General features: G+C 68.0%; 109 protein-coding genes and 1 tRNA gene (1 of these 110 cut by a window edge). 49 read left to right on the top strand and 61 right to left on the bottom strand.

The window, feature by feature from the left end:
* Both OCW50_RS20745 and OCW50_RS20740 read right to left on the bottom strand, forming a co-directional pair.
* A protein-coding gene (locus OCW50_RS20745) for an NAD-glutamate dehydrogenase (RefSeq protein ID WP_262298790.1) crosses the window boundary here: on the bottom strand, positions 1–4,376 show its 5' portion. It extends 448 nt beyond the left edge of the window; only the first 4,376 of its 4,824 coding nucleotides appear in the window; its start codon is at positions 4,374–4,376; the stop codon falls past the left edge of the window.
* Between the two features lie 117 nt (positions 4,377–4,493).
* Positions 4,494–4,835 carry a winged helix-turn-helix transcriptional regulator gene (locus tag OCW50_RS20740; protein WP_262298789.1) on the bottom strand — a complete coding sequence of 114 codons (342 nt, stop codon included), beginning with the start codon at positions 4,833–4,835 and terminating at the stop codon, positions 4,494–4,496.
* A 95-nt stretch (positions 4,836–4,930) separates the two neighbouring features.
* On the opposite strand from OCW50_RS20740, the gene OCW50_RS20735 reads away from it, so the two are divergent.
* From OCW50_RS20735 to OCW50_RS20725, 3 genes are all read left to right on the top strand, one after another.
* Positions 4,931–5,947, top strand: a complete 1,017-nt coding sequence (locus OCW50_RS20735; protein ID WP_262298788.1) for a zinc-binding alcohol dehydrogenase family protein — start codon at positions 4,931–4,933, stop codon at positions 5,945–5,947.
* Between the two features lie 620 nt (positions 5,948–6,567).
* A complete protein-coding gene (locus OCW50_RS20730) occupies positions 6,568–6,948 on the top strand; it encodes a DUF2794 domain-containing protein (RefSeq protein WP_262270309.1) in 381 nt (126 codons plus the stop codon).
* Between the two features lie 164 nt (positions 6,949–7,112).
* On the top strand, positions 7,113–8,108 hold the full coding sequence (locus OCW50_RS20725) for an SDR family oxidoreductase (RefSeq protein ID WP_262298787.1): 996 nt from the start codon (positions 7,113–7,115) through the stop codon (positions 8,106–8,108).
* On the opposite strand, the gene OCW50_RS20720 is transcribed toward OCW50_RS20725, so the two are convergent.
* Positions 8,109–8,642 carry a GNAT family N-acetyltransferase gene (locus OCW50_RS20720; RefSeq protein WP_262298786.1) on the bottom strand — a complete coding sequence of 178 codons (534 nt, stop codon included), beginning with the start codon at positions 8,640–8,642 and terminating at the stop codon, positions 8,109–8,111.
* Positions 8,643–8,867: 225 nt separating this feature from the next.
* On the opposite strand from OCW50_RS20720, the gene OCW50_RS20715 reads away from it, so the two are divergent.
* The gene (locus OCW50_RS20715; RefSeq protein WP_262298785.1) at positions 8,868–10,316 is read left to right on the top strand and encodes an MFS transporter; all 1,449 of its coding nucleotides are present in this window, start codon (positions 8,868–8,870) and stop codon (positions 10,314–10,316) included.
* A 474-nt stretch (positions 10,317–10,790) separates the two neighbouring features.
* On the opposite strand, the gene OCW50_RS20710 is transcribed toward OCW50_RS20715, so the two are convergent.
* The 3 genes from OCW50_RS20710 to OCW50_RS20700 form a co-directional block, all read right to left on the bottom strand.
* On the bottom strand, positions 10,791–11,573 hold the full coding sequence (locus OCW50_RS20710) for a Bax inhibitor-1/YccA family protein (protein ID WP_262298784.1): 783 nt from the start codon (positions 11,571–11,573) through the stop codon (positions 10,791–10,793).
* A gap of 229 nt (positions 11,574–11,802) precedes the next feature.
* Complete coding sequence (locus OCW50_RS20705; protein ID WP_262298783.1) at positions 11,803–14,391, bottom strand: ABC transporter permease; 2,589 nt, start codon at positions 14,389–14,391, stop codon at positions 11,803–11,805.
* 12 nt (positions 14,392–14,403) lie between these two features.
* Entirely contained in the window at positions 14,404–15,096 is a 693-nt protein-coding gene (locus OCW50_RS20700; RefSeq protein ID WP_262270303.1) for an ABC transporter ATP-binding protein, read from the bottom strand.
* 72 nt (positions 15,097–15,168) lie between these two features.
* Between OCW50_RS20700 and OCW50_RS20695 the strand changes: the two genes are divergently transcribed.
* From OCW50_RS20695 to OCW50_RS20665, 7 genes are all read left to right on the top strand, one after another.
* Complete coding sequence (locus OCW50_RS20695) at positions 15,169–15,831, top strand: arylesterase (RefSeq protein WP_262298782.1); 663 nt, start codon at positions 15,169–15,171, stop codon at positions 15,829–15,831.
* A gap of 64 nt (positions 15,832–15,895) precedes the next feature.
* A complete protein-coding gene (locus OCW50_RS20690) occupies positions 15,896–16,939 on the top strand; it encodes an aldo/keto reductase (RefSeq protein WP_262298781.1) in 1,044 nt (347 codons plus the stop codon).
* A gap of 189 nt (positions 16,940–17,128) precedes the next feature.
* A complete protein-coding gene (gene thpR / locus OCW50_RS20685) occupies positions 17,129–17,665 on the top strand; it encodes an RNA 2',3'-cyclic phosphodiesterase (RefSeq protein ID WP_262298780.1) in 537 nt (178 codons plus the stop codon).
* Between the two features lie 36 nt (positions 17,666–17,701).
* Positions 17,702–18,292: a histidine phosphatase family protein gene (locus OCW50_RS20680; protein ID WP_262298779.1), complete on the top strand. Its 591-nt coding sequence runs from the start codon at positions 17,702–17,704 to the stop codon at positions 18,290–18,292.
* A 222-nt stretch (positions 18,293–18,514) separates the two neighbouring features.
* Positions 18,515–19,531, top strand: coding sequence for a YeiH family protein (locus OCW50_RS20675; RefSeq protein ID WP_262298778.1), 1,017 nt, complete (start codon positions 18,515–18,517; stop codon positions 19,529–19,531).
* A 66-nt stretch (positions 19,532–19,597) separates the two neighbouring features.
* Positions 19,598–19,900: a 4a-hydroxytetrahydrobiopterin dehydratase gene (locus OCW50_RS20670; RefSeq protein ID WP_262270297.1), complete on the top strand. Its 303-nt coding sequence runs from the start codon at positions 19,598–19,600 to the stop codon at positions 19,898–19,900.
* A gap of 3 nt (positions 19,901–19,903) precedes the next feature.
* Entirely contained in the window at positions 19,904–20,308 is a 405-nt protein-coding gene (locus tag OCW50_RS20665) for a GFA family protein (protein WP_262298777.1), read from the top strand.
* Positions 20,309–20,469: 161 nt separating this feature from the next.
* On the opposite strand, the gene OCW50_RS20660 is transcribed toward OCW50_RS20665, so the two are convergent.
* Positions 20,470–21,255 carry an SDR family NAD(P)-dependent oxidoreductase gene (locus OCW50_RS20660; protein ID WP_262298776.1) on the bottom strand — a complete coding sequence of 262 codons (786 nt, stop codon included), beginning with the start codon at positions 21,253–21,255 and terminating at the stop codon, positions 20,470–20,472.
* 80 nt (positions 21,256–21,335) lie between these two features.
* Between OCW50_RS20660 and OCW50_RS20655 the strand changes: the two genes are divergently transcribed.
* The 3 genes from OCW50_RS20655 to rlmN all read left to right on the top strand — a co-directional run bounded on the left by OCW50_RS20655 (position 21,336) and on the right by rlmN (position 24,218).
* Positions 21,336–21,722 (top strand): YkvA family protein, encoded by a 387-nt coding sequence (locus OCW50_RS20655; protein WP_373371481.1) that lies wholly within the window; start codon positions 21,336–21,338, stop codon positions 21,720–21,722.
* A gap of 303 nt (positions 21,723–22,025) precedes the next feature.
* Positions 22,026–22,751, top strand: coding sequence for a hypothetical protein (locus OCW50_RS20650; protein WP_262298775.1), 726 nt, complete (start codon positions 22,026–22,028; stop codon positions 22,749–22,751).
* 141 nt (positions 22,752–22,892) lie between these two features.
* Positions 22,893–24,218: a dual-specificity RNA methyltransferase RlmN gene (gene rlmN / locus OCW50_RS20645; RefSeq protein ID WP_262298774.1), complete on the top strand. Its 1,326-nt coding sequence runs from the start codon at positions 22,893–22,895 to the stop codon at positions 24,216–24,218.
* Between the two features lie 255 nt (positions 24,219–24,473).
* Here rlmN and OCW50_RS20640 read toward each other — a convergent pair whose 3' ends face one another.
* On the bottom strand, positions 24,474–24,980 hold the full coding sequence (locus tag OCW50_RS20640) for a hypothetical protein (RefSeq protein ID WP_262298773.1): 507 nt from the start codon (positions 24,978–24,980) through the stop codon (positions 24,474–24,476).
* A gap of 126 nt (positions 24,981–25,106) precedes the next feature.
* Here OCW50_RS20640 and OCW50_RS20635 point away from each other — a divergent pair, with 126 nt between their 5' ends.
* From OCW50_RS20635 to OCW50_RS20620, 4 genes are all read left to right on the top strand, one after another.
* Positions 25,107–25,595 carry a hypothetical protein gene (locus OCW50_RS20635; RefSeq protein WP_262270291.1) on the top strand — a complete coding sequence of 163 codons (489 nt, stop codon included), beginning with the start codon at positions 25,107–25,109 and terminating at the stop codon, positions 25,593–25,595.
* Between the two features lie 401 nt (positions 25,596–25,996).
* Complete coding sequence (locus OCW50_RS20630) at positions 25,997–26,602, top strand: LemA family protein (RefSeq protein ID WP_373371480.1); 606 nt, start codon at positions 25,997–25,999, stop codon at positions 26,600–26,602.
* A gap of 265 nt (positions 26,603–26,867) precedes the next feature.
* On the top strand, positions 26,868–27,620 hold the full coding sequence (locus OCW50_RS20625) for a TPM domain-containing protein (RefSeq protein WP_262298772.1): 753 nt from the start codon (positions 26,868–26,870) through the stop codon (positions 27,618–27,620).
* A complete protein-coding gene (locus OCW50_RS20620; protein ID WP_262298771.1) occupies positions 27,621–28,232 on the top strand; it encodes a TPM domain-containing protein in 612 nt (203 codons plus the stop codon).
* 15 nt (positions 28,233–28,247) lie between these two features.
* Here the strand turns inward: OCW50_RS20620 and OCW50_RS20615 are convergent, their stop codons facing one another.
* From OCW50_RS20615 to OCW50_RS20580, 8 genes are all read right to left on the bottom strand, one after another.
* Entirely contained in the window at positions 28,248–29,003 is a 756-nt protein-coding gene (locus OCW50_RS20615; protein WP_262298770.1) for a DUF1223 domain-containing protein, read from the bottom strand.
* A gap of 67 nt (positions 29,004–29,070) precedes the next feature.
* Positions 29,071–30,027, bottom strand: coding sequence for a lipid A biosynthesis lauroyl acyltransferase (locus OCW50_RS20610; protein ID WP_262270287.1), 957 nt, complete (start codon positions 30,025–30,027; stop codon positions 29,071–29,073).
* A 132-nt stretch (positions 30,028–30,159) separates the two neighbouring features.
* Complete coding sequence (locus OCW50_RS20605; protein ID WP_262298769.1) at positions 30,160–31,182, bottom strand: zinc-binding dehydrogenase; 1,023 nt, start codon at positions 31,180–31,182, stop codon at positions 30,160–30,162.
* Between the two features lie 319 nt (positions 31,183–31,501).
* Positions 31,502–32,248, bottom strand: coding sequence for an SDR family NAD(P)-dependent oxidoreductase (locus OCW50_RS20600; protein WP_262298768.1), 747 nt, complete (start codon positions 32,246–32,248; stop codon positions 31,502–31,504).
* 21 nt (positions 32,249–32,269) lie between these two features.
* The gene (locus tag OCW50_RS20595) at positions 32,270–33,550 is read right to left on the bottom strand and encodes a beta-ketoacyl-ACP synthase (RefSeq protein WP_262270284.1); all 1,281 of its coding nucleotides are present in this window, start codon (positions 33,548–33,550) and stop codon (positions 32,270–32,272) included.
* Between the two features lie 10 nt (positions 33,551–33,560).
* Positions 33,561–34,685, bottom strand: a complete 1,125-nt coding sequence (locus tag OCW50_RS20590) for a beta-ketoacyl-ACP synthase (RefSeq protein ID WP_262270283.1) — start codon at positions 34,683–34,685, stop codon at positions 33,561–33,563.
* Positions 34,685–35,146, bottom strand: a complete 462-nt coding sequence (locus OCW50_RS20585; RefSeq protein ID WP_173949101.1) for a 3-hydroxyacyl-ACP dehydratase FabZ family protein — start codon at positions 35,144–35,146, stop codon at positions 34,685–34,687. The genes OCW50_RS20590 and OCW50_RS20585 overlap by 1 nt, the downstream gene beginning before the upstream one ends.
* Positions 35,147–35,268: 122 nt before the next feature.
* Positions 35,269–35,550, bottom strand: coding sequence for an acyl carrier protein (locus OCW50_RS20580; protein WP_009490841.1), 282 nt, complete (start codon positions 35,548–35,550; stop codon positions 35,269–35,271).
* Positions 35,551–35,859: 309 nt separating this feature from the next.
* Between OCW50_RS20580 and OCW50_RS20575 the strand changes: the two genes are divergently transcribed.
* Positions 35,860–36,582: a fused DSP-PTPase phosphatase/NAD kinase-like protein gene (locus OCW50_RS20575; protein ID WP_262298767.1), complete on the top strand. Its 723-nt coding sequence runs from the start codon at positions 35,860–35,862 to the stop codon at positions 36,580–36,582.
* A gap of 40 nt (positions 36,583–36,622) precedes the next feature.
* On the opposite strand, the gene OCW50_RS20570 is transcribed toward OCW50_RS20575, so the two are convergent.
* On the bottom strand, positions 36,623–38,404 hold the full coding sequence (locus OCW50_RS20570) for an ABC transporter ATP-binding protein (protein ID WP_262298766.1): 1,782 nt from the start codon (positions 38,402–38,404) through the stop codon (positions 36,623–36,625).
* Positions 38,405–38,580: 176 nt separating this feature from the next.
* On the opposite strand from OCW50_RS20570, the gene OCW50_RS20565 reads away from it, so the two are divergent.
* Positions 38,581–39,207: a LysE family translocator gene (locus OCW50_RS20565; protein ID WP_262270280.1), complete on the top strand. Its 627-nt coding sequence runs from the start codon at positions 38,581–38,583 to the stop codon at positions 39,205–39,207.
* 157 nt (positions 39,208–39,364) lie between these two features.
* On the opposite strand, the gene OCW50_RS20560 is transcribed toward OCW50_RS20565, so the two are convergent.
* Positions 39,365–41,761 (bottom strand): thiamine pyrophosphate-binding protein, encoded by a 2,397-nt coding sequence (locus tag OCW50_RS20560; RefSeq protein ID WP_262298765.1) that lies wholly within the window; start codon positions 41,759–41,761, stop codon positions 39,365–39,367.
* Between the two features lie 156 nt (positions 41,762–41,917).
* A tRNA-Gly gene (locus tag OCW50_RS20555) sits at positions 41,918–41,992 on the bottom strand.
* Between the two features lie 307 nt (positions 41,993–42,299).
* Between OCW50_RS20555 and OCW50_RS20550 the strand changes: the two genes are divergently transcribed.
* The 4 genes from OCW50_RS20550 to OCW50_RS20535 are packed head-to-tail and all read left to right on the top strand — an operon-like array spanning position 42,300 to position 44,735.
* Positions 42,300–42,839: a prolyl-tRNA synthetase associated domain-containing protein gene (locus tag OCW50_RS20550; RefSeq protein ID WP_262298764.1), complete on the top strand. Its 540-nt coding sequence runs from the start codon at positions 42,300–42,302 to the stop codon at positions 42,837–42,839.
* 41 nt (positions 42,840–42,880) lie between these two features.
* Positions 42,881–43,786 (top strand): thioredoxin, encoded by a 906-nt coding sequence (gene trxA, locus OCW50_RS20545; RefSeq protein WP_262298763.1) that lies wholly within the window; start codon positions 42,881–42,883, stop codon positions 43,784–43,786.
* Between the two features lie 29 nt (positions 43,787–43,815).
* Positions 43,816–44,487 carry an LON peptidase substrate-binding domain-containing protein gene (locus OCW50_RS20540; protein WP_262270276.1) on the top strand — a complete coding sequence of 224 codons (672 nt, stop codon included), beginning with the start codon at positions 43,816–43,818 and terminating at the stop codon, positions 44,485–44,487.
* Between the two features lie 26 nt (positions 44,488–44,513).
* Positions 44,514–44,735: a Trm112 family protein gene (locus tag OCW50_RS20535; protein ID WP_262270275.1), complete on the top strand. Its 222-nt coding sequence runs from the start codon at positions 44,514–44,516 to the stop codon at positions 44,733–44,735.
* Between the two features lie 244 nt (positions 44,736–44,979).
* On the opposite strand, the gene OCW50_RS20530 is transcribed toward OCW50_RS20535, so the two are convergent.
* Positions 44,980–45,864, bottom strand: coding sequence for an HpcH/HpaI aldolase/citrate lyase family protein (locus OCW50_RS20530; RefSeq protein ID WP_262298762.1), 885 nt, complete (start codon positions 45,862–45,864; stop codon positions 44,980–44,982).
* Between the two features lie 67 nt (positions 45,865–45,931).
* Here OCW50_RS20530 and OCW50_RS33235 point away from each other — a divergent pair, with 67 nt between their 5' ends.
* The 3 genes from OCW50_RS33235 (at position 45,932) to OCW50_RS20510 (ending at position 52,852) form a co-directional block, all read left to right on the top strand.
* On the top strand, positions 45,932–47,626 hold the full coding sequence (locus tag OCW50_RS33235) for a serine/threonine dehydratase (protein ID WP_315974459.1): 1,695 nt from the start codon (positions 45,932–45,934) through the stop codon (positions 47,624–47,626).
* Between the two features lie 13 nt (positions 47,627–47,639).
* Entirely contained in the window at positions 47,640–48,323 is a 684-nt protein-coding gene (locus OCW50_RS20515) for a carbonic anhydrase (RefSeq protein WP_262298761.1), read from the top strand.
* 113 nt (positions 48,324–48,436) lie between these two features.
* On the top strand, positions 48,437–52,852 hold the full coding sequence (locus OCW50_RS20510) for a beta strand repeat-containing protein (protein WP_262298760.1): 4,416 nt from the start codon (positions 48,437–48,439) through the stop codon (positions 52,850–52,852).
* Between the two features lie 226 nt (positions 52,853–53,078).
* On the opposite strand, the gene OCW50_RS20505 is transcribed toward OCW50_RS20510, so the two are convergent.
* Entirely contained in the window at positions 53,079–54,110 is a 1,032-nt protein-coding gene (locus OCW50_RS20505) for an aspartate-semialdehyde dehydrogenase (RefSeq protein ID WP_262270270.1), read from the bottom strand.
* A 284-nt stretch (positions 54,111–54,394) separates the two neighbouring features.
* Complete coding sequence (locus OCW50_RS20500; protein ID WP_262298759.1) at positions 54,395–54,877, bottom strand: GNAT family N-acetyltransferase; 483 nt, start codon at positions 54,875–54,877, stop codon at positions 54,395–54,397.
* A 109-nt stretch (positions 54,878–54,986) separates the two neighbouring features.
* Between OCW50_RS20500 and OCW50_RS20495 the strand changes: the two genes are divergently transcribed.
* On the top strand, positions 54,987–55,790 hold the full coding sequence (locus OCW50_RS20495) for a hypothetical protein (RefSeq protein WP_262298758.1): 804 nt from the start codon (positions 54,987–54,989) through the stop codon (positions 55,788–55,790).
* On the opposite strand, the gene OCW50_RS20490 is transcribed toward OCW50_RS20495, so the two are convergent.
* Positions 55,768–56,889, bottom strand: coding sequence for a sulfite oxidase (locus OCW50_RS20490; RefSeq protein ID WP_262298757.1), 1,122 nt, complete (start codon positions 56,887–56,889; stop codon positions 55,768–55,770). The genes OCW50_RS20495 and OCW50_RS20490 overlap by 23 nt on opposite strands.
* Positions 56,890–57,030: 141 nt before the next feature.
* Here OCW50_RS20490 and OCW50_RS20485 point away from each other — a divergent pair, with 141 nt between their 5' ends.
* On the top strand, positions 57,031–57,375 hold the full coding sequence (locus OCW50_RS20485) for a hypothetical protein (RefSeq protein WP_262298756.1): 345 nt from the start codon (positions 57,031–57,033) through the stop codon (positions 57,373–57,375).
* A 49-nt stretch (positions 57,376–57,424) separates the two neighbouring features.
* Here the strand turns inward: OCW50_RS20485 and leuB are convergent, their stop codons facing one another.
* From leuB to OCW50_RS20440, 9 genes are all read right to left on the bottom strand, one after another.
* Complete coding sequence (leuB, locus tag OCW50_RS20480) at positions 57,425–58,531, bottom strand: 3-isopropylmalate dehydrogenase (protein WP_262298755.1); 1,107 nt, start codon at positions 58,529–58,531, stop codon at positions 57,425–57,427.
* A gap of 86 nt (positions 58,532–58,617) precedes the next feature.
* The gene (locus tag OCW50_RS20475; RefSeq protein ID WP_373371479.1) at positions 58,618–60,042 is read right to left on the bottom strand and encodes a serine/threonine protein kinase; all 1,425 of its coding nucleotides are present in this window, start codon (positions 60,040–60,042) and stop codon (positions 58,618–58,620) included.
* A 3-nt stretch (positions 60,043–60,045) separates the two neighbouring features.
* Entirely contained in the window at positions 60,046–60,786 is a 741-nt protein-coding gene (locus tag OCW50_RS20470) for a metallophosphoesterase family protein (RefSeq protein WP_262270263.1), read from the bottom strand.
* Between the two features lie 419 nt (positions 60,787–61,205).
* Positions 61,206–62,396, bottom strand: coding sequence for a lytic murein transglycosylase (locus OCW50_RS20465; protein WP_262298753.1), 1,191 nt, complete (start codon positions 62,394–62,396; stop codon positions 61,206–61,208).
* Positions 62,397–62,586: 190 nt separating this feature from the next.
* Entirely contained in the window at positions 62,587–62,961 is a 375-nt protein-coding gene (locus OCW50_RS20460; RefSeq protein WP_262270261.1) for a cupin domain-containing protein, read from the bottom strand.
* A gap of 44 nt (positions 62,962–63,005) precedes the next feature.
* Positions 63,006–63,608, bottom strand: coding sequence for a 3-isopropylmalate dehydratase small subunit (gene leuD, locus OCW50_RS20455; protein WP_210811358.1), 603 nt, complete (start codon positions 63,606–63,608; stop codon positions 63,006–63,008).
* A 213-nt stretch (positions 63,609–63,821) separates the two neighbouring features.
* Positions 63,822–65,558 (bottom strand): ubiquinone-dependent pyruvate dehydrogenase, encoded by a 1,737-nt coding sequence (gene poxB / locus OCW50_RS20450; RefSeq protein ID WP_262298752.1) that lies wholly within the window; start codon positions 65,556–65,558, stop codon positions 63,822–63,824.
* Positions 65,559–65,674: 116 nt separating this feature from the next.
* A complete protein-coding gene (locus OCW50_RS20445) occupies positions 65,675–66,082 on the bottom strand; it encodes a metallopeptidase family protein (RefSeq protein WP_262298751.1) in 408 nt (135 codons plus the stop codon).
* 3 nt (positions 66,083–66,085) lie between these two features.
* On the bottom strand, positions 66,086–66,361 hold the full coding sequence (locus OCW50_RS20440) for a hypothetical protein (RefSeq protein WP_262270257.1): 276 nt from the start codon (positions 66,359–66,361) through the stop codon (positions 66,086–66,088).
* Positions 66,362–66,484: 123 nt separating this feature from the next.
* Here OCW50_RS20440 and OCW50_RS20435 point away from each other — a divergent pair, with 123 nt between their 5' ends.
* The gene (locus OCW50_RS20435) at positions 66,485–66,802 is read left to right on the top strand and encodes a hypothetical protein (RefSeq protein ID WP_262298750.1); all 318 of its coding nucleotides are present in this window, start codon (positions 66,485–66,487) and stop codon (positions 66,800–66,802) included.
* 76 nt (positions 66,803–66,878) lie between these two features.
* Here the strand turns inward: OCW50_RS20435 and leuC are convergent, their stop codons facing one another.
* From leuC to OCW50_RS20420, 3 genes are all read right to left on the bottom strand, one after another.
* Entirely contained in the window at positions 66,879–68,285 is a 1,407-nt protein-coding gene (gene leuC, locus OCW50_RS20430) for a 3-isopropylmalate dehydratase large subunit (RefSeq protein ID WP_262270255.1), read from the bottom strand.
* A gap of 228 nt (positions 68,286–68,513) precedes the next feature.
* Positions 68,514–68,897 (bottom strand): 50S ribosomal protein L19, encoded by a 384-nt coding sequence (rplS, locus tag OCW50_RS20425; RefSeq protein ID WP_262270254.1) that lies wholly within the window; start codon positions 68,895–68,897, stop codon positions 68,514–68,516.
* 271 nt (positions 68,898–69,168) lie between these two features.
* On the bottom strand, positions 69,169–69,840 hold the full coding sequence (locus OCW50_RS20420) for a winged helix-turn-helix transcriptional regulator (protein ID WP_262298749.1): 672 nt from the start codon (positions 69,838–69,840) through the stop codon (positions 69,169–69,171).
* 104 nt (positions 69,841–69,944) lie between these two features.
* Between OCW50_RS20420 and OCW50_RS20415 the strand changes: the two genes are divergently transcribed.
* Positions 69,945–70,892, top strand: coding sequence for a PLP-dependent cysteine synthase family protein (locus tag OCW50_RS20415; protein WP_262298748.1), 948 nt, complete (start codon positions 69,945–69,947; stop codon positions 70,890–70,892).
* Between the two features lie 12 nt (positions 70,893–70,904).
* Here OCW50_RS20415 and OCW50_RS20410 read toward each other — a convergent pair whose 3' ends face one another.
* The 7 genes from OCW50_RS20410 to OCW50_RS20380 form a co-directional block, all read right to left on the bottom strand.
* Entirely contained in the window at positions 70,905–71,303 is a 399-nt protein-coding gene (locus OCW50_RS20410; RefSeq protein WP_262298747.1) for a VOC family protein, read from the bottom strand.
* A gap of 116 nt (positions 71,304–71,419) precedes the next feature.
* Positions 71,420–71,764 carry a hypothetical protein gene (locus OCW50_RS20405; protein ID WP_262270250.1) on the bottom strand — a complete coding sequence of 115 codons (345 nt, stop codon included), beginning with the start codon at positions 71,762–71,764 and terminating at the stop codon, positions 71,420–71,422.
* 115 nt (positions 71,765–71,879) lie between these two features.
* Positions 71,880–72,563 carry a tRNA (guanosine(37)-N1)-methyltransferase TrmD gene (gene trmD / locus OCW50_RS20400; protein WP_262271478.1) on the bottom strand — a complete coding sequence of 228 codons (684 nt, stop codon included), beginning with the start codon at positions 72,561–72,563 and terminating at the stop codon, positions 71,880–71,882.
* Entirely contained in the window at positions 72,560–73,279 is a 720-nt protein-coding gene (rimM, locus tag OCW50_RS20395) for a ribosome maturation factor RimM (protein WP_373371478.1), read from the bottom strand. The genes trmD and rimM overlap by 4 nt, the downstream gene beginning before the upstream one ends.
* Before the next feature lie 5 nt (positions 73,280–73,284).
* The gene (gene rpsP, locus OCW50_RS20390) at positions 73,285–73,644 is read right to left on the bottom strand and encodes a 30S ribosomal protein S16 (protein ID WP_183453851.1); all 360 of its coding nucleotides are present in this window, start codon (positions 73,642–73,644) and stop codon (positions 73,285–73,287) included.
* A gap of 72 nt (positions 73,645–73,716) precedes the next feature.
* Positions 73,717–75,264, bottom strand: a complete 1,548-nt coding sequence (gene ffh / locus OCW50_RS20385; protein WP_262271477.1) for a signal recognition particle protein — start codon at positions 75,262–75,264, stop codon at positions 73,717–73,719.
* A 2-nt stretch (positions 75,265–75,266) separates the two neighbouring features.
* On the bottom strand, positions 75,267–75,482 hold the full coding sequence (locus OCW50_RS20380; protein ID WP_173947754.1) for an eL24 family ribosomal protein: 216 nt from the start codon (positions 75,480–75,482) through the stop codon (positions 75,267–75,269).
* A 257-nt stretch (positions 75,483–75,739) separates the two neighbouring features.
* On the opposite strand from OCW50_RS20380, the gene OCW50_RS20375 reads away from it, so the two are divergent.
* Together OCW50_RS20375 and OCW50_RS20370 are read left to right on the top strand one after the other, a co-directional pair.
* Positions 75,740–75,886 carry a hypothetical protein gene (locus OCW50_RS20375; RefSeq protein WP_262271476.1) on the top strand — a complete coding sequence of 49 codons (147 nt, stop codon included), beginning with the start codon at positions 75,740–75,742 and terminating at the stop codon, positions 75,884–75,886.
* Positions 75,887–76,028: 142 nt separating this feature from the next.
* On the top strand, positions 76,029–77,093 hold the full coding sequence (locus OCW50_RS20370; protein WP_373371477.1) for an MBL fold metallo-hydrolase: 1,065 nt from the start codon (positions 76,029–76,031) through the stop codon (positions 77,091–77,093).
* Here the strand turns inward: OCW50_RS20370 and OCW50_RS20365 are convergent.
* Both OCW50_RS20365 and OCW50_RS20360 read right to left on the bottom strand, forming a co-directional pair.
* Entirely contained in the window at positions 77,050–77,721 is a 672-nt protein-coding gene (locus tag OCW50_RS20365) for an HAD family hydrolase (protein WP_262298746.1), read from the bottom strand. The genes OCW50_RS20370 and OCW50_RS20365 overlap by 44 nt on opposite strands.
* Entirely contained in the window at positions 77,718–78,455 is a 738-nt protein-coding gene (locus OCW50_RS20360) for a GyrI-like domain-containing protein (RefSeq protein ID WP_262298745.1), read from the bottom strand. Before OCW50_RS20360 ends, OCW50_RS20365 begins: the two co-directional genes overlap by 4 nt.
* 232 nt (positions 78,456–78,687) lie before the next feature.
* On the opposite strand from OCW50_RS20360, the gene OCW50_RS20355 reads away from it, so the two are divergent.
* The 3 genes from OCW50_RS20355 (at position 78,688) to mtaB (ending at position 81,687) form a co-directional block, all read left to right on the top strand.
* Positions 78,688–79,425 (top strand): sulfite exporter TauE/SafE family protein, encoded by a 738-nt coding sequence (locus OCW50_RS20355; protein WP_262298744.1) that lies wholly within the window; start codon positions 78,688–78,690, stop codon positions 79,423–79,425.
* 124 nt (positions 79,426–79,549) lie between these two features.
* Positions 79,550–80,434 carry a diaminopimelate epimerase gene (dapF, locus tag OCW50_RS20350; protein WP_262298743.1) on the top strand — a complete coding sequence of 295 codons (885 nt, stop codon included), beginning with the start codon at positions 79,550–79,552 and terminating at the stop codon, positions 80,432–80,434.
* Positions 80,434–81,687 (top strand): tRNA (N(6)-L-threonylcarbamoyladenosine(37)-C(2))-methylthiotransferase MtaB, encoded by a 1,254-nt coding sequence (mtaB, locus tag OCW50_RS20345; protein ID WP_262271471.1) that lies wholly within the window; start codon positions 80,434–80,436, stop codon positions 81,685–81,687. Before dapF ends, mtaB begins: the two co-directional genes overlap by 1 nt.
* 55 nt (positions 81,688–81,742) lie before the next feature.
* Here mtaB and OCW50_RS20340 read toward each other — a convergent pair whose 3' ends face one another.
* A complete protein-coding gene (locus OCW50_RS20340) occupies positions 81,743–82,444 on the bottom strand; it encodes an RluA family pseudouridine synthase (RefSeq protein ID WP_262298742.1) in 702 nt (233 codons plus the stop codon).
* 201 nt (positions 82,445–82,645) lie between these two features.
* Here OCW50_RS20340 and ftsY point away from each other — a divergent pair, with 201 nt between their 5' ends.
* The gene (ftsY, locus tag OCW50_RS20335; protein ID WP_262298741.1) at positions 82,646–83,995 is read left to right on the top strand and encodes a signal recognition particle-docking protein FtsY; all 1,350 of its coding nucleotides are present in this window, start codon (positions 82,646–82,648) and stop codon (positions 83,993–83,995) included.
* Positions 83,992–84,588: a septation protein A gene (locus tag OCW50_RS20330; protein ID WP_262298740.1), complete on the top strand. Its 597-nt coding sequence runs from the start codon at positions 83,992–83,994 to the stop codon at positions 84,586–84,588. The genes ftsY and OCW50_RS20330 overlap by 4 nt, the downstream gene beginning before the upstream one ends.
* 100 nt (positions 84,589–84,688) lie before the next feature.
* Here the strand turns inward: OCW50_RS20330 and OCW50_RS20325 are convergent, their stop codons facing one another.
* Entirely contained in the window at positions 84,689–86,032 is a 1,344-nt protein-coding gene (locus tag OCW50_RS20325) for an adenylate/guanylate cyclase domain-containing protein (RefSeq protein WP_262298739.1), read from the bottom strand.
* A gap of 137 nt (positions 86,033–86,169) precedes the next feature.
* Between OCW50_RS20325 and OCW50_RS20320 the strand changes: the two genes are divergently transcribed.
* Positions 86,170–86,658, top strand: coding sequence for a YaiI/YqxD family protein (locus tag OCW50_RS20320; RefSeq protein WP_262298738.1), 489 nt, complete (start codon positions 86,170–86,172; stop codon positions 86,656–86,658).
* Here the strand turns inward: OCW50_RS20320 and OCW50_RS20315 are convergent.
* Genes OCW50_RS20315 through OCW50_RS20305 form a run of 3 tightly spaced genes read right to left on the bottom strand, consistent with a single transcriptional unit; the run spans position 86,624 to position 88,096 of the window.
* Positions 86,624–87,202: a DsbE family thiol:disulfide interchange protein gene (locus OCW50_RS20315; RefSeq protein WP_262271465.1), complete on the bottom strand. Its 579-nt coding sequence runs from the start codon at positions 87,200–87,202 to the stop codon at positions 86,624–86,626. The genes OCW50_RS20320 and OCW50_RS20315 overlap by 35 nt on opposite strands.
* Complete coding sequence (gene ccmD, locus OCW50_RS20310) at positions 87,195–87,350, bottom strand: heme exporter protein CcmD (RefSeq protein ID WP_210810955.1); 156 nt, start codon at positions 87,348–87,350, stop codon at positions 87,195–87,197. The genes OCW50_RS20315 and ccmD overlap by 8 nt, the downstream gene beginning before the upstream one ends.
* A 5-nt stretch (positions 87,351–87,355) precedes the next feature.
* Positions 87,356–88,096, bottom strand: coding sequence for a heme ABC transporter permease (locus OCW50_RS20305; protein ID WP_262298737.1), 741 nt, complete (start codon positions 88,094–88,096; stop codon positions 87,356–87,358).
* A 330-nt stretch (positions 88,097–88,426) separates the two neighbouring features.
* Between OCW50_RS20305 and OCW50_RS20300 the strand changes: the two genes are divergently transcribed.
* The gene (locus tag OCW50_RS20300) at positions 88,427–89,413 is read left to right on the top strand and encodes a M23 family metallopeptidase (RefSeq protein ID WP_262298736.1); all 987 of its coding nucleotides are present in this window, start codon (positions 88,427–88,429) and stop codon (positions 89,411–89,413) included.
* On the opposite strand, the gene OCW50_RS20295 is transcribed toward OCW50_RS20300, so the two are convergent.
* Together OCW50_RS20295 and OCW50_RS20290 are read right to left on the bottom strand one after the other, a co-directional pair.
* Positions 89,397–89,774 (bottom strand): antibiotic biosynthesis monooxygenase family protein, encoded by a 378-nt coding sequence (locus OCW50_RS20295; RefSeq protein ID WP_262298735.1) that lies wholly within the window; start codon positions 89,772–89,774, stop codon positions 89,397–89,399. The two genes, OCW50_RS20300 and OCW50_RS20295, sit on opposite strands and share 17 nt — an antisense overlap.
* Positions 89,771–90,100, bottom strand: a complete 330-nt coding sequence (locus OCW50_RS20290) for an NIPSNAP family protein (protein ID WP_262298734.1) — start codon at positions 90,098–90,100, stop codon at positions 89,771–89,773. Before OCW50_RS20290 ends, OCW50_RS20295 begins: the two co-directional genes overlap by 4 nt.
* Before the next feature lie 78 nt (positions 90,101–90,178).
* On the opposite strand from OCW50_RS20290, the gene OCW50_RS20285 reads away from it, so the two are divergent.
* Entirely contained in the window at positions 90,179–90,880 is a 702-nt protein-coding gene (locus OCW50_RS20285) for an ArsR/SmtB family transcription factor (protein WP_262298733.1), read from the top strand.
* A gap of 3 nt (positions 90,881–90,883) precedes the next feature.
* Here OCW50_RS20285 and OCW50_RS20280 read toward each other — a convergent pair whose 3' ends face one another.
* The 3 genes from OCW50_RS20280 to ccmA are packed head-to-tail and all read right to left on the bottom strand — an operon-like array spanning position 90,884 to position 92,684.
* The gene (locus OCW50_RS20280; RefSeq protein WP_262298732.1) at positions 90,884–91,372 is read right to left on the bottom strand and encodes a GNAT family N-acetyltransferase; all 489 of its coding nucleotides are present in this window, start codon (positions 91,370–91,372) and stop codon (positions 90,884–90,886) included.
* Positions 91,373–91,380: 8 nt separating this feature from the next.
* Positions 91,381–92,049, bottom strand: coding sequence for a heme exporter protein CcmB (ccmB, locus tag OCW50_RS20275; protein ID WP_262271458.1), 669 nt, complete (start codon positions 92,047–92,049; stop codon positions 91,381–91,383).
* On the bottom strand, positions 92,046–92,684 hold the full coding sequence (gene ccmA, locus OCW50_RS20270) for a heme ABC exporter ATP-binding protein CcmA (RefSeq protein ID WP_262298731.1): 639 nt from the start codon (positions 92,682–92,684) through the stop codon (positions 92,046–92,048). The genes ccmB and ccmA overlap by 4 nt, the downstream gene beginning before the upstream one ends.
* Before the next feature lie 220 nt (positions 92,685–92,904).
* Between ccmA and acnA the strand changes: the two genes are divergently transcribed.
* Positions 92,905–95,610, top strand: a complete 2,706-nt coding sequence (gene acnA, locus OCW50_RS20265) for an aconitate hydratase AcnA (RefSeq protein WP_262271456.1) — start codon at positions 92,905–92,907, stop codon at positions 95,608–95,610.
* Positions 95,611–95,701: 91 nt separating this feature from the next.
* Here acnA and OCW50_RS20260 read toward each other — a convergent pair whose 3' ends face one another.
* Positions 95,702–97,753 carry a hypothetical protein gene (locus tag OCW50_RS20260; protein WP_262298730.1) on the bottom strand — a complete coding sequence of 684 codons (2,052 nt, stop codon included), beginning with the start codon at positions 97,751–97,753 and terminating at the stop codon, positions 95,702–95,704.
* A 387-nt stretch (positions 97,754–98,140) separates the two neighbouring features.
* Here OCW50_RS20260 and OCW50_RS20255 point away from each other — a divergent pair, with 387 nt between their 5' ends.
* Together OCW50_RS20255 and ppa are read left to right on the top strand one after the other, a co-directional pair.
* On the top strand, positions 98,141–98,647 hold the full coding sequence (locus tag OCW50_RS20255; RefSeq protein ID WP_262298729.1) for a GNAT family N-acetyltransferase: 507 nt from the start codon (positions 98,141–98,143) through the stop codon (positions 98,645–98,647).
* Positions 98,648–98,942: 295 nt separating this feature from the next.
* Positions 98,943–99,482, top strand: a complete 540-nt coding sequence (ppa, locus tag OCW50_RS20250; protein ID WP_262271452.1) for an inorganic diphosphatase — start codon at positions 98,943–98,945, stop codon at positions 99,480–99,482.
* A gap of 87 nt (positions 99,483–99,569) precedes the next feature.
* Here ppa and OCW50_RS20245 read toward each other — a convergent pair whose 3' ends face one another.
* Together OCW50_RS20245 and OCW50_RS20240 are read right to left on the bottom strand one after the other, a co-directional pair.
* A complete protein-coding gene (locus OCW50_RS20245; RefSeq protein ID WP_262298728.1) occupies positions 99,570–101,552 on the bottom strand; it encodes a M10 family metallopeptidase C-terminal domain-containing protein in 1,983 nt (660 codons plus the stop codon).
* Positions 101,553–101,733: 181 nt separating this feature from the next.
* Positions 101,734–102,474, bottom strand: coding sequence for a cation efflux transmembrane domain-containing protein (locus OCW50_RS20240; RefSeq protein WP_262298727.1), 741 nt, complete (start codon positions 102,472–102,474; stop codon positions 101,734–101,736).
* Positions 102,475–102,542: 68 nt separating this feature from the next.
* Between OCW50_RS20240 and OCW50_RS20235 the strand changes: the two genes are divergently transcribed.
* Entirely contained in the window at positions 102,543–103,058 is a 516-nt protein-coding gene (locus OCW50_RS20235; protein WP_315974457.1) for a MerR family transcriptional regulator, read from the top strand.
* A 65-nt stretch (positions 103,059–103,123) separates the two neighbouring features.
* Here OCW50_RS20235 and OCW50_RS20230 read toward each other — a convergent pair whose 3' ends face one another.
* Positions 103,124–104,386, bottom strand: coding sequence for a ubiquinone biosynthesis hydroxylase (locus OCW50_RS20230; RefSeq protein ID WP_262298726.1), 1,263 nt, complete (start codon positions 104,384–104,386; stop codon positions 103,124–103,126).
* A gap of 125 nt (positions 104,387–104,511) precedes the next feature.
* On the opposite strand from OCW50_RS20230, the gene tesB reads away from it, so the two are divergent.
* From tesB to OCW50_RS20215, 3 genes are all read left to right on the top strand, one after another.
* Positions 104,512–105,372, top strand: coding sequence for an acyl-CoA thioesterase II (tesB, locus tag OCW50_RS20225; RefSeq protein ID WP_262271448.1), 861 nt, complete (start codon positions 104,512–104,514; stop codon positions 105,370–105,372).
* A gap of 207 nt (positions 105,373–105,579) precedes the next feature.
* The gene (locus OCW50_RS20220) at positions 105,580–105,918 is read left to right on the top strand and encodes a P-II family nitrogen regulator (protein WP_262271447.1); all 339 of its coding nucleotides are present in this window, start codon (positions 105,580–105,582) and stop codon (positions 105,916–105,918) included.
* A gap of 37 nt (positions 105,919–105,955) precedes the next feature.
* On the top strand, positions 105,956–107,299 hold the full coding sequence (locus OCW50_RS20215; RefSeq protein WP_262298725.1) for an ammonium transporter: 1,344 nt from the start codon (positions 105,956–105,958) through the stop codon (positions 107,297–107,299).
* Positions 107,300–107,486: 187 nt separating this feature from the next.
* Here the strand turns inward: OCW50_RS20215 and OCW50_RS20210 are convergent, their stop codons facing one another.
* The 3 genes from OCW50_RS20210 to OCW50_RS20200 are packed head-to-tail and all read right to left on the bottom strand — an operon-like array spanning position 107,487 to position 109,463.
* Positions 107,487–108,083, bottom strand: coding sequence for an SCO family protein (locus OCW50_RS20210; protein ID WP_262271445.1), 597 nt, complete (start codon positions 108,081–108,083; stop codon positions 107,487–107,489).
* A 15-nt stretch (positions 108,084–108,098) separates the two neighbouring features.
* Positions 108,099–109,037 carry a DUF1775 domain-containing protein gene (locus OCW50_RS20205; protein WP_262298724.1) on the bottom strand — a complete coding sequence of 313 codons (939 nt, stop codon included), beginning with the start codon at positions 109,035–109,037 and terminating at the stop codon, positions 108,099–108,101.
* Between the two features lie 45 nt (positions 109,038–109,082).
* Positions 109,083–109,463, bottom strand: coding sequence for a hypothetical protein (locus OCW50_RS20200; protein ID WP_262271443.1), 381 nt, complete (start codon positions 109,461–109,463; stop codon positions 109,083–109,085).
* Positions 109,464–109,620: 157 nt separating this feature from the next.
* Between OCW50_RS20200 and OCW50_RS20195 the strand changes: the two genes are divergently transcribed.
* The coding region (locus tag OCW50_RS20195; RefSeq protein ID WP_262298723.1) for a DNA translocase FtsK 4TM domain-containing protein at positions 109,621–110,968 on the top strand (1,348 nt) is incomplete at its 3' end.

The raw sequence follows: 110,968 nt of genomic DNA, 5'->3' as shown, positions 1-110,968 counted from the left end.
TCCTTCGTGCGCGCCTCCCAGACGGCCTTGGCGTCCGGCGACAGGGTCTCCTGGAGACTGCGCTCCACCTCGGCGATCCCGGCCCTGTAGGTGCCGATGATCTCGTCGAGGGAATGGTTGACGAAGTCCACGTTGCGGATGAACCAGACGATCCGGTTCATCAGGAGATCCTGCAATTCGCCGTAGAGGCGCAGCTGCGCCTGACCGGGCACGACGCCGTCGAGCGCGTCGATGGCGACGTTCATCTCGGTGAGGCCGAAGGAATCTCGGGTGGCCGCGTAGGCGGCCGCGATCGTCGGGGCGTCCGCGCCGGTCTGGTCGACGAGGCGCGCCACCATGGTGGGGCCGCCCCGGTTGATGATGGCGTTGGCGAGCTGCGTGGCGATGATTTCGCGGCGCAGGCGGTGGCCGGCGATCGCGTCCGGGAAGCGCTCGCGCATCTCGGCCGGGAAATACCGGTCCAGCTCCTTGCCGAGATAGGGATCGTCCGGCACCGGGCTCTCCAGCAATTCATCGTGCAGGGAAAGCTTGGCATAGGCGAGCAGCACCGCGAGCTCCGGCCGGGTCAGCGCCTCGCCGCGGCGCCCGCGCTCGGCGAGCGTGCTGTCATCCGGCAGATACTCGACGGCCCGGTTGAGGCGTCCCTGGGCCTCCAGCATGTGCATGAGCCGGCGCGCGAAGCCCAGATCGGCGACGCCGAGCCGCTCGGAGAGCGAGATCGCCAGGGTCTGCAGGTAGTTGTTGCGCAGGACGAGCGCCGCCACGTCCTCGGTCATGTCGGCGAGCAATTCGTTGCGCTGCTCCTCCGTCAGGCGCCCGTCGCGCTCCGGCGTGGTGAGCGCGATCTTGATGTTCACCTCCACGTCGGAGGTGTTCACGCCCGCCGAGTTGTCGATGGCGTCCGTGTTGAGGCGCACGCCGCTCTGCGCCGCCTCGATGCGCCCGCGCTGGGTGACGCCCAGATTGGCGCCCTCGCCGATCACCTTGGCGCGCACCTCCGGGCCGGTGATGCGGATGGCATCGTTGGCGCGGTCACCCACCTGCTCGTCGGTTTCCGTGGACGCGCGGATATAGGTGCCGATGCCGCCGAACCAGAGCAGGTCGACCCGGGCTTTCAGGATCGCGTTCATCACCTCGGCGGGGGTCGCCTGCGGCTTGTCGATGTCGAGCAGGGCGCGCATCTCGTCCGAGAGCGGGATCGACTTCGCGTTGCGCGGGAACACGCCGCCGCCGGCCGAGATCAGGCTCTTGTCGTAATCCTGCCAGCTCGAGCGGGGCAGGTTGAACAGGCGCTCGCGCTCGTTGAAGGAGATCTCCGGATCCGGGCTCGGATCGATGAAGATGTCGCGATGGTCGAAGGCCGCCACGAGCTTGAGCGCCCGCGACAGCAGCATGCCGTTGCCGAACACGTCGCCCGACATGTCGCCGACGCCCGCGACCGTCACGGGCGTGGTCTGGATGTCCACGTCGATCTCGCGGAAATGGCGCTTCACCGCCTCCCAGGCGCCGCGGGCCGTGATGCCCATCTTCTTGTGGTCGTAGCCCTGGCTGCCGCCGGACGCGAAGGCGTCGCCGAGCCAGTGGCCCTTCTCGATGGAGAGCGCGTTGGCGATGTCCGAGAAGGTGGCCGTGCCCTTGTCGGCGGCCACCACCAGGTACGGATCGTCGCCGTCGTGGCGCACCGTGTCGGCGGGCGGCACGATGCTGTCGCCGACGATGTTGTCGGTGAGCTGCAGGAGCGTGCGCACGAAGATGCGGTAGCTCTCGGTGCCCTCCGCCAGCCAGGCCTGCCGGTCGCTCGCCGGAGGCAGGTGCTTGGGCACGAAGCCGCCCTTGGCGCCCACCGGCACGATGACGGCGTTCTTGACCTGCTGCGCCTTGACGAGGCCCAGCACCTCGGTGCGGAAATCCTGCGGCCTGTCGGACCAGCGCAGCCCCCCGCGCGCCACCTTGCCGAAGCGCAGATGCACGCCTTCGACGCGGGGGGAATAGACGAAGATCTCGTAGAGCGGCCGGGGCAGCGGCAGACCGTCCACCTTGGCGCATTCGAACTTGAACGCGATGGTCTGGCGCGGCAGGCCGTTCTCCTCGAGCTGGAAGAAGTTGGTCCGGATGGCCGCCTCGATCAGGTTGACGAAGCGGCGCAGGATGCGGTCGTCGTCGAGGCTCGTGACCTCCTTGAGCTTCTCCTCGATCCGCTCGCGGATGGCCGCCTCGGCGCCGGCCCGGTCCTTGTCCTGGCGCGGGTCGAAGCGGGCATAGAAGAGCTTGACGAGATCGGCCGCGATCGCTCCGTGGCGGGCCAGCGTCTCGGCGATGTAGTCCTGCGCGTAGGTGACCTGGATCTGGCGCAGGTAACGGCCGAGGGCCCGCACCATGGCGACGTCGCGCCAGCCGAGGCCCGCCTCCAGCACGAGGCGGTTGAACCCGTCCGATTCCGCAAGGCCCCGGAACAGCGCCAGCAGGGCCGCTTCGATCGGGGCCTGGATCTCGTCGATCCGGATCGCCCCGCCGGAGGCCCGCTCCAGGGTCATGTCGTGCAGCCAGACCCGGTCCGTGGCGCTGAACGCGACCCGGTAGGTCCTCTCGTTGACGACGCGGAAGCCGAGATTTTCCAGGAGCGGCACGCGCTCCGAGAGCGGCAGCGCCACGTTGAGCGAGAACACCTTGAGGTTCACGCGGGTCTCCTCGTCGCCCTCGCGGCGGTAGAGATCGACCGCGCGCGGACGCGCTTCGGAGAGCTGCTCCAGGAGGGCGATGTCGGCGATCGCCTGCTCGGCCCCAAAGGCCTCGCGATAGGCGGCGCTGAACGCCTCGCCGTACCGGGACGCGAGGGCCCGCGCCCGGGCGCCGCCGACGCTGGCGTCGAGCGCGTCGCGCAGGGCGTCGCTCCAGGTGCGCACGATGGCGGCGATCCCCTTCTCCAGGGTCTCGCGCGGCACGTCCGGCGTGCCGCCCTCGTCGCGCCCGATGATGTAGTGGGTGCGCGCGAGCGGGCCCTCCGGATAATCCGGGTAGGACGCGGAGACGCGGCCCTCGTAGATGCTGGCCAGGAACTGGCCGATGCGCTGGCGCGCCTGGGTGTCGTAGCGGTCCTTCGGCACGAAGACGAGCACCGAGACGAAGCGGTCGAACTCGTCAACGCGGGCGAGCGCCCGCACCCGCGGGCGCTCCGACAGGTTCATGATGTCGATGGCGAAGCGGTAGAGCGTGTCCTCGTCGATCTGGAACAGCTCGTCGCGCGGATAGCTTTCGAGCACGTTGAGGAGCGCGCGGCCCGCATAGCTCGCCGGATCGAAGCCGGCGCGGGCGACGACCTTCGCCACCTTGAGGCGCAGGTAGGGCACTTCTCCGGTCGTGTTGGTGTAGGCGCTCGCCGTGAACAGGCCGACGATGCGCAGTTCGCCCCGCAGGTGCCCGCTGTCGTCGAACAGCTTGACGCCCACATAGTCGAGATGGGCGCGGCGGTGGACGCGGGACTTCACGTTCGCCTTGGCGATGATCAGCGCCTGCGGGCGCGCCAGGAAGGCGCGGATTTCCGGCGTCATGGCCACCAGCTCGCGCCCGCGCCGCAGCACGCGCACGGACGGATCGCGCAGCAGGCCGAGGCCCGAGCCTTCGACCGGGTCGGCCGCGGTGTCGCCGGAGGGCAGGCGGTATTCGCGCAGCCCCAGGAAGGTGAAATTGTCCCGGGAGATCCAGTCGAGGAAGGCGATCGCCTCCTTCACCTCGTCCTCCGGCAGCGGCGGAGGATTGAGGCGGTAATTGTGCACGATCTCGGCGATCCGGGCGCGCATGCCCGGCCAGTCGTGCACCGCCACCGAGACGTCCCGGTGGACGAGGCGCATGGTCTCGATCAGGCGGGCGCGGGTCTCGCCATCATCGATGCGGGGCAGGTGGATGTGGATGAAGCTCTCCCGCTTCACCCCGAGGCGCAGGGCGGCCGTGGCCTCGCCCACGAGGCGCACGAGCGCGCCGCCGGAATCCCGCTCCACGGCCAGGATCGGATGGGCCACGAGCAGCGGCTCATAGCCCTGGTCCACAACCTCGGCGAGGGTCGAATCGAGCAGGAACGGCATGTTGTCGTTGACGATCTCGAGCACCGTCACGTCCTGGCGCCGGCCATCGCGCTCGATCTCGAAGTCAAAGAGGCGGATGTCCGCCCCGTCGGCGGTGCGCGAGGCCTTGAGATGCTCGAAGGCTTCCGCAGCGAGAGCCGCCAGGGTCTGGGGCGAATAGGGGACCAGATCCTCGGGCGGGACCCGTCCGAACAGATCGCGCACGAAGGTCGGCGGCGTGGCCTTGTGACCGGATTCCAGCACGGCGACGGCTTCCGCCGTCAATTCGCTTCCGCTGGTCGGTGTATCCAGCTTCATGCGCGCATCCTCTTATCTGTTTGGTCGCGGGAGCGTTGCCACAGTGTGGCAGGTTGCGCAACAAAAGCATAAGGGTCCGAGCAAAGTACGGTAAAGTTGCTGCGCCGCACAGGCACTTTACGCTGCCTCGGCCTCCACGGACGACAGATTCGCGTCGCCCCATTCCTTCATGGCCATCAGCACGGGCTCCAGGGAGCGTCCGCGCACGGAGAGCGTGTATTCGACCCGGGGCGGCACCTGGGCATAGACGGTCCGCACGATGAGGCCGTCGGCCTCCAGCTCGCGCAGCTGATGGGTGAGCATGCGCTGGGTGATCGACGGGATGAGGCGGCGCAATTCGTTGAAACGCAAGGTCCCGCGCAGGAGCTTGTAGAGCACGATGATCTTCCACTTTCCGTCGATCAGACTCATGGTCCGCTCGACGGAGCATCCCTGAACTCTCGGCGCCTTCTGCGGCATCACGGTATCCTTTTCGACACTATGGGCTGTTTTTGTGCGTTCTTGCGAACCCTAACACTATGCTCAAGTATCGACCCGTCAACAGGAGACATGCCATGCGCGCCGTCGGCTACCAGCAATCCCTTCCCATCGACCAGGACGCCTCCCTGATGGACGTCGAGCTGCCCCGCCCCGACCCCGGAGCGCGCGACCTGCTCGTCGAGATCAGGGCCGTGGCCCTCAACCCGGTCGACACCAAGGTCCGCATGCGGGCTCAGCCTGAGCCGGGCGGCGTCAAGGTCCTGGGCTTCGACGCGGCGGGGATCGTGAGGGGCGTCGGCAAGGACGTCTCCCTGTTCCGGGAAGGCGACGAGGTGTTCTATGCGGGCGCCATCACGCGCCAGGGCACCAACGCGGAGTTCCACGTGGTCGACGAGCGGCTGGCGGGCGCGAAGCCGAAGACCCTCTCGTTCGAGGAGGCGGCCGCGCTCCCGCTCACCACGCTGACCGCCTGGGAGACCCTGTTCGACCGTCTCGAGGTCAAGCGCCCGGTCAAGGGCGCGGCCAACGCCGTCCTGATCGTGGGCGGCGCCGGCGGCGTCGGGTCCATCGCGGTCCAGCTCGCGCGGCAGCTCACCGATCTGACCGTCATCGCCACCGCGTCACGACCCGACACCCAGGCCTGGGTGAAGGAGCTCGGCGCCCATCACGTGATCGATCACGGCAAGCCGCTGGCCGCGCAGGTCGACGCCCTGGGGATCGGAGCGCCGGCCTTCGTGTTCTCCATCACCCACACGGAGGATCATTTCGCCGAGATCGCCAAGGCCGTTGCGCCGCAAGGCCGCTTCGCCCTGATCGACGACCCGAAGGCGCCCCTCGACATCAGCCTCCTGAAGGGCAAGAGCGTGTCGATCCACTGGGAATCCATGTTCACCCGCTCCACCTTCCAGACCGCCGACATGGAGCGGCAGCACGAGATCCTGAACGAGGCGTCGCGCCTGGTCGATGCGGGCACGATCCGGACCACGCTGGCCGAGGTGGTCGGGACGATCAATGCCGCCAATCTCAGGCGCGCGCACGCTCTCATCGAGAGCAACCGCACGCGAGGCAAGCTCGTGCTGTCGGGATTTTAGCGCATCGTGCGGACCCAGCGGGCCACGCTCGCAGCCCTCCGGGTCCGCGCCGAACCATGCGCCGCTTCAGGAATTGAGCATCGGACATGAAAAGTGGGCCCACTTTTCATGTCCGATGCTTTAGACAATCTCTTCCGTCATCACCGGGCTCGTCCTCGTCCCGGTGACGGCGCTCGGAAGATCCGGAGCCACAAGCAATCGGGATGGCCGGGACAAGCCCGGCCATGACGTGGTGAGAGCATGAATGATGGTCGCGCGTCACGCTCGACGTGTCAGGACAACGTTAACGCCAAAAAAAGAGGGCTTTGCGATCTGGACCATCGCAAAGCCCTTTAAACAGAAGAAAAGGCTGCCTTGAAGGGCAGCCCTGTGCCTCGAGGGTGGCCCGGCCCGTCGCGCGACTCAGAGGGCTGGGGGGCTGACGTGTCCAAGCCGTTCGATGAGCCGGGCCGTCGAGGCAACTTGAGCATTTACGGCATTCAGTGCGGCTCCATCACGGCGCGATTGAGGCAGGAATAAGATTTGCAGAAGAAGCCGTGATTCATCCTGTCGCCATGGGTTGATCCCTTAGCCGCCGAAGCCCATCATCAGGGCATGTTTTGCGAGTTATGGGAGGCGTCATGAGCGAAGGTGACATCGCAGAGCCGCTGCGCGGCGGCCCGATGCCGGGTTCGGCCCACATCGTTCCTTTCCCCGCCGCGCCGAAACAGGTGTCCTTCGACCGTGCCGAGTTGCAGGCCATTCTCAATCTCTACGGCCGCATGGTGGCGGCCGGCGAATGGCGCGATTACGCCATCGATTTCCTGCCCGACAAGGCCGTCTTCTCCATCTTCCGACGCACGTCCGAAATGCCCCTCTACCGGATCGAGAAGGACCCGAAGCTCGCCAAGAAGCAGGGTGCCTATTCGGTCATCGTGTCGACGGGCCTGATCCTCAAGCGCGGGCATGAACTCGCCCGCGTGCTGCGGGTGCTCGACAAGCCGAAGGTGGTGTCCGCTTAAGGCTTTTCGCCGGCTGCCGTTCTCGGAAGCCGCGGCCAGGGCCGGTGCTGCGACCGCTTCGCCATCCGGAACGCCCCCTTGCCCCTCGCGTTGCAGGAAGGATGCCGCCGAAACCCGATCCGGCGTCGACAGCGACACCCCATGAAGCAGCGAAGAGGGACCCGATGACGCGAGACCTCGCCGGCCTTTCCGTGGTGATCACCGGCGCGTCGAGCGGGATCGGCCGCGCCGCGGCGCTCGCCTTCGCCCGGCGGGGCGCCCATGTGGCCCTCGCGGCGCGACGAGCGGACCTGATCGAGGAGGTCGCCCACGCGTGCCGGGACCTGGGGGTCCGGGCGATCGCCGTTCCCACCGACGTGACCGATGCCGCCGCCGTCGACGACCTCGCCCAGGCGGCGCGGCGCGCCTTCGGCGCCATCGACGTCTGGATCAACAATGCCGGCACGGGGGTGTTCGGCCCCTATCAGGATGCGGACATCGCCCTCCACCGGCGCACCATCGAGGTCAACCTGCTCGGGTCGATGCACGGCGCGTATGCGGCCTTGCCCGTCTTCCTCGAGCAGGGCCGCGGCATCCTCATCAACACCGTCTCCCTCGGCGGCTGGGCACCGAGCCCGTTTGCCGCCGCCTACACGGCTTCCAAGTTCGGCCTGCGGGGGTTCTCGGCCAGCCTGCGCCAGGAACTGGTCGACCGTCCCGACATCCATGTCTGCGGCGTGTTCCCGGCTATCGTCGACACGCCGGGTTTCGAGCATGGCGCCAACGTATCCGGCCGGCAGATCAACCTGGGATCGCTGATCTATGCGCCCGAGGACGTGGCCGAGACTTTCGTGGCCCTGGTGCGCCGGCCGCGCGACGAGGTCGCCGTGGGATGGCCCGCGCGGGCGGCCCAGGTCGCCTATGCCCTGGCGCCGGGCCCGACCGAGCACCTGGCGGGCGCCTTCATGCGCCGGGCTCTCGAACGCGCCGCCCCGGCGCCGCGGACGGAAGGGGCCCTGCTGGAGCCCGTTCCCACGGGCCGGGGCGTGAGCGGCGGCTGGCGCGCCCGCAAGGGCCTGCCGTTTTCGGCTCGCCGCCCGAGCCGCATGGCCGGCGCCGTCGTCCTCGCGGGACTGGCGCTTCTGCTGGGCACGAGGGCTGCGGCGCGGGCTCGGCGCTGATCAGATCGGCCGGGTCGGCGGCTCGCCCGTGCCGCGTCCGAGCGGCCGCTGCATCAGCACGGTGGAGAGCCAGCGTCCGTGCTTGTAGCCGATGCCCTTCAGGATCCCGACGGGCTCGAAGCCCAGGCTCCGATGCAGGCCGATGGACCCCTTGGAGTCCTCGTCGCCGATGACCGCCACCATGAGCCGGAAATCCCGCGCCGCGCAATCCTCGATCAGCGCCGCGAGCAGCAGGCGCCCGACGCCCTGTCCCTGCGCGGCCGGGGCGACGTAGATCGAATCCTCCACGGTCGAGCGGTACGCCGGCCGCGTGCGGTAGGCGCCCGCATAGGCGTAGCCGAGGATCGCCCCGTCCCTCTCGGCGACCAGATAAGGATAGCCGCCCTCCAGAAGGGCGGCGCGGCGGCGCGCCATTTCCGCCCGATCCGGAGGATCGAGCTCGAACGAGGCGGTGCCGTGCGTGACCGCATGGGCGTAGATCGCCGTGACGGCATCCAGATCGGCATCGGTGGACGGGCGGATGAGGATGCTCATGAGGGCTGTCTCACGCAGGTCGGGGGCGGAACGGAACAGAATCCGAAAGCGAGTCCACTTTCGAGCCCGATGCGCTGCTTAAGGGAAGGAGTATCGGATCCGATCCCAAAAGTGGGTCCACTTTTGGGTCCGATACTCTAGCATGGACGGCATGAGAAAGGCACGCCCGTGAACGATCTCGGTCCCACCAGAACCCGGCCATCCACCGCTTCCAGGACGCAGACCATGGTGGTCTGGTCGGCGATCCTGGCCTCCAGCATGGTCTTCGCCGACGGGGCCATCGTGACCGTGGCGATGCCGCAGATGCGCATGAGCCTTCAGGCGTCGCTCGCCGAGATGCAATGGGTCACCAATGCCTACGCGCTGACCCTGTCGGCCTTCCTGCTGCTGGGCGGCGCGGCGGGAGACGCCTACGGCCTCAGGCGGGTCTTCCTGATCGGCATCGCGGGCTTCGGCGCGACCTCCCTGTGGTGCGGCCTGTCGGGAACGCCCGGGATGCTGATCGCCGCCCGGGCCTTCCAGGGCGTCGGCGGCGCCCTGCTGGTGCCGGGTTCGCTCGCCCTGATCAGCGCCCATTTCGCGAAGGAGGCACGCGGCAGGGCCATCGGCACCTGGGCGGCCGCGTCGGGCATCGCGGCGGCCCTGGGGCCGATCCTCGGAGGCTGGCTGATCGACGTCGGTCCGTGGCAGGCGATCTTCTGGATCAACGTCCCGGTTGCAGCCCTGGCGCTCTGGCTGTGCGCGACGCATGTCCCGGAGAGTCCCGTGGCGCGGGCCGCCGCCATGGACTGGCTCGGGGGCGTGCTGGCCGTCGCGGCCCTCGGTCTGCTGGCCTATGGCCTGACGGCTTTGGGGGAACGGGAGAGCCACAAGGGCCTCGCCGCGCTGCTGGCGCTCGCCGGCGCCGCGATGCTCGGCCTCTTCATCCGGCACGAGGCGCGCGCGGCCGCTCCGATGATGCCCCTCGACCTGTTCCACGTGTCCGCCTTCGCCAACGTCAATGCCCTGACGCTGCTGCTCTATTTCGCGCTCGCCGGCGCCCTGTTCTTTCTGCCCACCGCCCTGATCGAGGCCCACGGCTATTCGGCCGCCAGGGCCGGGTCGGTGTTCCTGCCCTTCACGATCCTGATGGCCGTGCTGTCCCGGCTCGGCGGCGTGATGGCCGACCGGTTCGGCACCCGCATGCTCCTCACCGCGGGCCCGCTCGTCACCGCCTCGAGTTTCGCGCTGCTGGCCCCGGCGGTGCTGCATGGCGGCTACTGGATCGCGATCGTGCCCGTGATGGCCCTCATGGGGCTCGGCATGGGGATCACGGTCGCGCCGCTCTCGACCACGGTGATGAACGCCGTTCCCGACGCGCGCATCGGCGTGGCGTCGGGCATCAACAACGCGGTGTCCCGCGTCGCGGGCCTGATCGCCGTCGCCGCCCTCGGGGTCGTCGCCACGATCGGGTTCCGGCGGACGGCCGCATGGTCGGATCCGGACCTGGCGGATCGCTTCGCGCAGGCGACTTTCGGGGCGCTCCCCTCGTCCGACGCGCAGGCCGGCGCCGTGCGCGATCTCTATGCCACGGCAACCACCGGCGGGTTCGGGCTTGTGGCGCTGATCTGCGCCGCCGCGGCCACTGCCGGCGCCTGGTTCGGCTATCGCTCGACACCTTCGGGACAGGCTTGAGCCCAACCTCCCGCTTTGGCGGATCCGGCAGCACGCCCGTGAGCAAATGACGCGCGGCCTCTCCGATGGGGGGGTTAACTGCGTCTGCTGGGGCCGAACTCTGACGGACGAGGTGAGCTTCGGTCGCGTACCGCCCGCCCGGAGCCTCAAGCATCGGCTGCACAAGTGGGAACCGGTTTTGCGTGGAAAGATGCTCCCAAACAAAAGCTTCAAGCATCGGACGCAAAAGTGGGAACCGGTTTTGCGTGGAAAGATGCTCCCAAACAAAAGCTTGAAGCATCGCACGGACCCGGAGGGCCGCGTCAGCGAAAAGTGGGTCCGGTTGCCACGATGAACGATGGGCCAGCCAAGAGTGGATCATCGTCGGGTCGCAAGAACTGGGTTCGACGCTGGAGACGCTCACCAAGCGCAGCTGTCAAAACAAAAGCCCCGGCCTTCCGGCCGGGGCTTCGAGAGCGTCTGCTCCGCTCGTCCTCACTGGTTGCGGTTGCCCACGAGAGCGAGGAGGAACTGGAACATGTTGATGAAGTCCAGGTACAGGGTCAGGGCGCCCAGCACGGAGGCCTTGCCGGCCGCCTCGGAGTCGAGGTTGCCGTAAAGGTACATCTCCTTCAGCTTCTGCGTGTCGTAGGCGGTCAGCCCTGCGAAGATCAGGACGCCGATCACGGAAATGCCGAACTGCAAGGCGCTCGAGGCGACGAAGATGTTCACGATCGAGGCCAGGATCAGGCCGACGAGGCCCATGATCAGGAACGAGCCCATGCCCGACAGGCTGCGGTTGGTGGTGTAGCCCCAGAGCGACAGCGAGCCGAAGGCCGCCGCCGTGATGAAGAACACCTGCACGACGCTCGCGCCGGTGTAGCGGATGAGCAGCGTCGAGAGCGAGGCGCCCATCACCGCCGCGAAGGCGAAGAAGGTGCCGCGGGCGGAGGCCGCCGTCATCCGGTCCATGCGGAACGAGAAGAAGAAGATGAACGCCAGAGGTGCCAGCGCCACGATCCACATCAGGGGCGTGGTGTACAGGGTGACGCCGAACTGGGTCAGGCCGACGCCGCCGATCCGGGCGACCGCAGCCGACGGATCGCTCGTGGTGGCCAGCATGTTCACGCCGAGTGCGACCAGGGCCGAGATGGCAAGGCCCAGGACCATGTTGTTGTAGACGCCGAGCATGAAGGCGCGCAGGCCCTGGTCGACCTGAGCTGCCGTCCGGGCAAAGCCGGTGCCATAGGCGTTTTGGTTTTGCTCATACGGTTGCATCGGAGTCCTTTCTCGCGGTGTCCCGTGTGTTCCCTCGAAAGGCTGGGAAGTCAGCCCTCGGCCGCCGCATGTGCGGCGACATGCAAAATATGAGGGGCGGGCCTGCGTTGCGCAAGAGGCAGCGCCAAGCTTCAAATCTTCGTGACAAAGAAAAAGGAGGAGCAGAGTGGCTGCTGCTCCTCACACCCGTTCATCGGCTTTCCTATAACGGCTTTACAGGAACCGGGCGTCAAAGATTTCTCAAGTAGAGCGCCGGCTTTTGACTGAGGATCCGCCATGTTCCGACGAGGCCGAGACCGACGCTCACGAGAACCGCCAGCGCACAGGCCAGGACGGCGCCCGAGAGATCCAGGGTAAAGCTCAGGTTCATCACGCGGGTGATGATGAAATAGGCCGCGAGCGTTCCCGCCAGCAGCCCGAACGCCGCCGTGGCGAGGCCGAGAAGTCCGTATTCGAGCGCATAGGCCGAGAGCAGCCGCGCCCGGGTGGCGCCGAGGGTCTTGAGCACGACCGCATCGTAGAGCCGCGCCCGGTGTCCGGCGGCGAGCGCGCCGGCCAGGACCAGGAGGCTCGCGATCAGCGCGATGGAGCTTGCGCCGCGGATCGCCATGACGAGCTGCGAGACCACGTCGTTCACCGCCTCCAGGGCATCCTTCACCCGCACGCTCGTCACCATCGGGTAGGCCTGGGCGGAGCTTCTCAGGATCCGGGCGTCGAGCGCCGCGTCCGAGCCGTTCGGGAAGGTCACGGTGGCCAGATGCGTGTGCGGCGCGCCGGCAAACGCGTTGGGCGAGAACACCATGACGAAGTTGATGCCCATGGAGCGCCATTCGATCTCGCGCAGGTTGGCAATGGTCGCGCTGATGTTGCGGCCGAGCACGTTGACGGTGATCTCGTCTCCGATCTTGAGGCCGAGGCCCTCGGCGATCTTGCGGTCGAAGGACACGAGCGGCCGGCCGCGATAATCGTCAGGCCACCACTCGCCCTGGACCACCTTGGAGCCTTCCGGCGGCCTGGCCGCGTAGGTGATGCCGCGGTCGCCCTCGAGCACCCAGGACACGTCCTCGGGCGCCTTGACCTCGGCCACGGGACGTCCGCCGAGGGTCACGAGGCGTCCGCGCATCATGGGCACGCGCTCGATCTGGGCCTCGCCGGCCTGGCTCCTGAGGAAGCTCTCGAACGAATCCGCCTGCTGGTTCGGGATGTCGAGGAAGAAGAAGCTCGGCGCCCGCTCCGGCAGGCTCTGGGTGAGCTGGCGGGTCAGGTTGCTGTCGATGAGGGCAAGCGTCACGAGAAGCGTGATGCCCAGACCCAGCGACAGGACCAGGGAGGGCGTCAGCGCGCCGGGCCGGTGGATGTTGGCGAGCGCGAGCCGCGGCGCCGTCCGGCGGGGGCGCGGCAGGCGGCGCGCGAGCGCCATGATGCCGAGCGCCACCACACGCAGGAGCAGGAACGAGCCCGCGGCTGCGCCCACGAACATCAGGGCGATGCGCCGGTCATAGGCCGCAAGCAGGGACAACCCGACGAGCGCCGCGACCGAGAGCACGAGCGCCGCGATGTAGCGCTTGCGCGGCCAGCGCCGCTCGGGGTCGATCTGGTCGCGGAAGAGGCCCGACACGGGCACGTCGTGCGCCCGGCCGAGGGGCGCCAGCGCGAAGACCAGGGCCGTGAGCACCCCATAGAGGAGCGCGATGCCGAGCTCGTTCCAGGCGAGAGTCGGCTGGAGCGGGATCGGCAGGAGATGACCGAAGAGGCCGGTCACCACGAAGGGCAGGACGGCCCCGAAGGCCAGCCCGATGCCGATGCCCACGAGGGCGATCAGCATCACCTGGACGAGATAGAGCAGCACCACCTGGCCGCCGGGAGCCCCCAGGCTCTTGAGGGTCGCGATGGAGGCGCGCTTGCGGTCGACGAAGCCGCGCACCGCATTGGCCACGCCGACGCCGCCGACGAGGAGTGCGGTGAGGCCGACGAGCGTGAGGAACTGGGTGAAGCGCTCGATATTGCGGGCGAAGCGCGGATCCGCGTTGAGGCGCGTGCGGATGTTCCAGCCGGCCTCCGGCAGGACGCGGTTCGCCTCGGCCTCGATCCGGCTCAGCCCCTCCTCGGTGGACTGGCCCGCCGGCAGGGTGAGCCGGTAGGTCCAGCGCACGAGGCTGCCCGGCTGGACGAGGCCCGTGGCCTTCAGGGCCTCCTGCGAGAGGAGGAGCCGCGGCCCGAAGCCGATGCCGTCGGCGATCTTGTCGGGCTCGGACACCAGGCGGGCGCGCAGCTCCACGTTGGCCGCCCCGACCGTGACCCGGTCGCCCACCTTCAGGTCGAGCCGGGCGAGGAGCGCCGGATCGACCGCGGCCCCGAAGGCGCCGTCGCGCTCGGCGAAGAGGTCGGCAGGCGGGAGGGTTGGAGCGGTCTCAAGCGTGCCGACCGTGGGATAGCCCCCGTCGACGGCCTTCATCTCCACCAGCCCCGAGCCCTTCTCGCCGGCCACCGCCATGGCCCGCATGGTGGCGATCACGTTGACCCGGCCCTGCGATTCCAGGAATGCCCGCTCGGGCGCCCCCGCCTCGCGCTGGAGCAGGGAGAAGGCCATGTCGCCGCCGAGAATCCGCCGGCCCTCGCGGGAGATGCCCTCGGTCAGGGAGCGGGACAGGGACGATACGCTGGCGATGGCCGCCACGCCGAGCGCGATGCAGGCGAGAAAGATGCCGAAGCCCCTCAGGCCGCCGCGCAGCTCGCGGAACGCGAGACGCAGCAGGAGGGGCAGGCGCGACGCGGAAACGGGGCGCGGCCGGGGTGCGGCGGGGAGAGAGCCGTGCATGACCGAGATCCCTTACGCCACGGCCGAGGCCGCGCCGGCCTCCACCTGCCCCGAACGCAGGCGCACCATCCGGTCGCACAGGCGGGCGAGGTTGAGATCGTGGGTCACGAGGACCAGGGTGGCGCCCCGGTCGCGCTTGAGGGCGAAGAGCAGGTCGACGATGGACTGCCCGGTGGTCTCGTCGAGATTGCCCGTGGGTTCGTCGGCCACCAGGATCGCCGGGTTGGGCACGATGGCGCGGGCAATGGCCACGCGCTGCTGCTCGCCGCCCGAGAGCTGCGCCGGATAATGGTGCAGGCGGTGGCCCAGCCCCACGGCCTGCAATTCGGCCTCGGCGCGCTCGAAGGCCTCGCCATCGCCGGCGAGCTCCAGCGGGAGCGCCACGTTCTCCAGCGCCGTCATGGTCGGCACGAGGTGGAAGGACTGGAACACGATGCCGATGCGCCGACCCCGGAAGCGCGCCAGCGCGTCCTCGTCCAGCCCCGACAGGTCGGTGCCGTCGACGATCACCCGGCCCGAATCGGGACGCTCGAGCCCGGCCATGGTCATGAGCAGGGTCGACTTGCCCGAGCCCGACGGTCCGACCAGCCCCACCGCCTCGCCTCTGCCGACGTCCAGGGAAATGCCTTTGAGGATATGCACGCGCGCGGCTCCGCGCCCGAGGCTCAAATCGACGTCGTGCAGCGCGATGGCCTTGTCCTGCATGCCCATTCACCCGATCTGTTGGACAATCCGAAGTTGCCCGGTTCTAGTCCGGTAGAGATGGGAAGCCTATCGATGAAGCGCCAATCCGGCCCGTTCATGACGATCATTTTTGCGTGTGCGGCGGCCCTCGCCGCCATGATCGCCCCCCTGTCCGGCGCCCTGGCGCAGGGGAGGACCATCCGCCTGGTGGCCCTCGGCGACAGCCTGAGCGCCGGCTACAACCTGCCGCAGGAGGCGGCCTTCCCGGTGGTGCTGGAACGGGCCCTCAAGGCCAAGGGGTACAATGTGGAGGTGGCCAATGCCGGGGTGTCCGGCGACACGTCCTCGGGCGGTCTCGACCGGCTCGACTGGTCCGTTCCGGACGGCACCGACGGGGTGATCCTGGAACTCGGCGCCAACGACATGCTGCGCGGGCTCGATCCCGCCGGGACCCGCAAGAACCTGGAGGCCATCGTGGAGCGCCTGAAGGCGCGCAACATCCCGGTCCTGCTCGCGGGCATGTACGCCTCGCGCAACCTCGGGCCGGATTACGTGCAGAAATTCGACAGCCTCTATCCGGACATTGCGAAGAAGCACGACCTTGTGCTCTATCCCTTCTTCCTGGACGGAGTCGCCGGCGACCGGTCCCTCAACCTGCCCGACGGCATGCACCCGACGGCCAGGGGGGTCGAGATCATCGTCGAGCGCATCCTGCCCAGCGTCGAGAGTTTTCTCGCCCGCCTGTCTCAGCGCTGATCCCCGTCGGCGCCTCATTCTCGCCTGAACGCGGGGGATCATGTCCCCGCGAGGAGCTTGCCCCATGGAATACCGCCGCCTCGGCCGCACGGATCTCAATGTCAGCCTCATCTGCCTCGGCACCATGACCTGGGGCCAGCAGAACACGGAGGCCGACGGCCACGCGCAGATGGATTTTGCCCTCGACCAGGGCATCAACTTCTTCGACACGGCCGAGCTCTACTCGATCCCGCCCCGGCCCGAGACGCAGGGCTCGACCGAGCGGATCATCGGCTCCTGGTTCAAGGCGCGGGGCTCGCGCGACAAGGTGATCCTCGCCACCAAGGTGATCGGCCGTTCCGACAACACCTGGTTCCGCGACGACGGCTCGAAGGGCGAGCTCTCGCGCGCCCAGGTCGAGGAGGCGGTCAACAAGAGCCTGAAGCGGCTCGGGACCGATTACATCGACCTCTACCAGATCCACTGGCCCGACCGGCCCATGGCCTGGGGCTCGAACCCGACGATCTTCCGCCACCAGGACGGTCCCTCGCACCCGATCGACGAGACGGTCGAGATCATGACCGACCTGGTGAAGGCCGGGAAGATCCGCCATTTCGGCCTCTCCAACGAGAGCGCCTGGGGCACCATGACGTTCCTCAAGCATGCGGACGCCAAGGGCCAGGCCCGGGTGCAGTCGGTGCAGAACGCCTACAGCCTCCTCAACCGCACCTACGAGGTAGCCCTGGCGGAGGTGTCGATGCGCGAGAATGTCAGCCTCCTCGCCTATTCGCCGCTGGCCCAGGGATACCTGACGGGCAAGTATCTCGACGGCGCCCGCCCGGCGGGAGCGCGGACCACCCTGTTCAACCGCGGCCAGCGCTACGAGAATCCCACCGCCGAGGCGGCGATCCGCAAATATATCGCTCTCGCCAGGGAATTCGGCCTGGATCCGGCCCAGATGGCGCTGGCCTTCGTCAATTCCCGCCCCTTCGTCGGCTCGACCATCATCGGGGCGACCTCGATGGAGCAGCTCAAGACGGACATCGCGTCCATCGACGTGACGATCACGCCGGAGCTCGAGGAGCGCATCGACGCGATCCATGTCGAGCACTGCAATCCGTGCCCGTGAGATCGAGCGGCCGCGTCATGGCCGGGCAGTCATCACCCACCTCTCGCCGGCCATCCCGATACGATAAGGCTCGGCGCTTCAATCGATCCGGGTCACCGGGACAAGCCCGGTGATGACAGGGGGCGGTTCCCATGCGGAACAAACGCCTCCCACCGATCGTCTGAACACCATCAACCCGGGAGGTGCCGCATGCCCCGTCTCTTCACCGGCATCGAGATCCCGGCCGAGATCGGCCTTGCCCTGGCAGGCTTCCGCGGCGGCCTTCCGGGCGCCCGCTGGGTCGATCCCGAGAACTATCACCTCACCCTGCGCTTCATCGGCGACATCGACGAGCGCATGGCGGACGACGTCACGTCGATCCTCGGGGAGCGGCGCCAGCGGGCGCCGCTGACCATCGTCATCGACGGGCTCGACACCTTCGGGGGCGGCAAGCCCCGGGCGGTCTTCGCCCGTACGTCCGGCAACGGCGAGCTGAACGAGCTGCAGGCCGAGCAGGAGCGCCTCCTGCGCCAAGTCGGCCTGCCCCCGGAGACCCGCAAGTTCACCCCGCACGTGACCCTGGCGCGCCTGCGCAACGTCTCGCCCATCGACGTAGCGGATTACATCGCGACCCGGGGCCACTTCCCCAAGCTGACCTTCACGGCCGACCGCTTCGTCCTGTACTCCTCGCGGAACTCGGTCGGCGGCGGGCCCTACATCGTCGAGGCGGCCTATCCCTTGGGCTAGCTCGACGGGCGGATGCGAGGCCGGTAGAGCAGCCCGATGGCCTCGCTCATCTTCATCACCCATCCCGAAGTGGTCATCGACCCCGACCAGCCCGTTCCCCAATGGCCCCTGAATGCCACCGGGCGCGCCCGCATGGAGCGCTTCGCCGCGATGCTCGCGGACAGGGACGTGTCCGCCGTCTATGCCAGCACCGAACGAAAGGCCATGGACGGCGCCGCCATCGTGGCGGAGAGCCTCGGCCTGTCCTATGACACCGACGAGGATCTGGGCGAGAACGACCGCTCGTCCACGGGCTTCATCGCGCCGCCGGAATTCTGGGAGGTGGTGCGCGAGTTCTTCGGCCGTCCGCACGAGAGCATCCGCGGCTGGGAACGCGCCATCGACGCGCAGACGCGGATCGTGAACGCCATCCGCCGGATCCTGCACGAGGACGAGACCGCGGGCGACATCGTGGTGGTGTCTCACGGAGGGGTCGGATGCCTGCTCACGGCCCATCTGCAGGGGGTCGCGATCGGACGGGAAAGCCGCCCGTCCCATCCCGGCGGCGGCTGCTTCATCGTCATCGACCGGGACTTGGTCGCGCTGACGCAGGATTGGCGCGCCATCGAGGATGGGTTCGCCGCCTGAGGACGATCTCGTCGTTCCGGGCGCCGGAGATGCCCCTCTTCCGTCATGGCCGGCCTTGTGGCGGCCATCGCGATGGGCTAAGGGCGCTGCGCCTCACGTCATCGGGATCACCGGGACACGCCCGGTGATGACCTGGAGGCGATGTCGGCTGCCGTTTGCGCTTGCATCCGCGGCGCCATGGGACTAGCCCCTGAGCCGAAGACCCAGGACTGACGCAACCCCATGATCCGCACCCGCATCGCGCAAGCAGCGCCCGGCACCGCCTTGTGCGCGGCGATCGCGCTGGCCGCCATGGGGCTGCAATGGGCGGAGGAGCACTGGACCGGACGGCCCTGGCTCGAGGCCCTCGTGATCGCCATCCTGCTCGGCACCCTGGTGCGGACCCTCTGGACGCCGGACCGGCGCTGGACCCCGGGAATCGGCTTTTCCGCCAGGACCCTGCTCGAGATCGCCGTGATGCTCCTGGGTGCGTCGATCAGCTTCCAGGCGGTTCTCGACGCGGGCCCCGGCCTCATCCTGGGCATCGCCGTCGTGGTGGCGCTCGCCATCGGGGCGAGCTACGGGCTCGGGCGGTGGCTCGGGCTGCCGAAGCGCATGGCCATGCTGGTGGCCTGCGGCAACTCGATCTGCGGCAACTCGGCCATCGCGGCGGTCGCGCCCGTCATCGGGGCGAAGCCCGAGGACGTCGCCTCGGCGATCGCGTTCACGGCCATTCTCGGGGTGATCGTCGTGCTCAGCCTGCCCCTGCTGGTGCCGCTTCTCGGCCTGTCGATGACGCAATACGGGGTGCTCGCGGGATTGACCGTCTATGCGGTGCCGCAGGTGCTGGCCGCCACCGTGCCGGTGAGCCTCGTCAGCACGCAGCTCGGCACCCTGGTGAAGCTTGTGCGCGTGCTGATGCTCGGCCCGGTGGTGATCGGCCTGTCCCTGGTCGCGGGCCGGAGCACGGCGGACGCGAAGCCGAGTCTCGCCTGGAGCCGGCTCGTGCCGTGGTTCATCGTCGGGTTCCTGGGTCTCGCCCTGCTGCGGTCCCTCGGAGTCATTCCTGACGTGGTCCTGCGGGCGGTCGTGCCGATCGCGACGCTGCTCACCGTCATCGCCATGGCGGCCCTGGGCCTCGGGGTGGATCTCCGGATTCTGAGCCGGGTCGGCGCCCGGGTGACGCTCGCCGTGACGCTCTCGCTCCTGGTGCTGATCGCGATCAGCCTGGGCCTGATCCGGCTGCTCGGGATCGCATGAGGCCTTGAAACATCGCTCGGGCGCGTCATCACTAGGGCAGTCCCCTCCTGCCCCTGACGTGCGCCCATGCCCCGCCTGACCGACGCCGAACGTTCCGAACTCCTGCCGGCCCTCGACGGCTGGGCGCTCGTCGAAGGGCGCGACGCCCTCCACAAGCGCTTCGTCTTCGACGATTTCAATGCCGCATTCGCCTGGATGACCCGCGTGGCGCTCATCGCCGAGGCCATGAACCACCATCCGGAATGGTCGAACACCTACAACCGGGTCGAGGTCACCCTCGCCACCCATGACGCCAAGGGCCTCACGCGCCGCGACGTCGAGCTGGCGCAGCGCATGGACCGGATGGCCGCCGGACTGGCGAAGGGATAGGCCATGACGGAGACACGCATCCGGACGGGCGGCTGCGCCTGCGGGCAGCTGACCTTCCAGGCCCGGGGCGAGCCGAAGCGCGTCGGGCTCTGCCATTGCATGACCTGCCGCAAGATCAGCGGCGCGCCGTTCAATGCCTACGTGATCTACCCCGTCGACGAGGTGACGGTCTCGGGCGCGTTCCGGGGCTGGTCGGCGACGCCCGAGAGCGAGCGCTGCTTCTGCGTTGTGTGCGGCTCGCAGGTCTTCGACCGGGATTCCGACTCCGAGATCGAGATCAAGCTCGGGGCCTTCGACGAGCCCAATCTCTTCACCCCCACCTACGAGGCCTGGGCCCGGCGCCGGGAGCACTGGCTGCGCATTCCGGATCTGGAAAGCTTTCCCGAGAACCGGGGCGGCGCGGCCTGAGCGGCAGGACAGGGTTCACCCGGCCCGCATGAGTAACCCTCGACGGCATGGCCGGCCTTGTGCCGGCCATGCCATCGGAAAGGTGCGGCCCTCCGCAGCATCGGGATCACCGGGACAAGCCCGGTGATGACGAACAGGGGCGACCGCCCGCTCGGCCTCTCCTATTTCGGCTGCATCCGCAACGCGCCGTCGAGGCGGATGCCCTCGCCGTTGAGCATGTCGTTCTCGATGATGGCCTTCACGAGCGCGGCGTATTCCTCGGGCCGGCCGAGGCGCGAGGGGAACGGCACGTTGGCCTCGAGCGCCTTGCGGTAATCCTCCGCGATGCCCTCGAAGAGCGGCGTGTGGAACAGGCCCGGCATGATCGTCATCACCCGGATGCCGAAGCCCGACAGGTCACGGGCGACGGGCAGCGTCAGCCCCAGCACGCCGCCCTTGGAGGCCGCGTAGGCGGCCTGCCCGATCTGTCCGTCCTGGGCGGCCACCGACGAGGTGTTGACGATGACTCCGCGCCCGCCGTCGGGCGTGACCGGATCGAGCCCGGCCATGGCGGTGGCGCATTTGGCGATCATCGCGTAGGTGCCGATCAGGTTGATTTCGACCGCCCGGCGGAAGCTCGCCACGTCGTGGGGGATCAGTTCTCCAGTCTCGCGCTTCTTCGCCACCGTGCGCTTGCCGGGCGCGATGCCCGCGCAGTTGACCAGGATGCGCTCGATGCCGTTGGCCGCTCGGGCGGCGGCAAGCGCCGAATCGATCGACGCCTCGTCGGTCACGTCGGCCTGACAGAAGACGGCGCCGATCTCCCGGGCAACCGCCTCGCCGCGTTCGGCGTTCATGTCCAGGATCGCGACCTTCGCACCGCCGGAGGCCAGCATCCGGGCCGTAGCCTCGCCGAGGCCGGACGCCCCTCCGGTCACGACGGCTGCCATCAATTTGTCGAGCTTCATCGCTTTTCTCCCTTCGCCCGGCGATGTCTTAAGCTATCCCTGACGCAGCGGAAACGCATCCCATGGAAGGAGCCTGTTGAATGAGTGAACCCTTCATGAAGCCTTTCTCCAAGGCCGAGATGGAGGCCATCCGCAAGGAGACCCAGGACGAGGAAAGCCTCAAGCGCCGCTTCTGGGTCAAGCTGAAGCGGGTTGCAGGCAGAATTCCCTTCGCCGAGGATCTCGTGGCGGCTTTCTTCTGCGCGACCGATCCGTCGACTCCGAGCCGCGTGAAGATCATCCTTCTCGGGGCCATCGCGTATTTCGTCTTTCCGGCCGATGCCATCACAGACCTTCTGCCCGTGTTCGGCTTTGCCGATGACGCAGCGGTCCTGGCGGCCGCGATTACGCAGGTTGCCGGTTCCATAACGGAAGAACACAAGGAGAGGGCCCGGAAGGCTCTCGGAGATGCGATCGAGCACGCCTGAAAGCTTGGCCTTAGGAGCATATTCATAACAAAGAATATTGACTTATTGCAATGTTATTATAGGTAACGTAAAGATGAGTCGTTCGCAACAAAGTCATTTCCTTCCTCCGGCTTTTAAAGACGAACAAGCTTTGCAGAACCACCTTGGGCCGCCCGAAAGGCGGCCCTTCTTTCTTGTCCTGGCGTGCGCCAGACACTGGTCGAGGACAGAAACCGCCACGTTTCGACGCATCGCCAAGACCGGGGCGCGGCCTTAACGGAGATGGTGAAGAGTTCTTAACCATCCGCCTGTATGGTCCGCCCCATGATACCTGCATCTCTCCAGCGCGGCATCGCCGCGGGCATCCTTTCCGCCTTCGTCGTCATCGGAACCGGGCCGGCAGCCCTGGCTCAATCCGGACGTTCGACGCCGCAATCGACCCGCGGAACTCCGGCCAAGCCGGCCCCGGCGACGAAGCCCAACCCCGCTCCGGCGGCCAAGGCCAATGCGGCTAAGACCAACGCGGCCAAGCCTACCGCGGCCGCCGCAGGAGCCGCCGCCGGCGCGGCAGCCGCCGCCAGGCCGGCCCAGGCGGCGACGGGCCCGGGCGGCGCCTCGCTGCTGACCTCATACGGCGATTGGGGCGTCTACACGGCCCAGACCGGCCGCTCCAAGATCTGCTACGCGCTCAGCCAGCCCAAGGACCGGCTGCCGAAGAACGTGAACCGCGACCCGGCCTATCTCTTCGTGTCCTTCCGCCCGGCGGAGAACGTGAAGAACGAGGTCGCCCTGGTGCTCGGCTTCACGGCCAAGGAGAACGGCCCGGCGGAAGCCGCCGTCGGCAACGCCTCCTACGCGCTGATCACCAAGGCGGCCAATGCCTGGCTCAAGAACCCCGCCGAGGAAGGCCAGGCGATCGCCACCATGGCCCGCAGCGGGACCGTGACCGTGAAGATGCAGTCGGCCCGTGGCGCGAGCCTGACGGACCGCTATTCCCTGAACGGCTTCGGCAAGGCCCTGGAGCACGCCCGGAAGGAATGCGCTTCGTAAGCCCGCGCATGGTTGAAAATCCGCGTCTCAATGAGCATGTTCCGGGTCTCGCGCCCGGAATTTTGCGTTTGAAGGCTCACGGTTTCGGCGCAATCGTGCTATAGGCACGCCGATTCCCAACAACGAGGCTTGAGATTTCCCATGGCGACGGTGCTCGACATCGCCAAGCGCAACCCCAATGCGGCCACCGTGGCCGTGAGCGATACCGCGCGCGCGGCCGGGTTCATCGAAAAGACCGCGGAGCTGAACGCCGTGGCGGGCGCCGCCCCGGGCGGCGCCTCCCTCGTCGGCCTCACCCGGGACCAGCTGAAGGAATCCCTGGCCGCCATCGGCGTGCCGGAGCGCGAGTTGAAGATGCGCGTGGCCCAGCTCTGGCACTGGATCTATTTCCGCGGAGCGAAGGACTTCGCCGAGATGACCAACGTGGGCAAGGAGCTGCGCGCGAAGCTCGCCGCCGCCTACACGCTCGCCCGCCCGCAGGTGGTCTCCGAGCAGGTCTCGAAGGACGGCACCCGCAAGTGGCTGATCCGCATGCCCTCGACGGGCCCGCTCGACAAGGGCGCGGAGATCGAGTGCGTGTACATCCCGGAGGTCGACCGCGGCACCCTGTGCGTGTCGAGCCAGGTCGGCTGCACGCTCACCTGCTCGTTCTGCCACACGGGCACCCAGCGCCTGGTGCGCAACCTGACCTCGGCCGAGATCGTGGCGCAGCTCATCGTGGCCCGCGATGCCATCGGCGACTGGCCCGACGCCACCCCGCCGGACGGCGCCCGAGAGAAGGGACTTTTGCCGACCGACGGCGGACGCTTCGTGTCCAACATCGTGTTCATGGGCATGGGCGAGCCGCTCTACAACATAGGCGACGTGATCGCCGCCATCGACGTCATGTCGGATGGCGAGGGGCTGACCCTGTCCCGCCGCCGCATCACGGTGTCGACCTCCGGGGTCGTGCCGCAGATGGAGCGGCTCGGCGCCGAGGCCAACACCATGCTGGCGATCTCCCTGCATGCGGTGCGCGACGAGCTGCGCGACGAGCTGGTGCCGATCAACCGCAAATACGACATCAAGCAGCTGCTCGATGCCTGCCGGGCCTATCCGGGCCTGTCGAACGCCCGCCGCATCACGTTCGAATACGTGATGCTGAAAGGCGTCAACGATTCCGACGCCGATGCCCGGGAACTCGTGCGCCTGCTCAAGGGCATCCCGGCCAAGATCAACCTGATCCCGTTCAATCCCTGGCCGGGCTCGAAATACGAGTGCTCGGACTGGGAGCGGATCGAGCGCTTTTCCGAGATCGTCTACCGGGCCGGCTATGCCTCGCCGGTGCGCACCCCGCGCGGCCGCGACATCCTGGCCGCCTGCGGCCAGCTCAAGAGCGAGACCGAGAAGCTGCGCGCCCGCGCCCGCATGATGGCCGAGCAGGGCATCGGGGCCGAGGGCGTCTACGCAGTGGGGAACGGGGAATAGGCTCCGAGGCTCGCGTAGCGCGGCCGTCGGAACGACCATCTCCCCGTCATGGCCGGCCTTGTGCCGGCCATCCCGATCCTGTGAAGCGCCGAGTCTTTCCGATCGGGATCACCGGCACAAGGCCGGTGATGACGGAAGCCCTGCGGACATCCGCGCCATTCTCTAGAGCTGCTTCCACTTACGTGGATTCAACTCTCTTCTTCGCCGAGCCGCATGTTTTGACGGTGAACCGTATCCACTTCACCGAAAAATGCTCTAAGCGTTGTCCCGCGCCGCCTGGGCGCGCTTGCCTGCCTGCGAGACCCGGCCGGCATCCATCGGATCGACGATCCGGTCGCGGCGGTGGCTCGCGTTCTTGCGCATGCCCGTCCGAGGCGTCCTGCCGGAATCCGGCCGCGCCGGCGTCTCGGTTCCCTCGCGCATCGCATAGGCGCGGCGGGCGTTGGCGCGCAGTTCCTCGGCTTTCCGGTGCGTGCGCTCGCTGTTGATCCGGGTCAGCGCCTCGGCGAGGACCCGCGCCTTCTGGCGGTTGCCGGCGTCCTGCTGCTCGAAGGTCGTCGCCTGACGGCCCTTGCCGCGCACCTCCCGGCGCTGGCGGCGGGCGATGTCCCGGGCCCGGTCGCGGCGCTCGCGCAGGCGCCGGGTCAGCTCCGCGATCGCCGAATCCTCCAGCCGGCCCAGCACCGGATACCGGGTCTGCTCGACAAGGGTGAATTCCTCGTCCGACATGAGCCGCCGCTCGTCCAGCTTCGACGTGGCCATGGCGTCCTCCTCCTGCGTGGATGCCCGCCGCCCGGTCGTTAAACTAGCACAATGTCGGGATTGGCGAACCGGCCGGACCATGGCGCCTCTGGCAGGGAGACGTGAACTTTGCCACTATGCGCCCGCATGATCCGCTGGCTTCTCCTGATCCCGTTCGCGCTTCTCATCGCCATCGGCGCGAGCGGCACCTTCCTCCTCATCGCGTCCATCGTCGACCCGGTCATGGCGGTACTGACCGGCGACACGCTGTTCGTCGGCTTCTGGTCCCTGGTGGACGCGGTGTTCGCCGCCGAGGATCCCGGGCCGATCGTGGAGGGCGCACTCCTGACCGTCGGCCGGATCGTCTTCACCCTGCTGGTCCTTCCTCCGCTCATGGTCGCGGTCGTCAGCGAGGTGCTGGGCATGCGCAGCCTGCTCTGGCACGCGTTGGCCACCGGCATCCTGACGGCGGCCGTGCCCTTCATCCTGCGCGGATCCGCCCGGATCGCCTCGCCGGCGGAGCTGCACGTGAGCCTCGTGCTCGGCCTGACCGGAGCGGTCGCCGGCCTCGTCTACTGGGCGATCATCGGAGGGCGGAAGACAGGACCAGCCCAGTTCGACGAAAAGATCCCCTGAGGCCAAAGAAGGTGGAGGCAGCATGCCCCCATGCCGCCTCCGAAGTTTCGGGAGGACCTGGCCGCCAGAGCCAGTCCCGAGACTGTGGACCGTGTCAGACTCCCGCGCAATTCGGCCGGCTGGCCGAATGACCGGCTAGCGCATCGTGCGAAAAAGTGGACCCGGTTTTTCGCGTCGAACGATGCGCCAGCCAAGAGTTGAGCATCGGATCCAATCCCAAAACTGGTTTCCACTTTTGGGTCCGATGCTCTAGGCCGTTCGGACGATGCGGGTTCGCCCGAGCCGGCACGACCCACTCCGATGTGCACGGCCGACCGAAAGCGGCTTGTTGAACGCGCGTCCCTGCCCCATGTGTTCATTCCAGCAAAGGTTCCCGGAACCGAATCGCGAGAAGGACAGACATGACAGCCCTGCTTTTGCCGGCCCGGATCCGTGTTGCTCTCACCGGCATGCTTCTGGCGTTCGGGCTGTCGGCCTGCGGCATCAACAATGTTCCGACCCTGCAGGAGCAGGCCAAGGCCGCTTGGAGCGAGGTGCAGAACCAGTATCAGCGCCGGGCCGATCTGATCCCCAACCTGGTCGAGACCGTGAAGGGCTTCGCCCAGCAGGAGCGCGAGGTGCTGACCCAGGTCACCGAGGCCCGCGCGAAGGCGACCCAGATCCGGGTCGATGCCTCCACGGTCACGGATCCCGAGAAGTTCCGTCAGTTCCAGGAGGCGCAGAACCAGCTCTCCGGAGCGCTGGGCCGGCTGCTCGCCACCGTCGAGCGCTACCCGGAGCTGAAATCGAACGCCAATTTCCTGGCCCTCCAGTCCCAGCTCGAAGGCACCGAGAACCGAATCGCGGTGGCCCGGCGCGACTACATCTCGACCGTGCAGGCCTACAACACGGAACTGCGCACGATTCCCGGACGCTGGATCGCCGCCATCGTCTATCCGGACGCCAAGCCCATGGAGACCTTCACGGCCACGGCCGGCTCCGACCGTCCGCCCGAGGTGAAGTTCTAGCGCATCGTGCGGAAAAGTGGACCCGGTTTTCGCTTGCGCGGCCCGCTGGGTCCGCCCCGAACGATGCGCCGCTCAAGGAAGTGAGCCTCGGATGATCACTCCACCGTGTCATCGCGGGCCTCGTGCCGGTGATCCCGGTCACGACGAGCGCGGCGCTTTTCGACATCGGGATGGGCGGGTCGGGCCTGGCCATGACGGAGCGACCTCACCCGATCGCGCCCTTTCGACCGCCCTCCCCTCCCGCCGGGAGGGAACACGATGGGCAGTGCTCTTCATCGCTCTTCTCGTTCTTCTTGCGCCCCTCCCCTGTCTCGCCCAGACCTTTCCCCAGCTCACCGGACGCGTCGTCGATGCGGCGGGTCTCCTCAAGGCAGAGGAGCGGACGGCCCTCGAGGCGAAACTGAAGGCGCACGAGGACAAGACCACCGATCAGGTGGTGGTCGCGACGGTGCCGTCGCTGGACGGCTATCCGATCGAGGATTACGCCAACCGCCTCTTCCGGCACTGGCAGCTCGGCCAGAAGCAGAAGAACAACGGCGCCCTCCTCCTCGTGGCCCCGCAGGAGAGGAAGGTGCGCATCGAGGTGGGATACGGGCTGGAGGGCGCCCTCACCGACGCGCTGTCCAAGGTCATCATCACCACGGCGATCGCACCGCAGTTCCAGAAGGGCAATTTTTCAGGCGGCATCGATGCGGGTGTCGACGCCATGCTGTCGATCCTGACCGGGGACGCGGAGGAATGGCACCGCCGGGCCGAGGTGCGGGAGGACGGCACCACGAGCATCGACCCGGTGATCGCCTTCGTGTTCCTGCTGATCCTGTTCTTCCTGATCTCGCGCATGATGGGGGCCGGCCGCGCGCGGGGCGTCGGGCGGGGGCGGCGCGGCCCCTGGATCGTCACCACCGGCGGCTGGCCGGGCGGCGGATGGTCCGGAGGCGGCGGTGGATGGTCCGGCGGGGGCGGCTTCTCCGGGGGCGGCGGCTCCTCGGGCGGCGGCGGCGCCTCGGGGAGCTGGTAGATGATTTCACCCGACGATCAGGCGCGCCTCGCCCGGGCGATCAGCGACGTGGAGGACGAGACCTCCGGGGAGATCGTGCTCGTGCTGGCCGAGCAGGCGGGGCACTACCGTGAAATCCCCCTGCTCTGGTCCCTTCTCGCCGCCCTGGTCACGCCCTGGCCGCTGATCTGGCTCACCTCGGTCAGCACGGCGCGGATCTTCCTGATCCAGCTCGCGGTGGCGCTCGCCCTGGGTCTCATCCTGTCCTGGCCGAAGCTGCGCTACGCCCTCGTGCCGCGCTCCCTCAAGCGGGCTCAGGGTCATGAGGCGGCCTCCCGGGAGTTCCTGCGCCGGGGGCTCACCCGGACCCGGGAGAAGACGGGCGTGCTGATCTATCTGGCGCTCGCCGAGCACCACGCCGAGATCCTGGCCGATACGGGCATCGCCGACCGGGTCGATGCCGGGATTTGGGCCGACATCGTGGCCGACCTGACCCGGACGATCCGGGACGGGCGCATGACGGACGGCCTGATCGTGGCGATCCGGCGCACGGGCGCGATCCTGGCCGAGCACGCCCCGCCCCGCCTCGACGACGTGGACGAGCTGCCCAACAAGGTCATCATCCTGCCTTGATCAGACCCCCGGCCATCAGAAGTCTGGACCCCGGGCCGCCCCGAGGATGATTCCGGGCCGGGCGGCATCGGTGCTCTGCAGCAGCACCACATAGGCATCGCCGCCGCTGCGGGCGGTCTCGAGCGGCACCTCGAACCGCGCCGAGCCGCCGACCCACTCGCCGACCCGGGTCAGGCCGCGCACCACATTGGCATAGGTGATCGTCTTGCCCCGGTTCTCGCCGCGCTCGATCGGCACCGTCTTGGCCTTCAGGACCGGCAGCACCCAGAGTTCGGCAGCCCGCTGGGTGGTGTCCGGGGTCTCCTCGACGATGATCGTCACCTGACCGTTCTGCTCGTCGACGGTCACGTTCACCGGCAGGGTCTTGCGGCCTTTCGAGGTGGCCTGGATGGCCTGTTCGACTTGGTCCCGGTCGGAGCCGATGCAGGACTTCTTGCCGTTGACGATCATCTGCGGGGTGAAGACCTGCCGGTCCTTGCGGGAATGGGCATAGGCCTTCTGGCGCTCGGTGAAGGACACATGGGCGAGGGTGTCCTTCCAGCCGAGATAATCCCAGTAATTCACGGGCAGGGAGAGCGCGATGATGTCCGGCTGGCGGGAATACTCCACGAGGAGCTCGTCGGCCGGCGGGCAGGACGAGCATCCCTGGCTGGTGAACAGCTCGACGACCGCGCGCGGCGGGTCCGCCAGAGCAGGCTGAAGGAGAGCGGCGAGACCGAGGGCCGCCAGGGTCAGTGTCAAACGGGACGCCATGGTGCCGCTATCGAACACGAAATCAGCCTCGAGGGAAACTCACGTTACCTTGAACGCGGGCACATCGTGCGGACCGGGAGCCCCGTCAATGGGAAGTGGACCCCACGTTCGGGTCCGACGCCCGGGCAGGCACCCGCCAGCGGCGGTGCATCCACAGCCATTGCTCCGGGTGTTCCCTCACCCATTCCTCCACCACGGAGGTCATCGCCTGCATGGCGCCCTGCACGTTGATCTGCCCGTCCGGGTCGCGCGGCAGGTCGAGCGGCGGGGTGAGCTGCAGGCGGAAGCGGTGGCCGGGCAGGCGGATCACCCGCACCCCGTGGACCGGACAGTCGAACCGGCGGGCGAATTTGCCCAGGATCGGGTTCACCAGAGCCGGGCGACCCATGAAATCGACGATCACCCCGCGGGTGAAATGCTGATCGATGAGCATGCCGAGATGGCCGCCCTTCTCCAGCGCCCCCTGCATGGCGAAGGCCGCCCCCTGGCGGGCTGCTTCCAGGTTGCCCATGGTCTCGCTGCGGATCTCGTGCAGGACGCGGGCGACGGCCGGATCGTTGGGCGCGCGGAACACCGCCGTGGTGTCGAGCCCGAAGCGCGCCGCACAGATCGCCGGCAGCTCCCAGTTGGCCAGGTGGGCGGAGAAGATGATGCCGGGCCGGCCATCGTCCCTGAGGCTCAGGAAATGATCGATGCCGTCGACCTCCGTGCGGCCGGGCACGGTGCTGTCGGGATCGAAGTCGAACAGACGCCCGAGATGGGGATACTCGCCGCCCGTGCGGCCGAGATTGTCCCAGGCCGCGAGCGCCAGCGCCTTCACGTCGGCCTCGGACTTCTCCGGGTAGGCGGCCCGGATGTTGGCCAGCGCTGTCCTGTGGGCCCGCAGGAGGGGTCCGAAGGTGCGGGTGATCGCCGCCCCCACGGCGCCGGAGCGCTCGGGGCCCAGGGCGCGCGCAAAGGCGAAGACGCCGCGGACGACGCCCACCATGACGGTCCCGACAAGGCGCGAGACGAGATTGCGGGACCGGTGGGGCTGCTGCACGTGGGTGTGATCCTGGAACGGTGAGCCGGCTCGGGCCGGCGCTGAAAATGAAAAGGCCCCGCGTCTTTTTCGAAGGCGACCCGGTTCGTCAAGATGCGCGGTCGCGACGAATTGCTGCCGCCGTTCCCTCGGTCAGAACGTCACGATGACCTTGCCGAACACCCGCCGGCCCTCGAGCCGCTCCAGCCCCTTCTGGAACTCGTCGAGCGGGAAGACCGCGTCGATGACCGGATTCATGCCCCCGGCCATCTTGTCCAGCGACTGCGCGATGTTCTCGATCCGGCAGCCGAAGGAGCCGAAGATCCGGTACTGCTGCTGGAAGAGCTGCATCAGGTTCATGGTGGTGGAGACGCCCGAGGTCGATCCGCAGGTCACGAGGCGCCCGCCACGCCTGAGGCACAGGAGCGAGCCGTTCCACGTCTCGGCCCCCACATGCTCGAACACCACGTCGACGCCCCGGCGCTTGGTCAGCCGGCGCACCTCGCCCTCGAAGCGCTCGGTGCGGTAGTTGATCACGTGATCGGCCCCGAGCGCCTTCGCCTTCTCGCCCTTCTCGTCGTCCCCCACCGTCGTGTAGACCGTGCAGCCGATGGCCTTGGCCATCTTGATCGCCGCCGTGCCGATCCCGGAGCCGCCCGCATGGACGAGGATCGACTCGCCGGGCTCGAGCTTGGCGTTGTCGAACAGCATGTGCTGCACGGTGCCGAACCCGATGGGCGCGCAGGCCGCCTGCTCGAAGGAGACGCCCTGTGGGACCGGGATCACCAGACGCTCGGGCCGGTTGATCAGCTCGCGGGCGAAGCCGTCGATATGGAAGCCCATGATGCCGGCGACGTTCTCGCACAGATTGTCCCAACCGGTCCGGCAGGCCTTGCAATGGCCGCAGGTCTCGGCCCCGTACATGGTGACCGGATCGCCGGCCTTGAACCGGGTGACGCCCTCGCCGACGGCCGCGATCTCGCCCGAAGCCTCCACGCCGACGGCCTGCGGCATCTTGCGCTTGGCGAAGGCCATGCCGCGAAAGCCCCAGACGTCGAGATAGTTGAGGGCCAGCGCCTTGACCCGCACCTGCACCTCGCCGGCGGCCGGCGGCGGCGGGGGCTCGATCTCGGTGATGCGGAGATCACGGTCGCCGAAGAGCTGAAGGGAGCGCATGAAAGCCAATCCTGGTCGTGTGTCTGCCTGCAGCTCAAAGCGCGGCGATCACGGAGACAATCGTTCCCGGCGGCTTAAAGGGCCGAGGCCCCGATGACAAGTTTTGTGTCGTTCCGGAAGGGCGCGGGAGCCGAACGCCCTCTCCCGTCAGCCGCGGCCTTGCCGGCGCGCTCCCATGTCATGGCCGGCCTTGTGCCGGCCATCCCGATGCGGTGAGGCTCGGCGCTCCAACTTTATCGGGACCACCGGGACGAGCCCGGTGACGACGTGGAGATGGCATGCTCCGACGAAGCATGGGTCCGGAGGGCGGCAGGGGAACCTACCGGTGCACGCCCAGCATCGAGGTCAGTCCGCCGTCGATGGGCAGGACCGCCCCGGTGATGTAGGCGGCGGGCTCTGACAGGAGGAAGGCCGCGAGGCCTGCGATCTCCTCCGGCCTGGCGAAGCGCCCGGCCGGGATCTGCTTCTCCATGCTGTCGCGATAGGCCGCATAGGGGGCCATCATGTCCGTGTCGATGAAGCCCGGCGCGATCACGTTGACCGTGACGCCGCGCTTGGCGGTCTCGATCGAAAGGGTGCGGCAATAGGAGATCAGAGCCCCCTTGGACGCCGCATAGGCGGCATTGCCGGGATTGCCCTGGAGCGCCGCCACCGACCCGATGGCCACGATGCGGCCGGCCTTGGCCCGGATCATGCCGCGCATGAGCGCTTTCGCGATGCGGGTGAGCGACCAGAAGTTCACCTGCATGGCCGCTTCGGCCCTGTCCTGCTGCATCATGGCCGCGAGGGCGTCGTAGGGCTGGCCGGCATTGTGGATGAGCCCGAAGAAGCCCTCGCCCTCGACGGCCTCGCAGAAGGCCTCCAGGGCCGCCTTGTCGGCGAGGTCGACCTCATGGGCCCGGATGGTGCGGCCGGGGCTCGCCCGCATCAGCTCGTCGGCCAGCGCCCGCGCGGCATCGCCGGAGGACCGGTAGGTGAAGTCGACATCGTGGCCGGCCGCGACCAGCGCCCGCACGATGGCGGCGCCGACGCCCTTGGCCCCACCCGTCACCAGAACCCGGGTCATGGTCTCACGCTCCTCATGGCGTCAGGCTCCTTTGGGCTCGGCCCCGAAGACCAGGCAGGTGTTCTGGCCGCCGAAGCCGAAGGAGTTCGAGAGCACGTAATTCACCCTGGCGTCCCGGGCGACGTTCGGCACCACGTCGAGGGGGATCGCCGGATCCGGCACCTGGTAGTTGATGGTCGGCGGGATGCGGCCCGTCGCGATGGTCATGAGCGACATCACGGCCTCGACGGCGCCGGCCGCCGTGAGCGTGTGGCCGATCATCGACTTGTTCGAGGAGATCGGCAGGCCGGCCATGCGCTCGCCGAACACGGCGGTGCAGCTCATGGCCTCCATCTTGTCGTTCTCCGGCGTCGAGGTGCCATGGGCGTTGATGTAATCGATGTCCTCAGGGACGACGCCCGCATCCTCGAGAGCCTGGCGGATCGCCGTGATGGCCGGCATGCCGTCCGGGGACGAGCGGGTGCGGTGGAAGCCGTCGCCCTTCTCGCCGCAGCCGAGCACGTAGCCCAGGATCGTGGCGCCGCGGGCCCTCGCGCTGTCGGCATTCTCGAGCACCAGGGCCGCGCCGCCCTCGCCCATGACGAAGCCGTCGCGGTTCTTGGAGAAGGGCTTCGACGCTCCTTCCGGGTTCTCGTTCTGGGTCGAGAGCGCCGAGAGCAGCGAGAAGCGGATGAGCGATTCCGGGTTCACGGACCCGTCGGTCCCGATGCAGAGCGCCGCCTCGGTCTCGCCGCGGCGGATCGCCTCGACGCCGAGCTGGATCGCCGTGGCGCCGGACGAGCAGGCGGTCGACAGGGAAATCGGCGAGCCCCTGGTGCCGAAACGGTCGGCCACCCGGTCGGCCACGGTGCCGAAGATGAAGAGGTCGTGCCACGGCCTGAAACGGCCGGTCCCGGCTGCCTTGAGGAGATCCTTGTAGGTGACGTCCCCGTCCTGCCCCGAGGCCTTGGCCAGCGCCTCGCGCTGCGGCCATTCCATCTCGACCGGAGGCACGGCGATGAAGAGCGCGCCCGGAAAGTCCTCCTGGGCCAGCCCCGACTGCCCGACCGCCTCCTCGGCGGCCAGCATGGCGAGTCGCTCGGACAGCATGGGGGCGCAGAAGGGCTCCACGTCGACCGAGTCGATGGTGCCGGCGATCGTGGTGCGCAAGCCCTCGGTCGGGAAGCGGTTGATCCGGTGGATGCCGGACCGGCCGGCCGTGAGAGCCGCCCAGGTGTCGTCCTTGCCCTGCCCAAGGGACGTGACCGTGCCGATGCCGGTGACGGCGACGAGCGGACGGCCCTGTGTGTCGCGAAGCGCCATTGCCTTCTCCTCAAGCCTTGGTGAGCCGGATGGCGCCTTCGCCGCGCCAGTGGCCGATGGAGGTCACGAGCGCCTCGCCGGCGCGTCCCTCGGCGATCAGCCCTGCGGCCAGCGCCACGCCGGTGGCCGGCTGGGCCTCCATCGTATGGCCCACGAGATCCCCGGTGGCGTGAACCGCCGCTCCGGGTGCGACGTCCTTCAACGCCGCCTGCTCGTCCTCCGTGATGCCCTTGATGCCGGTGGCGCCGGAGATCACCAGGTCCGGTCGGGCGTTCAGCTGCCGCGACAGGGCGTGGAGCGAGGCTTCCACGCTGCCTGCCTTGCGGCGGGAGCGGTCCGAGGCGACGCCCGCCAGGGCGGCGACCGGCTTCGCCCCGCGGGACGCGGCATGCTCGCGGGATTCCAGCACCAGGAAACAGGCCCCGGATCCGAGGATCATGCCGCCGCCGTCGGCCGGGCGCTCCCAGACCGGACGGTAGGGCTTCTTCCAGAGGAAGCCCCCCATCTCGTAGATGAGGAGCACGTCCGGCCGCTCCGCATTGTAGGCACCGCCCACGAGGAAGATGTCGTCCTGGCCCGAGGCGATGCGCTCGCGGGCGATGCGCAGGGCATCGACGCCGCTCGATTCCTCGCCCATGAAGGTCCGGGAGGCGCCGGTGACGCCGTGCACGATGGAGATGTTGCCCGCCAGCAGGTTCGAGAGCTGCGCCAGGAACAGGGTCGGGCGCAGATCGCCCATGAGGCGCTCGTTGAGGAAAACGCCCGGGTTGTCGGCCTTGGCGAGTCCGGTGAGCACCTGCCCGTCGACCGCATAGTCCCGCTCGCCCCCTCCGGCCGAGACGATGAGCTGCATGCGAGCCTTCAGGGCCGCATCCTCCTTGGCCCCTGCGGCGTCCAGGGCAAGGCCCGCGGCATAGCAGCCGAGCTTCTGCCAGGCTTCCATCTGGCGCTGATCGGACTTCTTGGGGATCTGGCGGTCCCATTCGAGAGCCCCGACGGGATGGACCGGGAAAGGTTCGAACGTGGCCGCATCGGTGTTGGGGGCGCCGCCGCGCGCAAGCGCGGTCAGATGCGCCTCCAGGCCTTCCCCGGCGCTGGAGACGAGGCCGATCCCCGTAATGACGACATCCCGCATCAAACCGTCTCCTCCAGGAGGCCGATGCGCTTGGCTTGCGCCCGCATCAGGCCGTCCATGCCTTCAGGGAAGGGCATGATCCGGAAGCGCAGCTCCGCGTCGCAGATCGGCTTGCCCTCGGCGGCGATCTTGGCCTTGGTCACCGCATAGCCCGAGCCTTCATGCTCCAGCGTCGCCGTGACGGTGAGCACCGTACCCGGTCCGACGAAGGTGCGGAAGCGCGCCTTGTCGACGCCCATCAGGAACGGCATGTGGGTGAAGCCCATGAGGCCGAGCACGAGATAGCCGGAAGCCTGGGCCATGGTTTCGGTCAGAAGGACGCCGGGCACGAGGGGGTGGCCGGGGAAATGCCCTTCGAACACCGGGCTTTCCTGGGGAACCGTCGAGGAGACCTCGATCCGCCTGGTCTCGCGGTCGAGGCTCGTCACCCGGTCGATCATTTCAAAATATTCGAGGCGCATCCGGGTCTCTTACCCTCTTGCTCCCGGCAGGTTCAATGGGAAGAGAATCCATGAGGCGGAGCGCTGATGGATCGCCTCTTCGGACCGGCCTCGTCGGCCGGCCCGCCGGGATGGTTTGTTCGTCAGGCCTGCTTGGCGGCCACGAGGGCGTCGATGCGCGCCACGAGGTTCTTCAGGACGAAGTATTCCTCGGCGGGCGCCTTGCCCTCGTTCACTTCCTGCGTCCACTGCTCCAGCGGCAGCTTGATCCCGAAAGCCTTGTCGATCGCGAACGCGATATCGAGGAAGGCGAGCGAGTCGATGCCGAGATCCTCGATGGCATGGCTCTCCGGGGTGATCTGCTCGCGCGGGATATCGGCGGTCTCTGAAATGATGCCGGCGACGGTCTCGAAGGTGGACGACATGACGCCGCTCTCCTGAACTGCTTGTGGGTCTCAACGATCCAGCGCCGGCAAGCTCTCGAGGCCCGGTGTCCAGCCGCTCGTTTCGTCAAGGAGGGTTGTTTCGAAACGCACCCCTTACACGAGAGGCGGCAGACCGGCAACCGATTGGTTGCGTCCCGCCGAATTCCATCCGGCCGAACGTTGGGAATTCGGCCTGCGGCAACTACCTAAGGGACAGGCGATTGATTAATCGGCCCCTATCGTCGATAAGGGCCGCCTTCGGCCGCAAACCGAATGATCTTACATTGACGACAAATTGCTTGGATCGACGTGTTCAACAGGTTCCTCAAGCCTGAAATCCGCTATGCCCGCCGCATGGCCCGCATCGCGCGCTGGGACAGGCCCGTCGAGGGGCTGTCCGGGCGTTTGCGCGCCTGGGCGCATATGCTGGTCGCCGACCATGGGGTCTTTCGCCTCTTCTACCTGAACAAGCACCAGGTCACCGACCGCCTGTGGCGCTCGGCCCAGCCGGCGCCCCACCAGATCGCCGCCCTGAAGGCCGAGGGCGTCCGCACCATCGTCAACCTGCGCGGCGGGCGCGAGCATGGCTCCTGGCAGTTGCAGAAGGAGGCGTGCGAGCGCCTCGGCATCCATCTGGAGGAGTTCGTCGTCCGCTCCCGCGGGGCGCCCGACCGGGAAACCCTGCTGTCGGCGAAGGACTTCTTCGACAAGATCGAGTACCCGGCCGTCCTGCACTGCAAGTCGGGCGCGGACCGGGCGGGCTTCGTGGCCGCCCTCTATCTCGTGGTCTTCGAGGGCCGGTCGATCGACGAGGCCCAGCGCCAGCTCGCCATGCGATACGGCCATTTCCGCTTCTCGAAGACGGGCATCCTCGACGAGTTCTTCGATCTCTACCGCCGCGAGGGCGAGGCCCGGGGCATTCCCTTCCTGACCTGGATCGAGACTCAGTACGATGCCGAAGCCCTGGAGCGGAGCTTCCGCCCGAGCTTCTGGTCGAGCCTTCTCGTCGACCGGATCATGCGGCGGGAATAGGCCCCGAGCCCAGCGTCCCGCCCCGGAGCCCGGGCGATCGTCAGGGCAGCGCCGCCAAGCTGTGCTCGTCGTCGGAGAGCTGTAGGCGATGGAGCCGGGCATAAACCCCTCTCGTGGCCATCAGGGCCTCGTGCGACCCGGTCTCGGCGATGCGCCCGTTTTCCATCACGACGATCTGATCCGCGTTGCGCACGGTCGACAGCCGGTGGGCGATGACCAGGGTAGTGCGGCCCTTCATGAGACGCCGGATGGCATCCTGCACGAGGCGCTCCGATTCCGAGTCGAGGGCGCTGGTCGCCTCGTCGAGGAGCAGGATCGGGGCGTCCTTCAGGAACGCGCGGGCGAGCGAGATGCGCTGGCGCTCGCCGCCCGACAGGCGTCCGCCGCCGGGGCCGACCAGGGTGTCGTAGCCGTCCGGCTGCTTCAGGATGAAGTCGTGGGCCGCCGCCGCCTTCGCGGCCGCGACGATGTCCTCCTCCGACGCGTCCGGGCGCCCGAAGGCGATGTTGGCCCGGATGGTGTCGTCGAAGAGGATCACGTCCTGGCTGACCACAGCAATGGCGTGGCGCAGGCTCGCCAGGGTCACGTCCCGCACGTCCTGCCCGTCGATCAGCACGGCGCCCTGATTCACGTCGTAGAGGCGCGGGACGAGGGACAGGAGGGTCGATTTGCCCGAGCCGGAGCGGCCGACCAGGGCCGTGGTCCGGCCGGCCTCGGCCACCAGGTTGACGCGGTCCAGGGCCACGGTCTCGCCGTCGTAGGAGAAGGTGAGGTTCGAGAACGCGATCTCGCCGCCGACGAGGGCGAGCGGCTTTGCTCCGGGCTTGTCCTGGATCCGGGGCGCCTCGTCCATCACCGTGAAGGTCCGGTGGAGAGCCGACGCCGCCTCCTGGACGATGGCGTTGAGGTTGCCGAGCGCCCGGATCGGCTGCGCCGCCATGACGAGGGCGCTGACGAAGCCGGTGAAGTCCCCGACCGTGCTGTTGCCGGACAGGATCCGGTGGCCGATCAGCATGAGCACGATCGCCACGGCGAGACCGCCGCCGGTCTCGAGGATGGGGTCCATCCGGCCGCGGGCGTTCGCGGCCTTCATCTTGAGATCGCGCACGTCGTCGAAGGTCCTGGCCGCCTTGGTCCTGAGGTAGCGCTCGAGCCCGTAGGTCTTGGCGATGCGGGTTCCGGCCAGGCTTTCGGTGATGAGGCTCGCCATCAGGCCCGTCTGCTCCTGGGTCGAGATGGCGACCCGGCGCAGCTTGCGGCCGATCTGGTTCACCGGATAGGCGAAGACGGGCGAGATCACGGCCGCCACCAGGGTCAGGACCGGGTCGATCCAGAGCATCGCCGCCACGAGCGCGATGATCGTCGTGACCTCGCGCAGGAACACCGTGGACAGGCGGGTGAGCGCCTCCCGGATGAACGCGAAGTCAGTGGTGAAGCGCTGGGTCAGGGCGGCCGGGCTCTCCCGCCCGATCTGGGCGAGATCGGCCTCGATCAGGTGGCCGTAGAGCGCGGTCTGCATGTCGGCCTCGATCCGGGTCACCACCTTGTTGGTGAGGATCGTCAGGGCGAGGAGCGAGAAGCCCTTCACGGACGTGACGGCGATCACGAAGAGCGGCGCCAGCATGATGGCCTGCGCGTCCTTGGCGTCGAAGGCGTCGAAGGCCGCCTTGATCAGCACCGGGTAGAGCCCGGTGGCGCCCGAGACCAGGGCCACGAGCAGAAGCACCAGGGCCAGCGTTTTCCGATGCGGACGCATCCAGTCCCGCCACAGGCGGCGGATCAAGGGAAGGGTATCGCCTTGGAGGAGGCTTTTGCGGGCCATGCTCTGTCTTAGGGTTCTCGTCACGGAAGAGCACGCGGTTAGCATGCCAAGCCCCTCGGCCGCAAATCCTGAGCGGGACAGGAGCTCCGGGAGCGCCGCTTTGCCGCTTCCGGCCCCCCTCTCGACACCGGGGCGAATTCATGGCTGCATGGTCGTCCCGTCGCAGAGAAAACGCCATGACCTTCGAGACCTGGCTCGCCTTCGCGGCCGCGTCGGCCGTGCTGCTCGTCATCCCGGGCCCGACCATCCTGCTGGTCGTGTCCTATGCCCTCGGGCAGGGCTGGCGGACCGCCCTGCCCATGGCGATCGGCGTCGCCCTGGGCGATTTCACCGCCATGACCCTGTCGCTCCTCGGCCTCGGCGCCCTGCTCGCCGCCTCGGCGACGCTGTTCACGGTTCTCAAGTGGCTGGGGGCCGCCTATCTGGTCTGGCTCGGGATCAAGCTCTGGCGGGCCGGGGGAGCCCTCGACGCGAGGCCGCGCACGGATGCGACCTCCGCGCTCAGGATGCTGGGCCATGCCTGGATCGTGACGGCGCTCAATCCCAAGGGACTGACCTTCTTCATCGCCTTCCTGCCGCAGTTCATCGACCCGAGGCTCGCCCTCCTGCCGCAGGTGAGCGTCTTCGCGGCGACCTTCCTGATCCTCGCCTTCGCGAATGTCCTCACCTACGCGCTCATCGCGTCGCGAGCCCGCCGGGTCGTGCAGAGCCCGCGGACCATGCGGGTGATCAACCGGACCGGCGGCAGCCTCCTGATCGGGGCCGGCATCGCGACGGTGGCCCTGAGGGCGGGGCAGGCTTAGCGCATCCTGCGGACGAAAGCGGGCCACGCTCGTGACCCTCGCCACGTCATCACCGGGCTCGTCCCGGTGATCCCGCTTCCGAGAGGCGCGGCGCTTCACCGGATCGGGATGGCCGGCACAAGGCCGGCCATGACGAGGAAAGGTCGTGCGAGCCGGGTCACACGGCCTTCAGGTAGCGCATCGGCCGACCGGGCGCGATCATCTCGGCGGCCGAGATGATCCCCTGCGCGTCGATGCTGAAATGCCGGTAGAGGTCCCTGATCGTGCCGGTCTGGCCGAAATGCTCGACGCCGAGCGAGCGGGTGCGGTGGCCCATGACGGACCCCATCCAGGCCAACGTGGCCGGATGGCCGTCGATCACCGTCACCAGGCCGCAATGGGGCGGCACGTCGGCGAGCAGGCGCTCCACATGGGACCGGGCGTGGACGAGGCCGCGCTCGCGGGCGCGCTGGGCCGCCGTCCAGCCGGCATTGAGCCGGTCGGCGGACGTGATGGCGAGCAGGCCGATATCGCGCCGGTCCTCGGCCATGAGGCCGACGGCCTCGATGGCCTCCGGGGCGACGGCCCCCGTATAGGCGACGATCACCTGGGCGTTCGGGCCGGGCTTCCGGAGCCAATAGGCGCCGGCCATGATGTCGGAGGCGAGCTCCGAGGTCATCTCGCGCTGGGGCTGCTCCAGGCTGCGGGTCGACAGGCGCAGGTAGACCGAGCCGCCGGTCTCGTCGCGCAGCCAGGTCCTCTCGTCCGCCTCGCCCTCCCCGTCGCGCTGCATGTAGTCGAAAGCAAAGCGCATGATCACGGCGAGCTCGTCGACGAAGGCCGGCTCGAAGGAGGCGAGCCCATCCTGCGCCAGCCCGACGAGCGGCGTGCCGATCGACTGGTGTGCGCCGCCCTCGGGCGCCAGCGTCACGCCGGACGGGGTGGCGACGAGCAGGAAGCGGGCATCCTGGTAGCAGGCGTAGTTCAGGGCGTCGGCGCCGCGGTAGATGAACGGGTCGTAGAGGGTGCCGATGGGCAGGATCCTCTCGCCGAACAGGGAATGCGAGAGTCCCAGGGCCGAGAGCACGATGAAGAGGTTCATCTCGGCGATGCCGAGCTCGATATGCTGGCCCTTGGGCGAGAACTCCCAATTGTAGGTCGAGGGAATCCGCTCCTTCTTGAAGGTGTCGACGAGGCTCTCCCGGGCGAACAGGCCGCGCCGGTTGACCCAGGCGCCGAGATTGGTCGAGACCGTCACGTCCGGCGCCGTGGTGACCACGCGGGAGGCCAGCGCATGATCGGACCGCGCGAGTTCGTTGAGGATGAGCCCGAAACCCTGCTGGGTCGACATGGCGGGATTGGCCGGGAAGGCGAGCTTCTCCGGCACCGGCACCTGCGGGGCCGTGTAGCGCCGGGTGCCCTTCTGGATGAACGGGACCTCGCTCAGGAAGCGTTCGATCTCTCCCCCGGAGATCCCGAGGCCTTCGAACTTGTCCCATTCGTGCCCGGCCCGCACGCCCTGGGTGGCCTTCCAGGCCTCCATCTGGGTCGGCGTCAGCATGCCGGAATGGTTGTCCTTGTGGCCGGCGAGCGGCAGGCCGAATCCCTTGATCGTATAGGCCAGGAAGCAGACCGGCCGGTCGTGCTGGCGGGCCTTCTCGAAAGCGTCGAGCAGGCTCGGCAGATCATGGCCGCCGAGATTGGACATGAGACGCGCCAGTTCCTCGTCGGAACGCTTCTCGATCAGCCGGGTGACCGGCCCCTGGTCGCCGAGATCGTCGAGAAGACGCCTGCGCCAGGCGGCCCCGCCCTGGAAGGTCAGGGCCGAGTAGAGCTGGTTGGGGCAGGAATCGATCCAGTCCCGCAGGCGTTCGCCGCCGGGCTCCCGGAACGCCTCCTGCATCAGGGAGCCGTGCTTGAGGATCACCACGTCCCAGCCGAAATTGCGGAACAGCGCCTCGAAGCGCTCCCACAACCCTTCGCGGATGACGGCGTCCAGGCTCTGCCGGTTGTAGTCGATGATCCACCAGGTGTTGCGGATGCCGTGCTTCCAGCCCTCCAGCAGGGCCTCGAAGATGTTGCCCTCGTCCATCTCCGCGTCGCCCACCAGCGAGATCATGCGGCCTTCGGGGAGGTCCTTCGCCCAGCCATGGGCCTTCACGTAATCCTGCACGAGGCTGGCAAACAGCGTCTGCGCCACGCCCAGGCCCACCGAGCCCGTGGAGAAATCCACATCGTCGATGTCCTTGGTGCGGGACGGATAGGATTGCGCGCCCTTGTAGCCGCGGAAATTCTCGAGCTTTTCGCGGGTCTGGCGGCCGAAGAGATACTGGATCGCGTGGTAGATCGGGCTGGCGTGCGGCTTGACCGCCACCCGATCCTCGGGCCTGAGCACCGAGAAGTAGAGCGCCGTCAGGATCGTGGACAGGGAGGCCGAGGAGGCCTGGTGACCGCCGATCTTCAATCCGTCCTCGTTGGCGCGCAGGTGATTGGCGTTGTGGATCGTCCAGGTGGACAGCCAGAGCACCTTGCGCTCGAGTTCCTTCAGAATGCTCAGGTGCCGTGCATCGGCCATGGTGTCGTCTCCCGGTTTCGCCGAGATATACGCCCGAAGCTTCAGGGAGGCGAGGCCGAAGCCTCCGGCGCCGGATTGGCATTTGGGAGGAGCCCGCGAAAACGAAAAGCCCGCCGAGCGGCGGGCCTTCGTGATGCTCTCGAACCTGAGAGAAATTGGAGCGGGCGAAGGGATTCGAACCCTCGACCCCAACCTTGGCAAGGTTGTGCTCTACCCCTGAGCTACACCCGCGCTCCGCGATGCGCGCGGCATCGTTGCGAGGCCGTTGATGTGCCCCAAAACGCGCCGCATTGCAAGAGGGGCCTGCCGATCTTTTCGCGGCAGGCCTTGAGCCTGCTTCATCCGGTCGCTAGAGCCTCGGACGTGAAAAGTGGACACCCCTTTTGGGATTCATCCGAGGCTCCCTCTCTTGACCGGCGCATCGGATAAGGCGGAAAACCGGGTCCACTTTTCACTGGCGTGGCCCTTCGGGTCGCTGACGCGGCCCTCCGGGTCCGTCCGATGCGCTAGAACGCAGGCCCGCATGGAGGTTGCACGCTTGGCCCATCTGTCCCCTCAGGAATTCCTGGAGCGCCTGTCCTCGCTCGGCATCAGGACCGAGACGGTCGCGCACGAGCCGGTCTTCACGGTGGCGGAATCGCAAGCTGTCAAGCAGCGGATTCCCGGAGCCCATACCAAGAACCTGTTCGTGAAGGACAAGAAGGGCCGCTACTTCCTGATTTCCGCCAAGCACGACACCGCCATCGACCTCAAGCGCACCCACGAGGTCCTCGGGGCGTCCGGGCGCCTCTCCTTCGGGTCTGCCGAGCAGCTGCGCGCCCTCCTGGGGGTCGAGCCCGGCTCGGTGACCGCCTTCGCCGTGGCGAACGATACGGAAGGCAGGGTCACGATGGTGCTCGACGCCAACCTCATGGCGCACGAGCGGGTCAATTTCCATCCCCTGATCAATTCCATGACCACCGGGGTGTCGCGGGAGGATCTGGTGGCGTTCCTGAGGGCCACGGGGCACGATCCGCTCATCCTGCGCCTGCCGGAGCCGCCGGCGGAATTGCCAGACGACGCTCAAGCTCCCATGTAAGGTTTCGTCCTTCTCAACGCCTTTCACCTTTCGAGGATCGCATGCTGTCCGATACCCCCGTTCCCGGAACCTCCTCCGACGATCTCGTGAAGGACACCACCACGGCGGCATTCCGCCAGGACGTGCTCGCCGAATCCATGCAGCAGCCCGTCCTGGTGGATTTCTGGGCTCCCTGGTGCGGGCCCTGCAAGCAGCTCACCCCGATCCTGGAGAAGGCCGTGCGCGCGGCCGGCGGCAAGGTGAAGCTCGTGAAGATGAACATCGACGAGCATCCGCAGATCGCCGGTCAGCTCGGGGTGCAGTCGATCCCGGCCGTCTTCGCGTTCCAGCGCGGTCAGCCGGTGGACGGCTTCATGGGGGCCCTGCCGGAAAGCCAGGTCAAGAGCTTCATCGAGCGCCTGACCGGCCCCCTCGGCCCCAGCGCGGCCGAGGAGCTCCTGGCCGAGGCTGATCGCCTTCACGCCGAAGGCGATATCGGCGGCGCGGCCGAACTCTACTCCGCCGTTCTCGCGCAGGACCCAGAGAATGTGGCGGCCCTGGCGGCCCTTGTGAAGCTGCATGTGGAGGTCGGCGATCTGGAGGGCGCCCGGCGCTTCCTCGCCATGGCCCCGGCGGCGAAGGCCAACGATCCGGCTCTCGCCGGCGCGCGGGCGGCGGTCGAACTCGCCGAGCAGGCGGGCTCGCTCGGCGACCTGGCGGACCTCCAGCGGCGGATCGAAGCCGATCCCATGGACCATCAGGCCCGCTTCGATCTGGCCGTCGGCCTGAACGCCCGCGGGCGGCGGGAAGAAGCTGCCGACCACCTCCTTGAAATCGTCCGCCGCGACCGCAATTGGAACGATGACGGCGCACGCAAGCAGCTCGTCCAGTTCTTCGAGGCCTGGGGCCCGATGGACGCGATGACGCTGGCAGGGCGGCGGAGGCTCTCCTCGCTCCTGTTCTCTTGACGCTGTCCAACGCGGTTTAGGAGATCGGGATGGGAATGAACGCGGTATACCGAGGGCCGGAGGATTGCCCGTCGGTCATTCCCGTCTTTCCGCTCCCCGGCGCCCTCCTCCTGCCGCGCGGTCAGATGCCTCTCAACATCTTCGAGCCACGCTACCTGGCGATGATCGACGAGGCGCTGAAGACCGACCGGATCATCGGCATGGTGCAGCCCGACGCGGACAATGATCCCCTGGCGAACGTGCCGAAACTCTACCGGATCGGCTGCGCCGGCCGCATCACCCAGCTCGCCGAGACCGGCGATGGCCGGTACCTCGTCACGCTCATCGGCATCGCGCGCTTCCGCATCGAGGAGGAGTTGCCGCCGGTCAGCCCGTTCCGCCGGTGCCGGGTGACGTTCGGGCCCTTCACCGACGACTTCACGGCTCGCGCCGGCGAGAACGACGTGGATCGTGCCGGCGTGGTCAAGGCCCTGCGCGACTTCGTCAACGCGGTGCATGTGAAGGTCGACTGGCGGGGCATCGAGGAGGCTCCCAACGAGGCCCTGGTCAACGCTTTGTGCATGATGAGCCCCTTCGGCGTGCGCGAGAAGCAGGCGCTGCTCGAAGCCCCCAATCTGAAGAGCCGGGCCGAGGTGCTGATCGCGCTCACCGAGATCGAGCTCGCCCGCGGCGGCGCCGGATCCGACTCGACCCTGCAATAGGCAAGCCCGCCCTAGGAATGAGCACGATGGTTCCCGACACCCCTCCTTCCGAGCCCCCCCAGCCCGTGGAGGCGACGCGGATCGATCCCAAGCTCCTGGAGCTTCTCGTCTGCCCGCTCACCAAGGAAACCCTCGAATACGACGCCGCCCGGCAGGAGCTGATCAGCCGCCGCGCCAGGCTGGCCTATCCGATCCGCGACGGCATCCCGATCATGCTGCCGGAGGAGGCGCGGCAACTGACGGATTGAGGGTTCCTTGCCCCTCCCCCGCACGCCGTCAGTCGACCTGGACGTGAGACCGGGCTCAACCGCCATGCCGTCACCGGGCCCGTCCCGGCGATCTCGATTGTTTGAGACTGACTGCTTTTCCGATCGGGATGGCCTGCCTTGTCCCACGATGTCATCACCGGCCTTGTGCCGGTGATCTCGCTTCTGTGAGACGCGGCGCTTTTCGGATCGGGATGGCCGGCACAAGGCCGGCCATGGATGGCATTCACGCGGACCGGGCGGCGATCGCGTCCGCCAGCGCCAGCGTCCGCTTCGCCATCTCAACATGCAACCGCTCGACCATGCGGCCGTCGAGGCTGATCGCCCCCTTTCCGGCGTTCTCCGGCTGCTCGAAGGCCGCCACGATGGTCTTCGCCTTCCCGATCTCGTCCGGCGCCGGGGCAAAGATCTCGTTGGCCGTCGCGATCTGATCGGGGTGGATCAGCGTCTTGCCGTCGAATCCGCCGTCGCGGCCCTGCTCGCATTCCGTGCGCAAGCCCTCAGGATCGGACAGGTGGTTGTAGACGCCGTCGAGGATGTCGAGGCCGTGCGCCCGCGCGGCGGCGAGCACGGTCATCAGCCAGGGCAGCATCACGGCGCGCCCCGGCATCAGGCGCGCGCGGGTGTCCTTGGCGAGATCGTTGGTGCCCATGACGAAGCAGGAGAGCCGCGTGTCGACGTCGTGAGCCGCGCTCGCGATCGACTCGGCCCGAAGGATCGCGAGCGGCGTCTCGATCATGGCCCAGACCCTGGTGCGCTCCGCGGCGCCGAGCCTGCGAAGGCGCAGGCCGACAGCCGCGAGCGTCTCGGCCGACGAGACCTTGGGCACGAGCACCGCGTCCGGCGCTGCCGCGACGGCGGCCGCGAGATCCGCCTCGCCCCAGGGCGTGTCGAGCGCGTTGACGCGAATCACGAGTTCCCGCCGGCCGTAGCCTCCGGCCCGCACGGCCGCGCAGACCTGCTCGCGCGCCTGCGCCTTCCGATCGGGCGCCACCGCATCCTCCAGGTCGAAGATCATCACGTCGGCGGCCAGCGTCTTCGCCTTCTCGAGCGCGCGGGCATTCGAACCGGGCATGTAGAGAGCGCTGCGGCGCGGGCGAATCGGGATCATGGCTCTGTCCTCGGGTGTCCGATCGGTTGTAATGCTCGCAAGGGGATCGGCAAAGGAGACGCCGCGCATGTGGGTCGCAGGAGTCGATGGCTGCCGGGCAGGCTGGATCGCCGTGCTAATGCGCACGGACGACCCGACCGTCCATCGCATCCTGACCGCGCCGACATTCGCGGCCGTCGCGGATGCACCCGAGCGGCCGGCCGTGATCGCCGTCGACATGCCGGTCGGCCTGCCGGAGCGGACCGAAGGCTCGGGCCGCCCGCCGGAGCAGTTGATCCGCCCCCTGCTCGGCGAGCGGCAATCCTCCGTCTTCGCCATCCCGTCGCGGCGCGCCGTGGCGGCCACGGACTACGCCGAGGCCTGCGCGATCGCCGCCGCCACCTCGACCCCATCGCGCAAGGTCTCGCGGCAGGGCTTCGCCATCTTCCCGAAGATCCGCGAGATCGACGCGCTGCTGCGCGGCCGTCCCGATCTGGTATCCCGCGTCTTCGAGGTGCATCCGGAACTCGCCTTCTGGGCCCTGAATGCGGGCCGGGCGCTCGGGGAGCCGAAGAAGGTGAAAGGCACGCCCTACGGGCCCGGCATGGCGCTGCGGCGCGCTCTTCTCCGGCGATCAGGCCTCCTTCCCGAATCCCTCGTCGAGGCCTTTCCTCCCGGCGGAGCGGCCGAGGACGACCTCCTCGACGCGCTTGCGGGGTTGACGGTGGCGCTCGATCTCGCGAGAGGTGGAGGACAATCCTTTCCCGAGCCGCCCGGCCGTGACGCCCATGGCCTGCCGGTCGCCATCTGGACGCTCCGCAGGCAGCCCCAAGGTTCAACCATGTCCATCTCCCGCGCCGACATCGAAGCCGCCCATGCCCGCATCGCCCCCCATATCCGCCGCACCCCGGTCCTGACCCTGGGACCCGCCTTCGGCCATGACGGGCCGGTGAGCCTGAAGCTGGAATTCCTGCAGCATGCGGGCTCGTTCAAGACCCGCGGCGCCTTCAATACCCTGCTGTCGAACGAGGTCCCGGCGGCCGGCGTGGCGGCGGCCTCCGGCGGCAATCACGGGGCGGCCGTCGCCTATGCGGCGAAGGAGCACGGCGTGAAGGCGCGCATCTTCGTGCCGGAGATCTCGAGCCCGGCCAAGATCGCCGTCATCCGCTCGCATGGGGCCGAGGTGGTGATCGGCGGCGCCCGCTACGCGGATGCGCAGGCGGCCTGCGATCTCTTCGTGGAGGAGAGCGGGGCCCTGCGCATCCATCCCTTCGGCGCGACGGACACCATCATCGGCCAGGGCACGGCGGCTCTCGAATGGGAGCAGGATGGGCCCAGTCTCGACACCGTGCTCGTGGCGGTGGGCGGAGGCGGCCTGATCAGCGGCGTGGCGAGCTGGTGGGCCGGCCGGGTGAAGGTGGTGGGCGTCGAGCCGGAAGGCTCCCGCGCGCTCCATGCCGCGCTCGCAGCCGGGCGGCCCGTCGACGTGGACGTGGATTCGGTGGCGGCCGATTCGCTCGGCGCCAAGAACACGGGCGACCTCGTCTATGCGATCTGCCGCGAGACGGTCGACCACGTGGCCCTCGTCACCGATCCGGCGATCCGCGACGCGCAGCGGCTGCTCTGGCGCGACTACCGCGTCGCGTCCGAGCCCGGCGGCGCGGCGGCACTGGCGGCGCTGGTCTCAGGGGCCTATAAACCGCGCTCAGGCGAGCGCGTCGGCGTGCTGCTCTGCGGCGCCAATGTCGAGCTCGCCAAGCTTGCCGAAATCACTCATCCGTAATGGAAGGACGCCCATGTTCCCGCAACGTCTGACCGAAGGCTATCGCGCATTCCTCGACGAGCGCTTCCCGCGCGAGAAGAACCGCTTCGAAACCCTGGCCGAAAAGGGCCAAGCGCCCGAGGTGATGGTGATCGGCTGCTGCGACAGCCGCGTCTCCCCGGAGGTCATCTTCGACGCGAGCCCGGGCGAGTTGTTCGTGGTGCGCAATGTGGCGAACCTGGTGCCGCCCTTCGAGACCGGGGGCGATTACCACGGCACCTCGGCGGCGCTCGAATTCGCCGTGCAGGCCCTGCGCGTGAAGCACATCGTGGTGCTGGGCCATGCCCGCTGCGGCGGCATCCGGGCCTTCGCGGACGAGACCGCCCCTCTGTCGCCGGGCGACTTCATCGGCCGCTGGATGAACCTGATCAAGCCGGCGGGCGAGCGCATCGGCCCGCGTGGGGACGTGGACTTTTCCGACTACCTGACCCGTCTCGAACTGGCGGCGATCGAGAACAGCCTCAACAACCTGATGACCTTCCCGTGCGTCCGCATCCTCGTGGAGCGCGGCAAGCTGCAGCTCCACGGCGCCTTTTTTGGCGTAGCGTCGGGCGTGCTGATGGTGCGCGACCCGGAAACGGGAGATTTCCGGTCCGTGGTCGAGGACATGCCTCACCGCGTCTCGATGTTCAGGGCCCGCCGGGTCGACGCGCCCTAGGCGCCTCTTCGACCATGACTGGCTCAGGTTCGGTTTCCGTCGAGACCGTTCAGCGTTAGCGATTGACGCCCGGTCGACATGTAATAACATGTCGACATTGTTAAGGGGGCGTCATGTCTACTTTAGTCGTTTCAACCGCGAGAACCACTGAGGTCCAGCTCGACCCGACCACCTCCGCGGAGCTTCAGGTCACGCAGACCGGATCGATCACGACCGTCAACTCCGCCGTCACCGGAGGATCGCCGGGCCTGGAGGTCGTCGTCGACGGCGCGATCCGCTCGCAATTGAACGGGATCGATTTCGCAGCGGCCGGGTGTGCCATCACGGTCAGCCTCACCGGGATCGTCCGAGGCAGCATCAATGGCGTCTACCTCGGCGACGATGCCAACGTGGTGGTCAACAACGGTCAGATCTCGGCCTCTCCGCTATTGTTCGACAGCGCTGCCATCTGGCTCGACGGATCCGACAATCATATTTTCAACGACGGGATCCTGTCAGGCTTCTACGGAATCCGCGGTTCCGGCGTCCAAGGCGATGGCAATCTCAACCATATCGTCAATACCGGACAGATCGAGGCGGCCGATACTGGTATTCTCCTGAACGCCCCGACAACGCTGGTTCCCTCTCCGATCGCAGCGCCGAATACGCCCTACGGCGTGTTCAACAGCGGAACGATCGTCGCCGGCGTGAAAGGAATCCACGTTCAGCTCTCCGGCAACGTCACCAACAGTGGCGTCATTCAGGCCGGAGCCTTCGGCGTGACGTTCGGCACGGGCGAAACCTTCCTGAGCAATACCGGCACAATTGCCGCCCAGACTGCTGTTTTCGGCTCCTTCGAGCGGGACACCCTCCTCAACCAAGGCACGATCCAGGGCGCCATCTTCCTCAATGAAGGCGACGACCTCTACGACGGGCGCACCGGAACGGTGACCGATGTCGTGAATATGGGTGTCGGCGACGACATCGCCTATGGCGGCATCGGTGACGAGACCCTCATCGGCGGCGCCGACAAGGATTCTCTCTTCGGCAACGGCGGCTCCGACAGTCTGCTCGGCGGCAACGGAATCGACTATCTCGATGGCGGCGAAGGCGCCGACCGGATGGCGGGCGGTACCGGCGACGACACCTACGTGGTCGACAGCGAGACCGATTCTGTGACCGAGGCGATCAACGAGGGAACGGATCTCGTACGCGCCACGATCTCCTATGCACTCGGAGTAAACCTCGACAATCTCTGGCTGACCGGCGACGCCGATCTCGCCGGCACCGGCAACGACCTGGCGAACAGGATCACCGGCAATGCCGGCAGCAACGTGCTCGATGGGCGCGCGGGCGCGGACGTCCTCGCCGGGGGCCGGGGCGACGACGTCTACATCGTCGACCACCAGAACGATCTGGTGACCGAGGCGGCCGACGAAGGTTCCGACACGGTGCTGGCGTCCGTGTCCCATACGCTCGGCGGAAACGTGGAGAACCTCGTCCTCACCGGATCCGGCGACCTCGACGGCGCGGGCAACGACCTGGGGAACGCGATCACCGGCAATGCCGGCAGAAACGTGCTCAACGGCGGAGCGGGCGCGGATCAACTCGCCGGCCGCGAGGGCGACGACGTCTACATCGTCGACCACGAGGGCGACCTGGTGGTGGAGCGGGCCGGCGAGGGCGTCGACACGGTCAGCGCCTCCGTGAACTACGCGCTCGGCGCCCATGTGGAGAACCTCGTCCTCACGGGCGCCGGCGACCTCCGCGGCATCGGCAACGATCTCGCCAACGTGATCACCGGCAATGCCGGCAGCAACCTCCTCGACGGCGGTGCGGGCGGGGACCGGATGGCCGGCGGCGACGGGAGCGACACCTATCTCGTGGACGATGCGAACGACCGCGTCGACGAGATGCTGGACCAGGGCCTCGATACGGTGCGCGCTGCGGTCTCCTACGCGCTTGCCGACAACGTGGAGAACCTTGTCCTCACGGGCGCCGGCGACAGCGACGGCACGGGCAACCATCTCGCCAACGCCATCATAGGCAATGGCGGCGCCAACCGCCTCGTGGGTGGCGGCGGCAATGATGCGCTCGACGGCGGCGCCGGCCAGGACATCGCGGTGTTCTCAGGGCTTCTGTCCGAGTACACCATCACCCGCAGCCCCGACGGCACCCTGACGGTCAGCGACACGATGGGTGGTGCCCGCGACGGCACCGACACCCTGAGGAACATCGAATTCCTGCAGTTCCAGGACGGTACGGTGACGCTGCCGACCCGGGCGCCCGTCGCGCCGGCCGTGCAGGGATCCGTGACCCCGATCAGCGAGAACGCGGCACCGTTCACGCCCGTGGCGAGCGTGAGGAGTCCCGGCCTGGCCGACGGGCGCGCGGTCTATTCGCTGACCGTCAATCCCGGCGGCAAGTTCATGATCGATCCGACGAGCGGCCTGATCAGCCTCGTGGGCGCGGTCGACTACGAATCGACGGAGGATGCCGACCTACAGACCGAGACGGTCGGCTCGCTGGTGCGCAAGTTCTACCTTCTCGCCGTCAAGGCCACCGAGACGCTCACCGGCTGGTCGTCCGGGGCGACCTCGGTGAAGGTCTACGTGACCGACGTGAACGAGGCCGCGACGGGCCTGTCCTTCACGGACGGGACGACGAAGGCCGCGATCGGCGAGGACGCCTCCGACGGGACGCTCATCGGGTCCTTGCAGGCCTTCGATCCGGAGCATGATGGGGAGCTCGTCTACGCGTTCGACACCACAGGCGCCAACGGGACGAGCGGCGCCGGCAATGCGGGCGGGCGGTTCAAGATCGAGAACGGCCAGCTGAAGGTGGCGGCGCTCACCGACGTGACAAAGACGGAAACCTACACGATCACCCTCAAGGTGACAGACAGGAACGGCGGTCCGGGTTCCGTCTCGGCCTACAAGGATTTCCACATCACGGTGAATGCGGCCGGCGAGGGCAACGCGCCGCCCAGCAAGCCGGTCGAGCGGCCCGGGACGATCAGCCTCTCTGAGAATGGCGGCGCGGTCCAGACAGTTGCGACTGTCCAGTCCCAGGATGCCGACGGCGATCCGTTCGAATACGAGATCGTGGGTAACCCCGGCGACCTGTTCAGCATCGACGCCAACGGCGTGATCGCGTTCAAGGGTGGGGCGAACTACGAGTCGGCCAGCCTTGGTCTCGTGACCGAGAACCCCGGTCTCGAGTCCGAGAAGAAATATTTCAACGTGGTCGTGCGCGCCCGCGAGAGCGGTCCGAACGGCAAGGTTTCCGGCAACACGACCGTGAAGGTCTACCTCGACGACGTGAACGAGCGGCCGACCGGTGCGACCTATGCGGTCAGCGCGGCGACGAAGACCACGCAGCCCGGCACCACCCTGGCGACCCTGCAGGGCGTGATCGACCCGGACACGCGGGCGGGTTTCCGCACCTATTCCTATGCGCTCGTGAATGCCGATGGCAGTGCTTATGCGGGCAGCGAGTTCGCGATCGATGCGGGCGGCAATGTGAAGGTCGGTGCGGGCGGGCTGCGCGACGTATCCGGCACGACGGCGGTTCCGGTCTACGTCAAGATCGCCGATCTGAAGGACGCGTCCCTGACCGTGATCCAGCAGGTCGACCTCACGATCGGATCGGTCAACCATGCCCCGACCGACATCACCCTGACGAACACGTCGATCCGCGAACTGTCGTCCACGGGCGACTTCGTAGGCAGCCTGGGCGCGGCCGATCCGGATGCCGGCGACACGTTCACCTACGAGCTCCTGGACAGTGCCGGCGGCCGCTTCAAGATCGTCGACGGCCACGACCTCGTGGTGGACAACGGCTTCCGGCTCGATTTCGAGCAGGCGAACGCCCACACGATCAGGGTGCGGGTGACGGACAAGGCCGGATCGTCCTTCGTCAAGGACGTCACCATCGGGGTCATCGACTGGAATCCGGAAACCACGCCCGGCTCCGCCGCCGATGACGTGTTCTACGGCGGTGCGCTCGCGGACACACTTTCGGGCAACCTCGGTAACGACCGTCTCGTCGGCGGCGCGGACGCCGACATCCTCAAGGGCGATGGCGGCAACGACACCCTCTCGGGAGGCGCCGGCAAGGACAAGCTCTACGGCAGCAGCGCGTCCAAGGGCCTCAAGGATTCCGACGTCTTCCTCTTCGACACCGACCTGAAGAACAACAGGGCGGACGCGAACAGGCACAAGGACGTCGTCTATGGCTTCGAGCACAAGAAGGACGCCATCTGGCTCGACGGCGACGTGTTCAGGACCAAGGCATTCACGAGCCTGGACAGGAAGGGCGGCGACGTGAAGGCCCAGAAGATCGGCAAGGCCTATGTCGCCCTCGGCAGCGCGAAGGACGGGAACGACTACATCGTCATCAAGACGATCGGGACCAAGAAGGCGCAGATCCTTTTCGACCCGGACGGCAGCGGCCGCAAGGCCGCCGTCGAGATCGCGACGATCCATTACGAGCCCAATCCGAAGAAGATGGGCGGCGCGCTCGACCACACCGACTTCTTCATCATCTGATCGCGGCTCTGCCGCGCAGGTGAGCCCCGAGATCCATGAGCCCCGAGATCCATGAGCCCCGAGATCCATGAGCCTCGAGATCCATGAGCCCCGAGATCCATGAGCCCTGAGATCCGGGCGCCTTGGGATCCGGACACCGCGGACGTAAAAAGAGCCGCTGTCGTTCCGACAGCGGCTCCGTGACTTCATATGCGGGGCAGGAACGCCGCGCGTCGGGTCTCAAGACTCAGGCGGCCTGCTTCTTGGGCTTCAGCAACCCGCGATTGGCCATGGCCTCGGCGATCTGCACGGCGTTCAAGGCCGCGCCCTTGCGCAGGTTGTCGGACACGCACCAGAACGACAGGCCGTTCTCGACGGTGATGTCCTCGCGGATGCGGGAGATGTAGGTGGCGTCCTCGCCGGCCGCCTCGTGGGGCGTGATGTAGCCGCCGGGCTCGCGCTTATCGACCACCATGATGCCGGGGGCGGCGCGCAGGATGTCGCGCGCCTCGTCGGCCGTGATCGGCTTCTCGAACTCCACGTTCACCGCCTCCGAGTGGCTGATGAAGACCGGCACGCGCACGCAGGTGGCCGTGAGCTTGATCTTCGGGTCGAGAATCTTCTTGGTCTCGGCCGTCATCTTCCACTCTTCCTTCGTGTACCCGTCCTCCATGAACACGTCGATATGCGGGATCAGGTTGAAGGCGATGCGCTTGGGGAACTTCTTCTCCTGCACGTCCTGGAGCGAGTAGAGCGCCTTGGTCTGGCGGTCGAGCTCGTCCATGCCGTCCTTGCCGGCGCCGGAGACCGACTGATAGGTGGCGACGACCACGCGCGTGATGGTGGCGGCGTCATGGAGCGGCTTGAGGGCCACGACGAGCTGGGCCGTGGAGCAGTTCGGGTTGGCGATGATGCCCTTCTTCATGTCGCGCAGCGCCTCGGCATTCACCTCCGGCACCACCAGGGGCACCTCGGGGTCGTAGCGCCAGGCGGAGGAATTGTCGATCACCACCGCCCCTTGGGCGGCGATCCGGGGCGACCATTCCTTGGAGACCTCGCCGCCCGCCGACATGAGGCACAGGTCGACATCGGAGAAATCATAGGTGTCGAGGGCCTTCGTCTTGAGCGTCTTGTCGCCGTAGGAGACCTCCGTCCCCTGGCTGCGGCGGGACGCGAGCGCCACCACCTCGTCGGCCGGGAAGGCCCGCTCGGCCAGGATGCTCAGCATCTCGCGGCCCACATTGCCGGTCGCACCGACGACGGCGATCTTGAAACCCATTGATCTTCTCCTGTTGTCGCTCTCCCCGGAAATATGAAAACCCTGTTCGGGTGCTGCCTCTCGCCCCGACGGGAGAGAGGACCGGGGACGACGAGGCTTATTCGGCCGTGGTTTTCACGGTCGAGGTTTTTCCAACCACTTTGGCGGTTTTCGTTTTGCTCGTCGTCGGGGTGAGCATCGCCATAGCCATCGTCCATCCAGAAGCCGGCTTCCGGCTTCGATACGCGGTCAGCAACACACCAAAGTCACGCTGTCGTCAAGCGTTTCCTTGATGGAGCCGGCGTTCAGTCGCCCGCCAGCACATCGGTCGAGAGATTGAACCGGTAGAAGACCTTGTCCATCCGCTCGGCTCCGAGGCGCTCGTAGAACGCTTGCGCGCCCGTGTTGGTGCCATCCGTCGTGAGATCGATTCGGGTGAGACCCTGCGCCCTGGCGTGCTGGGCCAGCCAGCGCATCAGCTGGGCGCCCACCGCCTGGCCACGCGCAGGTTCGGCGACGAACAGCTCCTTGACGAAGAGGAGGCCCGTGAGCCTGAAGCCGGGCCGCAGGATGGCGAAGCAGGCAAGGCCCACGGCCCGCCCGTCGCGAACGGCCAGGGCGTAGCGCGTGCCCTCCGCCTCCCGCATGGAGCGTTCCACCATCGCCTGGATCGGCTCGAGGGGCGGGGCCACCTCCGGGCCGCCGTAATGCAGGTCGAGCGCCCGGACCAGGGCTGCGATCTCGGCGGCATCCTCCAGGGTGGCGAGACGGATGACGGTCTGGGTCATGGAGGGGCTCGGGCGAGTTTAAGCGTCGGTTTACCCTGCTTAGCAAAACCTTTCGGACCCTGGCCAGTGTCACGGTAGAACATGGGGATGACGGGATCAGCAGGGTTGATTGGTTCAAACGATGCCGCGGGCGGTCTATGCCGAATGGGATGAGGACGACGTCGCCGACTGGATCGACGAACGCCCCGCCCGTCGACTCCGCCGGAAGTCCCTGCCCTGGCTGCGCATGGTCCTGCTCTCGACCTGCACCATCGCGGGCCTCGTCTATGCCGCGCTGGAGCAGGAGCCGAATAGCAAGCCGGCCGAGCGGCGGAAGGCGGTTCCGTCCTCGGTGCTGGTCGCCCCGGCGCCCGCCTGGACGTCCCTTCCCTCCTCTCCGTCCGTTTATGCCCTGGCCGGCATCTCCGGTCCTGTCGCGTCCGAAGTGCGCGAGCATGCGGACGGAGCCCGGGAGGACGCGCTGACCGTCGGGCGCTTCGGCGATTTCCGCTACGCGCAGCTGGCTCTCGTCCAGGGGCCGGCCGAGCCACCGGGGAGCTTCTACATCGATACGGTCCGGCGGGCCGCGCGCTCGGGCCTCGCGGTCGCGCATCTGGGCCAGAGCCGCATGATCGCGACCAAATTCGGCCCGATGGAAGCCGCTCCCATGACCCTGTCGAACAAGGGCGAGCAGAGCTGCCTGGCCTTCCGGTTCTCCGATCGGGCCGCCGTGTTCGGATTCCAGGGCTGGCTGTGCGGCTCCGCGGCTCCCGAGGATGGGCAGCTCGCCTGCTTCATCGACGGCATTGCCCTGACCGGCGGCACGAATCCGTCCTTGAAGGCCGTGTTCGCCCAGGCCGAGCGCAGCCGGGGCGAATCGTGCGGGCCAGGGGCTCGCACCCTTGGGACCGTCAGGCCTCCGGCCCGACCGTGATCGCCACCCGGTGCATGACGTTGCAGCCGTAGCCGTTGGGATTCCATCCGGCAGCCCGGAAGGGCTGGGCGCGGCCCTGCGAGTCCGTCGCCCGCGCGACGATCTCGTAAGAGCCGTCGCCCGGCAGCGGCAGCGTGGCTTGCCAGCGCACCCAGTCGTAGCGGTTGCGCGGGGGCGTCATGGCGGTCCCGATCCAGGTCGCACCACCGTCCAGGGTGACCTCGACGCGCGCTACGTCGTCGTCGCCCGCCCAGGCGGCGCCCCGGACCGCGATGGCGCGCGTGCCCTCGGGATAGCGTCGACCATCGGCGGGCGCCGTGACGATGCTGCGCACGGGCATCGATTCGAGGATCCGGGTCTGCACCCCCTGGCCGTCCGAACCGGGCGCCAGCGGCCGGACGGGGAGGCGGTAGGACAGGCCGGTCATGCCCGGACCGTCGTGCTCCCGGTCGCGGATCCACACGCGCGTGAGCCATTTCTGGCTCAACGAGCCGGGCCAGCCCGGCACGACGAGGCGCAGGGGACCGCCATGGATGAAAGGCAGCGGCTCGCCGTTCATGGCCCAGACGATCAGGGTGTGCTCCTCCAGGGCCTTGGTGATCGGCATGCCGCGCGACATGGCCTGCCGCTCATGGCTGCCGTGCCTGTCCGGATCAGCACCGAAGTGACCCGTGAAGCGCGCTGTGTCCTTGAGTCCTGCCTCACGCAGGACGTCGCCGAGCGAGGCTCCGGTCCATTCCGCGCAGCCGACGCCGCCATGGGTCCAGGGGTTTCCCTCCGCGGCGGGCTCGAAGAAGGACCGGCCGTTGCCGCCGCATTCGAGCACCATGCGGAACGTTCTGTGCGGGAAGCGGCTCTTCAACTCCGCGAGCGTGAGGCGCAGCGGGCGCTCGACCTCGCCGTCGACGACGACGCTCCAGGTCTCGGGGTCGGCGGCCGGCCCGGGCAGCAATCCGTTGTTGCGGATGAAGAAGCGCCTGATCGGCGTCGTCTCGTCGTCGAGAAGCTCCTCGGGCGTCTCGGCCACCAGCGGGGTGTCGCTCAGCAGGCTCAGGCCCTCCTTCCCTGAGAGATCGAACCCTGCCTTCCTATCCTCCATCGGCTTTTGTCCTTCTCACCCTGTGCGAAATGTCACGCTTCGTCGGAACCATTTTAAGGGGGGCGGCCTTGTTTTCACATCATCGCACCTGATGATCGCGCACAGCACAAGGGACTGAGCGCCGTTCCTGGAGGATTACCCATGCGCCACTTCGCATTGTTGGGTTTGATATCGTTGGCTGCGCTGACGTCCGTCTCGGTGGCGGCGGAAGCGCAGACCAGAAACCGTCCTCTCGTACTCCGGGTTCAACCGCGCAGCTTCCTCGATCCTGGGCCGGTCGTGCCGGTCGGGACGATCAATCCGGGCTATACCGGCTATGGGCAGGCGCAATCCTATCTGCTGAGCCCGCCCTATGCTCCAGCCGGTGCCGGTTTTGGCGTTGCCACCCTGCCCGATCCGATCACCAACGGGCCCTTCGTCGGCTCGCGCAACCCGTTCCCGATGTTCGGCGGCCCGGACGTCCAGGCGACAGGCTCGATCCGCTGATGTCTCCCCCGAGACGGATGGCCCCGGGCATGGCCCGGGGCTTTCGCCGTTACGACTGGGCTTCCAGTTCCTTGACGATGGCATCGCCCACGTCCTGCGTGCCCACCGCGTTGGCGCCAGGAGCCGCGATGTCCTTCGTGCGGGTGCCGGAGGCGAGCACGTTGGCGATGGCCCGGTCCAGCCGATCCGCCTCGTCGAGGAGGCCGAAGGAATAGCGCAGGGCCATGCCGAAGGAGCCGATCATGGCGATCGGATTGGCCAGTCCCTTGCCGGCGATGTCCGGGGCGGAGCCGTGCACGGGCTCGTAGAGCGCCTTGCGCTGGCCGGTCACCGGATCCTCGGCCCCCAGGGAGGCGGACGGCAGCATGCCGAGCGAACCGGTGAGCATGGCGGCGATGTCCGACAGGATGTCGCCGAACAGGTTGTCGGTGACGATCACGTCGAACTGCTTGGGCCAGCGCACGAGCTGCATGGCGCAGTTGTCGGCGAGCACGTGCTCCAGCTCCACGTCGGAGAACTCGGCCTTGTGGATGCGGGTGACGACCTGGCGCCAGAACACGCCGGTCTTCATCACGTTCATCTTCTCGGCCGAGGAGACCTTGTTGCGGCGCTTCCTGGCGAGATCGAAGGCGACGCGCGCGATCCGCTCCACCTCGTGGGTATGATAGAGCTGCGTGTCGACGGCGCGCTGGGAGCCGTCCTCCAGGGTCACGATCTCCTTCGGCTCCCCGAAATAGACCCCGCCGGTGAGCTCGCGCACGATCATGATGTCGAGGCCTTCCACCACCTCGCGCTTGAGCGAGGAGGCATCGGCCAGGGCCGGATAGCAGATCGCCGGGCGAAGGTTGGCGAAGAGGCCGAGGTCCTTGCGCAGGCGCAGCAGGCCCGCCTCGGGGCGCACCGCATAGGGCACGCTGTCCCATTTCGGGCCGCCCACCGCGCCGAACAGCACCGCATCGGCTTCCTGCGCGCGGCTCATGGCGGCATCCGAGATCGCCGCCCCGTGGGCGTCGTAGGCTGAGCCGCCGACGAGATCCGTCTCGGTCTCGAAGCCCAGCCCCCGCTTGCGGAACCAGCCCACAATCTTCTCGACCTCGCGCATGACCTCCGGGCCGATGCCGTCGCCAGGGAGAAGGAGAAGCTTGTGCGTTGCCATGGGAAGACCCCTGTTCTGTCGTGATCGAATGCAGGGCCCTTAAAGAGCCGAATGTGCGGCTTGGCAAGCTCCCGTCGTGTTGGCCGTTAGGCGGAGGCGGCTCCCCCGTCCTCGGCCCGCCGATCCTTCGGGGTCCTGACGACGGTGACCGAACAGGGCGCCTCCGCGACGACGCGGGACGAGACGCTGCCCAGGTAGCGGCGCAGGGCGGACGAGGACCGGGCGCCGATCACGACATGGTCGACATTGTTGTGCCGCACGTAGTCCACCAGGGCCGCCGCCGGGTCGGGGGCCTCCAGCACGCTGTAGGTGATCCGATCGGACGGGATCTGAAGCGAGCCGCCCCAGTGCCGGAGCTGCACCAGGCGCTGGACATGAAGGCTCCTCCCCTCCTCGTCCTCCAGGATATCGACGGCGATGCGCGAGGTCTTCAGGACGTTGACGCAGGCGATGCGCGCCTCGCCCTCGATGGAGAGGATGCGGCCGACCATCAGGCGCTGGGCTTCGGCGAGATCCTCGCTGCCCGGCGCCAGATCGATGGCGACCAGCACGATGGGAGCGCGGGACAGCTGCCCGGCGATGTTCGGCGCCTCGAGCGGTTGCGCCCGGCGGGCCTTGAGCCAGCGCCGGAACGTCTTCACCCCGCTGTCCCGTTCGAGCCGCCCGGCCCGTTCGGTGAGCCGCACGTGGTCCGGGTTCTCCAGATCGAGGGCGAGCTGGGCCGCCGTGGCGTAGCGCTCGTCCGGATCGACCTCCAGGCAGCGCAGGATGATCTCCTGCAGCCAGGGTGGGCAATCGGGGTTGAGCGCCCGCGGCGGCACCGGATCGCGCCACAGGCGGCGGCGGATCTGGCCGCCGCGCGGATTGCCGAAGGGACGTTCTCCCGTGACGAAGAAATACAGCATCACGCCGAGCGCGAAGAGATCGCTGCGCGGATCGGCCCTGTCCTGCAGCACCTGCTCCGGGGCCATGTAGGGCGTGGTGCCGAACGGCTCGCGAAACTCCTCGGCCAGGAGGTCGGGCAGGCGTTCGTGCCGGGCGAAGCCGTAATCGATGAGAACGGCCTCGCCGGTCTCGCGGAGCATCACGTTGCTCGGCTTGATGTCGAGATGGATGACGTGCTGGAGATGCAGGTCGTGCAGGGCATGCGCCACCGTCGCGCCGATCGCGACGACCTCGGGCCAGGGCAGCGGAACCCGGTCGAGGCGTGCCTTCAGCGATGGCCCGGAGATCCGCTCCATGACGATGTAGGGCATGGGATCGAGCGGACCGGTCGCGACGAAGCGGGGCACATGCGGGCCGGTCAGGCGCGGCATGATCATCTGCTCGGTCTCGAAGCACACGATGGGCAGCGGGTCGTCGCTGTCGATCAGCATCGGGACCTTCATGATCAGCGGCGCCGGATCGTCCTCCCGGGTGACGGCCCAGAGCTGCGCCATGCCGCCGGTGCCCAGATTTTCCTGGAGGGTGAAACCGTCGATCACTTGGCCGGGATGCAAGCGCCAGCGCATCCGTCAGCGGCCCTGTTCGAGACGCAGCGCCAGCTTCTCCGGCAGGCCGGCCTGCCGCACCTTCCGGGCGGCCGTGGCCGTGTCGTAGGGCACGCGCAGGTAGCGCAGGGTCTGGCGCGCGGTGTCGAAGACCGCGTAGTTTGCCGCCGCCACCCCGTCCCGCGGCTGCCCGACGGCGCCGATCACCGCAAGCCAGGTGCGGGTCGGCAGGAGCGGAATGTCGTTGTTGGCCACCGGCGAGAAGGTGCCGACCTTGGCGGTGGTGCTCATGTGATAGAGCATGGGCACATGCACGTGACCGCAGAAGGTGATGTGGGCGTCGACCCGGCTGAAGTGCCGGATCGCCTCCATGGGCCCTGCCATGTAGTCCCAGCTGCGGGGGGCATAGCCGTTGGCGTGGACGTAGAGGACGCTCCCCTCCTCATGGGTGAGGGGGAGGTCCGCCAGGAAGCGCCGCTGCTCCATGCCGAGCTGGTTGCGGGTCCAGCGGATCGCCTCCTGGGCGACGCTGTTCATGTCCTCGTCCGAGCCGTCGATGGCCGCATCGTGATTGCCCAGAAGCGCCACGGCGCCCTGGTCCACGAGCCCGCGGACCGTGTCCACCACCCAGGCCGGATCGGCCCCGTAGCCCACGTAGTCGCCGAGAAAGATCAGGCGGTCGACATGGAGAAGGCGCGCATGGGCGAGGCAGGCCGACAGGGCCTCCCGGTTGCCGTGGATATCCGTGAGGAGGGCGATGAGCATGGAGCCAGTACAACTCCAAACGCATCGCCACTGCAACTAGAGCATCGATCCCAAAAGTGGAATCCACTTTTGGGATCGATTCCAATGCTCAAGCCTTTGAGCGGCGCACCGTTCGGGACCCTGTCTTGATCGCTCGGCCGATCCACCACCCCGTCATCACCGGGCTTGTCCCGGTGATCTCGATTGTTTGAGGCGCGGCGCTTTTCCGCATCGGGATGGCCGGCGAGACAGGGGTGATGACTGGCCGGCCATGACGGGGGGTATCATCACAAGGATGCGCTCGAGCATCGGACCCAAAAGCGGACCCACTTTTGGGTCCGATGCTCCACTCTTGGCCGGCGCACCGTTGACTGCGAAAAACCGGGTCCACTTTTTCGCACGGTGCGCTAGCTGATGATGGTCATCGGGCTCAGTGAACCTTATCCCCGCAGCGCCTCCAGCACCTTGCCGCCGGGCCGGCCGCGCGGCTCGAGGCCGATGCGGCGCTCCACGTCCTTGATGGCCTCGCGGGTCTTGGCGCCGATCTTGCCGTCCGGCTCGCCCACGTCGTAGCCGCGGGCGGTCAGGAGCTGCTGCAGCTCGCGGCGCTGAGCGCGCGAGAGCGGCGGATCGTCGGTGGGCCAGGCGGTCTGGATGCCGGGCTGACCCTTGAGCCGGTCGCCCAGCAGCGCGATGGCGAGCCCGTAGGATTCCGCCGCGTTGTAGGAATAGACCGCGTCAAAGTTCTTGGTGACCAGGAAGGCCGGACCGTTGATGCCCGCCGGGATGATGATCCCGGCCGCGTAATTGCCCGAGAGCGGGCGTCCGTCGATCCGCTGCACGCCCATGGCGGCCCAGGTGGCGAGCGGCTTCTTGTTCTTTCGACCGGCGAGGCTCGCGCTGAAACCCGACGGCAGGCGCACCTCGTAACCCCAGGGCAGGCCGTTCACCCAGCCGGCTTTCTTGAGAAAGTTGGCCGTGGAATGCACCGCGTCCGGCACGGACGTCATGATGTCCCGATGCCCGTCCCCGTCGCCGTCGACGGCGAGGCGCTGGAAGGTCGAGGGCATGAACTGGGTGTGGCCGAAGGCGCCCGCCCAGGAGCCGCGCAGGTTCGCCGGGTTGATGTCGCCGTCCTGCACGATCTTCAGGGTCGCCATCAGCTCGCCCTTGAAATACTCGTTGCGGCGCGGCGCGTAGCAGACCAGCGTCGAGAGCGACTGGATCAGCGGCCGCCCGCCGATATCCTTGCCGAAATTGGATTCCACCCCCCAGACGCCCGCGATGGCATGGCGGTCGACCCCGAAGCGCGCCTCGGCGGCGGCGAGAGCCTGGCCCCATTGGCGCATGGCGGCGCGGCCGTCCTGCACCCGCTCCTCGTCGACGAGCGCCGAGAGATAGTCCCAGATGGGCGTCTTGAACTCGGGCTGGTTGTTCATGAGGTCGAGGATCGTCAGATCCGGCGTGACGCCGCGGGTCGCGGTATCGAAAGCCTGGCCGGAAATGCCCTTGGCGGCCGCCTGGCCGCGGAGGGATGCGAGGCACTGGCCGAAATCCGCCTGCGCGACGGCCGGCGTCGCAGCGGCAAAGCCGGCGAGAACGAAGAGAGCGGGGGCGATGAAGTTCTTCATGTTCGCGAACTTGCAGGCAATTTGGTTAATCTTATGGAAACGGGGCAGCTCCTCACGCTTTCGTCAGGCTGGGCAGCCCGACGGTGACTCTGCGTTAACCCTCCCGTGTCATGGCCTGGCTTGCCCGGCGTCCCGATGCCCGGGAGCGCCGCCAGGGTTCATCACGCGCAGCGCTCGCCCTCTGGGCTCATCAACCCAGGTCCGGATCGGGGAGGTTGGTCTGGATCCAGCGGTCGCTCACATGAACGTCCGTGGTTTCCAGCCGCCCCGGGCCGAGATTGACGAATTTGTGCGGAACGTTGGCCGGTCCGAAGACGACCTGACCCTTCTCGCATTCGAAGCGCTGGTCGCCGACGGTGAAGAGCGCCCGCCCCTCGCGGATGATGAAGATCTCGTCATAGGGGTGGACATGCCATTTCGGCCCGCCGCCGACCTCTTCCGTGGCGTAGAAGAGCACGGTCACGGCGGTGCCCAGCCGGTGACCCTCGACATGGCCCTTCCAGAACAGGTCGGGATGGGTCGCCCAATCGGCGCGGTCGAGAACCTGCGGCTTGCCCTGTGCCATCGCTCATCCTGCTCGATTGGCGCCGGTCCGGCGCGTCGGAAACGTCAGGCCCAGGCGCGCTCGGCGAGCTTCTTCTCGAAGCTGTCGATGGCTGCACCCTTTTCCATGGTCAGGCCGATGCCGTCGAGGCCGTTGAGCAGGCAATGCTTCTTGAACGGGTCGATGTCGAAGGTGACCGAACCGCCGTCGGGACCCCGGATCTCCTGCTTTTCGAGGTCCACGGTCAGGGTGGCGTTGGCGCCGCGCTCCGCGTCGTCGAAGAGCTTTTCCAGGTCTTCGGGGCTCACCTTGATCGGCAGGATGCCGTTCTGGAAGCAGTTGTTGTAGAAGATATCGGCGAAGCTGGTGGAGATCACGCAGCGGATGCCGAAATCGAGCAGCGCCCAGGGGGCGTGCTCTCGGGACGAGCCGCAGCCGAAATTGTCGCCCGCCACCAGGATCTGGGCGTTGCGATAGGCCGGCTGGTTGAGGACGAAATCGGGGTTCTCCGAGCCATCCTCGCGGTAGCGCATCTCGGAGAAGAGGCCCGTGCCGAGCCCCGTGCGCTTGATCGTCTTCAGGTACTGCTTGGGGATGATCATATCGGTGTCGATATTGATGATCCGCAGCGGCGCCGCGACGCTTTCGAGCACGGTGAACTTGTCCATGGTCCTCACATCCCTGAAGGCGGCCATGTCGCCGCTGTCCCGTGCCTCATATCAAAGGGTTTCGGGAACGGCTAGAGCATCGGACCCAAAAGTGGACCCACTTTTGGGATCGATCCGATGCTCAATTCCTGAAGCGGCGCATCGTTCGGCCCGGACCCGGAGGGCCGCACGATGCGCCAGGCCAACGATCGTCGCGGCGGGCGGGAAACCTCCTCAGCGCCAGAGATTCGTCCGGGCCAGGTCATAGACCTCGTCGGCGCGGCCGTTCAGCACGGCCTTCACCATGTAGAGGGTGAAGCCCTTCGCCATCTCCAGGGTGACGGAGGGCGGCATGGCGAGCTCGGTCCGGTTCACCACCGCGTCGACCAGGACCGGCCCGTCATGGGCCAGGGCGGCGGCGATCCCCTCCTCCACCTGGGCCGGGTCCTCCAGCCGGATGCCGCGGATTCCGGCGGCCTCCGCCATGGCGGCGAAGTTCGGGTTCCGGAGCTCCGTGCCGAAATCGAGGAAGCCGGTGGATTTCTGCTCGAGTTCGACGAAGCCGAGCGTGCCGTTGTTGAACACCACGACCTTCACGGGCAGGCGCTGCTGCGTCAGGGTGAGGAGATCCCCCATCAGCATGGCGAAGCCGCCGTCGCCCGACAGGGAGATCACCTGCCGGCCGGGGCAGGCCGCCTGGGCGCCGATGCCCTGGGCCATCGCGTTGGCCATCGAGCCGTGCCAGAACGACCCGAGCAGGCGCCGCTTTCCGTTCATGGCGAGATAGCGGGCCGCCCAGACGACGGGCAGGCCCACGTCGCAGGTGAACACGGCGTCGTCCGCCGCCTGGTCGCTGATCGCCTTGGCCACCTGCTGCGGATGGACCGGCGGCCGGCCCGGCGTTCCGACGGCGAGTTCGTCGAGCGCCCGGCGCGCCTTGGCGTAATGCTCCCGGGCCCGGGCGAGATGCGCGCCGTCCGCCTTCCGGTCGAGCCTGGGCAGCAGGGCCGTCAGGGTGGCGCGGACATCACCCACGACGCCCACATCGACCGCGGCGCGGCGGCCGATCTGTTCGCCCCGGAGGTCGACCTGCGCGATGCGGACGCCCGCATCCTCCGGGTAGAACTGGCGATAGGGGAAGTCGGTGCCGAGCATCAGCAGGACGTCGCAGTCCCGCATGGCGTAATAGCCGGACGAGAAGCCGATCAGCCCGGTCATGCCGACGTCGTAGGGGTTGTCCCACTCCACGTGCTCCTTGCCGCGCATGGCATGCACCATGGGCGCCTGCAGGCGCTCGCCCAGGGCCAGCAACGCGTCATGCGCGTTCGCGCACCCCGCCCCGCACAGGACCGTGACCCGGCCGCCGCCGTTGAGGAGTGCGGCGAGCCGATCGAGGTCGTCCGGCGCCGGCGTGACGACCGGCGCCTGCGGCAGCAGCCCTGCGGGCTTGGCCGGAGGCGCCGCGGCGGCCGGCTGCAGGGCGACGTCGCCGGGGATCACCAGCACCGACACGCCGCGCTTGACCGTCGCCTCGCGGATGGCGGTCTCGAGCATGCGGGGCATCTGGTGGGGGCTCGAGACCAGCTCGCAGTAATGGCTGCATTCCCGGAACAGGGTCTCCGGGTGGGTCTCTTGAAAATAGCCGCTGCCGATCTCGGGCGAGGGAATATGGGCCGCGATGGCCAGCACCGGCACCCGCGAGCGGTGGCAGTCGAACAGGCCGTTGATGAGATGGAGATTGCCCGGCCCGCAGCTCCCGGCGCAGACCGCGAGGGCGCCCGTCAGATGCGCCTCCGCGCCGGCCGCGAAGGCCGCGACCTCCTCGTGCCGGACGTGGATCCACTCCATGTCGTCCCGGCGCCGGATCGCGTCCGTCAGGCCGTTGAGGCTGTCGCCGACGATGCCGTAGACGCGCCTGACGCCTGCGGCCGCCAGGATCTCGACGAACTGCTCAGCGACGGACTTTGCCATGAAGCCTCTCCTGCTTGGGGGCGGCCCGCCCGGGCGCAGGCCGGGCGGGCCGTCGGTCGGTTGTGGAGCAAGACCTAATCTGGCGTAGCGCCCAGCCCTTGCCAGCCCCGCAAGGCTCACCCCGCCGCCGCCTCGATGGCCTCCATGTCCTCGTCGGAGAGGCCGACATGGTGGCCAATCTCGTGGACCAGCACGTGGGTGACGATGTGGCCGAGGGTCTCCTCGTGCTCGGCCCAGTAGTCGAGGATCGGGCGGCGGTAGAGCCAGACCATGTTGGGGAACTGCCCGGTCTGCATCAGCCCGCCTCCTTGAGCGAGGCCGATGCCGCGGAACAGGCCGAGGAGATCGAAGGGCGTCTCGCAGCCCATCTCGGTCATGGTCTCGTCGTCGGGGAAATCCTCGACCCGGATCACCACGCCCTCGCAGAGCCGCCGGAACGCCTCCGGCAGGCGCGCATAGGCGTCCTGCGCCAGGGCTTCGAGATCGTCGAGGCTGGGAGCTTGGAGATCGGCCAGGGCGCTCATGGGTCAGAGAATCCTCAGCTGGACCAGGAGCCAGATGGCCAGGATGACGACGCCCACGAGCGACAGGGCGCGGCCGATGCGGCGGCCCCAGAGCTCGACCGGATCGGTGCCGCCGTCCTCGGCCGAGCCGACAGCGTCCTTCGCGCCGAAATGGTCGCCCGCCCGGCGGCCCATGCGGGCGAGCGCCGAGGCGCCGAGGGTGTCCGAATCCCGCTGGACGCGCTCCAGCGCCTCGCGCGCCGCGTCGGCGTCGCGGGCTTCCCGGTCCCGATCGTTCATGAAACCCTCCTCGAAGCCTTTACCGTTGCTTTACCATGGCGATCCGATCACGTCTCCGCAACGGAACGCCTGGCGCGCTTGGCCGTTAACTGGCCCAGAACAACACAAGCTCACGAGGCAACAATGCGTAAAGTGTTTGGTATCCTGGCTGCGGCCGGGCTGGTGGTTCTCGGCGCCGGTGCGGCGTCGGCGCAGGGCGTCGACGTGCGGATCGGCCCGTCGGGCGTGCGCGTGGCGCAGGAACGGCATTACGGCCACGGCTATCGAGACGGCTATCGCGATCGCGTGGTCGAGCGCCGCATCGTGCGTCCGGCCCGGACCCGGACCGTGTGCCGCACTGTGATGGAGGAGCGCGTCCGCCCGAGCGGCGTGGTCGTCCGCCGTCCGGTCGAGCGCTGCCGCCAGGTCGTGGCCGGCGGTCGCCGGGTCTACGTGGACTGAGGCCTCTCGCCCCTTTATGAAAAAGGCCGCGACTCGCAAGGGTCGCGGCCTTTTTCATCCATCTTCAGAATTCGGATCAGCGGAAGCTGCGGATGTCCACGAACCGGCCGGCGATTGCCGCCGCTGCCGCCATGGCGGGCGAGACCAGGTGGGTGCGGCCCTTGAAGCCCTGGCGGCCCTCGAAGTTGCGGTTCGACGTGGAAGCGCAGCGCTCGTGGGGCGCGAGGCGATCCGCGTTCATGGCCAGGCACATGGAGCAGCCGGGCTCGCGCCAGTCGAAGCCGGCCTCCCTGAAGATCTTGTCGAGGCCTTCCGCTTCCGCCTGCATCTTCACGATGCCGGAGCCGGGGACGATCATGGCGCTGACGCTCTCGGCGACGCGCCGGCCCTCGACCACCTTGGCGACTTCGCGCAGGTCCTCGATGCGGCCGTTGGTGCAGGAGCCGATGAAGACCCGGTCGAGGGCGATGTCGGTGATCTTCGTTCCCGGGGTGAGGCCCATGTATTCCAGGGCCCGCCACTTGGAGCGGCGCTTGTTCTCGTCCTGGATGTCGTCCGGGTTCGGCACTACGCCGGCGATCGACACCACGTCCTCCGGGCTCGTGCCCCAGGTGACGATGGGCGGCAGGTTGGCGGCGTCGAGGCGGATCTCGGTGTCGAAGAAGGCGCCCTCGTCGGTGCGCAGGCTGTCCCAGTAGCGCACGGCCGCGTCCCAGGCCTCGCCCTTGGGCGCCTTGGGACGGTCCTTGAGATAGGCGTAGGTCTTCTCGTCGGGCGCCACCATGCCGGCCCGGGCCCCGCCCTCGATCGACATGTTGCAGATCGTCATGCGGCCTTCCATCGACAGGGACCGGATGGCCTCGCCGGCGTATTCGATCACGTGGCCGGTGCCGCCGGCGGTGCCGATCTCGCCGATGATGGCCAGGATGATGTCCTTCGCGGTGACGCCGGCGGGCAGCTGCCCGTCCACGGTCACGCGCATGTTCTTGGCCTTCTTCTGGATCAGCGTCTGGGTGGCGAGCACGTGCTCGACCTCCGAGGTGCCGATGCCGTGGGCAAGCGACCCGAAGGCCCCGTGGGTGGAGGTGTGGCTGTCGCCGCACACGATGGTCATGCCGGGCAGCGTGAAGCCCTGCTCCGGGCCCACCACGTGGACGATGCCCTGCCGGGTGTCGAGCTCGTTGTAGTACTCGACGCCGAAATCCTTGGCGTTCTGGGCCAGCGCCGCCACCTGGGTGGCGGCCTCGGGGTCCGAGATGCCGTGCGAGCGGTCGGAGGTCGGCACGTTGTGGTCGACCACCGCCAGGGTCTTCTGCGGCTGGCGCACCGTGCGGCCGGTCATGCGCAGGCCTTCGAAGGCCTGCGGGCTCGTCACCTCATGCACGAGGTGGCGGTCGATGTAGAGAAGGCACGTCCCGTCATCCTGCTGATCGACGACGTGGTCGTCCCAGATCTTGTCGTAGAGGGTGCGGGCTTTGGCCATGGTTCTCTTCCAGCGGTCGAAAAATAACGGTTCGGCGTGTTTAGCGGGCAGGCGCACGGACGGGAAGATGTCCTGAGCGCACAGGCCCTTGAAACGATCGCATAGCAGACGCCTGTCACCGCGCAATTATATTTTTGTCGCGTGGGCGTGCCGCCAAGCCTCGGTCGTCAGCAAAAAGGCGCGGGTTGAGCCGCGCCTTTGCATCGTCCGAAGAGGGAGGCGAGAGCCTTACTCGGCCGCGGCCGGGGTCTCGGTCTTCTTCTCGGTGCGCTCGGCGATACGGGCCGACTTGCCGCGACGGTCGCGCAGGTAGTACAGCTTGGCGCGGCGGACCGCGCCGCGGCGCACGACCTTGATGGACTCGACCAGCGGCGAGTAGAGCGGGAACACGCGCTCGACACCTTCGCCGTAGGAGATCTTGCGGACCGTGAAGCTCTCGTGGAGGCCGCCGCCGGACCGGGCGATGCACACGCCCTCATAGGCCTGCACGCGGCTGCGCTCACCTTCCTTCACCTTCACGTTGACGATCACGGTGTCGCCGGGCTGGAAGTCGGGAATGGTCTTGGCGAGCTTGGCGATCTGCTCCTGCTCGAGCTGCTGAATGAGGTTCATCGTAATACTCCTGCCGTTGCGTGGCTCTGAGCGATCTCAAAACCCGCGGGATTTCGGCGTCCTGTTTTAAGTTGAGGCCGCGCCTATACAGGAGATTTGGCGGATTGTCGAGCCTCTCGCATCGGCGGGCGGGGCGCCCGTTCCGCCCTCCCTCGTCATCACCGGCCCTGTGCCGGTAATCCCGATGCTGAGAAGCGCCGCGCTCTGCCGAGCGGGATGGCCGGGACCAGCCCGGCCGTGACGGAATGGATAAGGCGTGCGCACCGAAGGCTCATCCGGATGCAGCAGGCACGACCCCGGCGAACAGATAGCGCTCGAACCAGCCGGGAAACGCCTGCACCAGCCCCTTCGGCCCCTCCACCCCGAGCCCCATCCTCTGCGCCTCGGCGAATGTCGCGTCGCCCCGCCACCAGGCGACCAGCGCCGGCAGGCGGGCACGGACGCAGAGGGGCTCCGGAAAGCCCGGGTTCTGCGTGCAGAACGAGACCTCGGCCTCCTTCAGGAGCAGGAAGCGCGGCCGGTGCTGCCCCTCGATCTCGAAGCGGACGACGAGGGGCTCGGACGGCAGAGCGTCGGTGCGGACCCGCCGCTGCATGTCGACGAGGAGCGGTTCGAGATCGAGATCCTCGTCCTCGGCCCGTCGCGGCAGCCAGCGCTGGCCCCAGGCGCCGAGGGCGCCGACGATCCCCATCAGCTCGCGGCCCGAATCGGTAAGCGCATATTCCGGTCCGTGCTCGCCCTCGACGCGCGTGACGGCCCCGACACGCACCAGATCCTGCAGGCGCTCCGACAGCATGGTGCGGGAAATGCGCGGGATGCCCCGGCGGATGTCGTTGAAGCGCCGGCTGCCGCACAGGAGCTCGCGCGCCACGAGAAGGGTCCAGCGCCCGCCGATGGCCTCATGGGCGCGCGCCACGGAACAGAACTGACCGTAATCTGCCATGGGTGAAGCGCTACCATGCCCGGGCGCGCGGCAGAAGTCCGGATTTCGGACCTGACAGGCGGCCCATCCCGGCCTATCGAGGCGGGAGTTTTCCGGATGATCCCATGACCGCACAGCCCCTCACCATCCTCGACCGCATCGGCAACACGTCCCTGATCGCCCTGCGCCATGTCAGGCCCGCCCGCGGCGCCCGCATCCTGCTGAAGCTGGAAAGCGAGAACCCCACGGGCAGCATGAAGGACCGGATGGCACTCGCCATGATCGAGGCGGCGGAAGCCGACGAGCGCCTGAAGCCCGGGGGCCCGGTGGTCGAATATACCGGGGGCAGCACGGGCGTCTCCCTGTCGCTGGTCTGCGCCGTGAAGGGCTATCCGCTCGATATCGTGACCTCCGATGCGTTCAGCAAGGAAAAGCTCGACCACATGCGGCTTCTCGGGGCGGCCTTGCACATCGTCGAAAGCGACGGCGGACGCATGACCGAGGCGCTGACGAAGACCATGATCGCGCGGGCCGGCGTGATCGCGCAGGCGAAGAACTCGTTCTGGACCGACCAGATGAAGAACCGGGACCAGATCGCCGCCTACCACCGCATGGCCGACGAGATCTGGCGGCAGACGGACGGCCGGATCGATGGCTTCGTCCAGAGCGTCGGAACGGCCGCGTCCCTGCGCGGCATCGCGGAACGCCTCCGAGGCCATTCCGGCGCGCTGACCGTCGTGGCCGTGGAGCCGGCGGAATCGCCCGTCCTGTCGGGCGGCTCCTCGGGCGCGCACAGGATCGACGGGATCGGCGCCGGCTACGTGGTTCCGCTCTGGCAGGACGGCATCGCCGACGGGATCGAGCGGGTCTCGACCGAGGAGGCCACCGCCATGGCCTTCCGGCTCGCCCGCGAGGAGGGCCTGTTCGCCGGAACCTCCACGGGCGCCAACGTCGTCGCGGCCCTGCGCCTCGCCGAGCGGCTGGGCCCCGGCGCCACGGTCGTCACCGTGATGTGCGACACGGGGATGAAGTATCTGAAGACCTTCGGGGCGGCGCTTGCGGCGAAGGCCTGACCGGCGCGGCGATCACACGCGCTCCAGGAACTCGACCACGATGCCGTCGGGATCCCGGCAGAACGCCACCTTGCGGATCAGTTCCGCGTTCGCCGCCCTGCGGGGTGGGACGGTGAACTCGACGCCGGCCGCGCGCAGCGTCTCGTAGACGGCCTCCACGTCCTCGACCCGGAAGGTGATGTGGCGGATGCCCGCCTCGGTGACGGGCACCTCGCGCGCCGGCGTCTCGATGGTTGCGGCCGGCTCGACGATTTCGAGCATGACGCCGCCGGTCTCCAGAAATGCGATGCGCCCGCCCTCGCCGGTGCGCTTGACGAGAATCTCCCTCAGCCCCAGCAGCCCGCTGTAAAACGCGATGGTCCTGTCGAGATCGCTGCTCGTCATCCCCACATGCTCGAAACCCTGCACCACGCCCGCGTCTCCCATTCATCGCCCGAAGGACTTGGGATCAAGCGGAGCACAGACGGTGCGCGGTGGCAATGCGACCGTGCCGCGGCGCGGCCCCATGCGGACGGGAGCGCCTGGCTCTACTTGGTGGCGGGCGGAGCCGTGGCGCCGATCCGGCCGACCATATCCATGCACTCGGCCTCTTTGCCCTGCTGATCGAGCTGCTTGGCCTGCTGGATCATCTGCATGGACTGGTTGTGGCCCTGGCTCTGCCCGGTGACGTTCGCCCCCTGGCCAGGGCTTGGGGTCGAGCCCTGCGTGGCGGACCCGGTCGTCGCGGGCGCGTCCAGGGTCGGGCCCGCGCCCTCCTGCCGGGCCGAGATGGATTTCTCCAGATCGGCGAGCCGCTGCGTGCAGGGGCCCGCCAGGACGGGACCGGCCAGGATGACGGCAAAGGTCGTGCTGAGAAGAAGGCGGCTGACCATATCGACCTCCTTTGATCGAGGTGCCGCCCTTTCAACCCCCGGCCGTGTCCGGCGTTCCGCATCGGGCCGATGCTCTGCACCTCGCAGAGCGCATCGTCCGGATCCGCACGGTGCGCTAGCGCTCCAGAAGATCCGGCCGGCGCTCGCGCGTGATCCGTTCCGATTCCTCCTGGCGCCAGCGCTCGATCAGGGCGTGGTTGCCGGAGAGCAGCACGTCCGGGATCGGCCGGCCCTCCCATTCGCGCGGCCGGGTGTAGTGCGGATATTCGAGGCGGTTCGATTCGAAGCTCTCCTCGGTGCCGGAGGCCTCCTTGCCCATGACGCCGGGCAGCAGCCGCACGCAGGCGTCGAGCACGATCATCGCGGCCATCTCGCCGCCGGAGAGCACGTAATCGCCGATGGAGACTTCCCTTAAGCCGCGGGCCTCGATCACGCGCTCGTCCACGCCCTCGAAGCGGCCGCACACGATGACGACGCCGGGGCCGGCCGCGAGGTCGCGGACATGGGATTGCGTCAGCGGCCGCCCACGCGGGCTCATGAGCAGCTTCGGGCGCGGATCGTCGGGCGGAATATTGGCGTCGATGGCGGCGGCCAGCACGTCGCAGCGGATCACCATGCCGGGACCGCCGCCCGCCGGCGTGTCGTCCACCGTGCGGTGGCGGCCGAGGCCGTGGTCGCGGATGTTCCTCGCCGCGAGCGACCACACGCCGCGCGCGAGCGCATCCCCCGACAGGGACATGCCCAGGGGGCCGGGGAACATGTCGGGATAGAGGGTCAGGACGGTGGCGGAAAAGCTCACGCCTCGTCCCCGGAGTCGGGCGCGGCATTCGCCGGTTCGAACAGGTCGTCCGGCGGCACGGCCACGAGGCGCTTGGCCACGAGGTCCACAATCGGCACGAACGCCTTGGTGAAGGGCAGGAACGCGGTCGGGCCCGTCTGCGCGGGCGCGATTTCGAGGAGGTCGCCGCCGCCGTAATTGGGCACGTCGATCACGGTGCCGATGGTTTCGCCGGCTTCGGTCTGGACCGGCAGCCCGATCAGGTCGGCGAGCAGGAATTCATCGTCCTCGTCGGGCGGCGGAAGCCTGTCGCGCTCGACGTAGAGGTGTACGCGGTTGAGCGCCTCGGCGGCCTCGCGCGTGGTCACGCGGTCGACCACCGCGATGAGAAGATCGGGTGCGCCGCCCGGGGCGGGCCGCACGGATTTGAGGGACAAGGATCGGCCGTCGGATGCGATGAGCGGCCTGTAGCCGGCGATCGCCTGCGGGTCACCCGTATGGGATTTCAGCCGCACCTCGCCCTTCAGGCCATGGGCGCGGCCGAACTCACCCACGAGAACGAGATCGTCCCGAGCGGGCGCCGTCCTGCTCTCCTCCCCCTTGTGGGGAGGAGTGGGAGGTGGGGGTGTCAGCGTACCCTTGAAGAGGTTTGCGCTGACACCCCCACCCCTGCCCCTCCCCACAAGGGGGAGGGGTGAGGCGGAGCGCTTTTTTTGGAAACGCTCGCGCTTTGACATGGCGCTTACGCAGCCTCGCCTTCGCCGGCGGCAGCCGCGGCGGCCTTCGCGTCCGCGCGCTCCTGGGCCTTCTTGCCCGGGACGGCCTTCTGCGGGTTGTTGCGGGCCGGACGCTTCAGGAGGCCGGCGGCGTCGAGGAAGCGCAGGACGCGGTCGGTCGGCTGGGCGCCCTTGGCGAGCCAAGCCTGGATCTTCTCGGTCTCGAGAACGACGCGGCCGGCATCGTCCTTCGGCTTCATCGGGTCGTAGGTGCCGACCTTCTCGATGAAGCGGCCATCGCGCGGGGAGCGCGAGTCGGCGACGACGATACGGTAGTAGGGACGCTTCTTCGCACCACCACGGGTGAGACGGATCTTCAGGGACATGGGAAACTCCTTTTGGTGTCCTGTGATCAAACTTCTTGCCTGTCATTCCCGCCCGGGCGGGAATGACGAAACCTATTTCTTCTTGCCGAACGGGAAGCCGCCGATGCCGGGCAGGCCCGGGATCTTGGCCCCGCCCAGGCCCGGCAGGCCGGGCACGCCCTTGGGCATGGGCGGAAGGCCGCCGGCGCCGCCCGGGAAGTCGGGCAGCTTGCCGCCCATCTGCTTCTGCAGCGCCTCGATCTGCTCCGGCGTCGGCTGGGGCATGCCGCCCCCGCCGAGGCCGAACATCTTGCCGAGCGCGCCCGCCATGCCCTTGCCCTTGCCGCCGCCCATCATCTTCATGACGTCGGCCATCTGGCGGTGCATCTTCAGCAGCTTGTTGATCTCCTCGACCTTGGCGCCGGCGCCGGCCGCGATGCGCTTCTTGCGCGAGGCCTTGAGGATGTCCGGGTTGCGGCGCTCGGCCGGGGTCATGGAATCGATGATGGCGCGCTGGCGCTTGATGATCCGGTCGTCGAGATTGGCGTTCTCGAGCTGCGACTTCATCTTGGCCACGCCGGGCAGCATGCCGAGCATGCCGTTCAGGCCGCCGATCTTCTCCATCTGGGCGAGCTGGTCGCGCAGATCCTCCAGGTCGAACTTGCCCTTGCGCATCTTCTCGGCCATGCGCTGGGCCTGCGCCTGGTCGAAGTTCTCGGCGGCCTTTTCGACCAGCGAGACGATGTCGCCCATGCCGAGGATGCGGTTGGCGACGCGCGAGGGGTGGAACTCCTCGAGCGCGTCGACCTTCTCGCCCGTGCCGATGAGCTTGATCGGCTTGCCGGTGACGGCGCGCATGGACAGGGCGGCGCCGCCGCGGGCATCGCCGTCCATTCTCGTGAGCACGATGCCGGTGACGCCGAGGCGGGTGTCGAAGGCCCGGGCGGTGTTGACCGCGTCCTGGCCGGTGAGCGCGTCGGCCACGAGGAGGACCTCGTGCGGGCCGGTGGCGGCGCGCACCTCGGCGGCCTCCACCATGAGGGCCTCGTCCACGGTCACGCGGCCGGCCGTGTCGAGCATCACCACGTCGTAGCCGCCGAGACGGGCCGCTTCCATAGCGCGGCGGGCGATCTGCACGGCCGATTGGCCGGCCACGATGGGCAGGGTGTCGACGCCCACCTGCTTGCCGAGCACGGCGAGCTGTTCCTGTGCCGCCGGGCGGCGGGTATCGAGGGACGCCATGAGCACGCGGCGGTTCTCGCGGTCCTTCAGGCGCCGGGCGATCTTGGCCGTGGTGGTCGTCTTGCCCGAACCCTGGAGACCGACCATGAGGATGCCGACGGGCGGAACCGCGTTCAGGTCGATGATTTCCGCGTCCGAGCCCAGCATCTCCACGAGCTGGTCATGGACGATCTTGACCACCTGCTGGCCCGGGGAGACGGACTTGACCACCTCGGCGCCGACCGCGCGGGAGCGCACCTTGTCGGTGAAGGAGCGCACCACCTCGAGGGCCACGTCGGCCTCGAGCAGGGCGCGGCGGACCTCACGCAGGGCCGCGTTGACGTCCTCCTCGGTGAGCGCGCCCCTGCGCGTCAGCGAGTCGAGGATGGTGGAAAGCTTCTCGGAAAGGCCTTCGAACATGATCACTCAATTCCTTTTGCGATGAGAGGTACATCGCTCTTCGCAAGGGCCTTTTCAAAGTGGTCGATCGCCGCCTTGAACTTGTCGCGGCAGCCGGGATTGCAGAAACCGACCACCTCGCCGCGGTAGAGGGTGAGCGAATCCGCCGCGATCGGCTTCCCCGACCACGGGCAGGTCTCGTTGACCGCGTCCTCGATGCGCAATGCGTCGTCCGACATCCGTTCATCCTCATGCGTCGCGATCCGGCTCGTCCGGTTGCGACGGCGCAAAGGAAACCCAAAGAGAAACGCGCCCGAGGGCGCATCGCGCTGTCGGACGTTGACCTCCAGCCTCGCGGGCTGGTCGGCGGCTCAAAGGGCTCGCTCTACAGATTTGCGGTCAGCCCCTAAGGGGAAAAGACCGAGAAGTCAAGGAAAAGGCAGACGATGGAGGATCTTGATGTCTCGACGGTCGCCGGCCCGGACGAGGCGAAGGCGTGCCCCCCGTCATCACCGGGCTCGTGCGGGTGATCTCGATCGTTCGAGGCGGCGCGCTCGTCCTGATCGGGATGGGCCCGGCTGCCCCCGCGGCTCGGACCCGCCTCGTCATCACCGGCCTCGTGCCGGTGATCTCGATGATTTGAGGCGCTGAGCCCTTCTAAGTCGGGATGGCCGGGACGAGCCCGGCCACCATGGGAGTGGGTGTTCCGGGAGAACGGGACCGAGCCCCTTGCCGATCCGGGCCGTCGTCCCCACGCTTAAAGCTTCACCGCAGACGATACCTCCATGAACCGCCGCACCCTTCTCAAAATCCTCGGGCTTCCCGTCGTGGCCGCGACCGGTGCGTTAAGCTGGATGACGGCCGCCCGGGCGACGAACCGCTACTATCAGGGGCCGGTCACCGATCATTTCGACGGGGTCCGGTTCTTCCTGGCCAACCAGCCGCAGGACAAGGGCTTTCTGGAGCTCGCGCGCTGGCAGCTCGACGGCGGGCGCAAGGACTGGCCGGACAGCTTCCCGAGCCCCTTCCGGGACAAGCCCCCGGCCGAGGTGCGGGACCTGCGCTCGTCCCTGATCGGCCACGCCTCGTTCCTGATCCAGGTGGCGGGGCTCAACATCCTGACCGATCCGGTGTTCTCGGAGCGGGCGAGCCCGGTCTCCTTCGCGGGTCCCAAACGGGTCAACCCGCCCGGCATCGCCTTCGACGACCTGCCTCCGGTCCATGCGGTGCTGATCACCCACAACCACTACGACCATCTCGACACGGACACCCTCGGCCGCCTCTGGCAGCGGCACCGCCCGAAGGTGGTCGCGCCGCTCGGCAACGATGCGGTCATCCGGGCCGAGCATCCGCAAATCCCCGTGGAGACGCGGGACTGGGGCGGGTCGGTCGATCTCGGCAACGGCGTCACGGCCCATCTTGAGCCCGCCTATCACTGGTCGGCGCGGGGCATCAACGACCGGCGCATGGCGCTCTGGTGCGCCTATGTGCTGACCACGCCGGCCGGCACGGTCTACCATATCGGCGATACCGGCTTCGGCGACGGAGAAATCTTCCGCGCCGTGCGCGAGCGCTTCGGCCGGCCGCGGCTCGCCCATCTGCCGATCGGCGCCTATGAGCCGCGCTGGTTCATGGAGCCACAGCACATGAACCCGGAGGATGCCGTGAAGGTGCTGCGGATCATCGAGGCCGAGCAGGCGCTGGGCCACCATTGGGGGACGTTCCGGCTCACCAACGAGGGGGTCGACGAGCCGCCGCAGGAACTGGCGGCGGCCCTCCGGGCGGCCGAAATCCCGGAGGCCCGGTTCAGGCCGTTGCGGCCGGGCGAGGCGTGGACCCCGTCAGCCTGAGGATCGGCGCTTCGAGGCCCTGCGGATCGTCGGCCAGACATGCGGCCCCGGCTTGCCGCAGCTCCTCCCGGGACCCGTAGCCCCAGGAGACCCCGATGGTCGCGATGCCGTTGGCTGCCGCGCCGATGACATCGTGCTTCCTGTCGCCGATCATGACGGCGCCGGCCGGGTCGAAGCGCTCCCGGTCGAGAATATGCCGGATGAGATCCCGCTTGTCCGCGTTGCGGTTGTCGGGCTCGGAGCCGTAGATCCCGGCGAAGAACCGCGACAGATCGAAATGCTCGAGGATCCGCTGCGCGAAGACCTGGAGCTTCGACGTCGCGACGTGGAGGCGGACGCCCTTCTCCTCGAGGCTCCGGAGCAAGGCCGGGATGCCCGCATAGACCTCGTTCTCGAACAGCCCGACATCGCCGTAACGTTCACGATAGAAGCGGACCGCGTCCGGCACCTCCTCGGCCCCGCCCAAGAGCTCCGTGAAGCCCGAGACCAGCGGCGGGCCGATCATCCAGGTCAAGGCGCCCGCGTCCGGAACGGGGCGTCCGAGCCTTTCGAGGGCATACTGGACGGACCGGGTGATGCCCGCCTTCGGGTCGGTCAGGGTCCCGTCGAGATCGAAGAGCGCGATCATTCTTTGGGCTGAACGTAGATGTTCACCTCGAAATTGGTGTCCTGGGAATCGGTGAAGTCGCTCACGTATTCCTCGATGAACGCGTCCTTGGCGACGATCTCCTTGATGTCGAGATAGGCCGTGATCGTCTCGTAGGTGCCGTCGATCTCGTCATAGGCGTCCTTGTGCACGAAGCGGAAGGACTTGCCCTCCGGGGTCTTGCCGAACTTGATCTCGGGCGTGAGCTCGGTCTTGCCGTCCGGCACCCGGGCGATGGGCACCATCGCGTCGTACTTGAAGCCGTCGTCGTCGGTGTCGACGAAGATCGTCACCGGCCGGCCCGCCGGCGCGATCCCGGCCTTCTTCAGCTCACCGTCGATCTTGGCGAAAGCGTTCTTCAGGTTGGTGAAGGCGTCGTCCCAGGTGCTGGTGCCCGAGAGCACCACCGTGGGCTTGGACACGAGCACGCCCTCCTCCACGCCGGACGGATCGCTCGGATTCGGGAACAGGGTCGTGCGGCCCGCCTCCTGCGCGGGCGCAGGTGTGGCGGGTGCGGGAGCGGCCGGTGCGGGTGTGACCGGCGTCGGCGCGCCCTGCACCTGCGGGGCGGCCGGAGCGGGAGAAGGGGCCGGAGCCGCAGGAGAGGCCGGCGTCTCCGCGGCGGCCGGGGGGCTTGCCGGCGGGGGCGTCTGCGCGAGGGCGACGCCTGAGCAAAGGGCGAAAACGAGGAGAAGACCTGAAGAGCGCAGCCGCATGTGAAGGACGCCTTACCCGCGAATCAAGAAGAGAGACGGTGCAGCACCATAGGGGTGTTTTGGTGCAGCGGCGAGGCCGTCCACGGGCTTCCATGGAGGACGGATTGCAGCAGGCCATCCTTTCATAAGCTGCACAAAAAATCCTCTGGCCGGGCGCCGCGATCCCTCTCGCAACGTCATCCCCTTGGCCTATGCTCGAGCTCCCGTCCGTCTCCGTCGAGGCTGCTCAGGAATGGAAGACTTTCTGATCTTTGCGCTGATCGGCTTCGGAGCGCAGCTCGTCGACGGGGCGCTGGGCATGGCGTTCGGGGTGCTCTCGACCACGAGCCTTCTGGCTTTCGGCGTGCCGCCCGCCACGGCCAGCGCCGTGACCCACGTGACCGAAATCTTCACCACGGCGGCCTCGGGCGCCTCGCACGTGCTCCACCGCAACGTGAACTGGCGCCTCGTGGCCCGCCTCGCGCCGGCCGGCATGCTCGGCGGAGCCGTCGGGGCCTTCATCCTGTCCAGCATCGACGCGAAGACGATCCAGCCCCTGGTGTCCGGTTATCTGATGGCCATCGGCCTCTACATCACGTTCAAGGCATTCCGTCCGCTCTGGCCCCGGGAGGTCCGGGACTGGATGGTGCCGTGGATCGGCGCCGGCGGCGGCCTGCTCGACGCCATGGGCGGCGGCGGATGGGGCCCGGTCGTCACGAGCTCGCTGATCGGGCGCGGCCATGCCCCGCGGCAGGTGATCGGCTCCGCCAACCTGACGGAGTTCCTCGTCACATCCGTGGTGTCGGCCACCTTCATCCTGAACCTGGGCTGGTCGGAGCTGAGTTCGGCCGCGGGTCTGATCGCCGGCGGGGTGCTGGCCGCCCCCTTGGGCGGCTTCGTGGTCAGCCGGGTGCCGACCCGGCCCCTGATGGTCGCGGTCGGCCTGCTCATCGTGGCGACCAGCGTCCCCCGGATCGTGCAGGCATTTTAACGCACGCATCGGACCGGTCCCAAAAGGGCAAATCCACTTTCGGGTCCGATGCTTCAGACGATATTGCCGCAGACGCGCGCGACCCCTCTCGCGGTTTCGGGCGTTTTGAGCCATATACGCCCGCATGAACGCCCTTTCGAACAGCCGCTTCCTGAAAATGAACGGTCTCGGCAACGAGATCACCGTGCTCGACCTGCGCGGCTCCGCCCATCGCGTGAGCGCATCGGAAGCGCGCGCCATCGCGTCCGATCCGCGCTCCCGGTTCGACCAGCTGATGGTGCTGCACGATCCGGTGACGCCGGGCACCGACGCCTATATGCGCATCTACAACACGGACGGCTCGGAATCCGGCGCCTGCGGCAACGGCACCCGCTGCGTCGCCTGGGCGATGACGACCGATCCGGTCATGAGCCGCCCGGTCGCGGGCGACCTGGTGCTGGAAACCAAGGCCGGGCTGCTGCCGGTGGAGCGCGTCTCGGACACGGTCTTCACCGTCGACATGGGCCCGCCGCGCCTTGCCTGGAACGAGATTCCCCTGCGCGATCCCTACCCGGACACCCGCACGATCGCGGTCGACACGGTCCTGCCCGAGGCGCCCGAGCTGCGGGCCCCCTCGGCGGTCGGCATGGGCAATCCGCACGCGGTCTTCTGGGTCGAGGACGCCCAGGCCTACGACCTTGCCGTCATCGGTCCGGTCTTCGAGCACGACCCGGCCTTCCCGGAGCGCGCCAACATCTCCTTCGCCCAGGTGACCAGCCCGGAGCACATCAGCTTACGGGTCTGGGAGCGGGGAGCGGGCGCCACCCGGGCCTGCGGGTCCGCAGCCTGCGCGACCCTCGTGGCGGCGGCCCGCAAGGGGCTGACCGGCCGCAAGGCCGTGGTCGCGCTTCCCGGCGGCGACCTCGTCATCGAATGGCGGGAGAGCGACGGCCATGTCCTCATGACCGGTCCGACCGAACTGGAGCACGAGGGCACCCTCTCCCCGGCCCTGTTCGCCGAGGTGGCCTGATGGCGGTCGAGGTCGTCACTTTCGGCTGCCGGCTCAACACCTACGAGTCGGAGGCCATGCAGCGCCACGCGGAGGCGGCGGGCCTCGGCGAAGTGGTCATCGTCAACACCTGCGCGGTGACCGCCGAGGCGACCCGCCAGGCGCGCCAGTCGATCCGCAAGCTCGCCCGCGAGAAGCCGGACGCCCGCATCATCGTGACGGGCTGCGCCGCCCAGGTGGAGCCTGGAACCTTCGCGGCCATGCCGGAGGTCAGCCAGGTCGTCGGCAACCACGAGAAGATGAAGGCCGAGACCTGGGCCGGGATGCGCGACTTCGGCGTGGGCTCGAGCGAGAAGATTCTCGTCGACGACATCATGGCCGTGAAGGAAACGGCCGTTCACCTCATCGACGGCATGCGCGGACGCACGCGCGCCTTCGTGCAGGTGCAGAACGGCTGCGACCACCGCTGCACCTTCTGCATCATCCCCTACGGCCGCGGCAATTCGCGCTCCGTGCCCATGGGGGCCGTGGTGGAGCAGGTCAGGACCCTCGTGGAGCACGGCTCCCGCGAAGTGGTGCTCACCGGCGTCGACATCACGAGCTACGGCCGGGACCTCCCCGGTGAGCCGAAGCTCGGCACCCTGGTCAAGGGCCTGCTGCGCCACGTGCCGGAGCTGGAGCGCCTGCGCATCTCGTCGATCGATTCCGTGGAGGCGGACGAAGACCTCCTGGACGCGATCGCCGGCGAGAGCCGCCTGATGCCGCATCTTCATCTGTCACTTCAGGCCGGCGACGACATGGTGCTCAAGCGCATGAAGCGCCGCCATCTGCGACAGGACGCCATCGCGTTCTGCGAACAGGTGAAGCGCCTTCGCCCCGACATGGTCTTCGGCGCCGACATCATCGCGGGCTTCCCGACCGAGACCGAGGAGATGTTCTCGCGCTCCCTCGCCATCGTGGACGAATGCGACCTCACGCATCTCCACGTCTTCCCGTTCTCGCCCCGCCCCGGCACCCCGGCCGCGCGCATGCCGCAGGTGGCGCGCGACGTGGTGAAGGACCGGGCGCGGCGCCTGCGCGAAAAGGGCGAGGCCGCCCTGCTGAGGCATCTCGGCGGCGAGATCGGCGCGCGCCGCAACGTGCTGATCGAGACGAACCGGCTCGGCCGCACGGAAGGATTCACCCTGGTGCGCTTCGACCGGCCCGTGACGCCGGGCGAGATCGTCCCGACCACGATCGCCGGCCACGACGGCAAGGACCTGCTGGCGGCATAAGAGCTCGTTCGGGCGGATCGCCCGCGCGAGGCCGGCGGCGACATGCGGCGGATCGTCAGGTCGGGCCGCCCCTGCCGTCCATCCTGATGCCGCAAGCCTCCACGCGCTCCCGCATATGCTCCGGCACAGGGGCTTCCACGAGGATCGGCGGTTTCTTCGGATGGAGCGGCACGGTGACGCTGCGGGCGTGCAGGTGCAGGCCCGGGCCGCCGAAGCGCGGGGCGGTGCCGTAGATGGGATCGCCGAGGATCGGGAAGTCCATGGCCGCGCAATGGACCCGCAGCTGGTGGGTCCGGCCGGTGACGGGGCGCAGCTCGAGCAGCGCGAGGCCCTCGCCCCGCCCCAGCACCCGCCACCGGGTCAGGGAGGGCTGGCCCCTGGGGTCCACCTTCATCCACCAGCCGCGATCCGGCGATTTCGGCGCGAGCGCCAGGTCGATCTCGCCCTCCTCGGCCCGGGGACCGCCCTCGACCACGGCCCAATAGACCTTGTCGACCTCACCCTTGCGGAAAAGCTCGTTGAGGCGGGCGATGGCTTTGGGATGGCGGCCGAGCACGAGGCAGCCCGAGGTATCCTTGTCGAGGCGGTGCGCCGCCTCCGGGCGGCGCGGCAGACCGAAGCGGAGGGCGTCGAGGTGATGGAACAGGGTCTCGCCGCCCTTGGGGCCGGGATGCACCGGCAGGCCGGCGGGCTTGTCGATCACGAGCATCAGGGCATCGCGATACAGCAATCGGCTCACTATCTCTTCCGCATTCATGAGGCCTCGGCTAGAGCATCGGCGCCAAAAGTGGAACCCCTCTTAGGGTTTATCCGATGCTTACGCTGAATGCAGACGCATCGTTTGGTGCGGTCCCAGAGGGCCGCGCAAGCGAAAACCGTTTCCCACTTTTGTGCACGATGCGCTATCGAGGCGGCAGCGCTCAATCAAGCACAAGAATGAAAAGGCACAGCAGCACCCATGGCTGACACCAAGCCCGACAAGCCCGGATTCCTCTCCCGTCTGTTCGGGCGCAAGACCGAGACCCCGGCCGCCCCGCAGGCGGCGCCGGAGGCGCCGCAGGCCGGAGGCCATCCCGAGACGATGCCCTCGCCGCCGGCCAACGCCGCGGACGACCTGACGTCCGCGCCCCCGACCGTGACCGAGGCTTCCCCCGATACGCCTGAAGATGCCAAGGCGGCGCCGGAACTGGCCGGTGCGGATCTCCAGCCCGTGGAGGGCCTCGATCCCGAGGGCACCAACCCGCAGGAGCCGCTGCCGCGCATCCTGACCGAAACGGGTCCCGAACTGCGCCCCGACATCACGGCCGCGGACCTGCCGGCGCCGGAACCGGCGCCCGCCGAGGTGCTGCCTGATCCGGTCCCCGATGCGGCGCCTGCGGCGGCGCGCGGCTGGTGGCAGCGCCTGACGGACGGCATGCGCCGCACCTCCTCGTCCCTGTCGGACAGCGTCACCGGCCTCTTCACCAAGCGCAAGCTCGACGACGCGACCCTTGAGGAACTCGAGGACGCCCTGGTCCAGGCCGATCTCGGCGTCCCGGCCGCCATGCGGATCACCGCGGCGATCGCATCGGGCCGCTACAACAAGGAGATCTCCCCCCAGGAGGTGAAGGCGATTCTCGCCGGCGAGGTCGAGAAGGCGCTCCAGCCCGTGGCCCAGGCGCTCGCCATCGACCGGACGAAGAAACCCTTCGTCATTCTCATGATCGGCGTGAACGGAGCGGGCAAGACCACCACCATCGGCAAGCTGAGCCAGAAGTTCCGCCAGCAGGGCTTGAAGGTGATGCTCGCCGCCGGCGACACCTTCCGGGCCGCGGCCATCGAGCAGCTCAAGGTCTGGGGCGAACGGGTCGGCGCGCCGGTGCTGGCCCGGGCACAGGGCGCCGATGCGGCGGGCCTCGCCTATGACGCCCTGCAGGAGGCGAAGGCGAACGGCTCCGACGTGCTCCTCATCGACACGGCCGGCCGCCTGCAGAACAAGGCCGGGCTCATGGCCGAACTCGAGAAGATCGTGCGCGTGGTGAAGAAGTTCGACCCGACCGCGCCGCACGCCACCCTCCTGGTGCTCGATGCGACGGTGGGCCAGAACGCCATCAGCCAGGTCGAGTTGTTCCAGAAGGCCGCGGGCGTGACCGGCCTCGTCATGACCAAGCTCGACGGCACCGCCCGCGGCGGCATCCTGGTGGCGCTCGCCGAAAAATTCCGCCTCCCGGTCCACTTCATCGGCGTCGGAGAGGGCGTCGAGGACCTGGAGCCTTTCACCGCACGGGATTTCGCAAAAGCCATTGCCGGGTTAGAAGCAACCTCATGACCGAAGACAAGCGCCTCCCTCCCCTGCTCAAGCTCGCCCTCGAACTCGGGCCGCTCGCCCTGTTCTTCCTCGGCAATGCCTACGGGGACCGGTTCGGCTTCCCGGAAGACCATCGTATCTTCGCCGCCACGGGGGTCTTCATCGTGGCGACCGTGATCGCGCTCGGCATCAGCTACGGGCTCACCCGCAAGCTGCCGATCATGCCGATGGTGTCCGGCATCGTCGTGGTGGTCTTCGGCGGGCTCACCCTGTTCCTGCAGGACGAGACCTTCATCAAGCTCAAGCCCACCATCGTGAACACCATGTTCGGGCTGGTGCTGCTCGGCGGCCTGTATTTCCGCAAGCCCCTGCTGCAGATCGTGCTCGACAGCGTGTTCGAGCTCGACGAGGAGGGCTGGCGTAAGCTGACGCTGCGCTGGGCCCTGTTCTTCTTCGCGCTCGCCGCGCTCAACGAGATCGTCTGGCGCACGCAGACCACGGATTTCTGGGTCAGCTTCAAGGTCTTCGGCATCATGCCGCTGACCATCGCGTTCGCCCTGGCGCAGACGCCGCTGCTGCTCAAGCACGAGGTCAAGAAGGCGGAGGAAGCTTAAGCAAATGCCACGTGATCACCGGCCCAGTGCCGGTGATCTCGATCGGAAGAACGCTGCGCTCAACACAAGCGGGATGGCCGGGAGGATTGGATGCGAGCCCTCACCCGGCCGGCTTCATCAGCACCATCTTGCGCGTCACGCCCGGCAGGGGTTCGCACGCGACCTCGGTCCAGAGGCCTTCCTCGCCCGCCGCCACGACCGTTTCCTGCGACGCCAGGAGCTCGCAACCGGCGCCCTTCGTCGCCTGCTCGATGCGGGACGCGATGTTGACGGTCTCGCCCACCACGGTGAATTCGAGCCGGCTCTCGTCGCCGACCACGCCGCAGAACACGTCGCCCGTATGGATGCCGATGCCGAGGCGCACGGGCGGGTTGAAGCCGCGCTTGGCGTTCCAGCGCTCGATCAGGGTGAGAAGCGTGCGCCCGCAGGCGAGCGCCCGGCCGGCATCGTCGTCGCGCGCGCCCGGCACGCCGAACAGGAGGAGCGCCCCGTCGCCCGTGAACTTGTCGATGACGCCGCCGTGGCGGCTCGCGGCCCGGAGCACCCGCCGCCGGAACGACGTGATGAAGACCGCGAGCTGCGCCGGCTCCATGGTCTCGCCGAAGGTGGTCGAGGCGCGGATGTCGACGAAGAGCAGGGTGACGGGAATGCGCCGCCCCTGGCGCAGGGACGCGAAGGCCTGGTCGGTCAGGATCGGCGCGAGCTCGCGCGGCAGGTAGCGGGTCAGCGTCACCCGCAGGGTGGTCTCGCGCACGGCCCGCTCCAGCATCAGCCGTCCCTGGCGCGCCACCAAGATCAGGATCAGGGCGGCGGCAAAGACCATGACGAGGCGGACCAGGTTAGCCTGGGCGGAGAACACCCCGATGATCTCGGACAGATCCTGCTGGCGCTCCGCCGGGCTCGTGTAGCCGCTGCCGAAGGCGAGGAGCGACAGGCCGATCACATAGATAGCCGCCACGAAGGCCTGGAGCCGCGGCTGGTAGTGGATCGCCGCCGCCGCCATGGTGATGGGCACCACCCAGGCGACCGGAAAGACCGAGAAGAGGCTGCCGGGGATCCCGAGGCCCCAATGGGTATAGGCCAAGTTGCCGAGAACCAGGCAGGCATCGAGGATGGCCGTGACGACCGGCAGCCTCTCGATGGCGATGCGCTTCGAGGCGAGCCAGGCTCCGGTCCAGCCGAGGGCTCCGAACAGCACCAGGGTCAGCTCCGCGGCCCAGACCTGCTTGAGCGCCATCGGGTTGGCGAGCTCGACGCTCGCCGTGGTGACCAGGACGGCCATGAGCAGCAGCCCGGCCGTGACCATGCGCGCGAGCCCGGCCCGCTGCAGCGCGCCCGTGTCGGCCTCGCGGATCAGCCGGTGCGTGGCATCGCTCAGCACCGGGGTCGTGCGGAGGGAGTGGATCAGGCCCAGGGCGGCGCGGATGCGGGATCGGGGGGTCACGGGCTTCTTTTTGCTCCCGAAGGGGTTGATCTTGCAGGCCGAGACGTGCCTCAACGCCGATGACCGAATGGTTACGCCGTCACGGCCTGCCGGGACGACCCGGCGGCATCCCCGCATCCCACAGGAATATAGGGACCATGAGCGAGACGTTCCAACCGATCATCCTCTACGTGGATGCGGATGCCTGCCCGGTGAAGCCCGAGATCTACCGGGTCGCCGGGCGCCATGGGGTGAAAGTCTTCGTGGTGTCGAACGCCTTCCTGCAGGTGCCCCAGGATCCGCTGATCGAGCGTGTCGTGGTCAGCGCCGGCTTCGACGCGGCCGACGACTGGATCGCCGAGCGGGCCGGGCGCGGCGCCATCGTGGTCACGGCCGACATCCCACTGGCGAGCCGCTGCGTCAAGGCGGGCGCCGAGGTGATCGGCCCGACCGGAAAACCCTTCACGGAAGCGTCGGTCGGCATGGCGCTCGCCACCCGCAACCTGATGGAGGACCTGCGCGCCACGGGGGAGGTCACGGGCGGTCCGAGGCCGTTTTCGCAGAAGGACCGCTCGGCCTTCCTGTCGGCCCTCGACGTGGCGATCAACCGGCTCAAGCGCGCGGGATTTGTGCCAGGCGCTGCTTGAAGGCCGAGAAATTCTCCGGCGTCAGAGGCCCGATATGCTTGTGGCGGATCGTACCGTCCGGCCCGACGATGAAGGTCTCGGGCACGCCGTAGACGCCCCAGTCGATGGAGGCGCGGCCGTTCGGATCGATCCCGACCGCCGCATAGGGGTTGCCGAGCGCGCCCAGGAAGCGGCGGGCGTTGTCCGGGTTGTCCTTCTGGTTGATGCCGACCACCCGGACCGACGGGTCCCGGGCCAGCTCCACCAGGAGCGGATGCTCCTGCCGGCAGGGCGCGCACCAGGACGCCCAGACGTTCACCACCGTGACCCGGCCCTTGAGGTCCCGGTTCGAGAAGCCCGGCACCGGCCGGCCGTCGGCCTGAAGGCCTTCGAGCGGCGCGAGATCGAAGATCGGGACCGGCTTGTCGATCAGCACTGAAGGAACCTCGGCCGGGTTGCGGCCGGAGATCAGCTGCACGCCGAACAGCACCACCAGGGCCACGAAGACGAGGCCGGGCAGCAGGAAGAGCAGGCGGGAGCGCGGGCGCTCGACAACGTCAGCCACGGCGGGACCTCCGGCCGATGCCGCGAGCCTCGAGCTCGGCCAGCGCGCGGACCTGGATGCGGTGGTCGATGACCGCGCGCAGGATCAGGCCGATCACCACGAGGGCCGTCAGGATGTAGGAGAACGCGATGAAGAACGTGTGCGACATGGGCGTCAGGCCGCCTGTGCGTCGAGGCGCTCGGCCTCGAGGATGGTGAGCGTGCGCACCCGGCGGCGCAGGATCTCGGTGCGCATGCCCGACAGGTGCAGGGCGATGCCCAGCAGAGTGAAGGCCGCGGCCATGACCAGGAGCGGCACGAGCATGGAGGAATGGATCGTCGGTCCGCCGAGGCGGAACACGGAGGCCGGCTGGTGCAGGGTGTTCCACCAGTCGACGGAGAACTTCACGATCGGCACGTTCACGGCGCCCACGAGAGTCAGGATCGACACCGCCCGGGCCGCCCGGTTCGGCTCCTCGATGGCGCGCCAGAGCGCGAGAATGCCGAGATAGATCAGCAGCATCACCAGCATGGAGGTCAGCCGCGCGTCCCATTGCCAATAGGTGCCCCACATGGGCTTGCCCCAGAGCGACCCGGTCACGAGGCAGATCAGCGTGAACGCCGCCCCGATCGGCGCGGCCGCCTTCTGGGACACGTCCGCCAGCGGATGGCGCCAGACCAGCGTGCCGAGCGCCGAGGACGCCATGATCATGTAGAAGAACAGGGACAGCCAGGCCGCCGGCACGTGGATGTACATGATCTTGACCGTCTCGCCCTGCTGATAATCGGCGGGCGCCGTGAACCAGACCATGGAGAGCCCGGCCGCCATGAGAAGCGCCGCCAGACCGCCCACCCACGGCAGCAGCGTGCCGCTGAGGCTCATGAAGCGGGTCGGATTGGCAAGGTCTCGGATCATGGTGTCGATGTAGCGGTCCAGGGCTGCGCCTGCAACGGAGACATCGCCGCAAGCCGCATAACGTTTTCGCCAGAACGGGTTTTAGACGCGTCCAGACCTGCGGGGCATTCCGGAAATATGCGTAGAGGCTTAGCTTTATCGCTGCGCGGGAACGGACACCCTGTCACGTCATGGCCGGGCTTGTCCCGGCCATCCCGTTTGTCTGGAGCGCGGCGTTCTTTCGACCGGGACCACCGGCACGAGGCCGTGATGACGGGAGAGTGAAAACTCGCCGCCCTTCATGGCCGCTCACGCCGACCTATAATCCCGCCTCGTCATTGCGGAGCGATCATGCGCCTTGGACCTTTCAGCCTGCTCGGCCTCGCCCTCGCTTTTCCTGCCGCCGCGCAGGAGATCAGCCTGCGTCTGCCGGTCGCCTGCGAGGTCGGACGCACCTGCTTCATCCAGCATTACGTGGATCGCGACCCCTCGCCGGGCGCCAGCGACTACCAGTGCGGCACCCTCACCTACGACACCCATGACGGGACCGACATCCGCGTGCCGACCATGGCGGCGCAGAGGGCCGGCATCGACGTGGTCGCGGCCGCGGACGGCCGGGTGGCCAGCACCCGCGAGGGGGTTCCCGACGTCGCGGTGACCGCCGAGACCCGCGAGGCGATCAGCCGGATCGGCTGCGGCAACGCGGTGGTGATCGATCACGGCAACGGCTGGCGCACGGCCTATTGCCACATGGCGAAGGGCAGCGTCGCGGTGCGCTCGGGCCAGGAGGTGAAGGCCGGCGACAGGATCGGCCAGGTCGGCCTGTCGGGCCTGACCGAATTCCCGCATCTGCATTTCACCCTGCTCAAGGACGGCAAGCCGGTCGACCCCTTCGCGTATGGCGCGCCGGAGAAATCCTGCGGCGGCGGCACGTCGCTGTGGGAGGCCTCGCTCCAGCGCGCGCTCGCCTATCAGGGCGGCAGCGTCCTCAACAAGGGCTTCGCCCCGGGGCCAGTGACCATGGCGGCGATCGAATCGGGCGCCGTCGAGCAGGACACGCCCACGACCCGGTCTCCGGCGCTCGTGGCCTATGTGCGGGCCATCGGGCTGAAAGGCGGCGACGTCCAGACCCTCACCCTGTTCGATCCCGACGGCCAACCGGTCGCCCAGAACAAGGCGCCGCCCCTCGACCGCGACAAGGCGCAGTGGATGGCCTTTGCCGGCGTGAAGCAGCCGTCCGGCGGCTTCCGGCCGGGCCTCTACCGCGCCGTCTACCGGGTCGAGCGGGACGGCAAGGCCGCCATCGAGCAGGCCTTCGGGATCAGCCTTCGCCCGTAAGGCCGTTACGGTGGCCGTCATGCACCGCCCGGCTGTCCGTCGGCGCCTCGGCGCGGTCGGTCAGGCCGTAATCGCGGATCACGGCCGCGACCCGCAGGCGGTAATCCCTGAAGGTGCCGGCGCGACCGGCCTCTTGGGTCGCCCGATGGGACGGCAGGTTGCGCCAGGCCCGCACCGCCTCCTCGTCGCGCCAGAACGACAGCGACAGCATCTTGCCCGGTTCGGTCAGGCTCTGGAAGCGCTCGACCGAGATGAAGCCGTCCATGGCGGCGAGGTCGGAGCGCAGGGCGGCCGCGAGGCCGAGATAGTCCCGCCTGCCTACGTCCCCGTCCGGCCAGACTTCGAAGATGACCGCGATCATGGTCTGATCAGCTCCGCGTGAGGGGCCGAGGCCAACCGGAGGAAGATCCGGTCTTCCCGGCGGATGAACTGTTCCCGTTGGGCAAATTCATAATTCGCCCGTCCCATGGGATCATCGCGCAGGCGTTCGCGATAGGCCTCGTATTCGGCGAGGTTCCGAACCGTGTAGACCCCGTAGGCGGTGGTGGCGGAGCCCTCGTGCGGGGCGTAATAGCCGATGAGGTCCGCGCCGCAGCGGGGAATCGCCTGGCCCCAGTTGCGGGCGTATTCCTCGAAGGCGTCCCGCTGGAAGGGATCGATCTCGTAGCGGATGAAGCAGGTGATCATCGTTCAAACATCCTGTTGCCGAAGACCCGTCCTTCTTAGACGATTGATCGACGTCGATGGTTCGGTTATGATCGAAGTATGAAAGAAGGACCCGTCATCGCGTCCGTGGCCGCGCTCCTAGGCGATCCGGCCCGGGCCAACATCCTCACCGCCCTCATGGACGGGCGGGCCTTGACCGTGAGCGAGCTCGCGCAGGCCGCCGGCGTCACCCTCCAGACCGCCAGCGGCCATCTCGCCAAGCTCGACGCGGCCAACCTGCTGGTCGCCGAAAAGCAGGGGCGGCACCGCTATTTCCGGCTCTCGGGGCCGGACGTGGCGCAGGTCCTGGAGGCCCTGATGGGTCTGGCCCAGCGCACGGGAGCGACCCGGGTCCGCACCGGCCCCAAAGATGCAGCCCTGCGCTCGGCCCGGATCTGCTACGACCATCTCGCCGGCGAGCGCGGCGTCGCGCTGCTGAACGGGGCGCAGTGGCAGGGCCTGATCGCGGGCGGGCAGGATCTCGCGCTCACGGACAAGGGCCGCGCCGTCTTCACGGAATTCGGCATCGATCTGACGAGGCTGGAAAAGGGCCGCCGCCCCGTGTGCCGTGCCTGCCTCGACTGGAGCGAGCGGCACAGTCATCTCGGGGGCGCCCTGGGCGCGGCGATCCTCGACCGGCTGATCGAGAAGCAATGGGTCCGGCGCGACGCGGGCCGCGTCCTCACCTTCACCTGCCAGGGCGCAGAAGGGTTCGACGCCACGTTCGGGCAGGTCCCTGACGAGGACACCCGCGCCGCCTGACGCTCAGGAGAGCCGGTACGACTCGACCTCGTCGAACCCGAGGGAGCGGTAGAGCCGCAGAGCCCCGGAGGGGTTGTCGGCATCGACCTTGAGATCGACGAAGCTGGCGCCCCGCTCCCGCAGGATCCGGAAGGCCTGTCGCAGCAGGGCCGACCCCAGGCCCTGCCGGCGCGTGGCCGGCGCGACCGCGAGATCCTTCACGAATGCGCTCGTCCAGCACTGTGCCACGCCGACGACCTTGTCCCGCCCGTCCACCGCGATGACGACCAGGGCCGGATCGTATTCCGGATCCCCGCGCAGGCTCGGCCACCAGATCGTGAAGGGCTCCACATAGCCGCCGCCGCGGGAATAGGCCTCTCCGAGAAGCGCATGAACCTGCTCCGCATGACGGTCCGGCTCGAACGGGACCGGCCGGATCCCGGCCGGCCAGACAGGGGCCGGCACGGGCCCGGTGAGCAGACGGCGCATTCGGACAATGAGACGGCCTCCCATCGGCTTGCCTACTCCCCCGAGCGCAGGGCGGCGGCCGCCCCGACCGTGCCGACGACGGCCGCGATCAGCGACAGGGCGATCAGGATCAGGAACGGAGTCGCGAAGGGAATCGTCCCGCCCAGGGCCGCATTGGCCGCCGAGACGCCGAAGATCAGGGTCGGAATCATGAAGGGCAGGACCAGGATCGCCAGGATCAGGCCGCCGCGCCGCAGCGAGGCGGTGAGCGCCGCGCCCACCGCCCCGATGAAGGTGAGCGCCGGCGTGCCCACCAGCAGGGTCGCCACCATGGCGAGCATGCCCTCGGGCGAGAGCGCGACCAGGAGACCGAGGAAGGGGGCGGCAACCGCCAGCGGCAGGCCGGTGACGAGCCAGTAGGCCACGACCTTCGCCAGCACGACCACCTCCAGGGGCGCGTGCGACAGGCGCAGGAGATCGAGGGACCCGTCCTCCTGGTCGGCCTGGAACAGGCGGTCGAGGCCGATCAGGGTGGCCAGCAGGGCGGCGATCCACAGGATCGCCGGGCCGATGCGCGAGAGCAGGTTGAGATCGGGCCCGAGCGCGAAGGGGATGAGCGTCACGATCATCAGGAAGAAGATCAGCCCCATGACGCCCGACCCGCCCACGCGGGCGGCGAGTTTCAGATCGCGGACCAGGAGAGCGCGGAACGAGCGAATCATGCGGATTCTTCCTCAGGCTCTCCCTCGAGGCGCGTGGGCCTGCGCTCGATCCGGATCTCCTTGGCATCCGCCAGGAACAAGGGTGAATGGGTCGTGGCCGCGATCATGCCGCCGCCCTCCCGGTGACGTTCCAGGAGCAGGCGCAGGATGTCCTGGGAGGCGGTGTCGAGGGCCGAGGTCGGCTCGTCGAGAAGCCAGACGGGCCTGTGCGCCACCAGGAGGCGGGCGAGCGCCACCCGGCGGCGCTGCCCGGCCGAGAGATAGGCCACCGGCAGGCGGGCCGCATGGGCGAGGCCCACGGCCTCCAGGGCCTCGGAGGGCGTCATCGCGGGGCTGCCGAGAAAGTCGCGGGCGAAGGCGAGGTTCTCCTCGGCCGTGAGCGCGGCCTTGAGGGCGTCGCGGTGGCCGACGTAATGCAGGCATTCGGCCAAGGTCCGCTCGCCCGCCTCCTCGAGGAGAATCACCCCGGCGGCGGGACGCAGGCGGCCGGCCAGGATCTCGAGGAGCGAGGACTTGCCGGCCCCGTTGCGGCCGGTGATCACCAGGGCCTCGCCGGCCCGCAGGGTGAACGAGACGCCTGCGAAGATCCGGCGCTCCCCCCGCTCGCAGGCCAAATTGTTAACGCTCAGACGCAAACCCGACGACCCCTGCCCTGATTGCACCCCGGAATGGTTCTAAACCGTGTAGCGGGATGGTTCGAAATGATCTATAGCACCCCTGGCTGCGCCGCGCGCCAAGGCGTCCAATCCGCCTCGCGCGCTTACTCCCCTGTCCGGGCGCCCCCGGAGCGGCGCGCGCTTATCGCGCTTTCGGCCGAACACATGTTCGTAACCCAAATGCACGCGAGGATTCGCCGTGACGCTCAACAACAGCTTCAATGCTCGCCAGACCCTCAAAGTCGGTGACAAGTCCTACACCTATTACTCCCTCGTGGAGGCCGAGAAGAACGGCCTCACCGGCGCCTCGAAGCTGCCCTTCTCCATGAAGGTGCTGCTCGAGAACCTGCTCCGCTACGAGGACGGCCGCACGGTCACCAAGGCCGATATCGAGGCCGTGGCCGCCTGGCTCGACAACAAGGGCAAGGACGAGAAGGAAATCGCCTACCGCCCCGCCCGCGTCCTGATGCAGGACTTCACCGGCGTTCCGGCCGTGGTGGATCTCGCCGCCATGCGCGACGCCATGAAGAACCTCGGCGGCGATCCGCGCAAGATCAACCCGCTCGTGCCCGTCGACCTGGTCATCGACCATTCGGTGATCGTCGACGAGTTCGGGACGCCCAAGGCCTTCGACCGCAACGTCGAGCTGGAATACCAGCGCAACGGCGAGCGCTACCGCTTCCTCAAGTGGGGCCAGACCGCGTTCGAGAACTTCTCCGTCGTGCCTCCGGGCACCGGCATCTGCCACCAGGTGAACCTCGAGTTCCTGTCGCAGGCCGTCTGGACCCGCAGGGACACGGCGACCGGCGAGGAGACCGCCTATCCTGACACCCTGGTCGGCACCGATTCGCACACCACCATGGTCAACGGCCTGGCCGTTCTCGGCTGGGGCGTGGGCGGCATCGAGGCTGAGGCCGCCATGCTCGGCCAGCCGGTCTCCATGCTGATCCCCGAGGTGATCGGCTTCAAGCTCACCGGCAAGCTGAAAGAGGGCGTGACCGCCACCGACCTGGTGCTCACCGTCACCCAGATGCTGCGCAAGAAGGGCGTGGTCGGCAAGTTCGTGGAATTCTACGGCCCCGGCCTCAACGACATGTCGGTCGCCGACCGCGCCACCATCGGCAACATGGCGCCCGAATACGGCGCGACCTGCGGGTTCTTCCCCATCGACGACAAGACCATCGCGTATCTGCGCACCACCAGCCGCACGGACGAGCGCGTCGCCCTCGTCGAGGCCTATGCCAAGGCGCAGGGCATGTGGCGCACGGCCGAGACGCCCGACCCGGTCTTCACCGACACCCTCGAGCTCGACCTGGACGACGTGGTGCCCTCGCTGGCCGGCCCGAAGCGCCCGCAGGACCGCGTGACGCTCGACACCTCCAAGACCGAGTTCCTCGGCGCCATGGAGAAGGAGTTCCGCAAGGCCGGCGAGATCGGCAAGCGCGTGAAGGTCGAGGACGCGAACTACGATCTCGGCCATGGCGACGTGGTGATCGCGGCGATCACCTCCTGCACCAACACCTCGAACCCGAGCGTGATGATCGGCGCGGGCCTGCTCGCCCGCAACGCGGTCGCCAAGGGCCTGACCTCCAAGCCGTGGGTGAAGACCTCCCTGGCGCCCGGATCGCAGATCGTCGAGGAATATTTCAAGAAGGCCGGGCTCCAGGGCGACCTGGATGCGCTGGGCTTCAACCTTGTCGGCTTCGGCTGCACCACCTGCATCGGCAATTCGGGCCCGCTGCCGGAGAACGTCTCGAAGGCGATCAACGACAACGACCTCGTGGCCGTGTCGGTGCTCTCGGGCAACCGCAACTTCGAGGGCCGCGTGAACCCGGACGTGCGCGCGAACTATCTGGCCTCGCCTCCGCTGGTGGTGGCTTACGCGCTCGCCGGCTCCATGCTGGTGGATCTCACCAAGGATCCCCTCGGCACGGGCTCGGACGGCCAGCCGGTCTATCTCAAGGACATCTGGCCCTCCTCGGCCGAGGTCCAGGACTTCATCGACCGCACGATCACCAGCGAGCTGTTCAAGACCCGCTACGCCGACGTGTTCTCGGGCGACGAGAACTGGAAGAAGGTCACCTTCGAGCCGGGCCTGACATATGAGTGGGACATGGGCTCCACCTACGTGCAGAACCCGCCCTACTTCGAAGGAATGGCCAAGGATCCGAAGCCGGTCACGGACATCGTGAACGCGCGCATCCTCGGTCTCTTCCAGGACTCGATCACCACCGACCATATCTCGCCCGCGGGCAATATCCGGGCCGCCTCGCCGGCCGGTGAATACCTGCAGTCGCATCAGGTGCGCGTCGCCGACTTCAATCAGTACGGCACCCGTCGCGGCAACCACGAGGTCATGATGCGCGGCACCTTTGCCAACATCCGCATCAAGAACCAGATGGTGAAGGACGAGAGCGGCCACGTGGTCGAAGGCGGCTACACCATCCACCAGCCCTCCGGCGAGCGGATGTTCATCTACGACGCCGCCATGCGCTACAAGGACGAGGGCGTCCCGCTCGTCATCCTGGCCGGCAAGGAATACGGCACCGGCTCGTCCCGCGACTGGGCGGCCAAGGGCACGGTCCTGCTCGGCGTGCGCGCCGTGATCGCCGAGAGCTTCGAGCGCATCCACCGCTCGAACCTGGTCGGCATGGGCGTGGCCCCGTTCGTGTTCGAGCAGGGCACGTCCTGGGAGACTCTCGGCCTGAAGGGCGACGAGACCATCACCATCAAGGGCCTGGCCGGCGAGCTGAAGCCGCGCCAGCGCATGGAGATGGAGGTCACCTCGGCGGACGGCTCGGTGCGCAAGGTGCCGGTGCATTGCCGCATCGATACGCTCGAGGAGGTCGAGTACTTCCGCAACGGCGGCATCCTGCACTACGTTCTGCGCCAGCTCGCGGCGTAAGCGCATGAGACAAGCGTCCGCTCCCGATCCGAAGAGGGCGGGCGGAACTCCGGACAAGGCGGCCTCTTCGGGCCGCCTTTTTCATGTGCGGTCAGATCACGAAGAAGTCGCCATGCGCCATCGCCTTGACGGCGGCCTTGGGGACGGTGGCAATGTGGATCTTCGCCTGAGATCCGGTTCCGTCGGCGTCATAATAGATCTTGCCGCTCTTCGATACGACGATGCGGTCCGACGCATCGTGAGCGGCTTCGCCCTTGTAGAACGCAGCCTTGGACAGTTTCGCCGGTTTCTCGATCGAGCCCTTCCGGCCCAGGCCCTTGAAGACCGCATTGTCGAGCCAGATGGAATCGTCCCTGGCACTGAAATCGGCGAGCTTGTCGATATTGGCGTTCTTCTTCCTGGCGACCGGGCTGTCGAACACGAAGACGTCCATGCCAGAACCGCCGGTCAGCAGGTCCTTTCCGGGGCCTCCCATGAGCCTGTCATCACCCTCCAGCCCGTTCAGAGCGTCGTTGCCAGAGCCTCCGGACAGAATGTTGCCGGAGGCGTCCCCAGTCAGCACGTCCGCGCCCGTATTGCCCGTCTGCGTGTCGGTTGTCGCATTGCGGGTCATCCGGCCCGATGCAAGATCCACCGCATAGGATACGGACCAGGTCTGCCCACCCTCGTTGACGGTCACGACGGCCGTCTTGGTGCCGGCGGTGGCGTAGCTGTGAGTGAAGGATGCGACGCCTCCTGCCGGTTGGACGGTGCTGCTCGTCCCGTCGCCCCAGGCGATGCTGACAGAGGAGGCCTGGCCCACGTCGAAGGACAATTCGACGAATTGCTGGGCGTTGACCGCTCCGAAATTGTCCTTCAACAGGGTATCGACGACGAACACGTCACGGACGCCGGTATTGTCGAACGGCACGAGGCCGCTGAAGCTGTCGAAACTGACAAAACGTCCGTCGGCACTGAAGCGCGGATTGTAGCTGTCGGCCTCGGCGGCGCTGCCCTGTCCCTGCGTGCCGGTGGCGGTGGCGGAGAGGCGCACGATCTCGCCGGTCAGCATGTCCTTGCGGAAAATGTCCTGGGCATCATTGGTGTCGTTCGGCACCAGGTTCTTGCCCTTGCTCTCGAAGACGACGTAGCGGCCATCCGGGCTGATCTGCGGCGCACGGCTGTCCCCGTTGCTCTGCTCGCCGGTCCGGCTCACGGACACGCGCTCGACGACGCCGGTCTGGAGGTCCTTGCGGAAGATGTCGTAGGCCTCGTTGGTGTCGTTCGGCACGAGGTTGCGGGCATGGCTGGCGAAGATCAGGTAGCGGCCATCGGCGCTGATCTGCGCATCCAGGCTGTGGTGGGTGCCGGGCTGGCCCGCGGCATTCGTGGAGAGCACGTCGAGCGCCCCCGTCTGCACGTCCTTGCGCAGGATCTGCGCGGTGCCGCTGTAGGGAATCAGGCTGGTCGCGATGCTGCTGAAAATCACGTAGCGGCCATCCGGCGTGTATTTGGCGTCCCAGCTGCTGCCGCCGACGCTCTCCTGGCCCTGAGGCCCGACGGAGATGCGGTCGATCTGGCCGGTGGCCAGGTTCCTGCGGAAGATGTCGTTCTCCCCGTTGTTGTCGCCCGTGGGAATGAGGTTGCTCGCCAGGCTGCCGAAGACCACGTATTTGCCGTCGGGGCTGAAGCGCGCCGACACGCTGCCGCTGTTGGGTTCGAGGCGAGTGCCGGTGGAGATGCGGGTGATCGCCTGGGTCACCAGATCCTTCATGTACACGTCTTCGAGCCCGTTCTGATCCCCCGGGCCGAGATGCCCGGACTCGGTCGAGAACAGGACGTAGCGGCCGTCCGGACTGATATCGAGATCGTAGGCCTGCGTCGGAACGCCGGTGTCGATCTCCAGGCCGCCGGCATTCGTCGACACGCGGATGATCTCGCCGGATTTGAGGTCCTTGCGGAAGATGTCGATCTGGTTGTTGGAGTCGTTCGGGACGAGGTTGTTCGCCAGGCTGTAGAACACGCTGTAGCGGCCGTCGGGCGTGAACTTGGCGCGGAAACTCTGGTCGTTGCCCCAGGCGCCCTGCAGCGACAGGGATTGGCGCTCGATGATGTCGGCGCCGGTCGGGCGCGTGAAGGTCAGGAGGTTGAGCGTCAGAGCCATGAAGGTTCTCCCGGGTTTGGTGTCAGATCATGCGTCGGGACAGGAAGGATTCTTGCTTCATCCATCGTGTCTCTTCATGCCAAGCTAGCGACCTCGCGCGCCGGCCGCCGTGCGGCCCAGCACGTTTTCGCCATGACATAACATAGCGTCATCGCGGCGAGATAAGGTTTCGTCGCGGCTGAACAACTCTCCGAATGGAGGGGAACTGCTCCTCACCCCACCGAAACCTTGCTTTCCGGGCGCCTTGCGTCCTTTTGCCCAACCTTTCCAGATCGCTGACCCTTCAAAAGCCACGCTTTCACCATCAGTCGTCCTGGTTCGTTAAGCCACCGTTAACCCTTTCCCCCGGACACTGAAACCGTTGCCTCCAACCCCCTTGCCAGAGCCATGAGCGACCTTCTCGTCAGTATCCGTCATGCGAGACCCGATGACGCCGCTGCCTTGTCCAAGGTCTTCGATGCGGCCTGGCGGGAGGCCTATTCCGGCATTATCCCCGGCGTGACCCTGGACAAGATGTTCTCCCGGCGCTCCCCGCGCTGGTGGCGCTCGACCGTGTCGCGCGGGCGCCCGCTCGTGGTGCTCGATATCGGCGAGGGCGCGGTCGGCTACGCCTCCTACGGGCGCTGCCGCGACCGGACGCTTCCGGCTGGCGGGGAGATCGACGAGCTCTACCTGCTGCCCGAATACCAGGGCATCGGCTTCGGCCGGCGGCTGTTCAACGCGGTGCGCAACGATCTCAAGGACCGGGGGATGGACCGGATCGTCGTCTGGGCCCTGGAAGAGAACGAGCGCGCCTGCGCGTTCTACGAGAGCATGGGCGGGCGCACGGTCGCCCGGGTCGAGGAGCGCATCGGCGGAACGCCGCTCGCCAAGGTCGCCTATCTGTTCCGCTGACGGCGCGCGGGACGGCCGGTCCGCAACTCTGTTGCAGCCTCCCGGAGCCCGATTCCGCTTTGCGCGCAAGACGTTCCGCACAGGAGGCGCGTCCCGTCGGGCCTGAAAGTGGGTTCCCCTTTTGAACCCAATGCTCTAGTGAGGCGTCCAAGCTTCAGAAAGCGGTCGTCCGGCCTTTCGGTTCAAGCCGCTCTCGAGACGATCTTCTGCCGCGTTGTTCCGGCGGGACGGCATCCTCCTCCGGAGGAGCCTCGCCCGGAACGATGTTTCAAGCCTTGTTCCGGAGAACAGCTCTATGCGCCTTGATGCGATCAAGATTGGAAAGAACCCGCCGGACGACGTGAACGTCGTGATCGAAGTGCCGCTCGGCGGCGAGCCCATCAAGTACGAGATGGACAAGGAATCCGGCACGCTCTTCGTCGACCGCTTCCTCTACACGTCGATGCGGTATCCGGGGAATTACGGCTTCATCCCGCACACGCTCTCGGGCGACGGCGACCCCTGCGACGTGCTCGTCGCCAACACCCGCGCCATTGCGCCGGGCGCCGTCATGAACGTGCGCCCGGTGGGCGTTCTGGTGATGGAGGACGACGGCGGCCAGGACGAGAAGATCATCGCCGTCCCATCGAGCAAGCTGACCCAGCGCTACGACCGGGTCGCGACCTATACGGATCTGCCCGAGATCACCATCAAGCAGATCGAGCATTTCTTCGAGCACTACAAGGATCTCGAGCCCGGCAAATGGGCCAAGATCATCCGCTGGGGCGATGCCGAAGAGGCCCGCCGCCTGATCGTCGAGGGGATCGAGCGCGCGAAGGCGGACGCGAAGGGCTGATCCGCGCGAAGCGGCCGGCCGGCGCGTCGGTCATGGGGCATCGGGCCCGGCTCACAGGGTGAGCCGGGCTTTTTCGGTGCAGAGGCCTCAGACGATGAAGAAGTCCTTGTGGGAGATCGGGATCTTCTTCGTGATGTTGGCGAACTGGACCGCCTTCGCGGGACCCGACCCGTCGGGATCATAGAAGAGCGCGCCGGCGCTCTTGAGGTACAGGATCCGGTCGTCCTTGTCCTTGAAGTGATCCCCGATCACGAAGGCCTTCTTCGACAGGGTGCCTTTGGAGATCTTGGAAAAAGCGTGCCGCGACAGGTGGATTACGTCGTCCGCCGCAACGAAATCCTGAATGTAGTCGAGGTTCGACTTCACGTTCGGCTTCCTGTCGAACAGGAAGACGTCGCTCCCGCTCCCGCCGTCGAGAGTGTCGTTGCCGGCGCCGCCGATGAGCGTGTCGGCGCCGGCGCCGCCGAAGAGCGTGTCGTTTCCCGCCAGGCCGGAGAGCCGGTCGTTGCCCGACTCGCCGGACAGCTGCTCGGCCTTGTCGGTGCCGACGCGGGCGAGCGGGGTCGTCTCGACGATGTTGAAGACGGAAATCGTGAAAGACTTGGTGAACGTGCCGCCATAGGGGTCCTTCGCCGTGATCGCGATCGTGTGCTGCGCGGCCGTCTCGAAATCGAGCGCCTTCACCAGGACGATCTTCTTGCCGGTGGCATCGAGGCCGAAGAGCCCGTCCGGGTTCGACGCGAGGCTGTAGGTCAGGGCGTCGCCGTCCGGATCGCTGCCGGAGAGCGACCCGATTGTGGCGCCGATCGCCGCGTCTTCGGACAACAGCGAGTTCTGGAACAGAAGGATGCTGGAAGGGTTGCCGTTGACGAGCGCGATGGTCTGGTTCGAACCCAGGAACCTCACCAGCCGTACATCTTTGAGCGTATCGGTGCCGTCCCTCTGGGTTCCCTGGTTGTCGGCGACCGTGAAGGTGTCGCCGTTCTGCGTGATGGTGTAGTCGGCCCTGGCGCCGGAAAACACGGCGGTGTCCTCGCCCGAGCCGCCGTCGAGGGTGTCGTCGCCCTTCCCGCCCATGAGGGTGTCGTTGCCTCCGTTGCCGGTCAGCTTGTTGTTCGCATCGTTGCCCGTGAAGGTGTCGGCCCCGAACCCGCCCTCCAGGTTGGCGATTCCGATCAGGGTGTCCATGCCGTATCCGAACGTGTTCTGGGCGACAGGTTGCGACAGGTCGACCGTGGCGGCCGAGAAGCCGCTGTAGCGGACCGTATCGGTGCCGGTGCCGCCTTCGAGCCGGTCGTCGCCGAGCCCGCCGTCGAGGGTATCGTCGCCGCCGCCGCCGCGCAGGATATTGCTGCCCGTGCCGCCGACGAGCGTGTCGTTGGAGCCGCTCCCGGTGACGTTCTCGATGTTGACGAGGGTGTCGTGGTTTTGCCCGCCGCCGATCAACTGCGATATTGTCCGGCTGAGATCGACGCTAATGCTGCCGGTCGCATCCGAATAGTCGGCCGTGTCGTTACCATCGCCGCCGTCGAGATAATCGTCGCCTCCCCCGCCGGAAAAAATGTCCGAACCGTTGCCGCCATAGGCGGTGTCGTTGCCGGCGCCGAGCTTGATCGTCCCGCCGATCGCGAAGCCCAGGACGCCGTCATAGAAGTCGTTCCCGTCCTTCAGGTCCAGGAGGACGGCATTGGCCGCGGTGGACGTGGATTGCAACGTGCCGGTGTTGACGATTCGCTCGGCCCCGACATTGCCTTCGATCACGAGGCCCGCGGCCTTGATCGTTCCGGCATTGTTGACCGTGTGGATCCCCCCGGCCGAAAAGCGGATCGCGGCGCCGGCCGCAGTCCGAGACTCGATCGTGCCCTCGTTGGTGACGATGTCGGACGAGCCCAGGAGCTGCAGTCCGTCGGCCTGAGCCAGGACGGTCCTTGTCTTCCGGACGAGGGTGTGACCGATGTCGGTGACGTTGATGGTGCTCGTGACGTCGAGGTCGATCACCGCGAGGTCGAGTCCTGTCACGTCGCCGCCGGCCGGGAGGGGGTTCGAGGCGTCGAAAATTTTGCTGGTCATGAAGGGTCCGGACGATCTGAAAAATGCAGGATTATACTACTATATAACATTACAGATATTTCGGATACTGTCTGCCCGTCGCAGGAGCCGCGACGGCCCTCTGCTCGGCACGGATTGCCAAGCCACAAAGGCCGGCCGCCCGGCGGCGACCGGGCGAGGCTCGCGCCTCACCCGGCCGCGCTCACGCGGCCGGAACCGGAGCGGCCGCGCCGGCGTCCCGGTATTCGGCCCAGGCCTGGCGCAGGATCTGCACCGCCGACGACAGGAACAGGCCGGCCATGAGGCCGGCCACGATCAGGTCGGGCCAGGCGCTCCCGGTGCCCCAGACCGCGACGGCAGCCGCCATGACCACGACGTTGCCGATGGCGTCGTTGCGCGAGCACAGCCAGACGGAGCGCACATTGGCGTCCCCATCCTTGTAGCGCATCAGCAGGAGCACGCTGGCGAGGTTCGCGGCGAGCGCCAGGCTCCCGATCCCGCCCATGATCTCCGCCCGGGGAAGGCCCAGGATCAGCACATGATAGACCGTGGAGCCCAGCACCCAGGCGCCCATGAGCGACAGGCTCACGCCCTTGAACAGGGCCGCGGCGGCGCGAACCCTCAGGGACGCGCCGATGACGGCAAGGCTCAGCCCGTAGGTGACCGTGTCGCCGAGGAAGTCGAGGGCGTCGGCCTGCAGGGCCTGGGAACGGGCGAGGTGGCCGGCCACGATCTCGGTGACGAACAGCGCGGGATTGATCGCGATCACGGTCCAGAGGATCCGCTTGTAGCGGGGGTCGACGCCGTCGAAGACCGGCACGCCGCCGTGGCAGCCGCAGGCGGCCTCTCCATGGCCATGGTCCTGATGCGGGTGGCTCACGGAATCCTGCGCCTGGTGCTCGTGTGAGGAGCAGCATGTTCCATGGCTGTGACCCTCGCTCATCCGAATCTCCTTTTCGTCCGTCAGCGAGACTCGTACAATCTCTAGCGACTGGAGGTTCAAGAGAGAAAATGACGGATCTGTCGATCGGGGAGTTGTCACGCCGGACGGCCGTGAAAGTACCGACCATCCGCTATTACGAGCAGATCGGCCTTCTCCCGGCCCCGCCGCGCACCGAGGGACGGCAGCGCCGCTACGGGTCCGATCACGTGGCCCGGCTCGGCTTCATCCGCCATGCGCGCGAGCTCGGCTTCGAGGTCGAGGCCATCCGCGAGCTCCTGAGCCTGAGCGCGGCGCCGGAGCGACCCTGCGAACCGGCCGACCGGATCGTCCTGCGGCATCTGGAGGGCGTCGAGCGCCGCATCGCCCAGCTCGAGCTGCTCCGCTCCGAGCTGCGGCACATGCTCGACGATTGCCGGCACGGGCAGGTGGGCGAGTGCCGGATCATCCAGGTGCTGGCGGATCATGACCTGTGCCGGCACGAGCACGGCAGGATGGAGTCAGGGGCTCCTGCCCGTCACGCCCGGCGGGGATCGACCCGCTTTCCCGTCATGGCCGGGCCTGACCCGGCCATCCCGATCCGCTGAGGCGCGGCGCTTCTCCTGATCGGGATCACCGGCACGGGGCCGGTGATGACGACCTGGGGGCCGTCCTACAACGCCTCGCCCCGCAGCAGCCTGGGCTGCCGCTCGCTGACGCCCGCCGCCTCCCGGATGAAGAAGCGCTTGAGGCCGGGCATCCGGTCGACGAGGCCGAGCCCCAGGTCGCGGATCAGGCGCACGGGCAGTACGTCGTTGGAAAACAGCCGGTTGAGACCGTCGGTCATCACCCCCATGGCGGTGATGTCGGCGCGCCGGGCCCGCTCGTACCGGTCGAGCACGTTGGCCGCCCCGGGATCCATGCCGAGGCGCATGGCGTCGGTGACGATCTCGGCGAGCGCCGCCGCGTCGTGCAGGCCGAGATTGAGCCCCTGGCCGGCGATGGGGTGGATCACGTGAGCGGCGTCGCCCAGGAGCGCGAGACGCTCGGCCACGAAGGAACGGGCGACGCCGAAGGACAGGGGAAAAGCCTGGGGACGGGTCTCGAAGCTGAGTTTTCCGAGCTGGAGCCCGAAGCGGCGCTCCAATTCGACGAGCAGATCCTCGGGATGCGATTCGAGCAGGGCGGACACGGCGTCGGCCCGCTCCGTCCAGACGATGGAGGAGCGGTGCCGGATCGAACCATCGGCTTGCGGCTCGTCTTTCAGCGGCAGAATCGCGAAGGGCCCGGAGGGCAGGAAGTGCTCGACCGCCCTGCCCTCGTGGTCCCGCTCGTGGGCGATGGTGGCCACGATGCCGGACTGCCGGTAGGGCCAGGAGATCCAGCCGATGCCTGCCTGCTCGCGCAGGCGCGAGCGTGCCCCGTCGGCCGCCACGAGGAGCGAGGCCGTCAGGCTGCCGCCCTGCGCCAGCGCGACGTTCGTGCGCGCGCCCTGGAGGGCAAAGCCCTTCACGCCCTCGGCGCGCAGGTCGACGCCGCTGTCGCGGCAAGCCTCCAGCAGGGCGGCGGTCAGGTCGCCCGCCGTGACCATGTGGGCGAAGGGCTCATGGCCGTCGACCTCGCCCGCGAAGGTCAGGAAGGTCGGACGCACCGGATCCTGCAGGCGGCTGTCGGTGATCACCATGTCGAGGATGGGCTGGGCCCTGTCGGCGATCCCCGGCCAGGTTCCGAGCGCCTCCAGCATCCGGCGCGCCGCCGCCGCGATGGCGTAGGAGCGCTTGTCTCCATGGGGATCGCGCCGGAGGGCCGGATCGCACATGACCACGTCGACCCCGTCGGCGAGCGCTCGCTTCAGCGCCAGCGCCAGGGACAGCCCGGCGAGCCCTCCGCCCGCGATGACGATGCGCGGTCGCTCCATCCCGGTTGCTGCGCTCATCCGTCTTTCTCCATGCCTTCGACGTTATAGGTGGGTGTCAGCGATCCATCGACCAGCGTCAAGCTTGACCTTCTCGCGCCTCTCACCGATGGATGGCTGCTGCCGATCGAAGGACCTTGAACCCCATGTCCCGTGCCGTTTCCGATCTCCTGTCCATCCTCGACCTCGAGCCCCTCGAGGTGAACCTGTTCCGCGGGCAGAGCCCGAAGAGCGGGTGGCAGCGCGTCTTCGGCGGGCAGGTGATCGGCCAGGCGCTGGTGGCCGCGACCCGCACTGTCGACGGGCGTCCGCCCCATTCGCTTCACTGCTACTTCATGCTGCCGGGCGATCCTCGGATCCCGATCATCTACGAGGTGGAGCGCATCCGCGACGGCAAGAGCTTCAGCACCCGGCGCGTGCTCGCGATCCAGCACGGGCAGGCGATCTTCGCCATGTCGGCCTCGTTCCACCGGGAAGAGGAGGGCTTCGAGCACCAGGCCGAGATGCCAAAGGTGCCCGGGCCCGACGAGCTCCCGAGCGAGGAGGACGTGAAGGGCCGGCTTCTCCTGCAGATGCCCGAGCCCATGCGCACCTATTACGAGCGCGAGCGGCCGCTCGAGATCCGACCCGTGGAGATCAAGCGCTACACCTCCCGCGACCCGGGGGAGCCGCGCTTCCACGTCTGGATCAAGACCACCGGACGCCTGCCGGACGATCCGGCGATCCATCAATGCGTCCTGGCCTATGCGTCCGACATGACGCTCCTCGACACGTCCCTCTTCCCCCATGGCCGGACCGTGTTCGACCCGGCGATCCAGCCGGCGAGCCTCGATCACGCCATGTGGTTCCACCGGCCGTTCCGGGCCGACGAGTGGCTGCTCTACGCGCAGGATACCCCCAGCGCCGGCGGCGCGCGCGGCTTCTCGCGCGGACTCATTTTTAAGCAGGACGGCACCCTGGTGGCGTCCGTTGCCCAGGAAGGGCTCATCCGCGAACGCCGGACCTGACCTGTTCTGCCTAAAATTTGATCAATAAGGCTGTTTTATAGCCCAGCTGGGCCTGCCTAGGAAAGAGGCAGCGGCCGTGCGCCTATGGCAATGAGGCCTGGCATGTTTCTTGCGTAGATCCCCCCGACACCCGTCCACGAGGCCGGGTTCAATTGGAAAAGGCTGCCTGATTGGTCGGGCAGACGTCTCAAAAAGGGGGCCAGACCCATGAAAATCGTGATGGCGGTCATCAAGCCGTTCAAGCTGGAAGAGGTGCGCGACGCGCTCACCGCTCTCGGCGTGCACGGCCTCACCGTGACCGAGGTGAAGGGATACGGACGGCAGAAGGGCCATACCGAGATCTACCGCGGGGCCGAATATGCGGTCAGCTTCCTGCCGAAGCTGAAGATCGAGGTCGCGGTGGCGAGCGAGCTGGTCGGCCAGGTGATCGAAGCGATCACGGCGGCCGCGCGCACGGGCCAGATCGGCGACGGCAAGATCTTCGTCACCTCGCTCGAAAAGGCGGTCCGCATCCGCACGGGCGAGACCGACATCGACGCCCTTTGATCCCATTCATGCAATGATTGTCCGGAGTTCAGATCCGATGAAGTTCCGTCCCCTCCTCGTTCCGGCGCTCGCTGCGCTCGGACTGGGCCTTACGGCCCTCGATCCCGCCCTGGCGCAGGACGCCGCCGCGGCCGCCCCCACGGTCAACAAGGGTGATACCAGCTGGATGCTCGTGTCGACGATCCTCGTGATCCTCATGACGATCCCGGGCCTCGCCCTGTTCTATGGCGGCCTCGTGCGCACCAAGAACATGCTGTCGGTGCTCATGCAGGTCTTCGCGGTGTTCTCCCTGGTGTCGATCCTGTGGGCCTTCTATGGCTACTCGCTCGCCTTCACGTCCGGCGGCGAGGGCATCGGGGCCTTCATCGGCGGCTTCTCCAAGGCGTTCCTCGCCGGGGTGACCACGGATTCCACCGCCGACACCTTCACCAAGGGCGTGGCGATTCCCGAATTCACCTTCGCGGCCTTCCAGCTCACCTTCGCGTGCATCACCCCGGCCCTGATCGTCGGCGCCTTCGCCGAACGCATCAAGTTCTCGGCCGTGATGCTGTTCACCGGACTGTGGCTGACCTTCGTGTATCTCCCGATCGCCCACATGGTGTGGTTCTCGGAAGGCTACCTGTTCGGCCTGGGCGCCCTCGACTTCGCGGGCGGCACGGTGGTCCACATCAATTCCGGCGTCGCGGGCCTCGTCGGCGCCCTGCTGATCGGCAAGCGCATCGGCTACGGCCGCGACCTGCTCGCCCCGCACTCGCTGACGCTCACCTTCGTGGGCGCGTGCCTCCTGTGGGTCGGCTGGTTCGGCTTCAACGCCGGCTCTAACCTGGAAGCCACGGGCGGCGCGGCCCTCGCGCTGATCAACACCATCCTGGCCCCGGCCGCCGCCGGCCTCGCCTGGATGACCGTGGAGGCCCTCGGCAAGGGCAAGGCCTCGCTGCTGGGCATCGCGTCGGGCGCGGTCGCCGGCCTCGTGGCCATCACGCCGGCCGCCGGCCTGTCCGGCCCCATGGGCTCCATCGTGCTCGGCCTGGTGGCCGGCGCGGCCTGCTACTTCGCCGTCACGGGCGTGAAGAACGCTCTCGGCTATGACGATGCGCTCGACGTCTTCGGCATCCACGGGGTCGGCGGCATCATCGGGGCCATCGGCACCGGCGTCGTGGCGGCTCCGTCGCTGGGCGGCTACGGGGTCGGCGAGTACTCGATCGGCGGCCAGGTCTGGACCCAGATCATCGCCGTGGTGGTGACCCTGGCCTGGACCGGCATCGGCTCCGTCGTGCTCTACAAGATCACCGACATGATCGTCGGTCTGCGGGTCACGCAGGACCAGGAGCGCGAAGGCCTCGACCTCGCAGACCACGGCGAGCGCGCCTACAACTACTGAACGATCCATCCTCCCGAACGGAAAAGCCCCGGACCGAAAGGCCGGGGCTTTTCTCTATGATCGGTCCAAGGATCTCGCCGCGTCATGGCCGGGCCTGTCCCAGTCATCCCGACGATGTGAAGCGCAGCGCTTTTCCGATCGGGATCACCGGCACGTGGCCGGTGATGACGGGGGGCGTGGATGCGCCTCACCCGTTCTTGATGAGCTGCCGCAGCTTGGCGCGGCGGGTCTCCTCGGGCTCCTGGAAGTTGGACGTGCCGTAGAACTCGCCCTTGCTGTCCATCAGGAACAGGGTGGCCGAGTGGTCCATGGTGTAGCCGTCGTCGGTCGGGACCTTGCGGTAATAGATCTTGTAGGCGCGCGCCGCGGCCGCGATCTCCTCCTCGGTGCCCGACAGGCCGACGATGCGCGGATCGAAGGACGAGAGATAGGTCTTCATCAGCTCCGGCGTGTCGCGCGCCGGGTCGACCGTGATGAAGGCGGCCTGGAGCCGGTCGGCATCCGGGCCGAGCGCCGCCATGTCCTGGGTGAGATCGTACAGGGTGGTCGGGCAGACCTCCGGGCAATGGGTGAAGCCGAAGAACACCACGAAGGGCCGGCCCTTCAGGTTCTCCTCGGTGAACGGCCGGCCCTCGTGGCTCGTCAGCCGGAACGGCCCGCCGATCGGCACCTTGCCGGCGCTCTGCTGCTGCGACGGGAACAGGAGCAGGCCCGCCGTCACCACCAGCACCAAGAGGCCGGTGGTGAAGACGAGAAGCGGCACGAGAAGACGCTTGATGGTCATCGCCGATCTCCCGGGCTAGTGCTGGTGCTCGGCCGGGGCGCCGCCCATGCCGCGCACCGCGTATTCCACCTCGACGCGCCCCGCCTTCTCGAAGACGAGCGTTCCCTTGACCGTCTGGCCTTCCTTCAGGGGCTCCTTCAAGTCCATGAACATGAGATGCAGGCCGCCCGGCTTCAGTTCGACCGTGGCGCCCGGCTTGATCTCGAGCCCGCCCTCGACCGGCTTCATGCGCATGACGTCGCCGTCCATGCGCATCTCGTGCACCTCGACCTTGGAGGCGAGCGGGAACGAGCCGCCGACGAGGCGGTCGGGCGTCGTGCCGGTATTCGTGATGCGCAGGTAGCCGCCGCCGACCTTGGCGGCCCCGGGGGTCGCCCGCGACCAGGGCTGTTCGAGGGTGAGCGGTCCGGCCTTCACGACCTGAGAGGCCGCGGCGGCAAGGCCCGCCACCCGCACGCCGGGCGCGGGCGATTTGAGGCTGTGCGGATCCTCGCCGGCGGCCGGCACCTGGGTCCATTCCTCGGTCGCGCCGTCGCATTCCTGCACGACGGGGAAATACACCGTCGCGCCGGGCTGATAGGCGTCGGTGAAGCGGGCCTGGAACACGAACTCGTCGTAATAGGCGTCGTCCAGGGAGCCGGTCCAGACGATGTCCGTGACCCCTTCCGACACGGCCTCGCCGTTGACCTGATAGGCCTTCACGTAGGCACCCTTGGCGGTCTCCAGCTTCCAGCCGGCCTTGGGCATCGGCTTGACCGCCACGATGCCCTCGGGGATGCGCACGCGCACCTTGAGAGTCGCCTTGCCGTCGCAGCCATGCGGGATGCGCAGCACGGCCTTGTAGGTGGAATTGGGATTCGCCTGCCCGTTCTCGAACGAGACATGAGCGAGGGCGGGCTGGGCAATCAGGAGGGCGGCAGCGGTCAACGCGCCGCCGAAGCGTGACGAAGTCATCGGATACGTCCTTGAATGATGCTATAGGATCGAAGCGGGCGGCACTCAGCCGAGGCCAGGCGGCGCGCGCGATCCCAGAGGCAGGACGTTCGAGGTGAGGCCCAGATGCGGTGTCCCGGCGGACGGACCGGCCGGCGCGGCGACCGGTGCGATCCGCTCGAGAACCGCCGCAGCCGGGGCCGGGCCTGCCGCCGTCGAGCCGTGGCAGCTCAGGGTGCAGCAGAGAGTCTCGTGCGCCTTCTTCGGTCCGTGATCGGGCCCGGAGGAGCCATCCTGGATGCAGATGATCCCCTGGGCCTCGGCCGCCGCCGCGACATGGAACGCACCGCTGACCGACAGGAGCAGAGCCTGCAGCACGAACGCATAGGCCATCGCCGCCACGATGGCGGCGCGCGTCCAGGCGGATCTCGGGCCTCTGCGAGTCATGGCCGGGACACTGATCGTTCGCAGGCCCGAGGTCAACAACGGAAAGCCGGCGCGTCTTTTCCCCACCCGATGCACTTACGGTTAAAGGACCCTTAACCCGGCCCGGCTAGCATCCAGGCAATACTGTCCCGTCCCATGGTTTCTTTAGAGTGGTTTGATGCGTACGGCCCGCCGTTCTTCTTCCGCCTATGATGGCCTCTTCAGCGCCTTCCGAGCCTTCCTGGCCCGCCGGGCGCAGGAGCTGACGGGCCTGTGCCTGATCACGGCCGCCGGCGCGGTCGCGGTGGCCCTCGCCACCTGGTCGGTCGACGACCCGAGCCTCAACAACGCCACCGACCTCCCCGTCCGCAACCTCCTCGGCTGGCCCGGCGCCATCGTGGCCGACCTGCTGATGCAGCTTCTCGGGCTCGGCGCCATCGCGGCTCTGCTGCCCCTGGCGCTCTGGGGCTGGCGCCTCATGAAGTCGGGCGATCTCGGCCGCCTGCAGCTGCGCCTGGCCCTCTGGGTGATCGGCGCTGGCGCCGCGACGGCTCTCGCCAGCGCCCTGCCGCCGACGCAGAGCTGGCCGCTGCCCACTGGGCTCGGCGGCGTGGTCGGCGATGCGGTGCTCGCCGGAGCCAAGGCCATCACGGGCCTGTCCAGCGGATCCGCCAGCGCCGTCCTGGGCCTCCTGTTCGCGGGCGTATCGATCTTCAGCCTCACGGCCGCCTGCGGCCTCGGCCCGCAGGAGGAGCGCGCCCACGAGGATCCCGAGGAGATCGAGGAAAGCCCGCCGGTTCGGCGACGCAAGATCCAGGATTGGGACGAGGCGGAGGAGTCCGGCCAGGACGAGCCCGGCTGGGGCATCGTGTCCCTGGGAGCGCTCGCCCATGGAGTCATGAGCCTGCGCGCCTCGGCCCGGCGCTGGAAGGAGAGCCGCCGCTCCGCCCTCGCGGAGGACGACGGAGACGGTTCCGCTCCGGCCCGGCGGCCGTCCCGGCAGCCCGGCCTGCGGCGCGAGCCCGTTCTCGAGGGCGCCCCGGTGCGCCCGCGGCCCGCCCCGGCCTCCGTGCCGATGCATGACGAGGATGAGGCCGGCTGGGACGCGGACGAGCCGCATCTGCCGCCGCTCCATCCCGCCGCAAGGCCGGAGCCCGCCCCGACCCGCGTCGCCCCGGCGCCCGCCGCGCCGAAGCCCGGCAAGCGCATGGCCCGCGAATCGCAGCCCTCCCTGCTCGACGAGGAGAACTACCAGCTGCCGCAGCTCAACCTGCTGGCCGAGCCCAAGCGGCCGTCGGTCCCGACGATCTCGGCCGAGGCCCTGGAGCAGAACGCCGCCCTGCTCGAGGGGACGCTCGAGGATTTTGGCGTGCGCGGCGCCATCACCAAGGTCAATCCGGGTCCTGTTGTGACGCTGTACGAGCTTGAGCCTGCGCCTGGGACGAAGTCGTCGCGGGTGATCTCGCTGGCGGACGACATCGCGCGCTCGATGAGCGCGGTCTCGGCGCGGGTGGCGGTGGTGCAGG

This window comes from Microvirga sesbaniae (assembly GCF_025460805.1).
Lineage (GTDB): Bacteria > Pseudomonadota > Alphaproteobacteria > Rhizobiales > Beijerinckiaceae > Microvirga > Microvirga sesbaniae.
The sequence above is the reverse complement of the archived record's forward strand: the minus strand, read 5'-3'. Positions and strand labels throughout refer to the sequence as shown.

Excerpts from the sequence above, each read along its gene's own strand:
- OCW50_RS20295 (WP_262298735.1), bottom strand. The coding sequence starts at position 89,774 with ATGATCGCGGTCATCTTCGAAGTCTGGCCGGACGGGGACGTAGGCAGG.
- OCW50_RS20230 (WP_262298726.1), bottom strand. The coding sequence starts at position 104,386 with ATGAGCGCAGCAACCGGGATGGAGCGACCGCGCATCGTCATCGCGGGC.
- OCW50_RS20570 (WP_262298766.1), bottom strand. The coding sequence starts at position 38,404 with ATGGCCCGCAAAAGCCTCCTCCAAGGCGATACCCTTCCCTTGATCCGC.
- dapF (WP_262298743.1), top strand. The coding sequence starts at position 79,550 with ATGAACGCCCTTTCGAACAGCCGCTTCCTGAAAATGAACGGTCTCGGC.
- OCW50_RS20500 (WP_262298759.1), bottom strand. The coding sequence starts at position 54,877 with ATGACCCAGACCGTCATCCGTCTCGCCACCCTGGAGGATGCCGCCGAG.
- tesB (WP_262271448.1), top strand. The coding sequence starts at position 104,512 with ATGTCCCGTGCCGTTTCCGATCTCCTGTCCATCCTCGACCTCGAGCCC.
- OCW50_RS20505 (WP_262270270.1), bottom strand. The coding sequence starts at position 54,110 with ATGGGTTTCAAGATCGCCGTCGTCGGTGCGACCGGCAATGTGGGCCGC.
- OCW50_RS20285 (WP_262298733.1), top strand. The coding sequence starts at position 90,179 with ATGAAAGAAGGACCCGTCATCGCGTCCGTGGCCGCGCTCCTAGGCGAT.
- OCW50_RS20720 (WP_262298786.1), bottom strand. The coding sequence starts at position 8,642 with ATGAGCATCCTCATCCGCCCGTCCACCGATGCCGATCTGGATGCCGTC.
- trxA (WP_262298763.1), top strand. The coding sequence starts at position 42,881 with ATGCTGTCCGATACCCCCGTTCCCGGAACCTCCTCCGACGATCTCGTG.
- OCW50_RS20380 (WP_173947754.1), bottom strand. The coding sequence starts at position 75,482 with ATGTCGGACGACGCATTGCGCATCGAGGACGCGGTCAACGAGACCTGC.
- OCW50_RS33235 (WP_315974459.1), top strand. The coding sequence starts at position 45,932 with ATGTGGGTCGCAGGAGTCGATGGCTGCCGGGCAGGCTGGATCGCCGTG.
- OCW50_RS20475 (WP_373371479.1), bottom strand. The coding sequence starts at position 60,042 with ATGCGCTGGCGCTTGCATCCCGGCCAAGTGATCGACGGTTTCACCCTC.
- OCW50_RS20215 (WP_262298725.1), top strand. The coding sequence starts at position 105,956 with ATGAAGTTCCGTCCCCTCCTCGTTCCGGCGCTCGCTGCGCTCGGACTG.
- OCW50_RS20260 (WP_262298730.1), bottom strand. The coding sequence starts at position 97,753 with ATGGCTCTGACGCTCAACCTCCTGACCTTCACGCGCCCGACCGGCGCC.
- OCW50_RS20580 (WP_009490841.1), bottom strand. The coding sequence starts at position 35,550 with ATGTCGTCCACCTTCGAGACCGTCGCCGGCATCATTTCAGAGACCGCC.
- OCW50_RS20740 (WP_262298789.1), bottom strand. The coding sequence starts at position 4,835 with ATGCCGCAGAAGGCGCCGAGAGTTCAGGGATGCTCCGTCGAGCGGACC.
- OCW50_RS20240 (WP_262298727.1), bottom strand. The coding sequence starts at position 102,474 with ATGAGCGAGGGTCACAGCCATGGAACATGCTGCTCCTCACACGAGCAC.
- leuC (WP_262270255.1), bottom strand. The coding sequence starts at position 68,285 with ATGGCCAAAGCCCGCACCCTCTACGACAAGATCTGGGACGACCACGTC.
- OCW50_RS20510 (WP_262298760.1), top strand. The coding sequence starts at position 48,437 with ATGTCTACTTTAGTCGTTTCAACCGCGAGAACCACTGAGGTCCAGCTC.
- OCW50_RS20515 (WP_262298761.1), top strand. The coding sequence starts at position 47,640 with ATGTTCCCGCAACGTCTGACCGAAGGCTATCGCGCATTCCTCGACGAG.
- OCW50_RS20370 (WP_373371477.1), top strand. The coding sequence starts at position 76,029 with ATGAACCGCCGCACCCTTCTCAAAATCCTCGGGCTTCCCGTCGTGGCC.
- OCW50_RS20355 (WP_262298744.1), top strand. The coding sequence starts at position 78,688 with ATGGAAGACTTTCTGATCTTTGCGCTGATCGGCTTCGGAGCGCAGCTC.
- OCW50_RS20700 (WP_262270303.1), bottom strand. The coding sequence starts at position 15,096 with ATGCAGGACAAGGCCATCGCGCTGCACGACGTCGATTTGAGCCTCGGG.
- OCW50_RS20205 (WP_262298724.1), bottom strand. The coding sequence starts at position 109,037 with ATGACTTCGTCACGCTTCGGCGGCGCGTTGACCGCTGCCGCCCTCCTG.
- ftsY (WP_262298741.1), top strand. The coding sequence starts at position 82,646 with ATGGCTGACACCAAGCCCGACAAGCCCGGATTCCTCTCCCGTCTGTTC.
- OCW50_RS20305 (WP_262298737.1), bottom strand. The coding sequence starts at position 88,096 with ATGATCCGAGACCTTGCCAATCCGACCCGCTTCATGAGCCTCAGCGGC.
- OCW50_RS20620 (WP_262298771.1), top strand. The coding sequence starts at position 27,621 with ATGATTTCACCCGACGATCAGGCGCGCCTCGCCCGGGCGATCAGCGAC.
- OCW50_RS20680 (WP_262298779.1), top strand. The coding sequence starts at position 17,702 with ATGGCCTCGCTCATCTTCATCACCCATCCCGAAGTGGTCATCGACCCC.
- OCW50_RS20560 (WP_262298765.1), bottom strand. The coding sequence starts at position 41,761 with ATGGCCGATGCACGGCACCTGAGCATTCTGAAGGAACTCGAGCGCAAG.
- OCW50_RS20255 (WP_262298729.1), top strand. The coding sequence starts at position 98,141 with ATGAGCGACCTTCTCGTCAGTATCCGTCATGCGAGACCCGATGACGCC.
- OCW50_RS20530 (WP_262298762.1), bottom strand. The coding sequence starts at position 45,864 with ATGATCCCGATTCGCCCGCGCCGCAGCGCTCTCTACATGCCCGGTTCG.
- OCW50_RS20710 (WP_262298784.1), bottom strand. The coding sequence starts at position 11,573 with ATGCAACCGTATGAGCAAAACCAAAACGCCTATGGCACCGGCTTTGCC.
- OCW50_RS20725 (WP_262298787.1), top strand. The coding sequence starts at position 7,113 with ATGACGCGAGACCTCGCCGGCCTTTCCGTGGTGATCACCGGCGCGTCG.
- leuD (WP_210811358.1), bottom strand. The coding sequence starts at position 63,608 with ATGGACAAGTTCACCGTGCTCGAAAGCGTCGCGGCGCCGCTGCGGATC.
- leuB (WP_262298755.1), bottom strand. The coding sequence starts at position 58,531 with ATGGCAACGCACAAGCTTCTCCTTCTCCCTGGCGACGGCATCGGCCCG.
- OCW50_RS20630 (WP_373371480.1), top strand. The coding sequence starts at position 25,997 with ATGACAGCCCTGCTTTTGCCGGCCCGGATCCGTGTTGCTCTCACCGGC.
- OCW50_RS20220 (WP_262271447.1), top strand. The coding sequence starts at position 105,580 with ATGAAAATCGTGATGGCGGTCATCAAGCCGTTCAAGCTGGAAGAGGTG.
- OCW50_RS20440 (WP_262270257.1), bottom strand. The coding sequence starts at position 66,361 with ATGAACGATCGGGACCGGGAAGCCCGCGACGCCGACGCGGCGCGCGAG.
- OCW50_RS20595 (WP_262270284.1), bottom strand. The coding sequence starts at position 33,550 with ATGGCGCTTCGCGACACACAGGGCCGTCCGCTCGTCGCCGTCACCGGC.
- OCW50_RS20465 (WP_262298753.1), bottom strand. The coding sequence starts at position 62,396 with ATGAAGAACTTCATCGCCCCCGCTCTCTTCGTTCTCGCCGGCTTTGCC.
- OCW50_RS20565 (WP_262270280.1), top strand. The coding sequence starts at position 38,581 with ATGACCTTCGAGACCTGGCTCGCCTTCGCGGCCGCGTCGGCCGTGCTG.
- ppa (WP_262271452.1), top strand. The coding sequence starts at position 98,943 with ATGCGCCTTGATGCGATCAAGATTGGAAAGAACCCGCCGGACGACGTG.
- OCW50_RS20715 (WP_262298785.1), top strand. The coding sequence starts at position 8,868 with ATGGTGGTCTGGTCGGCGATCCTGGCCTCCAGCATGGTCTTCGCCGAC.
- OCW50_RS20320 (WP_262298738.1), top strand. The coding sequence starts at position 86,170 with ATGAGCGAGACGTTCCAACCGATCATCCTCTACGTGGATGCGGATGCC.
- OCW50_RS20435 (WP_262298750.1), top strand. The coding sequence starts at position 66,485 with ATGCGTAAAGTGTTTGGTATCCTGGCTGCGGCCGGGCTGGTGGTTCTC.
- OCW50_RS20490 (WP_262298757.1), bottom strand. The coding sequence starts at position 56,889 with ATGGAGGATAGGAAGGCAGGGTTCGATCTCTCAGGGAAGGAGGGCCTG.
- OCW50_RS20340 (WP_262298742.1), bottom strand. The coding sequence starts at position 82,444 with ATGAATGCGGAAGAGATAGTGAGCCGATTGCTGTATCGCGATGCCCTG.
- ccmD (WP_210810955.1), bottom strand. The coding sequence starts at position 87,350 with ATGTCGCACACGTTCTTCATCGCGTTCTCCTACATCCTGACGGCCCTC.
- OCW50_RS20330 (WP_262298740.1), top strand. The coding sequence starts at position 83,992 with ATGACCGAAGACAAGCGCCTCCCTCCCCTGCTCAAGCTCGCCCTCGAA.
- OCW50_RS20735 (WP_262298788.1), top strand. The coding sequence starts at position 4,931 with ATGCGCGCCGTCGGCTACCAGCAATCCCTTCCCATCGACCAGGACGCC.
- OCW50_RS20655 (WP_373371481.1), top strand. The coding sequence starts at position 21,336 with ATGAGTGAACCCTTCATGAAGCCTTTCTCCAAGGCCGAGATGGAGGCC.
- OCW50_RS20245 (WP_262298728.1), bottom strand. The coding sequence starts at position 101,552 with ATGACCAGCAAAATTTTCGACGCCTCGAACCCCCTCCCGGCCGGCGGC.
- OCW50_RS20650 (WP_262298775.1), top strand. The coding sequence starts at position 22,026 with ATGATACCTGCATCTCTCCAGCGCGGCATCGCCGCGGGCATCCTTTCC.
- OCW50_RS20460 (WP_262270261.1), bottom strand. The coding sequence starts at position 62,961 with ATGGCACAGGGCAAGCCGCAGGTTCTCGACCGCGCCGATTGGGCGACC.
- OCW50_RS20365 (WP_262298746.1), bottom strand. The coding sequence starts at position 77,721 with ATGATCGCGCTCTTCGATCTCGACGGGACCCTGACCGACCCGAAGGCG.
- OCW50_RS20690 (WP_262298781.1), top strand. The coding sequence starts at position 15,896 with ATGGAATACCGCCGCCTCGGCCGCACGGATCTCAATGTCAGCCTCATC.
- OCW50_RS20590 (WP_262270283.1), bottom strand. The coding sequence starts at position 34,685 with ATGCGGGATGTCGTCATTACGGGGATCGGCCTCGTCTCCAGCGCCGGG.
- OCW50_RS20415 (WP_262298748.1), top strand. The coding sequence starts at position 69,945 with ATGACCGCACAGCCCCTCACCATCCTCGACCGCATCGGCAACACGTCC.
- rplS (WP_262270254.1), bottom strand. The coding sequence starts at position 68,897 with ATGAACCTCATTCAGCAGCTCGAGCAGGAGCAGATCGCCAAGCTCGCC.
- OCW50_RS20670 (WP_262270297.1), top strand. The coding sequence starts at position 19,598 with ATGCCCCGCCTGACCGACGCCGAACGTTCCGAACTCCTGCCGGCCCTC.
- OCW50_RS20640 (WP_262298773.1), bottom strand. The coding sequence starts at position 24,980 with ATGGCCACGTCGAAGCTGGACGAGCGGCGGCTCATGTCGGACGAGGAA.
- OCW50_RS20210 (WP_262271445.1), bottom strand. The coding sequence starts at position 108,083 with ATGACCATCAAGCGTCTTCTCGTGCCGCTTCTCGTCTTCACCACCGGC.
- OCW50_RS20705 (WP_262298783.1), bottom strand. The coding sequence starts at position 14,391 with ATGCACGGCTCTCTCCCCGCCGCACCCCGGCCGCGCCCCGTTTCCGCG.
- OCW50_RS20675 (WP_262298778.1), top strand. The coding sequence starts at position 18,515 with ATGATCCGCACCCGCATCGCGCAAGCAGCGCCCGGCACCGCCTTGTGC.
- poxB (WP_262298752.1), bottom strand. The coding sequence starts at position 65,558 with ATGGCAAAGTCCGTCGCTGAGCAGTTCGTCGAGATCCTGGCGGCCGCA.
- OCW50_RS20445 (WP_262298751.1), bottom strand. The coding sequence starts at position 66,082 with ATGAGCGCCCTGGCCGATCTCCAAGCTCCCAGCCTCGACGATCTCGAA.
- OCW50_RS20420 (WP_262298749.1), bottom strand. The coding sequence starts at position 69,840 with ATGGCAGATTACGGTCAGTTCTGTTCCGTGGCGCGCGCCCATGAGGCC.
- OCW50_RS20290 (WP_262298734.1), bottom strand. The coding sequence starts at position 90,100 with ATGATCACCTGCTTCATCCGCTACGAGATCGATCCCTTCCAGCGGGAC.
- OCW50_RS20235 (WP_315974457.1), top strand. The coding sequence starts at position 102,543 with ATGACGGATCTGTCGATCGGGGAGTTGTCACGCCGGACGGCCGTGAAA.
- rimM (WP_373371478.1), bottom strand. The coding sequence starts at position 73,279 with ATGTCAAAGCGCGAGCGTTTCCAAAAAAAGCGCTCCGCCTCACCCCTC.
- rlmN (WP_262298774.1), top strand. The coding sequence starts at position 22,893 with ATGGCGACGGTGCTCGACATCGCCAAGCGCAACCCCAATGCGGCCACC.
- OCW50_RS20730 (WP_262270309.1), top strand. The coding sequence starts at position 6,568 with ATGAGCGAAGGTGACATCGCAGAGCCGCTGCGCGGCGGCCCGATGCCG.
- OCW50_RS20600 (WP_262298768.1), bottom strand. The coding sequence starts at position 32,248 with ATGACCCGGGTTCTGGTGACGGGTGGGGCCAAGGGCGTCGGCGCCGCC.
- OCW50_RS20695 (WP_262298782.1), top strand. The coding sequence starts at position 15,169 with ATGAAGCGCCAATCCGGCCCGTTCATGACGATCATTTTTGCGTGTGCG.
- OCW50_RS20540 (WP_262270276.1), top strand. The coding sequence starts at position 43,816 with ATGGGAATGAACGCGGTATACCGAGGGCCGGAGGATTGCCCGTCGGTC.
- OCW50_RS20605 (WP_262298769.1), bottom strand. The coding sequence starts at position 31,182 with ATGCGCTCCCTTCAGCTCTTCGGCGACCGTGATCTCCGCATCACCGAG.
- ccmB (WP_262271458.1), bottom strand. The coding sequence starts at position 92,049 with ATGATTCGCTCGTTCCGCGCTCTCCTGGTCCGCGATCTGAAACTCGCC.
- OCW50_RS20665 (WP_262298777.1), top strand. The coding sequence starts at position 19,904 with ATGACGGAGACACGCATCCGGACGGGCGGCTGCGCCTGCGGGCAGCTG.
- OCW50_RS20485 (WP_262298756.1), top strand. The coding sequence starts at position 57,031 with ATGCGCCACTTCGCATTGTTGGGTTTGATATCGTTGGCTGCGCTGACG.
- OCW50_RS20635 (WP_262270291.1), top strand. The coding sequence starts at position 25,107 with ATGATCCGCTGGCTTCTCCTGATCCCGTTCGCGCTTCTCATCGCCATC.
- mtaB (WP_262271471.1), top strand. The coding sequence starts at position 80,434 with ATGGCGGTCGAGGTCGTCACTTTCGGCTGCCGGCTCAACACCTACGAG.
- rpsP (WP_183453851.1), bottom strand. The coding sequence starts at position 73,644 with ATGTCCCTGAAGATCCGTCTCACCCGTGGTGGTGCGAAGAAGCGTCCC.
- thpR (WP_262298780.1), top strand. The coding sequence starts at position 17,129 with ATGCCCCGTCTCTTCACCGGCATCGAGATCCCGGCCGAGATCGGCCTT.
- ffh (WP_262271477.1), bottom strand. The coding sequence starts at position 75,264 with ATGTTCGAAGGCCTTTCCGAGAAGCTTTCCACCATCCTCGACTCGCTG.
- OCW50_RS20200 (WP_262271443.1), bottom strand. The coding sequence starts at position 109,463 with ATGACTCGCAGAGGCCCGAGATCCGCCTGGACGCGCGCCGCCATCGTG.
- OCW50_RS20535 (WP_262270275.1), top strand. The coding sequence starts at position 44,514 with ATGGTTCCCGACACCCCTCCTTCCGAGCCCCCCCAGCCCGTGGAGGCG.
- OCW50_RS20585 (WP_173949101.1), bottom strand. The coding sequence starts at position 35,146 with ATGCGCCTCGAATATTTTGAAATGATCGACCGGGTGACGAGCCTCGAC.
- OCW50_RS20280 (WP_262298732.1), bottom strand. The coding sequence starts at position 91,372 with ATGGGAGGCCGTCTCATTGTCCGAATGCGCCGTCTGCTCACCGGGCCC.
- OCW50_RS20300 (WP_262298736.1), top strand. The coding sequence starts at position 88,427 with ATGCGCCTTGGACCTTTCAGCCTGCTCGGCCTCGCCCTCGCTTTTCCT.
- OCW50_RS20405 (WP_262270250.1), bottom strand. The coding sequence starts at position 71,764 with ATGGTCAGCCGCCTTCTTCTCAGCACGACCTTTGCCGTCATCCTGGCC.
- OCW50_RS20660 (WP_262298776.1), bottom strand. The coding sequence starts at position 21,255 with ATGAAGCTCGACAAATTGATGGCAGCCGTCGTGACCGGAGGGGCGTCC.
- OCW50_RS20470 (WP_262270263.1), bottom strand. The coding sequence starts at position 60,786 with ATGCTCATCGCCCTCCTCACGGATATCCACGGCAACCGGGAGGCCCTG.
- OCW50_RS20360 (WP_262298745.1), bottom strand. The coding sequence starts at position 78,455 with ATGCGGCTGCGCTCTTCAGGTCTTCTCCTCGTTTTCGCCCTTTGCTCA.